Genomic DNA, 113,881 nt, shown 5'->3' on the forward strand with positions numbered 1-113,881 from the left:
GCGCAGGTCGGCGACGGCCTGCCTGGCGTTGCCCTGGGCGGTTTCCACGGCCGTCAGCAGCCGGTCGCGGTCGGCGTCCGCGGTGATCAGTTCGCGTATCAGGGTGAGGTGCATGCCGAGGCCGACGAGCCTGGCCTGGGTGCCGTCGTGCAGGTCGCGTTCGATGCGGCGGAGGGTGGCCGCGGCATCGTCGACGGCCTGCGCGCGGGTCTCCTCCAGGGTACGGATGCGGGCGCCGGCGGCGTCCGGGCCGAGCAGGGTGCGCAGCAGCAGGCGGTGCGGGGCGGCTGCGGTGCGCAGCAGCCGGGGCGCGGCGGCCAGCAGCAGCGCTCCCGCGGCGACCACGACCGTCCACCGGGGCCAGGTGTCCAGTTGCACGCCGTGGATCTGGACCGCCACCTTGCGTACGGATCCGTCGGCGTTGCGCAGCGTGGAGTAGTTCCAGTGCTTGATGACCGGGTGGGCGAGCATCAGCAGGCCGTAGACGTAGCCGGCCACCGCGGCGAGCAGCGGTGGGAGTGCGGTCAGCGGGGCCAGCAGGGCGCAGCCGACGGCCCGCCAGCCGGCGCGGTCGGCGAGCTGTGCCCTTCGCCAGCCGAACGCACCGGCTCCGGTGCGCCGTTCGGCGGGCGCGATCACGGCTCCCAACAGGCGCCTGGCCATGGCCCGTTGGAGGTCTCCGACGGCGAGCGCGGCCCGTACGGACAGGGCGAGCAGCCAGGGCCCCGCGGCCGTCCAGGACAGCGCGCCGCCCAGGGCGAGCCCGGCCGGCACCAGCAGCAGGCCGAGCAGCGCCACCGGCAGCGCGAGCAGGGCGTGGAGCGCCCCGGCCAGCGCGCGGGGCGTGAACGGCGCGGTCAGGAGCGTACGGGCGGCGCGCAGGGCCGCGGTCGGGCGGGGCATGGGGGTCAATGTAAGCGGCGGGCGCGGTCGTGGGCGGGGCCGCGGCGGGTGCGGTCCCGGCGGGATCTCACCGGGGCCTCACAGGGGCGGCGCGGGGCCGCTGAGGGCAGCGTTCCGCACGGGAAACAGCGGAGATGCCGGCGGGTAACAGCGGCGGCGCACGCTGGCGGCACGGCGTCGAAGGGCCCGGCGGACCGCCGGGGACCGGGCGCCCCGCCGTTCCCTGCGCCTCACCGATGGAGGGTCTCGACCATGGCCGCAGCCGCCCACCGCCCGGACACCGCAGCGCCTGCGACCTGCGCCGCGACCGCCCGTGGCCTGCCCGTTCTCGTCCTCGTCGGCCACGGCATGGTCGGCCAGCGGTTCCTTGAGGAGTTGGCGGAGCGCGGGATCACCGGGCGGATGCGGGTCGTGGTGCTGTGCGAGGAGCCCCGCCCGGCGTACGACCGGGTGCAGCTGACGTCGTACTTCGCGGGCCGCTCCCCCGATGATCTCTCGCTCACCGCGCGGGACTTCATGGCGCGGCACGGCATCGAACTGCACCTGGGCGACCCGGCGACGGCGATCGACCGGGAGGCCCGTACGGTCACCGCGCGCTCCGGCCGCGTCGTCGGCTACGACACGCTGGTGCTGGCCACCGGCTCGGCCCCGTTCGTGCCGCCGGTGCCGGGCCGGGACAGTGCGGGGTGTTTCGTCTACCGCACCGTCGACGACCTGCTCGCGATCGAGGAGTACGCCAAGAACTCCCGTACCGGCGTGGTCGTCGGCGGCGGGCTGCTCGGTCTGGAGGCGGCGGGCGCGCTCAAGGGCCTGGGCCTGCGCACCCATGTCGTCGAGTTCCACCCCCGGCTGATGGCGCTCCAGGTGGACGAGGGCGGCGGCGCCGCGCTGCGCAGGACGGTCGAGGAGCAGGGCCTGGAGGTGCACACGGGTGTGGCGGGCACGGAGATCGCGGCGGGCCGGGACGGTGCGGTCACCGCGATGGAACTGTCGGACGGTTCGCGGATCGGGACCGATCTCGTGATCTTCTCGGCGGGGATCAGGCCGCGTGACGAACTGGCCCGCGCCTGCGGCCTGCCGGTCGGCGAGCGGGGCGGCATCGACGTCGACGGGCGGTGCAGGACCTTCGACCCGGCCGTCTTCGCGATCGGGGAGTGCGCGCGGGCCGCCGACGGGCGGGTCTACGGCCTGGTGGCGCCCGGCTACGACATGGCCCGTACGGCCGCCGAAGCCATCGCCGGTGCGTCATCAGGGCCTGCCTTCACCGGGGCGGACGTGTCCACCAAGCTGAAGCTGCTCGGGGTGGACGTGGCGTCCTTCGGCGATGCGCACGGCGCCGCCGAAGGCTGCCTGGACGTCGTCTACTCCGATGCCCGCAGCGGCGTCTACAAGAAGCTGGTCGTCGGGCCCGGGGGCGAACTGCTGGGCGGCGTGCTGGTCGGCGACGCGGAGGCGTACGGCGTGCTCCGCCCGCTGACCGGCAGTGTGCCGCCGGTGCCGCCCGAACAGCTGGTGCTGCCCGCGGGGCTGACCGCGGGCGGCGGCGCGGCGCCGGGTCCTGCGGCGCTGCCCGACAGCGCGGTGCTGTGCCACTGCCATCACGTCACCACGGGGGCGGTGCGCGCCGCCGTGTCCGAGGGGTCCTGCGGTGGGGTTCCCGAAGTCAAGAAGTGCACCAAGGCCGGTACCGGTTGCGGCAGTTGCGTCAAGGCGCTGACCGCCGTGGTCAACGACGAGCTGGCCGCTTCGGGAGCCGTCATCGACACCGGGCTGTGCGGCTGCTTCCCGCACACCCGCGCCGAGCTGTACGAGATCGTCCGCACCCTGCGGCTGACCTCGTACGCCGCGCTGCTTGAGTCGCACGGCCGCCCGGCGGCCAGGGGCGGCGACGGCTGCGAGGTCTGCAAGCCGGCGATCGGTTCGATCATCGCCTCGCTGGCTCCGTCCGTGGGCGCGGGCGGCTACGTCCTGGACGGCGAACAGGCCGCCCTTCAGGACACCAACGACCATCACCTGGCCAACCTCCAGCGCAACGGCTCGTATTCGGTCGTGCCGCGGATACCCGGGGGCGAGATCACCCCGGAGAAGCTGATCGTCATCGGCGAGGTGGCCCGCGACTTCGGCCTCTACACGAAGATCACCGGCGGCCAGCGGATCGACCTGTTCGGCGCCCGCGTCGACCAGCTCCCGCAGGTCTGGGCGCGTCTGGTGGCGGCCGGCTTCGAGTCGGGGCACGCCTACGGCAAGGCGCTGCGCACCGTGAAGTCCTGCGTCGGGCAGACCTGGTGCCGCTACGGCGTCCAGGACTCCGTCCGGATGGCGATCGGTCTGGAGCTGCGCTACCGGGGCCTGCGGTCGCCGCACAAGCTCAAGTCGGCGGTCTCCGGCTGCGCCCGCGAGTGCGCGGAGGCCCGCGGCAAGGACTTCGGTGTGATCGCCACCTCGCACGGCTGGAACCTGTACGTCGGCGGCAACGGCGGCGCCGAACCGCGCCACGCCGACCTGCTCGCCCAGGACCTCTCGGATGCCGAACTGGTACGCCTCATCGACCGGTTCCTGATGTTCTACATCCGCACCGCGGACCGTCTGGAGCGCACCTCCGCCTGGCTTCAGCGCATCGAGGGCGGGCTCGACCACGTACGGGACGTCGTCGTGCACGACGCGCTCGGGCTCTGCGACGAGCTGGAGACCCTGATGGCCGCGCACGTCACCCACTACCGCGACGAATGGGCCGAGACGCTCGCCGACCCCGAGCGCCTCGCGCGCTTCGTCTCCTTCGTCAACGCCCCGGACGCGCCGGACCCGACGGTCCGCTTCGTGCCCGAACGCGACCAGGTCAAGCCGGACCCCACCCTGCTGGCCGGCCCGACCCTGCCCGTACGCACCCTGGAAGGGACCTCCGTGTGATGCCCGTACCGACGCCGCGCCCCACGACACCGCACCCGCCCGCCGAAGCGCCGCCTGCCGCGGTGGTCGAGATCCACGGTCCCGACGGCTGGTTCGCGGTCTGCCCGCTGTCCCGGCTCCTTCCCGGACGGGGCGTGGCCGTGCTGCTGCCCGACGGCGGCCAGGCGGCCCTCTTCGTCGACCGCGCGGGCCGCCCGTACGCGCTCGGCAACCGTGATCCGTTCACCGGCGCGCACGTGCTGTCCCGCGGCCTGACGGGATCGTCGGACGGCCGCCCTTTCGTCGCCTCGCCCCTGCTCAAGCAGCGTTTCGACCTGGTGTCCGGGGTCTGCATCGACGATCCGGACGTCTCGGTCCCCGCGTACCGGGTGCGGACCAGGGAGGGGTGACCGGCAACCGGACGTGCAACTCTCCGGTTGCACGATCCTTCGCGGCGTGCCAGGCTCGACGTACACGCAACCCACGGGTTGCACGTCACGGGAGAGCGGCACCCAGGAGGCACTCATGAGCAACACCACCGACGGCCACCACCACGACACCGACCGCATCGAACGGGAGATCAGCATCGCGGCTCCGGTGGCACGCGTCTGGGCGGTGCTCACCGAGCCCGAGCACGTCGGCAACTGGTTCGGCCAGGGCGAGCCCACCCCGGTCGACCTGCGCCCCGGCGGCCTCATGCACCTCGACCACGGCCCCTACGGCCAGTTCCCGACCACCATCGTGCGGGTCGAGCCGCCGCACCGCTTCGCCTACCGCTGGGCGAGCGGCCACCCCGGCGAGGTAGCGGTGGAGGGCAACTCCACCCTGGTGGAATTCACCCTCACCCCGGAGGGCGACGGCACCCGGCTGCGGGTCGTGGAGTCCGGCTTCGACGCCGTCGACATCCCCGAGGGGCGCACCGGCGCCTCGTACGAGAGCCACGCGGAGGGCTGGAGCGGGCAGACCGAGAACATCAGGCAGTACGCGGAGCGGCTCGCGGCATGAGCGCCGAATCCCCCCTGGACACCGTGGCGGACGTGCTGTCCGCCCTGGCGGATCCGACCCGCCGCCGGATACTCGACACCCTCGCCGCCCACGGCGAGGCGACCGCCACGGCCCTGGCGGCACAGCTGCCGGTCAGCCGCCAGGCCATCGTCAAGCACCTCGCCGTCCTCGACCGGGCCGGCCTCGTCACCGGCCACCGGGAGGGCCGCGAGGCGCGCTACGCCGTGCTCCCCGCCCGCCTCGGCGCCACCGCCCGCCGGATGGACCGCATCGCCGCCGACTGGGACGGCCGTCTGTCCGCCATCAAGCGCCTCGCGGAGTCGGCACCCGATCCGGACGAGCCGGGCGCGGCGGGCGGCCCCGGCACCGGGGCGGCGCCCTGACGGCGGCCGGCCTCAAGCACTGCGGCCCCAACTGCCCTGCCTCCAGGCCACATCCCCGGGCGTACGCTGGATCCCCCCCCCGACAGAGGAGTCAGGCGTGCCCCGGTGGACCACTCGCCAGATCCCGGACCAGACCGGCCGCTGCGCCGTCGTCACGGGCGCCAACAGCGGCATCGGCTATGTCACCGCCCGTGAGCTGGCCCGCAGCGGCGCCCGCGTCCTGCTGGCCTGCCGCAACGAAGCGCGCGGCAGCGCCGCCCTGGACCGGCTGCGCACCGAAGTACCCACCGCCGAGGCGGAGTTCCGCCCCCTCGACCTCGCCGACCTGTCGTCGGTACGCGCCTTCGTTACCGGACTCGACACCTTCGACCGCAGCCGCCTCGACCTGCTCGTCAACAACGCCGGTGTGATGGCGCTGCCGTACCGCACCACCGCCGACGGCTTCGAGATGCAGCTCGGCACCAACCACCTCGGCCACTTCGCCCTCACCGGCCTGCTGCTCCCCCGGCTGCTCGCCACCCCCGGCGCCCGGATCGTCACCGTCTCCAGCTTCCTCCACGTCCTCGCGAGCGTCGACCCCGACGCGCTCAACAGCAGCCGCACCTACCATCGTTGGGCCGCCTACGGCCGGTCCAAGAGCGCCAACCTGCTGTTCGTCCACGAGCTGGCGAACCGGCTGGCCGCGGCCGGATCGCAGGTCGTCGCCGCCGCCGCGCACCCCGGCTACGCGTCGACCAACCTTCAGACCACCGGCGCCAGGATGGCGGGCCGCAGGTCCGTCGAGCGCCTGATGGAACTGGGCAACCGCATCGTCGGCCAGCGCCCGGAGGGCGGCGCACTGCCCACCTTGTGCGCGGCCACCGCCCCGCACGTGAAGCCGGACGCCTTCATCGGCCCGCGCGGCGGCCTGCGCGGCGCCCCGGCCCCGTCCCCGCGCGCCCCCTGGACCACGAACGACGCGCTCTCCGCCCGCCTGTGGACCGCGTCGGAACGCCTCACCGGCGTCCGCTACGACTTCTCCGCGCCCGCCTGGCCCTGACCGCGGCGCCCCGGCCCGGACGCGGGCCCGCCCCCGCACCGCGGCGGACCGCGCTGCGCTTCCCGCTGCCCCCGGGGTAAAGTGGGCGACTTCAGCAGTGGACACGACGAGGAGGTGAGACCCATTACCGCTGTATCAGCCGGGTGCTCTCACCTCGCGACCGTGCGGTTCACCAGGCAGAGGTGACCGGGAGAGCGCCCTTCGGTACCCCGAAAGGCCCTCATGTCCGTGCGCCCTTCTCCCGTTTCCGCCTCGCCCGCTTCCCGCACCGCCGCATCCCCCGCCTCCCCGTCACCCCGCCCCGCCGTCATCGCCCGGCTGCGCGCCGCGGGCTGCGTCTTCGCCGAGGACGAGGCGGAACTGCTCCTGTCGACCGCCCGCACCCCCGCGGAACTCGCCGCCATGGTGCGGCGCCGCACGGACGGCCTGCCGCTCGAACACGTCCTGGGCTGGGCCGAGTTCTGCGGCCTGCGGATGACCGTGGGCCCCGGCGTTTTCGTGCCCAGGCGCCGTAGCGAACTCCTCGTCCGGCAGGCGGCTGCGCTCGCCGCGCCGGGCGCCGTCGCCGTCGACCTGTGCTGCGGATCGGGGGCGCTGGGCGCGGCGCTCGCCGCGCGGGTGCCGGGTGTCGCACTGCACGCCGCGGACATCGACCCGGCCGCGGTGCGCTGCGCCCGCGCCAACGTCGCCGCCGCAGGCGGCCTGGTCCACGAGGGCGACCTCTTCACGGCGCTGCCCGCCGCCCTCCGCAGCCGGATCGACGTACTGCTGGCCAACGTGCCGTACGTCCCCAGCGAAGAGGTCGGCCTGCTGCCGCCGGAGGCCCGTGAGCACGAGCCGCTGGTGGCGCTGGACGGCGGCACGGACGGGCTCGACGTCCTGAGACGGGTGACCGCCGCGGCGCCGGCGTGGCTGGCGCCCGGCGGGAGCCTGCTGGTCGAGACCAGCGAGCGGCAAGCCGACCGGGCCGCCGCCCTGTTCGCGGGCGGCGGTCTGACCCCCCGCTCGGTGACGTCCGACGAGCTGTACGCCACCGTCGTCATCGGCACCCGGCCGGGAAGGCGCCCGGCGGACCGGTGAGAAGCGGGCCGGGGGCGCGGGCGGGGCGCCCGCGCCCGTAACCGGCGTGCCAGGGGGCGGATTTGCACGGTTGCCATGCGTTCTTCACGTGCGTACGGCACAGTGGTCGGGCACCGTACGTTGATCGACGATCACCGATGAGCAGCACGGCAGGGGGCGAGGGGCCATGACAGGCACAGGCACCGGCACAGGTATCGGCAGACGACGGCTGCTGGCCGCGGGCAGCGGCCTCGCGCTGACCGGCGCCCTCGCCGCCTGCGGCTCCAACACCGGCCGCGGCGGCGGAGGTTCGGGCCCCGGGCTGAGCCAGTGGTACCACCAGTACGGCGAGAACGGCGTCGAACAGGCCGTCAAACGCTACGCCGCCGCGTACCGGAAGGCGCAGGTCGCCGTGCAGTGGCGGCCGGGCGACTACGACCGGCAGACCGCGGCGGCGCTGCTGACCGACTCGGGTCCTGACGTGTTCGAGGCCAACGGGCCGCTGCTGGACCAGATCCAGGGCGGTCAGGTCGTCGACCTGACCGCTGAGGTCGAGCCCGTCAAGGACGACTTCAACCAGGCGGTGCTCGCCCCGAAGATCTGGCAGGACAAGATCTGGGGCATCCCGCAGGCCATCGACATGCAGATGCTCTACTACCGCAAGAGCCTGCTGAAGGACGCCGGGCTCCAACCCCCGCAGACGCTCGACGCGTTGGTGGACGCGGCGAAGAAGCTGACGACGAAGAAGGCCAAGGGCCTGTTCCTCGGGAACGACGGCGGTGCCGGGATGCTGGGCGGCACCCCGCTCTTCGCCGCCGGTCTGAGCCTGATCACCGAGGACGGCAAGGTCGGGTTCGACGATCCGGCGGCGGCCAGGACCCTCGGCAAGATCCGCCAGCTGTACGCGGACAAGTCGCTGCTGCTGGGGGCGCCCACCGACTGGTCCGACCCGTCGGCGTTCCTCCAGGGCCTGACCGCGATGCAGTGGTCGGGGCTGTGGGCGCTGCCGCAGGTCGAGAAGGCGTTCGGCGACGACTTCGGGGTCCTGGCGTTCCCGAAGGACGGACCGGACGGCCGGCCTTCGGTGCCGGTGGGCGCGTACGGCGCGGCGGTCAGCGCCCGCAGCGCACACCGGGCGCAGGCCAGGGATTTCGCGAAGTGGCTGTGGGTGGAACGCACCGATTTCCAGCAGGACTTCGCGCTGTCGTACGGCTTCCACATCCCGGCCAGGATCTCCCTGGCGAAGAAGGCGGAAAAGCTGCGGAAGGGCGCGGCGGCGGACGCGGTCCGGTTCGCGACGGACCACGGCTCCGCCGAGCCGCTCCTGTGGACGGCCGCGTCCCGTACCGCCTATCAGGACGCGCTGAGCCGCATCATCAAGGACGGGGCGTCTCCGGAGAGCGAGCTGAGGACCGTAGTGCGCAAGGTCAACGCCGAGCTGGCGCGGGTCAGGAAGAAGTGACCGTCAAGACGACGGGTGCGGCGGCGGGCGGTCCTGCCGCCGTGGCGCGTCCGGCGGGCGCCGCGAAGGGCCCGCGCCCCGCCCGCTGGCTCGGCCCGCAGCGCCGCACCCTCTGGTTCTGGGTGTTCGTCGGCCCGTTCGCGCTCGGGCTCGGCCTGTTCACGTACGTGCCGCTGGTGTGGAGCGTCTACCTCAGCTTCTTCGACGCGCACAACACCGTCAGCCCCACGGACTTCGTCGGCGTCGACAACTACACGTCGATGCTGACCGACCCCGCGTTCCTGTCGAGCCTGGGCACGTTCCTGCTGTTCACGGCCTTCATCGTGCCGGCGACCTACGTGCTGTCGCTCTCCCTGGCGCTGATGGTCAACCGGCTGCGCTTCGCCCAGGCGTTCTTCCGGTCGGTGTTCTTCCTGCCGACCGCCTGCTCGTACGTCGTGGCGTCGCTGATCTGGAAGCTGTCGCTGTTCAACGGGGTGCGGTTCGGCCTGGCCAACACCGTCCTTGGCTGGTTCGGCGCCGATCAGACCGCGTGGCTTTCCACCACCGACCCGCCCTGGTACTGGCTGGTCATCGTGACCGTGCGGCTGTGGCTCCAGGCCGGTTTCTACATGATCCTGTTCCTGGCCGGGCTCCAGCGGATCTCCCCGCAGCTGTACGAGGCCGCCGCGGTGGACGGCGCGCGGCCCGGCTGGCAGGTCTTCCGGCACCTCACCTTCCCGCAGCTGCGCGCCACGTCCGTGGCGGTGGTGCTGCTGCTGGTGATCAACTCTTTCCAGGCGTTCGACGAGTTCTACAACCTGCTCAGCGATTCCCGCGGCTACCCGCCGTACGCCCGCCCGCCGCTGGTCTACCTCTACTACACCGCGCTGGGCCGGGACCAGAATCTGGGGCTCGGCAGCGCGGGCGCGGTGATCCTCGCGCTGATCATCGCGGTGGCGACCGTCGTCCAGGCCCGCTGGTTCGGCCTCGGCCGCAAGGAGGAGTGACCGCCGATGCACGACGCTCTGACCCGGGTGGGCCGCGCGCTGCGGGTGGTACTGCTGCTCGCGCTGGCCCTGCTGTTCCTGATCCCGTTCTACCTCCTGGTGCGCAACGGCCTGGCGACCGAGGCGGACATCACCGCGCCGGACTGGACCCTCTTCCCGCGCGCCCTCCAGTGGTCGAACCTGACCGAGGTCTTCGACGACCCGAACCTCCCGCTGGGCCGGGCGCTGCTCAACTCCACGCTGATCGCCGTCGCCACGACCGTCGGCACGGTGCTGCTGGCCTCGCTCGCCGGCTACGGGCTGGCCCGGATCCCCTACCGCGGCGCGAACGCGGTGTTCTACGCGATCCTCGGCACCCTGATGGTCCCGGCGGCCGTCACGTTCGTCCCGAGCTTCGTGCTGGTCTCGACGCTCGGCTGGATCTCCACGCTGCGCGGACTCGTCATCCCGACGCTGTTCAGCGCGTTCGCCTGCTTCATCTTCCGGCAGTACTTCCTCGGCTTCCCCAAGGAGCTGGAGGACGCGGCCAGGGTCGACGGCCTGGGGTACTGGCGCACGTACTGGCGGATCGTGGTGCCCAATGCCCGCCCGGTGTTCGCCGCGGTCTCCACCATCGTCTTCATCGGCGCCTGGAACGCCTTCCTGTGGCCGCTGGTGATCGGCCAGGACCAGCAGTCGTGGACGGTGCAGGTCGCCCTGTCGACGTTCACCACCGCGCAGAACCTCAACCTCCACAAGCTGTTCGTCGCCGCGGCCGTCTCGATCGCCCCGCTGGTGGTGGTGTTCCTGGTGCTCCAGCGGTACATCGTGGCGGGTGTGGAACGGTCGGGCATCGACGACTGAGGGCCGCGGCGGACCGGGTCCTGATGCGGGCGGCGGCTTCGGCGGCCGGGCAATGGGGTACGGTGCCAGGCATGAGCACGCACCCGAACGTCCGTGAGGCGGCGCCGCGACACCGCGGCCCCCACGGCGAGTGCGCGCCCCGCGGCCTGAGCTTCCTGCGCCGCCGCGGCCGGGTGGGTTCTCCCCCCGCCGCCCTCTGTACGTCCTGACGGCACCCGGTACCGGCCTTCGGCCTCCCGGCTCCCGTCACGACGCTCTCCTCCCCTCCCCCTCCTCCCCCCTGCCCTCTTCTCCCCTACCAGGAGGATCAGTTGACGGCTCTCACCGACTCCCCGCGCCCCGCCACCGCCCCCGTCCTGCGTCCGCACCACATTCCCGCCGACGGCCTGTACGAAGGCGACCGCGTCCTGCGCCGCACCCCCGACGGCTGGCAGGACCGGCCGTACGACCTGTTCGACGTCGTACCGCAAGGCCGCACCATCGGGGCCGAAATTCGCGGCCTCGACCTGTCCCGTCCGCTCTCCGCCGAGCTGCGCGCGGAGCTGAACCGGGCGCTCGTCGAATGGAAGGTGCTGTTCTTCAGGAGTCAGCATCTGACCTCCGCCGCGCAACGTGAATTCGCCGCGAACTGGGGGGAGTTGGAGACCAATCCGCTCCTGGCGACCGGCGCGGAGAAGGACGTGGTGCGCTTCGACAAGGGGCCCGGCGCCGTACCGACGTTCGAAAATGTCTGGCATACGGACGTCACCTTCCGCGAACGGCCCGCGCTGGGCGCGGTGTTGCAGCTGCGGGAGGTGCCGCCGTCCGGCGGCGACACCATGTGGGCCGATATGGCCGCGGCATACGACAACCTGCCGTCGGACATCAAGGAACGCATCGACGGGGCGCGTGCGGTGCACGACTACCTGCCGGGATTCGCGCGCTTCTATTCCGCGGAACGGCTCGCCCCGCTCCAGGAGGAATTCCCGCCGGTGGAACACCCGGTGGTACGCCGCCATCCCGAGACCGGCCGCCGGATGCTGTTCGTCAACACCTCGTTCACCACCCGCATCGTGGGCCTTCCTGAAGCCGAGAGCGACCGGCTGCTGCGCCTGCTCTTCCAGCAGGCGCACGTACCGGAGTTCCAGGTCCGCTTCCGCTGGCAGCCGGGCGACGTCGCCTTCTGGGACAACCGCGCGACCCAGCACTACGCCGTCGCCGACTACGCCCCGCACCGCCGGGTCGCCGAACGCGTCGCCATCGCGGGCGACCGGCCGTACTGAGGGCCGCGCGGCCGGGGGCGCGGCGGTGCCGCCGCCCTCAGCCGCACTTCGACCGCTCGCAGGCCGCCTCCGCCGGTACGCCCCCGCGCAGCAGTGCGGTCCCCAGCGGCGTCAGGGTGTGCAGTACGGCGTTGCCCTGCCGGAGGGTGACCAGCAGACCGGCGTCGCGCAGGACCGTCGCGTGCTGGCTGGCCGAGGCGAGCGAGACGTCGACGCGGCGGGCGAGTTCACTGGTGGTGCAGCCGACGCCGATGCCCCGGAGGATCTCCGAGCGGGTGCGTCCCACCAGCCGGCCCAGGGAGTGTTCCGGCGGCAGCGGGGGCACGGCCCGCGGCACCGGGTGCTCGACGGGGTAGACCAGGACGGGCGTCAGGTCCGGGTTGTGGAAGGTGACCGGCGTGCGGCGGCAGAAGTACGAGGGCAGCAGCAGCAGCCCGCGGCCGTCGAGATGCAGATCGCGGTCGACGGGGTAGTCGGCCTCCAGGATCGGGGCGCGCCAGCGCAGCATCGGCGGGAGGGTGGCCAGCAGTTGGTCGGCGCCGCCGTCCAGCAGGGCCCGGCCGCGGGCGGCCCGGTCGGCCGCTATGCGGGCCTGGAGCCGCGGCCAGTAGGGGGCGACGGCGGCGTCGTGGTAGCGCTGGAGGGTGCCGGCGAGGCGGCCGATCTGGCGGGCGTCGCCGTCCCCCATGGCCCGTATCCATGACGGGATCGGGTGGGCGTGGGAGAGCCTGGACAGCTCGGTGTGCACCCGCGCGGGCGGTGTCTCGCGCAGTGCGCCCAGCGCATTGTCGAGGCCCAGCAGCCCTTCGGGCGGGGTGAGGAAATCCGGGAAATAGCCCCGGGTGGGAACGAGCGGCGCCAGCAGACGCGTTTCGCCATTCAACTTCTCTCGTGTTTCTGCGCGCCATTTTCCGAACGCCGTGTCGTCACGTCGGTCGCGCAGTCGGTGAAAACTGAGGATCGTCTCCCACAGCACATCCGGACGCGCGGCTATCCGCACGCGGGCCAGATCGAGTCCACTGAAATGGACGCGTAACACCGAACCCCCACCCATGGCTTCCTCGGTTGCCCCCCGGCACGCCTGAGTATGCACGCCGACACACGCGGTCACCATGCCCTTTTGGCCAGAGTTGAAAAGGGTCGCGCTCCCCCGTGGTGAGCGGGAATGCTGTACTCAATTCAACGGCGGTACGTGCGGCACGGATTGCTCGATCCCGTGGGGGGTGATGGGCAAAGACCCGGCCGTTCGGCATTACCCGTTGAAGGCCGCCTTCCCACGCCGACATGGGAGGCGGCAGCTCCCGAGGGGGGAGTCCGGAAAAAGGCGAGGGCGGCACCTCCGCACAGGTGCCGCCCTCGTTGTGGTGCCGGACCCGGCGGCGCAGTTGAGGGTCTGGTGCCGCCGCCGGTCCGGTGGTCGCATGCCGGGTGCCGCGCGCGCCTGGCGCTCGCGTCACCCGTCGGGTCAGCGGCTGTCGCTCCCCTTCGACTCGGCTGCCGCGCGGCCCGCCTCCAGGCGGGCGACGGGGATGCGGAACGGCGAGCAGGAGACGTAGTCCAGGCCCGCCTCGTGGAAGAAGTGCACCGACTCCGGGTCGCCGCCGTGCTCGCCGCAGACGCCGAGCTTGAGGTCGGGACGGGTGGCCCGGCCGGCCGCGGCGGCGTCCCGTACGAGCTTGCCGACGCCGTCCTTGTCGATGGTCTCGAAGGGGCTGACGCCGAAGATGCCCTTCTCCAGGTAGGCGGTGAAGAAGCTGGCCTCGACGTCGTCGCGGGAGAAGCCCCAGACGGTCTGCGTGAGGTCGTTGGTGCCGAAGGAGAAGAAGTCGGCGGACTCGGCGATCTGGCCCGCCGTCAGCGCGGCGCGGGGCAGCTCGATCATGGTGCCGAGGGTGAGCTTGAGGCTGACCCCGCGGGCCTGTTCGACCTCGGCGATGACCTGCTCGGCCTCGTCGCGGACGATCTCCAGTTCCTGGACGGTGCCGACCAGCGGAATCATGATCTCCGCCCGCGGGTCGCCCTTGGCGTTCTTCCGCTCGGCCGCCGCCTCGGCGATGGCCCGCACCTGCATGGCGAACAGGCCGGGGATGACCAGACCGAGGCGCACGCCGCGCAGCCCCAGCATCGGGTTCTGCTCGTGCAGCTTGTGCACGGCCTGGAGGAGGCGCAGGTCGTTCTCGTTGGCGTCCTTGCGGGCCTCGGCGAGCGCGACCCGGACCGACAGCTCGGTGATGTCGGGCAGGAACTCGTGCAGCGGCGGGTCAAGGAGACGTACGGTCACCGGCAGCCCGTCCATCGACTCGAACAGCTCGATGAAGTCGGCCTTCTGGAGCGGCAGCAGCTCGCGGAGCGCGGCTTCCCGGTCGGCGTCGGTGTCGGCCAGGACGAGGCGCTCGACCATCTCGCGGCGCTCGCCGAGGAACATGTGCTCGGTGCGGCACAGGCCGATGCCCTGGGCGCCGAACCGGCGGGCGCGGGCGGCGTCCTCGGCGTTGTCGGCGTTGGCGCGCACCCGCAGCCGGCGCACCCGGTCCGCGTACGCCATGATCCGGTGGACGGCCTTGACCAGTTCGTCGGCGTCGTCGGCGCCGGCGTGCATCCGGCCCTCGAAGTACTCGACGACGGGCGACGGCACGACCGGCACCTCGCCGAGGTAGACCTTGCCCGACGAGCCGTCGATGGAGACGACGTCGCCCTCCTCGACGACGACGCCGTCCTTGGTCGTCATCCGGCGGGACTTGGTGTCGACCTCCAGCTCCTCGGCGCCGCAGACGCAGGTCTTGCCCATGCCGCGGGCGACGACGGCGGCGTGCGAGGTCTTGCCGCCGCGTGAGGTGAGGATGCCCTCGGCGGCGATCATGCCGTTGAGGTCGTCGGGGTTGGTCTCGCGGCGGATGAGGATGACCTTCTCACCCGAGCGTGACCACTTGACGGCGGTGTACGAGTCGAAGACGGCCTTGCCGACGGCGGCGCCGGGCGATGCGGCGATGCCGCGGCCGATGGTCTCGGACTTCGCGCCGATGTCGAAGCGCGGGAACATCAGCTGGGCGAGCTGCGCGCCGTTGACCCGCTGCAGGGCCTCGGCCTCGTCGATCAGACCCTGGTCGACGAGCTGGGTGGCGATGCGGAAGGCGGCGCCAGCGGTGCGCTTGCCGACCCGGGTCTGGAGCATCCACAGCTTGCCGCGCTCGATGGTGAACTCGATGTCGCACAGGTCCTTGTAGTGCGTTTCGAGCGTTTCCATGATCTGCATCAGCTGGTCGTAGGAGGACTTGTCGATGTCCTCCAGGTCGGCCAGCGGCACGGTGTTGCGGATACCGGCGACGACGTCCTCGCCCTGCGCGTTCTGCAGGTAGTCGCCGTAGACGCCCTGGTGGCCGCTGGCGGGGTCGCGGGTGAAGGCGACGCCGGTGCCGGAGTCGGGGCCGAGGTTGCCGAAGACCATGGAGCAGACGTTGACGGCGGTGCCGAGGTCGCCGGGGATGCGCTCCTGACGCCGGTAGAGCTTGGCGCGGTCGGTGTTCCAGGAGTCGAAGACCGCCCGTACGGCGAGGTCCATCTGCTCGCGCGGCTCCTGCGGGAACTCGCGTCCCGTCTCCTTGGAGACGATGGTCTTGAACCGCTCGACCAGCGCCTGGAGGTCGGCGGCGTCCAGGTCGACGTCGACGGTGACGCCCTTGGCCCTCTTGGCCTCCTCCAGCGCCTCCTCGAAGAGGTCGCCCTCGACGTCCAGCACGGTCTTGCCGAACATCTGGATGAGGCGGCGGTAGGAGTCCCACGCGAACCGCTCGTCGCCCGCCTGCGCGGCGAGGCCGGAAACCGACGCATCGGAGAGCCCGATATTGAGAACGGTGTCCATCATGCCAGGCATCGAGAACTTCGCCCCTGAACGCACCGATACGAGAAGGGGGTTGTCGGCCTGGCCGAGCTTCTTACCCATCTGCCGCTCAAGAGCATCAAGGTGCTCGGACACCTCGGCACGCAGTGCCTCAGGCTCCTCGCCACTGTCGAGGTAGACCTTGCAGGCTTCGGTGGTGATGGTGAAGCCGGGCGGGACGGGGAGCCCCAGGTTGGTCATCTCGGCAAGGTTGGCGCCCTTGCCACCGAGGAGGTCCTTCAGGTCCTTGTTGCCTTCGGTGAAGTCGTAGACGAACTTCGCGGACGCAGGCTGGTTTACGTGGGGATTCTGTGTTTCCGACACGGGACTGGACTCCTCGCGGACGGCTGCCCTGACGGCGAGGAACATACCCAGATCGAAGGCGTCTGGGTACGTCCACTTGGTCGACATGCGTGCGTAACCCGTCGTCCGCCACCAGATCGAAAGTTTTCCCTCGTTGCGGCATGAATTCACTATCTGAATACATCACTTCACTGAGCGACCGGATACGCCGCCATCCGCTACACAGCGTGCAACTTGCATCGAGGTATCGAACGGCGAACCCATGGCACCCAGTGCCACCGTTGGAGAGATGGAGCCCCCCTAGGGATGCTCATCTGAGCGGACCCCCTATCAAGGGTGGCGAGAATCACGCGCTCTAGCGAGTCCCGATCCCCTCATTCGAGCGACATGGAGTGCGGCGCGAGGCACGCAACAGCCGCCCTTTCCGTCGCGATCCGGACCTCTCTCCGGGCCACCGGGTGCCGAGCGACAGGATCCGGTCATAGTTCCGCGGGGCCGGCGGCCGTCAGACCCCGCCTTCCGGGCCGGGGCCGCCACGGCGCTGCGCCCGGTCGGCCGAGCGCCCGGGGATGGCACCCCGCCCGGCGGGCAGGCTGATGAGGACAGCGCACCGAGAGCCGCACACGGCAAGGAGCCAACGATGGGCCCCACCGACAGCCACCCGGACGACGCCCGCCCCACCGCCGCAGCCGGCGAGGACCGGGAACACGGCGCATCCGCCGGGGAATTCGGCAACGCGACGTACGGGCAGAAGCCGTTCCGCCGGTCCCGGAGCCACTTCGCCGACCGCGTCACGGCCGACGGCAGGGACGGCTGGCCGGTCGAGGCGGGCCGCTACCGGCTGGTGGCCAGCCGGGCCTGCCCCTGGGCGAGCCGGGTGCTGGTCTCCCGTCGGCTGCTCGGCCTGGAGGACGCGCTCTCGCTCGGCATCACCGACCCCCTCCAGGACGAACGCAGCTGGCGCTTCACCCTGGACCCCGGCGGGCGCGACCCGGTCCTCGGCATCCGGTACCTCAGCGAGGCGTACGACGCGCGGGAGTCCGGCTATCCGGGCGGCGTCAGCGTGCCGGCGATCGTGGACGTGCCCAGCGGGCGGCTGGTCACCAACGACTTCCAGCAGATCACCCTGGACCTGGCGACCGAGTGGACGGCGCTGCACCGGCCGGGCGCCCCCGACCTGTACCCGGAGCCACTGCGCGCGGAGATCGACGAGGTCATGGAGGGGGTCTACCGCGACGTCAACAACGGGGTGTACAAGGCCGGGTTCGCCACCGGGCAGCGCGAGTACGACGAGGCGTGCACGGCCCTGTTCGGGCGCCTGGAGGCGCTGTCCGAGCGACTGTCGGGGCAGCGCTACCTGGTGGGCCGCTCCGTCACGGAGGCCGACATCCGGCTGTTCACCACCCTGGTGCGGTTCGACGCCGTCTACCACGGCCACTTCAAGTGCAACCGCTTCAAGCTGGCCGAAGACCCGGTGCTGTGGGCGTACGTGAAGGACCTCTACCAGACACCTGGCTTTGGTGACACGGTCGATTTCCACCACATCAAGCAGCACTACTACCGGGTGCACACGGGCGTGAACCCGACCGGCATCGTGCCGCTCGGACCTGACCTCGACGGCTGGCTCACGCCGCACCACCGCGAGGAGCTGGGCGGCACGCCGTTCGGGGACGGCACCCCGCCGGGCCCGGTCCCCGCGGGCGAGGAGGTGCCGCCCGGGGGACGCCCCTGATCCCGGGCCGCCCCAGGGCCGTCAGCCGCCGGAGGTGTCCAGCTCCGCGTCCGCGCCCACGCCGGCGCAGTCGTAGGGGTCGTCCAGCCAGCCGTCGGGCAGGACCACACGGTCACGGCCCGAGGTGCGGCCACGCGGGCCGTCGGCGCCGGCCGGCCAGGGCTGGTCGAGGTCCAGCTGCTGGAGCAGGCCGTCCAGCTCGTCCAGCGACGAGGTGACGGCCAGGCTCCGGCGCATCTCGGAGCCGATCGAGAAGCCCTTGGTGTACCAGGCGACGTGCTTGCGGAAGTCGATCACGCCGCGGGTCTCGTCGCCGATCCACTCGCCGAGCAGCGTCGCGTGCCGCACCATCACGGCCGCGACCTCCTTGAACGTCGGCTCGGTGTACGTCCCGGTGCCCTCGAACGCGGCCACCAGATCGCCGAACAGCCACGGCCGCCCCAGGCAGCCGCGCCCCACGACGACGCCGTCGCAGCCGGTCTCGCGCACCATCCGCAGTGCGTCGTCCGCTGACCAGATGTCGCCGTTGCCCAGCACCGGAAGCTCGGGGACGTGCTCCTTGAGGCGCGCGATGGCGTCCCAGTCGGCGGTGCCGCTGTAGTGCTGGGCCGCCGTCCGCCCGTGCAGCGCGATGGCGGTGATGCCCTCGTCGGCGGCGATCCGTCCGGCGTCGAGGTAGGTGAGGTGATCGTCGTCGATGCCCTTGCGCATCTTCATCGTCACCGGCAGCGCGCCCGCGTTCGCCACCGCGTCCCGCAGGATCGCCCGCAGCAGATTCCGCTTGTACGGCAGCGCGGAGCCGCCGCCCTTGCGGGTCACCTTGGGCACCGGGCAGCCGAAGTTCAGGTCGATGTGGTCGGCCAGGTCCTCGTCGACGATCATGCGGACGGCCTTGCCGACGGTGTCCGGGTCGACGCCGTACAGCTGGATCGAGCGCGGCTTCTCGGCCGCGTCGAAGTGGATCAGCTGCATGGTCTTCTCGTTGCGCTCGACCAGCGCCCGCGTCGTGATCATCTCGCTGACGAACAGGCCCTTGCCGCCCGAGAACTCCCGGCACAGCGTCCGGAACGGGGCGTTGGTGATCCCGGCCATCGGCGCGAGCACCACGGGCGGTTGCACCGCGTGCGGTCCGATCTGGAGCAAGGTCATGGAAGCGGATTCCTTCGGCGGTCGGGGGACGGATGGCGGCGCGGCACCGGGCGGGCCGTCGTGCGACCTCCCATTGTCCCGCATCCGATGACCGGTTCCGGCAGGGCCTTCGGCCACCGGTCGTTGTAGCGTTCAACCATGCCTGAGCTGAGCCACCGGCGGCGCCTGCTCGTCCTGGCGATCTGCTGTATGAGCCTGCTGATCGTCAGCCTCGACAACACCGTCCTCAACGTCGCGCTGCCCTCCGTGCAGCGCGAACTGCACGCCTCGGTCTCCGGCCTGCAGTGGACCGTCGACGCCTACACGCTGGTCCTGGCCTCGCTGCTGATGCTGTCCGGCTCGATGGCCGACCGGCTCGGCAGGCGCCGGGTCTTCCTGGCCGGCCTGGTCGTCTTCTCGCTCGGGTCGCTGCTGTGCAGCCTGGCGCCCGGCCTGGAGTGGCTGGTGGTCTTCCGGATGGTGCAGGCGGTCGGCGGCTCGATGCTCAACCCCGTCGCGATGTCGATCATCACCAACACCTTCACCGAGCCCCGCGAACGGGCCCGCGCGATCGGTGTGTGGGGCGGCGTGGTCGGCATCAGCATGGCGGCCGGGCCGATCGTCGGCGGCCTGCTGGTGGAGTCCGTCGGCTGGCGCTCGATCTTCTGGATAAACGTCCCGATCGGCGCCCTGGCCCTCTTCCTGACCCTGCGCTACGTGCCCGAGTCCCGCGCCCCGAGGCCGCGCCGGGCCGACCCGGTCGGCCAGCTGCTGGTCATCGCCCTGTTCGGCTCGCTCACGTACGCGATCATCGAGGCGCCGGACGCCGGCTGGCTCTCCGCCGAGATCCTGACCTTCGCCCTCGTCGCGCTGATCGCGCTCGCCGGTCTCATCGGCTACGAACAGCGGCGCCGCGACCCGCTGATCGACCTGCGGTTCTTCCACAGCGCGCCGTTCAGCGGGGCCACCGTCGTCGCGGTCTGCGCGTTCGCCTCGCTCGCCGGCTTCCTCTTCATGAACACCCTCTACCTCCAGAACATCCGCGGCCTGTCCGCCCTGGAGGCCGGGCTCTACATGCTGCCGATGGCCGGGATGACGCTGCTGTTCGCGCCGCTGTCGGGGCGGCTGGTCGGCAGCCGGGGGCCGCGGCTGCCGCTGCTGCTCGCGGGCTGCGCGATGGGCGCCAGCGGGCTGCTGTTCGCGGGGTTCGACGCGGCGGCCGACAACGCGCTGCTGTTCACCGGCTACGTGCTCTTCGGCATCGGATTCGGCCTGGTCAATGCGCCGATCACCAATACCGCCGTGTCCGGCATGCCGCGCACCCAGGCGGGGGTCGCCGCGGCCGTCGCCTCGACCAGCCGCCAGGTCGGATCGTCGCTGGGAGTCGCGGTGATCGGCGCGGTGCTGGCGGGCGGTGTGCACACCGCCGCGGACCCGGCGCACGCGGCAGCTGCCGCCGACTTCGTCGCAGCCGCCCGCCCCGCCTGGTGGATCCTCACCGGCTGTGCCGCCGCCATCCTGCTGCTCGGCGCGCTGACCACAGGCCGCTGGGCCCGCGCCACGGCACGGCACACCGCCGCGCTGTTCGACGAGGAGCCGGCCCGCGGGCAGCCGTCGGCGACCACGGGCGCCTGACGTCCGCGGTCCGCCCGGGGCGCGCTGGGCGGCCGGTGCCACTCCAGGCGGGCCAGGGCTTCCAGCCGCTCCCGGGACGCGTCGTCGACCGGCGTGTACGTGAGCAGCCCGGGGCCGCGGCTGGGGCCCGTCCACAGCGACGCGACGGCGAGCCGGCCGATGCCCACCTATTGCGCCGAGCATGGCGGTTCTGGGGCTCGGCCAGGGGCTCGTGCTGCCGGTGCTGATGCGGATCGTGCTGAGCGAACTGCCGATGGCTCAGGCCGGGGTCGGCGGCGACGTCATGGTCACCACGCAGCAGTCCGGGCTCGCGCTGGGCGTGGCCACGCTCGGCACGCTCTTCCTGTCGGTGGCACCTTCGGCCGGTATCCGTGACGCGCTGCTCACGGCCCTGCTCACCCAGCTGGTGATCGACGACTGATGACGACTGACAGATATTGAAATCTGTCAGTCGTCATGCCATGCTGGGTGCACGCCACCGTCCCTCCCATCAAGGAGCACATCGTGCGCACCCGCACCCTCGGCACCACAGGACCCCGGACCTCCGCACTCGGCCTCGGCTGCATGGGCATGTCCGCCCTCTACGGCGACACCGACCGCGCCGAGTCCATCGCCACCCTGCACGCCGCCCTCGACGCCGGCGTCACCCTGCTCGACACCGGCGACTTCTACGGCATGGGGCACAACGAACTCCTCATCGGCGAAGCCCTGCGCACCGCCCCGGCCGCCGCCCGCGAAAAGGCCCTGACCAGCGTCAAGTTCGGCGCCCTTCGCTCCGTCGAAGGCGCCTTCAACGGCTACGACGGCCGTCCCGCTGCGGTCAAGAACTTCGCCGCGTACTCCCTCCAGCGGCTGGGTGTCGACCACATCGACATCTACCGCATCGCCCGGCTCGACTCCGATGTCCCGGTCGAGGAGACGGTCGGCGCCATCGCCGAGCTGGTCGAGGCGGGCCACGTCCGGCACATCGGCCTGTCCGAGGTCGGCGCCGGCACCCTGCGCAGGGCCGCGGCCGTCGCCCCGATATCCGACCTCCAGATCGAGTACTCCCTCATCTCCCGCGGCATCGAGGACAGCATCCTGCCCACCGCCCGCGAGCTGGGCATCGGCGTGACCGCGTACGGCGTGCTCGCCCGCGGCCTGATCAGCGGGCACTGGCAGCGCGACCGCACGCTCGCGGCGAACGACTTCCGCGGGATGAGCCCGCGCTTCCAGGGCGAGAACCTCGACCGCAATCTCGACCTGGTGGACGCGCTGCGCACGATCTCCGCGCAGCGGGGCGTCTCGGTCGCCCAGACCGCCATCGCCTGGGTGCTCTCCCGCGGCGACGACATCGTGCCGCTGGTCGGCGCCCGCCGCCGCGACCGGCTGGCCGAGGCCCTGGGCGCCGCCGACCTCACGCTGGACGCCGACGACCTCGCCGCCATCGAGGCCGCGGTACCCGCCGGTGCGGCGTCCGGCGACCGCTACCCGAAGGAGGCGATGGCGGACCTGGACAGCGAGCGGTGAGCGGCAGAGGCACGCGGGGCGGCTGCCGGGTACGGTCCCGTACGTACCCGGCGCACCCGCCAGGTACGGTCCGTACGTACCCGGCGCTCGTGTTCCCCGGTGGCCGCCTCCTCCGGCGGGTGCCGGGCGGGCACTCCGGGCGGGCGCGCCCGCCGGATGCGTCCGTACTCCGCCCCGTCACTCCGAAAGGCCGGCCGCGTCATGTCCTCCGAGACCCTGACTCCCGAGCGCATCCTCGAAGCCACCGAGGACGTGCTGCGCCGCTACGGCCCGGCGAAGGCCACGGTCGTCGATGTCGCGCGCGCCCTGGGAGTCAGCCACGGCAGCGTCTACCGCCACTTCCGTACGAAGGCGGCGCTGCGCGAGGCGGTCACGGCGCGCTGGCTGGACCGCACCAGCGAGCGGCTGTCGGAGATCGTCACGGAAGAGGGCCCGGCGGCCGACCGCCTGGACCGCTGGATGACCGCCCTGTTCGAGGCCAAGCGGCACAAGGCCGGTGACGACCCCGAGCTCTTCGCGACGTACATGGCGCTGATACGCGAGAGCGGCGGAGTCATCGACCGGCACATCACCGACCTGGAATCCCAGCTCACCGCCCTCATCGAAGCCGGCGTGGCCCAGGGCACCTTCACCGCCCCTTCCCCCGCCGTCACCGCCCGCGCCGTCTTCGACGCCACCGGCCGCTTCCACGACCCGGCCTACGCCCCCGAGTGGTCCCGCCCCGACATCGCCCCGGCCTTCGAAGCGGTACGCCACCTCGTCCTGCGCGGCCTGGGCGCCTGACGCCGGAGGCGGGCGTCAGGAGGGCGGCGGCCACCGGACCTGGCCACGGCCGCGTGCCCCTCAGCCCCGCCCCACGCCCAGGAAGCGGAGCACCGCCAGCACCCGGCGGTGGTCGGCGTCGGTCACCGGCAGGTCGAGCTTGGCCAGGATGCTGTTGATGTGCTTGGCGACCGCGCTCTCGCTCACGACGAGCTGCGCGGCGATCCCCGCGTTGGAGCGGCCCTCGGCCATCAGCGCCAGCACCTCGCGCTCGCGTCCGGTCAGCCGCTCCATCGGGTCGCTCGCCCTGCGTACCAGCAACTGCGCGACGACCTGCGGGTCGAGGGCGGTGCCGCCGTCCGCGACCCGCCGCAGTGCCTCGATGAACTCCTCGACGTCCGCGACCCGTTGCTTGAGGAGGTAGCCCACCCCGCTGGTGTGGGTCGCGAGCAGATCGGCCGCGTAGCGCTCCTCCACGTACTGGGACAGCATCAGCACCGCGGTACCCGGCCACTCCCGCCGGATGGACAGCGCGGCCCGCACCCCTTCGTCCGTGAAGCCGGGCGGCATCCGGACGTCCACCACCGCGAGGCCGGGCCGGTGGGCGGCGACGGCGGCCAGCAGCTGCTCCGCGTCGCCCGCTTCGGCCACCACCGTGAACCCGGCCATCTCCAGCACCTTGACCAGGCCGATCCGCAGCAGGACCGAGTCCTCGGCGATCACGGCGGTGCGCCCGCCGGCGCCCTCGGGGACCACGGCGGCACGGCTCACTTCGGGCACGGCAACTCCACTCTCATCACGGTCGGCCCTCCCACGGGGCTGCTCATCCGGAACGTCCCGTCCACCGAACGCACCCGCTGGGCAAGCCCCTTCAGACCGCTCCCCCGCGACGCGTCGGCGCCACCCGCCCCGTCGTCGGCTATCGCCACCCGCAGTATTCCGCCGAGCCGGGTGACGGTCACATCGGCCCGGGTCGCGTCCGGCGCGTGCTTGGCCACGTTGGTCAGCGCCTCCGATACGACGAAGTAGGCGACGGCCTCGACGGGCGCCGCGGCCCGCTCCGGCAGATCGACCCGCAGCCGCACCGGCAGCGGCGCTCGGGCCGCGAGCCCCGACAGCGCGGCGTCCAGGCCGAGTTCGTCGAGTACGGCGGGGTGCAGCCCGCGCACCAGGCTGTTCAGCTCCTCGATCGCGTCCTTCGCCTCGCGGTGCGCCGCGTCGATGACGTCCTTGGCCTCGGGAGGCAGATCGGTGAGCGTCGCCTTCGCCAGACCGAGGTTGAGCGCCAGCGACACCAGGCGCTGCTGGGCGCCGTCGTGCAGATCCCGTTCGATGCGGCGGCGTTCGGCGTCCGCCGCGTCCACCGCGCCCGCCCGGCTCTCGGTCAGGTCCTCGACCCGCCGCTCCAGTTCGTCGGACCGGCTGACCCCCAGCACCGCCCGCCCGACGAGATCCTCCAGCCGCACCAGACCGGCGGCCAGCGGCGGCACCGCGGCCAGCGCGAGCAGGCCGAGCGCGGTGACGTAGGCGGCCCGGGTCGTGTAGCCGGGGTGCCCGACGCGCCACTGCCAGGGCACGATCCAGATCCACACCAGCACCGTCGACGCCGCGATGCCCACCGCCAGCAGGGCGAGCAGCAGGAGTTCGAGCACGCCGAGCAGCGGGCCGATCAGGCACTGGTAGCCGAACTGCCGCCGTGCGCGCCGGAATCCGAGCCGCGGCAGCTCCACCCCGCACAGTGCGCGGAACCGCCACCGCTGGGCCTCCGTCAGGCCGTATCCGGCGGCGACGAGCAGGGCCAGCGGGACGGACAGGACCACCGGGGCGTCGGACGAGGTGCCGGCCAGCGTCTGGCCGATGAGCACCGCGGCCCAGACGAACAGCGGGACCGGCAGCAGGTGTACGAGCACCCCGGCGGCGAGGAAGAGCAGGTCGCGCCGCAGCCGCAGCAAGCGGCGCAACCAGGGCGGAAAGGTCATGTCCCCACGCTATGCGGGGTGCGCGCGGCACCGCACTGACGCCATCTACCGGTTCGGGGGTGTACCTGGTGCCACCCCAGGTCGGACAGCCGGGCTACCGACACGGGCGGCCCGGATCACAAGAGTGGAAGCCGAGCCCGAGAGCCGGGTTCCCTCTCCCTGAAAGCGGTCCCGACCATGGCCCTTGTCACCCTCAACTCCCCTGTCCCGACCGGTGGTTGGCGCCTCGCACGGGTCACGGGCGGCAGCCGTTGGCAGGGCCGGGTGCTGACCGGCGCGGGGCTCGCCCTGCTGCCGTGGACGGTCTGCCTCGCCACCACGCTGCCGCCCCGGCAGGCCGCCGCCTGGATCGCCCTCGACCTCCTGGAGGCGGCGGCCCTGCTGACCGCGGGGGCCCGCCTGCGGCGCGGCGCGCCGGGCCACCGCACGGCCGCGGCGGGCGCCGCCGTGCTGCTGACCGCCGACGCCGTCGTGGACGTCGCCACCGCGGCCGGCCCCGACCTGGCCTGCGCCGTGGCGATGGCGCTCGCCGCCGAACTCCCGCTGGCGGCCCTGTGCGCACGGCTCGCGCTGCGCCCGGCCACGCCGAACGGCCGCTGATCCGGTCCCCGCGACCCGCCTCCTTCGCCACACACGTCAGGCGCCGCCCCTCCGGGATTCCCCGGCGGGACGGCGCCTGATGCGACGCGTGGACGGCGCGACCTCGAAAGGCCCCGCGCCCCGGACTAGCAGCCGAGCAGCCGCGCGCCCAGGTACGCCTGGATCTGGTCCAGGGAGACGCGCTCCTGCTTCATGGTGTCGCGCTCGCGCACGGTCACCGCGTTGTCGTCGAGGGTGTCGAAGTCGACGGTGACGCAGAACGGGGTGCCGATCTCGTCCTGGCGGCGGTAGCGGCGGCCGATGGCGCCCGCGTCGTCGAACTCGATGTTCCAGTTCTTGCGCAGGTCGGCGGCGAGACCCTTGGCCTTCGGCGACAGCTGCGGGTTGCGGGACAGCGGCAGCACGGCGACCTTGACCGGCGCCAGGCGCGGGTCGAGGCGCATGACCGTGCGCTTCTCCATCTTGCCCTTGGCGTTCGGCGCCTCGTCCTCGATGTACGAGTCGAGCATGAAGGCGAGCATGGCGCGGTTCACGCCGGCCGCCGGCTCAATGACGTACGGAGTCCAGCGCTCGCCGGCCTCCTGGTCGAAGTACGACAGGTCCTGGCCTGACGCCTTGGAGTGCGCGGACAGGTCGAAGTCGGTGCGGTTGGCCACACCCTCCAGCTCGGAGAACTCGGTGCCGCCGAAGTTGAAGCGGTACTCGATGTCAGCGGTGCGCTTGGAGTAGTGGGAGAGCTTCTCCTTGGGGTGGTCGTACCACCGGATGTTCTCCTCACGGATACCGAGGTCGCGGTACCAGTTCCAGCGCTGCTCCATCCAGTACTCGTGCCACTGCTCGTCCTCGCCCGGCTTGACGAAGAACTCCATCTCCATCTGCTCGAACTCGCGGGTGCGGAAGATGAAGTTGCCCGGAGTGATCTCGTTCCGGAAGGACTTGCCCATCTGCGCGATGCCGAACGGCGGCTTCTTGCGGGAGGTCTGCTGGACCTGGGCGAAGTTGGTGAAGATGCCCTGCGCGGTCTCGGGGCGCAGGTAGGCGACCGACGCGGTGTCCTGCGAGGGGCCGAGGTGGGTGGAGAGCAGGCCGGAGAACTGCTTGGGCTCGGTGAAGGAGCCCTTGTTGCCGCAGTGCGGGCAGTTCAGGTCGGCCAGACCGTTCGCGGGCAGCCGCCCGTGCTTCGCCTCGTACGCCTCTTCCAGGTGGTCGGCGCGGAAGCGCTTGTGGCAGGCGGTGCACTCGGTGAGCGGGTCGGTGAAGGTGGCGACGTGGCCGGAGGCCACCCAGACCTCGGGGGCCAGGATCACGGACGAGTCGAGGCCGACGACGTCGTCGCGCGAGGTGACCATGGAGCGCCACCACTGACGCTTGAGGTTCTCCTTGAGCTCGACACCCAGCGGACCGTAGTCCCAGGCGGCCCGCGAACCGCCGTAGATCTCACTACAGGGGTAGACGAAGCCACGGCGCTTGCTCAGGCTGACGATGCTATCGATCTTGTCGGCGGCCACGGTGCTCTCTTCATACGACGACGAACGATGGATGGGGGGCGGCGCACAGCGCCACGATGCGGAGGCGGTGATGAGACGAACCAAGAATGATTCAGGGTACCGGCGGCCGTACCCCCCGGGCCAAATCGGATAACGGCCACTTCCCGCTTCGTCCCGGAACCCGCCCTTCCCTACCGGTCCGACAATCCGCTTTGTTGACAATCGTTTCCAACTTTGTTGAAAATGACTGTCATGAACATACGTCGCCTCATACCGACCGCTGCCGTCGCCGGAGCCTCCGCCCTCGGTCTCCTGGCCCTCTCCGCCTGCTCCGCGTCCGACGGCGCGGGCCGCGACAACGGCAAGCTGAAGGTGACGGCGTCGTTCTATCCGATGCAGTTCCTCGCGGAGCAGATCGGCGGGGACCACGTCGAGGTGTCCAACCTCACCAAGCCCGGCGTCGAGCCGCACGACCTGGAGCTTTCCCCGCGGCAGACCGGCGCGCTCGGCGAGTCCGGCGCGATCGTCTACCTCAAGGGCCTCCAGCCCGCCGTCGACGAGGCGATCAAGCAGTCCGGCGTCAAGAACGTCGCCGACGCCGCCGCGATGACCTCGATGGAGGAGCACGGCTCCGAGGTGGGCGGCCACCACCACACCACCGGCGACAACCACGCGCACTCCAAGTCCGAGGCGGAGGCCGGCGACGACCCGCACATCTGGCTCGACCCCGTGAAGTACGCCCAGGTCGCCAAGGGCGTGAACAAGACCCTCGCCAAGGCCGACCCGGACCACAAGGCCGACTACCAGAAGAACACCGACGCGTTGGTGAAGAAGCTGGACGGGCTGAACACCGCCTTCGAGAACGGCTTGAAGAACCGCGCGTCGGACACCTTCATCACCACCCACGCGGCCTTCGGCTACCTCGCCGAGCGCTACGGCCTGACCGAGGAGGCCATCAGCGGCATCGACCCCGAGTCCGAGCCCAGCGCCAACCGCATCAAGGCGCTGCACACCCTCGCCGGCAAGCACCACGTCTCCACGGTGTTCTTCGAGACCCTCGCCAACCCGGCCACCGCCAAGTCCCTGGCGGGCGACCTGCACCTGAAGACCGACGTCCTCGACCCGCTCGAAGGGATCACGGACAAGACCCGCGGCCGGGACTACTTCGAGGTGATGCAGTCCAACCTCGCCGCCCTCCAGAAGGCGCTCGGCAGCAAGTGACCCACCCCCAACCGCCCGCCCGGGACCGCACGTCGTGACGGAGACCACCATGAACACACCGGTGCAAGAGCCGGACCGGCAGCCGGTCATCGGCCTGCGCGCGGCCACCGCGACGCTGGGCGCCCGCCAGGTCCTGCGCGGCGTCGACCTGACCGTACGCACCGGCGAGGTCGTCGCCCTGCTCGGCGCCAACGGCTCGGGCAAGTCCACCGCCGTACGGTCGGTGATCGGCCAGGTGCCGCTCACCGGCGGCACGCTGGCGCTCTTCGGCACGGAGTTCCGCCGCTTCAAGGACTGGGCGCGGATCGGCTACGTGCCGCAGCGCACCACGGCCGCGGGCGGCGTCCCCGCCACCGTCAGCGAGATCGTCACGGCCGGGCGGCTGGCCCGTACGAAGTTCGGCCTGCTGCGCAAGGCCGACCGCGCCGCCGTGCACCACGCCCTGGAGCTGGTCGGGATGGCCGACCGCGCCAAGGACTCGGTGAGCGCGCTCTCCGGCGGCCAGCACCAGCGGGTGCTGATCGCCCGCGCGCTGGCCGTCGAGCCGGAACTGCTGATCATGGACGAGCCGATGGCAGGCGTGGACCTGGCCAGCCAGGAAGTGCTGGCCGGCGCGCTGCGCGAGCAGGTCGCCCGCGGCACCACCGTCCTGCTCGTACTGCACGAACTGGGCCCGCTGGAGCCGCTGATCGACCGTGCCGTGGTCCTCCGGGACGGCTGCGTGGTGCACGACGGCCCGCCGCCGGAGGCCGTCGGCCAGCACGCCCTGCCCGGCCACGACCATGTCCACCCGCACGCCGACCCGGCGCCGATCCGTACAGGACTGCTGAGCTGACATGGAAATCCTCGACTACACCTTCATGCAGCGGGCCCTGCTCGCCGCCCTGATCGTCGGCATCACCGCGCCCGCCATCGGCATCTACCTCGTCCAGCGGCGGCAGTCCCTGATGGGCGACGGCATCGGCCACGTCGCGCTGACCGGCGTCGGCCTCGGCTTCCTGATCAACAGCGGCTCCATCTGGGCCAGCCCGGTCTGGGTCGCCACCTTCGTCGCCATCGGCGGCTCCGTCGCCATGGAGCTGATCCGCTGGTACGGCAGGACCCGCGGCGATCTGGCGCTCGCCATGCTGTTCTACGGCGGCATGGCCGGCGGCGTGATGCTGATGAACCTGTCCGACGCGGGCTCCAACGCCAACCTCAGCACCTACCTCTTCGGCTCGATCACCACCGTCTCCTCACAGGACATGGTGACGATCTGCGTGCTGGCCGCCGTGGTCCTCGCGATCACCATCGGGCTGCGCCGCCAGCTGTTCGCGGTCTGCCAGGACGAGGAGTTCGCCCGGGTCACCGGACTGCCGGTGCGGCTGCTGAACCTCCTGGTGGCGGTCACCGCCGCGGTCACCGTCACCGTCGCCATGCGGGTCGTCGGCCTGCTGCTGGTCTCCGCGCTGATGGTGATCCCGGTCGCCGCCGCCCAGCAGATCACCCGCAGCTTCGCGGTGACCTTCGTGCTGGCCGTGGCGATCGGCGTGGGCGTGACCCTGACCGGCACCGCCACCTCGTACTACGTCGACGTCCCGTCCGGCGCGACCATCGTGCTCTTCGCCATCGTGCTGTTCGTGCTCTTCACCGCGCTCGCCGCTCCCCTAGCGAAAAAGCGCGCGCGGGCAGCCGCCGACGGCGCGAAGGGGTGCACCCTGGAAGTACCCGGCAGCCGGACCGCGGCGGACGACGTGAGCGTCTGACCGTACGGGTAGGTGCCGGGTGACGGGGCAGGTCAGGAGTGCGGGTGACCCGCCCGGGACAGCCGGTAAGTGTTCCACCGGCGTTCCGGTCATCACCTGGCACAATGGCCCCACCCGTCCAAGGGGGACGGCCACGACCTAGGGAGGCAACGGTGGCGACGAGCGCGGGATCTCCGGTACGCGGCCGGTCGACGCGGCAGCGGACCGCGGTGTCCGCCGCACTCGACGAGGTGGACGAGTTCCGCAGTGCGCAGGAGCTGCACGACATGCTCAAGCACCGCGGCGACTCGGTCGGGCTGACCACCGTCTACCGCACGCTGCAGTCCCTCGCCGACGCAGGCGAGGTGGACGTGCTGCGCACCAGCGAGGGCGAGGCGGTCTACCGCCGGTGCAGCACCGACGACCATCACCACCACCTGGTGTGCCGGGCCTGCGGCAAGGCCGTCGAGGTCGAGGGCCCTGCGGTGGAGAAGTGGGCCGACCAGATCGCCGCGGAGCACGGCTTCCGCGACGTGGCGCACACCATCGAGATCTTCGGCACCTGCGGCGACTGCGCGGGCGAGCAGCCGGACGCGGCACAGGCGTAGCCGCAGGCGCGAACGAACGGGCCGCCTCTCCCTGATCCGGGGAGGCGGCCCGTTCGGCGTTTTCGGCGTTCCGCCGCCGCTACGACAGGCCCTACGTCGCCGACTCGCCCTCAGCGACCGGCGCCGCGCCGAACCTGCGGTCCCGCTTCGCGTACTCCAGGCAGGCTTCCCAGAGGTTCCGGCGGTCGAAATCCGGCCAGAGAATGTCCTGGAACACCATCTCGGCGTAGGCGCTCTGCCAGATCAGGTAGTTCGACGTCCGCTGCTCGCCGGACGGCCGCACGAAGAGGTCCACGTCCGGCATGTCCGGGTAGTACATGTACTTCGCGAGGGTCTTCTCGTTGACCTTCGCCGGGTCGAGCTTGCCCGCCTTCACGTCCGCCGCGATCCCTGCGGCGGCGTCCGCGATCTCCGCCCGACCGCCGTAATTCACGCAGAAATACAGCGTCATCGCGTCATTGTTCTTGGTCTGCTCCTGCGCGACCTGGAGTTCCTGGACGACGGACTTCCACAGCTTCGGCATCCGCCCGACCCACCGGATGCGGATACCCAGCGCGTCCATCTCGTCACGCCGCCGCCGGATGACGTCCCGGTTGAAATTCATCAGGAAACGCACCTCGTCGGGCGACCGCTTCCAGTTCTCCGTCGAGAAGGCGTACAGCGAAAGGTTCTTCACACCCATTTCGATGCAGCCCTTGAGTACGTCCATGACGACGCCCTCGCCGACCTTGTGCCCTTCGGTGCGCGGCAGCCCGCGTTCCTTGGCCCAGCGGCCGTTCCCGTCCATGACGACGGCGACGTGTTCCGGCACCAGTTCGCCGGGAATCTTCGGCGGACGCGCGCCGGAAGGATGCGGCTCGGGCGTCTCGTATTCACGCCGGTTACGGCCCAGAATCCCGCGTCGTGCCATGCGCCCCACGTCTCCCATATCTCAATCGCCCTGGGCCGGATCAGGCCGGACCGGGCCGGATTACGTCTCGTCCTGCGTCTCGTCGATTCCTGCACACCGGGCCCCCGTCACGCGCTATTTCTCCACGTACCGGAGGGAACGCAGACCCCGCTCCAGGTGCCAGTGCAGATACGCGGCGACGAGCCCGCTGCCCTCGCGGACATGCCGAGGCTCGCTCGCGTCCGCCGTCTCCCAGTCGCCGGTCAGCAGCGCGCTGAGGAGCCCGATGGCCTCAGAGGAGGGTACGACGCTTCCCGGCACCCGGCAGTCGCCGCACACCACACCTCCCGAACCGACCGAGAAGAACCGGTTCGGGCCCGGCAGTCCGCATTTCGCACAGCTGTCGAAGCTCGGCGCGTAGCCGTTGACGGCCAGCGAGCGCAGCAGGAACGCGTCCAGGACCAGATGCGGCTCGTGCTCCCCGCGCGCCAGCGTCCGCAGCCCGCCGACCAGCAGCAGGTACTGCTGCACCGCCGGCTCGCCCTCGTGATCGGTGAACCGCTCGGCCGTCTCCAGCATCGCCGTGCCCGCCGTGTAGCGGCCGTAGTCGGTGACGATCCCGCCGCCGTACGCCGCGATCGTCTCGCTCTGCGTGCACAGCGGCAGCCCGCGCCCGATCAGCTCGCTGCCGCGCGCGAAGAACTGCACGTCGACGTGGGAGAACGGTTCGAGCCGCGCCCCGAACTTCGACTTCGTCCGCCGCACGCCGCGCGCCACCGCCCGTACACGGCCGTGACCCCGGGTGAGCAGCGTGATGATCCGGTCCGCCTCACCCAGCTTCTGGGTGCGCAGCACGATGCCGTCGTCGCGGAACAGACTCATGGGGGCCATTCTCGCGCATCGGCCGGACGCGGCCGGCCCTGCCCTTGGAGACCTCAGGCTCAGGACGCGAACTTCTCGATGGCCGCCGTGGTGACGGGGGTGAAGAAGTTGACGAGGTTGCCGTCGGGGTCGCGGAACAGCAGCGACCTGTTGCCCCAGGGCATCGTGGTGGGCTCGGTGACGAAGTCGGTGACGAAGCCGGTCAGCTCCTGGTGCACGCGGTCCACGTCGTCGACGCGGAACTCGGTGATCACGCTGCGGTTGTCCGCCGGGCGGGCCGAGCCAGGGGCGAACAGCGGGACGGTGCCGGTGCCGGCGATAGCGAGGGTCGCGTGGGGAGTCCTGAGTTCGGCGAAGTCCTCGGTAGCCCACGCCGCCTGCACCCCTGTGACGCGCTCGTAGAACGCGACGAGGCGCGCGACGTCGCCGGTGATGATGCGGATCGAGACGAAGTCCATGGTGATCTCCTCGGCTGCGGGAACGGCTACGGGAACGGCTACGGGAACGACTGCGCCTCGCAGGCTAGGAGAAATAGCGGACAGAATCGGTCCAGTATTCGCGTTAGGTTGGGACCATGCCTCGCCCCACCGGCCGCGTGCTGACACTCCTTGAACTGCTTCAGTCGGGCGGTACGCGGACGATGGCCGAACTGGCCGACCGGCTCGGCGTCGACGGTCGCACCGTGCGGCGGTACGTGGACCAACTGGCCGACCTCGACGTGCCCGTGGAGTCGGTACGCGGGCGCTACGGCGGGTACCGGCTCGCTCCCGGATACCGTCTGCCTCCGCTCATGCTCAGCGACGACGAGGCGCTGGCCGTACTGCTCGGGCTGATCGCCGGCCGCCGGACAGGGCTGATGACGGCCGGGCACACGGCGAGCGAGACCGCATCGGCCAAGATCCGGCGGGTGCTGCCCCGGCACATCGCCCGCCGGCTCGACACGCTCCTGGACTCGCTCGCCTTCACGGACCGGCCCGGCGAGTTCGCCACCCCGGACGCCGAAGCCCTGCTCACCCTCGCCGACGCGGTACGCCACCGCCGCCCCGTCTCGCTCAGATACACCGACCGCGACGCCCGGCACAGCGAACGCACCCTGCACGCGTACGGGATCGTCGCCCATGCGGGCCGGTGGTACGTCACGGGCAAGGACCCCGGGATCGGCGAGGACCGGACCTTCCGGCTCGACCGCATCACGGACGCACGGACCCTGCCCGGTTCCTTCGATGCACCCGCCGATCCCGATCCGGCACAGCGCGTGCTGTCAGGCTTCGCCACGGCCGAGTACCGGCACGAGGTGATCTTGCGCATCCATGGGACGGCCGAGCAGATCCGCGCCCACCTTCCCGCCGCCGTCGCGAGCCTGGAAGAGCTGGAGGAGTACGAGCCCGTGGCGGGCGAAGCCCCGGCGACCGAGCACCGGTTGCGCGTCCGGCTACGGGTGGAGCGGCTCGACTGGCTGCCGCCGGTATTGGCCGCACTCGACCGGCCGTTCGTCATCGAGCGCCCCGCTGAACTGCGCGACCTCGTCACCGCGTTCGCGGACCGCCTCGCGTCCCACGCCCGCCGGACCTGACCCGAGGGGGAACCGACGTCAGGCCACCTCTCCTCTGCTGCGCGCGTTCAGGTACGCCGTGGCCGCGCTGAGGCGTTCGGCGACGGTTGCCTGGCGGGCGTCGGCGGCGGGGCAGTCCCACTCCCTGCCGCCGCCGATCGGGCGCAGGCAGAGGCGGGGCCCTTCGTACGCCATGACCTTGCCGACCCGTCCCGTACGGGTGTCCACCGCGAAGGTCCACAGCGGTGGCCGGTCCGCCGTCACCGCCGGTCCCTCAGCACCGCTGCCAGCCGTCGCGCCACCTCGGTGGTGCACCGGCCCAATTCAACGAGTGGGGGAAGTGAAAAATGTGTGTAGGAGACGATGTCGGGGCCGAGTGACGGCAGCACGATACCGACGCCGGCGAGCGCTTCCTCCAATTCCTTGGTGGCTTCTTCAACTTCCTTGGTGCGGTTCATCCGCCGACCTCCACGCTTTCGCTGAGATATTCCCCGTTCTCATTCCCAGCGTGCCGGTACGGAACTAGGCTGCGCAATGAGCGACAGGCAGCAACTGCCGCGCAGACAAGGGGAGTAGGTCATGGCCAAAGGTCCACTGAGCGGTCAGCAACAGGCCGCCTGGGAGTACTTCGGAGCGGAGCTGAAGCGGCGAAGGGAGAATGCGAGCCTCACTCAGGATGCCCTGGGAGCCCTGGTTTTCGTCTCCGGCGGCTATATCGGGCAGTTCGAGCAGGCGATTCGTAAGCCGCAGTTGGATGTGGCGATTCGGATCGATGAAGTTCTACAAACCGAGGGCTTTTTCGAGCGACTGTGGCGCAAGCTGATCGATGACAAGCGGTATGCGGATTACTTCACAGCAGCGGCCGATCTGGAACGGCTGGCGACGAAGATCTGTGACTTCGAGCCGATGATCGTGCCTGGGCTGCTTCAGACCGCGGCGTACGTACGGGCCATCATGCTCGCCAACGACCCACTCACCGCAGAGGAGTACGTCCAAGAGAGCGTTGGCATCCGACTGGATCGAGCGCTCATCCTCAAAGACGCTGCCCGGCCCATGTATTGGGCGGCCCTGCACGAAGCTGTGCTGCGTGTACCTGTGGGCAGCCCGAGCATCATGGCCGAGGAGCTAACGCACATCGCGCAGCTTGCACGCGAGCGGAAGATCATCGTGCAGGTCCTTCCGTTCGCGGCGGGTGCGTACCCCGCCATGGGCAAATCGTTGCGGCTCATGGAGTTCGAGGACGCCCCGCCAACTGCCTATACCGAAGGCGTGTATTCGGGGAATCTGCTGGACGATCCGGCCATAGTGAAGCGCGCACAGGAGGGCTACGATCTGCTGAGGGCCGCCGCGCTGTCGCCGGAGGCGTCCCTGGCCCTGATCGAATCGGCGGCGGAGGACTACACACGATGCGCGAGTACGACCTGACCACCGCTCAATGGCGCAAGAGCAGCTACAGCGACCAGAACAACGGTAACTGCGTCGAGGTCGCTCACGACTTCCCGGGCGCCGCCTCCTGGCGTAAGAGCAGCTACAGCGACCAGAACGGCGGCAGCTGCATCGAGGTCTCCGACAACCACCCCGGCATCGTCCCCGTCCGCGACAGCAAGAACCCCACAGGTCCCGCGCTCGTCTTCCCCGCCACCGGCTGGTCGGCGTTCGTGACGGCCGTCAAGGGGGACGGGTTCACGCTCGGCTGAGATGCGTCGCTGCTCCACCCAGGCCCCGTCCGCCCCCGGGTGACGGGGCCTCGCCATGTCCGGTCCACGTCCGGTCCATGTCCGGATCGCGCCCCTTCGCGCAACAGGGACGGAACGTGACCTTCCGCACTTCTCCGACGACCGTAGGTACGGGCCCTTACGAAGCGCCGACACGCCGGTAGCATCCCGTCACATGATCGGCCGCTCCACGCGATGCCACCGGAGGCCGTCCGGCGGCATCGGGTGCTCGACGCCGTGACGACCGGCCGCCCCCGTTCCCCACGAGGATCCCGATGACATCCATACCGGAGGCGCTGTTGTGGTGCCTCAGTGCAGGATCGGCCGCCGCCGTGGTGCTGGCGGTTTTCCTGTTCCGAGCACGGACGCAGCGGAACGGGCTCACCGAGCGCCTGACCGCGTCCGAGGAACAGGCCGCGGCCACGGTGCACAGCAACACCGAACTCACCGCCAGGCTGCGGGCCACCGAGACGGAGATCCGGCACCTCGCCAGCACCCGTATCCCGGACCTCACCACCGCGATCGCCCACCCGCACGTGCCCGTACGCGGGTTGCTCGACCCCCGGTTCGCCGGTTCCGAGACCGACCACGCGCTGACCGCCGTACTGGACCAGATCCGCGACGCGGTCAGCAAGGAGCGGCTGCGCGTGGACGCCGCCGCCCAGTCCACGCTGCGCGGTGCGACCACCACCATCCAGTCGCTGCTCTACCGCCTCCAGACGGCGCTTCAGGACATGCAGCACCGCTACGACGACCCGGACGTCGCGCAGGACCTGCTGAACGCGGACTTCCTCAACGAGCAGGCGCTGCGGCGCATTCAGGCAACCGGTGTGGTGTGCGGCGCCTGGCCCGGCCTGACCCGTGAGGACTCCTACCTCGCCGAACTGGTCGTCGGCTCCGCCTCCCGGCTGCGCGGCTACGAGCGCGTGCAGATCAGCAACCAGCTGCGCGACCCGGTGGCCGTCGTCGCCCGTGCCGTCGAGCCGGTGGCGATCACCGTCACCGAGCTGCTGGCGAACGCGCTGCACCACTCGCACCGCGAACTGCCCGTCACCGTCACCCTCCAGCAGGGCAACCGCGGCGCCTCGGTGATCATCGACGACTACGGCGTCGGCATGCACGCCGACGAGGTCGCGCACGCGATGAATCTGCTGTCCGGCGAGGACGACGTGCTGCTGACCCAGCTCGGCGACCCGCCGCGCTCCGGCTTCGCGGCGGCCGGCCAACTGGTGCGCCAGTACGGCTTCGGCGTGCACGTCGAGTCGTCGCCGTACGGCGGGGTGCGGGCCGTGGTCTACGTGCCGGGCGACCCCCTTCTCACCGTCCTCGACGAGAGCCGACAGCCCATGTCCGTGATGGCCCCGCTGCCGCACAGGTCCGGCGCTGCGGACCGGTCCGCCGTCCTGCCGACCGGTGCCTCATCGCCCGCCGGCTCGCACGCGCCCGCCCACGCGGCGCCGAGCCACGCCGCTCCTTCCCACGCGGCGCCCTCGCACGCCGCCCCGTCGCACGCGGCACCGGCCCACGCCGCGCCCGTCCATGCCGCGCCCGCGCACGCCGCGCCCGCGCAGCCCGGCCCCGCCGATGCGCCCGCCGACCCGCCCGCCGAGGGTGAACTGCCGCGCAGGCGACGCCGTAAGCCGGCCGCCGAGCAGGAGCAGAGCCTGCCGCGCACCGAGCCGGTCCACGAACGCACCCCGGAAGAGGCCGCCTCCCGCTGGGGCGCACTCCAGCAAGGCACCGAATCCGGCCGCGCCGCAGCCCAGTCAGAACCCCCTCGCAGCCCCGAAGGGAACCCCCAGCCATGAACACCCCGACCCGCCGCCGTGTCACCGAGGACAAGTCCTGGGTGCTGGCCCCTCTCCTGGAGCTGCCGCATGTTATCCACGCCGCCGTGATCTCCGGTGACGGATTCATCGAGGGAGCGTCGCCCGGCCTGAAGCGTGAGGCCGCCGAAGGCGTCGCCGCCATGATGTCCGCACTCCAGGGAGCGGGGCGCGCGGTGACCGCGGCGTTCGCCGAACAGGACGACGCCAAGCTGCGGCAGACCGTCATCGAGTCCGAACAGGGCTGGGTCTTCGCCATCCCCTCGGGCGAGAACACCTGCCTGGCCGTCTTCGCAGGACCTGAGGTCAACATGGGAGTCGTCGCGCACCACATGCAGATCCAGGTCACGACCCTGGGCAACAAGGTCATGAACAGCCCGGCTCGGGACCTCGGCAGCCCCGCATGACCCCGCGCCAGAGCAGCAGGCGCCTCGTACCGGCCTATCTGGCGACCGGCGGACGCGCCCAGCCCAGCCGCAACACGTTGGACCGGCTCACCCTGCTCCACAGTGCGGGGATGCCGATCACCAGTGACGTACGGCCGGAACAGCACCGGATCCTGGAGCTGCTCCAGCCCGGTGCCCTGTCTCTGGCCGAGGTCGCAGCCCATCTCCACCTGCCTGTCAGCGTGGTGAAGGTGCTGGTGGCCGACCTCGTCGACGCCGGCCGCCTGCACTCCCGTGTCCCCATACCCGAAGCCGAGCAATTCGACCGGCAGATCCTGGAGAGGGTTCTCGATGGACTCCGCTCTCTCAAGTCCTAGCAGCGGCCCCGGCACCGACGGCATGTACCTGTCCGGGGCCGACCAGACCCTGGTCAAGCTCCTGGTGGCAGGGCCGTTCGGGGTCGGGAAGACCACCCTCATCCGTGCGCTGTCGGAGACGCCGCCGCTGCACACCGAAGAGGTGATGACGCAGTCAGGCGCGCTCGTCGACGATCTCGCCGGGGTGCGGGAGAAGACCACGACCACCGTCGCCATCGACTTCGGGCGGCTCACGCTCCCCGGCGACCTGGTCCTGTACCTGTTCGGCACGCCGGGCCAGAAGCGCTTCCGGCCGCTGTGGCAGGACATCGCCCGCGGCGCACTCGGGGCGCTGGTCCTCGCGGACACCCGCCGCCTGGCGGACTCGTTCGAGGTGATGGACATCATCGAGGAGGCGGGGCTGCGCTACGCCGTCGCGGTCAACACCTTCCCCGACGCGCCGCAGCACGACATCCACTCGCTGCGCGACGCCCTCGACCTGCACCCCGATACGCCACTCGTGATGTGCGACGCCCGTGACCGTGACCAGTCCGTCGACGCGCTGATCGCGCTCGTCGGCCACGTTCTCGCCCATACGCCCCAGGAGAACCAGACCTCGTGACTTCCCCGTACCAGCCGGGCGCCGCCCCGCCGCCCGGCTGCCCCGCGCACGCCCACGGCGGCGCGGCCACCGGTCCTGCGGACGCCTTCGGCCAGGACGCCCACACCCAGGACGCCTTCGGCCAGGGCGGCTACGCCCAGGAGGCCCCCGCGCAGGGCGGCCACCCCATGGAGCGGACCGACCGGAACTCGCTCGTGCGGCTGTACGACCCGGAGTTCGCGGCCGACCCGCACCGCTTCTACGCCTACCTGCGGCAGTACGGCGCCCTGGCGCCCGTGGAGATCGCCACCGGCGTGACCGCGATGCTGGTCACCGACTACCGGGCCGCGCTCGACCTGCTGAACGACGACGCCACCTGGTCGAAGGACTCCCGCAGCTGGCAGGCGACCGTGCCGCCCGACTCGGCGGTGCTGCCGATGCTGGGCTGGCGCCCCAACTCCCTGTTCGCCGACGGCGACGTGCACCGGCGGCTGCGCCAGGTCATCACCGACAGCTTCCAGCTCGTCGAGCCGCACGAACTGCGCACCCGGGTGCGGCGGGCAGCGGACAGCCTCATCCGGAAGTTCGGCGCGCGCGGCGAGGTGGACCTCGTCCCCGAGTACGCCCAGCAGTTGCCGCTGCTGATGTTCAACACCCTCTTCGGTATGCCCGACGAGTACGGCGAGCAGCTGATCGCGGCCATGGGCGGGCTGATGGACGGGGCGACGCCGGAGGAGGCCGCGAAGGCCGACGCGGCGTTCTCGGCGTACATCATGGAGCTGGTCACCCGGAAGAAGAACCAGCGCGGTCCCGACCTCACCTCCTGGTTCCTCGACCACCACAACGGCCTGTCCGACGACGAGGTCATCGCACAGATCGTCGTGACCATGGCCGCGGGCAACGAACCGCTGGCCAACCTCACCGCCAACGCGCTGTCCCGGATGCTCTCCGACGACCGCTACTACAGCACCCTGTCCGGCGGCGCGCTGACCCCGCAGGACGCCATCAACGAGGTGCTGTGGAACGACCCGCCGATGACCAACTACTCCGCCCACTACGCGCGCCGTGACGTGTTCTTCCACGGCACGTGGGTGCGCGCGGGACAGCTGGTGATGGTCTCGTACGCCGCTGCCAACACCCAGTTCGGTACGGTCTCGCTCGGTGAGGGTTCGGGCAGCGGCGCGCACCTGGCCTGGGCGGCGGGGCCGCACGCCTGTCCCGTGCAGCGGCATGCGCTGGTGATCGCGACCACCGCGATCGAACGACTCACCGCCTGGCTCTCCGACATCGAACTCTCTGTTCCGGCAGCAGAGTTGCAGTGGCGGCCCGGCGGGTTCCAACGGGCTCTCGCAGCTCTTCCGGCCCGCTTCACCCCCATCACCCCCGATCAGGCAGGAGCCACCCCATGGGACAGCAGCTCGTCGCCATCGACCCGACCGGATCCGATATCCACGCAGAGGCAGACCGCCTCCGCGAGCTAGGCCGCGCCACCCGCGTCCAGCTTCCCGACGGACCGGAGGCGTGGGCGATCACCAGCCACAGCCTCCTCAAAGAGCTGCTGACCGACCCGCGGGTCTCCAAGAACGCGCGGGAGCACTGGCCCGCCTGGCAGCGCGGCGAGTACCACGAGACCTGGCTCCAGACCTGGGTCGGCGTCAGCAACATGTTCACCGCGTACGGCGCCGACCACCGGCGGCTGCGCAAGCTGATCGCGCCCGCCTTCACCGCCCGGCGCACCGAAGCCATGCTGCCGTCCGTCGAGCGCATCACCGCGTCCCTGCTCGACGGACTCGCGGCGGTACCGGCCGGCACCGCCTGCGACCTGCGGGCCGGCTTCGCGCACCCGCTGCCCCTCCAGGTCATCTGCGAGCTGTTCGGCATCCCCGAGGGCGACACCCGCACGGAGCTGGCCCGGCTCGCCGAGATCATCATGACCACCGTCGACCCGGAAGAGGCCGGGGTCACGCTGGTGGCCACCCAGGAACTCCTGGGCAACCTGGTCGCGTTGAAGCGGCGGCAGCCCGGCGAGGACCTGACCAGCCTGATGGTGTCCGAGCGGGACGACGAGGGCCACACGATGAGCGAGCAGGAGCTGATCGACACGCTCCTGCTGGTCCTGATCGCCGGCCACGAGACCACCGTCAACCTCATCGGCAACGCGGTGCACAACCTGCTGACGCACCCGGACCAGCTCCAGCTGGTGCGCGAAGGGAAGGCGTCCTGGAACGACGTCATCGAGGAGACCCTGCGCTGGTCCCCGAGCGTCGCCAACCTCCCGCTCCGCTTCGCCGTCGATGACATCGCCATCCCGGACGGGCCGACCATCCGCAAGGGCGAGGCGATCCTGCCCGCCATCGCGAGCACCGGACGCGACCCGGAGCAATTCGGCTCCAGCGCCGCCGGGTTCGACATCCTGCGGCCCAACGTCGAGCACCTCAGCTTCGGTTACGGCGTGCACCGCTGCCTGGGCTCCCCGCTGGCCCGCATGGAGGCCAAGGTCGCCCTCCCGGCGCTCTTCGACCGCTTCCCCGACCTGGAGTTCGCCGTTCCCCCGGCGACCCTGGAGCCCTCGGGCGGCTTCATCGTCTGCGGCTACCGCACCCTGCCCATCCACCTGACGCGCGGCTGACCCGCCCGTACGGCCACCGGCCCCGCCGCCCTCCATGGGCGGCGGGGCCGGTGGCGTGTCCGGGCGGGCCGGCTCAGGACGGAGTGCGGGCCGCCGCCAGCAGGCGGTCGGTGTCGGCGGGGCAGAGCTTCAGGGCGGCGCCGACGGTGCCGAGCACCTCGCGTTCGGCGGGGGTGTAGGAGCCGTCGGCGAGGGCGATACGGGCCCCCTGGAGGAGCAGCGATTCGCGGCCCGCCGGGGCGAGGTGCGGCGCCAGCGGCTCCAGGGACGCGTGCAGTTCGATGGCGAGCGCCGTGCCGCAGGGGTCGAGGCCGCCGCGGGGACGGCGGTCGCCCGCGCCGAGCGCTTCGACGGTGCCGCTGAGTGCCCCGGTGTCGGCGGCGAGCGCGGCGAGCAGGGTGAGCAGCTGGTCCTCGGATGAGTCCGCGAAGCCGGCCGCGCGGACGGTGTCGACGGCGGTGTCGCGTACCGCCTTGGCTGACGTGCCGCCGGCCGCGAGTACGGCGAGGGTGACGGTGTGCACGGCGTCGCGGAGCATCGCGGAGAGCCGCACGGTGGTGGGGTGGTCCAGCGCGTCCTGGCCGAAGTGGCCGTGGCAGGCGGAGCATTCGATGACCGGGTCGGCCGCGCCGCGGGAGAGCAGCGGGATGCCGAGTACGGTCAGGCGCCGGTGGCCTGTCCTGCGGAGGTAGTTGCGGTCGCCGCCGCAGTCGGGGCAGAAGAACTCACCATCGGCGACGGTACGCCAGGACGTGCACACGCCCAGCACACACATCTTGTGCCTCACGCCAGACCTCCGTAACTCCCCCGCAGCCTTCAGGACACGGGAAGTAACACCGTGGCCACGTCGCCGTATTGACGTGATGTTAGCCACATCCGTGATGCGGCGTCAGCACCTCGAACGGACAACTGGCCGAATGACGAAGGGTGCGCCCGCGCGCGGGCCGCTGCGGGCGGCCGTCCGACGGCGCCGGCCGGGCGCGAACGGCGGCCGTCCGGAAGCGGGTACGGGCAGGTGAGGACGGGTCGGTGGCCGCACGACACGGTGCCCCGGTGCCGCGTACGCGAGGCGTATGCGGCACCGGGGCACCGGGAAAGTGGCCGAAGGGCGGGCGCCCGCACACGGCGCCGGCCCTCCGGGACGGTCAGCGTCCCGCGCGGTTGACCGCGGAGGCGACGGCCTTGATGGACGCACGCACGATGTTCGCGTCGATGCCGACGCCCCACAGGACCTTGTCGCCGATGGCGCACTCGACGTACGCGGCGGCCTGGGCGCCCGCGCCCTCGCTCATCGTGTGCTCGACGTAGTCCAGGACCCGCACGTCCGCGTCGATGGCGTGCAGCGAGTCGATGAAGGCGGCCAGCGGGCCGTTGCCCGATCCCGTCAGGACCGTGTCGGCGCCGTCCACCACGGCCTCGACGGTCAGCGCGTCGGTGCCCTCGCTGGTGGTCGATGTCTGCGCGGAACGCAGCGCGATCCGGCCCCAGGCATTGTCCGGGGTGGGCAGGTACTCGTCCTGGAAGGTGGCCCAGATGGCGGCCGGGGTGACCTCACCGCCCTCCGTGTCGGTCTTCTCCTGGATGGTCCTGGAGAACTCGATCTGCATCCGGCGCGGCAGGTCCAGCTTGTGGTCGTTCTTCAGCACGTAGGCGATACCGCCCTTGCCGGACTGCGAGTTGACGCGGATGACCGCTTCGTAGGAGCGGCCGACGTCCTTGGGGTCGATGGGCAGGTACGGCACCGCCCACTCGATCTCGTCCACGGTCCTGCCCGCGGCGGCTGCCTCGGCCTCCATGGCGTCGAAGCCCTTCTTGATGGCGTCCTGGTGGGAGCCGGAGAAGGCGGTGTAGACCAGGTCGCCCGCGTAGGGGTGGCGCGGGTGGACCTCCATCTGGTTGCAGTACTCGCTGGTCCGGCGGATCTCGTCGATCTGCGAGAAGTCGATCTGCGGGTCGACGCCCTGCGAGAAGAGGTTCATGCCCAGCGTCACCAGGTCGACGTTGCCGGTCCGCTCGCCCTGCCCGAACAGGCAGCCCTCAACGCGGTCGGCGCCCGCCATGACCGCCAGCTCGGCGGCGGCCACCGCGGTGCCGCGGTCGTTGTGCGGGTGCACGGACAGGCATACGTGCGCGCGCCGGGACAGGTGGCGCGACATCCACTCGAAGCGGTCGGCGTGCGTGGAAGGCGTCGAACGCTCCACGGTGGCCGGCAGGTTGAGGATGATCTCGCGGCCCTCCTCGGGCTGCCAGACGTCGCAGACCGCTTCGCAGACCTCCAGGGCGAAGTCCAGCTCGGTGTCGGTGAAGATCTCCGGGCTGTACTGGTAGCCGAAGATCGTCTCGTCGCCCAGGATCTTGTCCGCGTACTCCATGACCAGCCGCGTACCGTCCACCGCGATCTGCTTGACCTGCTCCTTCGAGCCGCGGAACACGACCCGGCGGAAGGTGGGCGCGGTGGCGTTGTACAGGTGGACGGTGGCCCGGTGGGCGCCGCGCAGCGACTCCACGGTCCGCTCGATCAGCTCCTCGCGCGCCTGCGTCAGCACGGAGATCGTGACGTCATCGGGGATCGCGCCCTCTTCGATGATCGACCGGACGAACGCGAAGTCGGTCTCGCCGGACGACGGGAAACCGACCTCGATCTCCTTGTAGCCCATCTTCACCAGCAGGTCGAACATCTCGCGCTTGCGGGCCGGCGACATCGGGTCGATCAGCGCCTGGTTGCCGTCCCGCAGGTCCGTGGACAGCCAGCGGGGGGCCTTGGTGATCCGGTTGTCGGGCCAGGTGCGGTCCGGGATCTCCACGGCTTCGTAGCGGCCGTACTTGTGGACCGGCATCCCGGAGGGCTTCTGCAGCGCGGTGGCGTTGGTGACCGGAGTGGGGCGGCCGACAGTGTTCTCGGCGTGGCTCGACGGGTTCGTCATGATGCGTAGGGCTCCTCGTGTGTCCGCTGGACCGGCCGACGGGGCGATATATCGCAGCACCGAACTCCGCGGGGAGGGGGTCGGCCTACGACTACAGGCCCTCGCCGCGGCAGCTAAGGAGAAGCAGCCCGAAACGCATGATGCACAGCACCCTAACCGAGGTCGGCGAGCTACGGCGGCCCGTATCAGTATGCGGGACCGAGGGGACGTAACCGCCTGACTGCGATCAACCACACGTTTTCGGGAATCCCGGCAGCGGGCAGTGACAACTGCATCACGCAATGCGACATTTGAAAGATGGACGTCACCTCAACGCCGGACACCCCGGCCACCCCGGTCTTCTGCACGATCGTGCCGCCCCACCTTCTCGACAAGCTGGCGCAAACCGACGATCCTGCCCGCAACGAGCCGGCCCGCCGCACTCTCGACCACGACACACAGCTGCGCACCCGGCGCCACGAAAACGCCCGCGCCACCACCGCACGCGCCGCCGCCGAAGCCCCGTCCGGCAAGCCCAACCGCACCATCTACGACGCCGGGCACGCCGAAACACTCCCCGGCACCAAGGTCCACAGCGAGGCCGACAGCCCGTCCAAGGACGCCTCGGTCAACCGCGCGCACGCCGGTCTCGGCGCGACCTTCGACCTCTACCTCAAGGTCTACGGCCGGCACTCCATCGACGGCGCCGACCTGCCGCTCAACGCCACCGTCCACTACGGCCAGAAGTACGACAACGCCTTCTGGGACGGCGAGCGGATGGTGTTCGGCGACGGCGACAACGACCTGTTCCTCGACTTCACCATCCCCGTCGACGTGATCGGGCACGAACTGACCCACGGCGTCACCCAGTACACCGCCAACCTCGACTACACCGGCCAGTCCGGCGCACTCAACGAATCCATCTCGGACGTCTTCGGTTCGCTGATCAAGCAGTACTCCCTCAGCCACAGCGCCGATCAGGCCGACTGGCTGATCGGCGCCGACCTCCTCGGCCCGAACGTCACCGGCAAGGCCCTGCGCTCCATGAAGGCACCGGGCACCGCGTACGACGACGACGTACTCGGCAAGGACCCCCAGCCGGCCAAGATGAAGGACTACGTCGAAACGCAGGAGGACAACGGCGGCGTCCACCTCAACTCCGGCATCCCCAACCACGCGTTCTACATCGCCGCGACCACCATCGGCGGCAACGCCTGGGAGCGCGCGGGCCAGGTCTGGTACGACGTGCTGACCGGCGGCCACCTCGCCAAGAACGCCAAGTTCGCCGACTTCGCCGCCCTCACCATCAAGGCGGCCCAGGCCCGCTACGGCGCGGGCGCCGAACACGAGGCCATGGTCAAGGCGTGGTCGCAGGTGGGCGTCACCCCCACCGAATAGCGCACTCCGGGGACGTCCCGCCCGCCCTGCTGGGTAGGAGCCACCCATGCGCATTCACATCCGACGCACCGGTGGCTTCGCCGGCATCGAGCGTCGCGCCGAGGTCGACACCTCGGCGCGGCCCGACGCCGACGACTGGCACACCCTCGCCACCCAGTCCCTCGACCAAGGCCACAACGAGCCCCCGGTCGGCACCCCCGACGGCTTCAGCTACCAGATCACCGTCGACGGACGAACGGTCTACTGCTCCGACCCCCGCCTGACCGATGAACAACGGAAACTGATCACGCGGGTCATGAAGGAGGGGGCGTAGCGGGCGTAGGGGCCACACCGAGAGCGTCCGCAAAGGCTCCGGCTCACGTCGGCGGAATCACCTCTTGAGGCAACCTTCCGGTTTGCTTCGGGGGACGGTTCCGCCGGTTTTTTTGTCGCGCTCCAAGCACGTCAGTATCTGCGGCGCCCGTTCCGCACCGGGCTCGGCTCTTTGCTGCACAATCCACTCTTTACGTTCCGAAAAGGCCATCGAGCGAAAAGCCAGGGTTACTGGCTGCTGTCTTCCGTACTGACGGGGGCGGGGATGCTCGCCCATCTGGCCACTGAACCCGCCTCGCTTGTCCGGCAAGTCACCGGAAAGCACGAAATACACGAAACAATGGGAGGACGAGTGTTTTTGAGCACGCTGGCAGCGTGCGCGGCGGGGGCACTCTTCTTGATCATCTTCGGGGCGGCGAGAGGATACGGGTTCCTCATATCCGGCCAGGGGTGACACGGCTCCGGTTGCGGTGCTCCGACTGGAGGCTGCGACCTTCCTCTCTCCCAACCCCTTGACGGGGTTACCGGCGGTTAAGAAGATCCGCCTCATGGATACGACACCGGCACATCCGTCCCCCCTCCCCCGCTTCCCCTCCAACTTCCTCTGGGGTGTGTCCACTTCGGCGCAGCAGATCGAGGGGGCCGTCGGTGAGGACGGGCGGGGGCGGTCCGCGTGGGATGTGTTCGCCGGGGAGGGTGGGCGGATCAAGGACGGGTCGGATCCGCGGGTGGCGGTCGATCACTACCACCGGTACCAGGAGGACGTGGGGCTGCTGCGGGAGCTGGGGGTCGGGGCGTACCGGTTCTCGGTGGCGTGGCCGCGGGTGGTGCCGGACGGGAGCGGGCCGGTCAACGCGGCGGGGCTCGACTTCTACGACCGGCTGGTGGACGCGCTGCTGGCGGCCGGGGTCGAGCCGCTGCCGACGCTGTTCCACTGGGACACGCCGCAGGCGCTGGAGGAGCACGGCGGGTGGCTCCGAAGGGAGACGGCCGAGCACTTCGCGGCGTACGCGGATGCCGTCGCGGCGCGGCTCGGGGACCGCGTGCGGCGGTGGATCACCCTCAACGAACCGGCCGAGCTGACGCTGCTCGGCTACGGCATCGGACAGCACGCGCCCGGCCGGCAGCTGGTCTTCGACGCGCTGCCCGCGGCCCATCACCAACTGCTTGGCCACGGCCTCGCCGTGCAGGCACTGCGCGCCCGGGGCGCCACCGGCATCGGCGTCGCCAACTCGCACGGGCCGACCTGGCGGGCCTCCGACGACGAGGCGGACGTCGCCGCCGCCGATCTCTACGACCTGCTGCTCAACCGCCTGTTCGCGGAACCGCTGCTGCTCGGCCGCTACCCGGACGAGGGCCTGGCGGCGATGCTGCCGGGGCCGGTGGCCGAGGACCTGAAGATCATCTCGCAGCCGCTGGACTGGTACGGGATCAACTACTACCAGCCGACGCTGGTCGGCGCCCCCGAGCCGGGCGGCGGCGACCGTCCCACGGACTTCGGCGGCATCCGCATCCCGCCGCAACTCCCGTTCGCGCCACGGGAGATCGCGGGATACCCGCGGACGGACTTCGGCTGGCCGGTGGTCCCCGCCGCCCTCACCGAGCTGCTGCTGACCTTCCGCGAGCGGTACGGCGCGAGCCTGCCGCCAGTGATGATCACGGAGAACGGCTGCTCGTACGAGGGCGTCGACGACCGCGAGCGGATCGCCTTCCTCGACGGACATCTGCGGGCGCTCCACGAGGCGATGGCGGCCGGCGTCGACGTACGCGGCTATTTCGTCTGGTCGTTGATGGACAACTTCGAGTGGGCGGAGGGCTACGCGCGCCGCTTCGGCCTGGTGCACATCGACTACGCGACGCTGGCGCGCACCCCGAAGGCGTCCTTCCACTGGCTGCGCGACGTGCTCCGGGAGCAGGCGCGGGGATGACCGTGCCGGCCGCGGACGCCGGGGCGCTCGCGGAGCCGTCCGCGCCGGTGGGCGGCGGCTGGACGGCCTCGCTGTCGCTGGCGAACGGCGCGATCTGGGTCGGCTGGTACGGGCCGTTGCAGATCCTGCTCGCCATGCAGGCCGCCGAGTTGGCGCCGCCCGGCACGTCCAAGGAGTCGGTGCTGGCCTGGGTGACCGGCGCCGGCGCCGTGGTCTCGCTGGTCGCCAACCCGCTGTTCGGCGCCCTGTCGGACCGTACGACCTCGCGGTTCGGGCGGCGTACGCCGTGGATCGCCGCCGGGGTGCTGGGCGGGGCGGCGGCGCTGGTGCTGCTGGCCGGGGCACGGACGGTGTGGGCGATGGCGGGCGGCTGGTGCCTGGTGCAGCTGACGCTGAACGCCGCGTTCGCCGCGGTGACCGCCGCCGTGCCGGACCGGGTGCCACGGCGGCAGCGCGGCGCGGTGGGCGGCTGGCTGGGCGCGGCGCAGATCCTGGGCGTGCTGGCCGGGACCGGGCTCGCGACGCTGGCCGGCGGGCTCACGGCCGGCTATCTGGCCTGCGCGGCGTTCACCGTGCTCGCCACCCTGCCGTACCTGCTGCGCCGGGACCTCGTGCTGCCCGCGGGCGCCCGGCCGCCGTTCACCTGGCGGTCCTTCGTCACCGGCTTCGGGTTCGACCCGCGCCGCCACCCGGACCTCGGCTGGGCCTGGCTGACCCGCTTCCTGATCAACCTCGGCAACGCGCTGGCGCTGCTCTACCTCCTGTACTTCCTGCGGGACGTGCTGCACCGGCCCGACCCGCAGGGCGGCGTGCTGATCCTGACGGCGGTCAACGGCGTGACGCTGCTGGGCACGGTCGTCGTCGGCGGCTTCTGGTCGGACCGGGTCGGGCGGCGGCGGCCGTTCGTGCTGTGGTCCGGTGTGATCATGACGGTCGCCACCGTGCTGCTGGCCTGCTGGCAGACCTGGACCGGCGCGCTGGCCGCCGCCGCGCTCCTCGGCATCGGCTTCGGCGTGTTCACGTCCGTCGACTTCGCGCTGATGACGGACGTGCTGCCGGCCGCGGCGCACCGCGGCAAGGACCTCGGCGTCCTCAACATCGCCAACTCGCTGCCCCAGGTGGCGGCCCCGGCGCTGGCCGCCCCGGTCGTCGCCCACCTCGGCGGCTACCGCGCGCTGTATCTCGTCGCGGCGGCGATCGGTCTGCTGGGTGCGCTGCTGGTCCGGCGGATCCGCGGGGTGGCGTGAGGCGGGACGGCGGCAGCCTCGGCCTGCTGGGGGCCTACCTGGTCACCGGCGTGGCCTTCGCCCTAAGGAGTTCGCCGACCCGGCCGCCGCGCTCGATCCCCTGCACATGGGGATCAACGGGTGGCCCGGCTGGATCGCACTGGCCGCCTTCGTGGCCTTCCTGGCGCTGACGGGCCGCCTCCGGCCGTCCCGCTACGTCCTGCCGGGACCGGCCCGATCCGCACCACAGCCCATCCTGACCGAGCCGGTCCGGAGCGGGCCCGTGCCCTAGAACCCCAGCTTGCGCAGCTGCTTCGGGTCGCGCTGCCAGTCCTTGGCGACCTTGACGTGCAGGTCCAGGAAGACCGGCGTCCCGAGCAGCGCCTCGATGTGCTTGCGGGACTTGGTGCCGACCTCCTTCAGGCGCTTGCCCTTCGGGCCGATGATGATGCCCTTCTGGCTGGGGCGCTCGATGTAGACGTTGGCATGGACGTCGAGCAGCGGCTTGTCGGCGGGCCGGTCCTCGCGGGGGATCATCTCCTCGACGACCACGGCGATGGAGTGCGGCAGCTCGTCGCGTACGCCCTCCAGCGCGGCCTCGCGGATCAGCTCGGCGACCATGACCTGCTCGGGCTCGTCGGTGAGGTCGCCCTCCGGGTACAGCGGCGGGCTCTCAGGCAGCAGCGGTACGAGCAGGTCGGCGAGCAGGCCGACCTGCTTGTCGCCGACGGCGGACACCGGAATGATCTCGGCCCACTCGATGCCCAGGTCCTGGCCGAGCTTGTCGATGGCCAGCAGTTGTTCGGCCAGCGCCTTGGAGTCGACCAGGTCGGTCTTGGTGACGACAGCGACCTTCGGGGTCTTCTTGATGCCGGCCAGTTCGGCGGCGATGTAGCGGTCGCCGGGGCCGAGCTTCTGGTCGGCGGGCAGGCAGAAGCCGATCACGTCGACCTCGGCCCAGGTGGTGCGCACCACGTCGTTGAGCCGCTCGCCGAGCAGGGTGCGCGGCTTGTGCAGGCCCGGGGTGTCCACGAGGACGAGCTGCGCCTCGGGGCGGTGCACGATGCCGCGGACGGTGTGGCGGGTGGTCTGCGGCCGGTTGGAGGTGATGGCCACCTTCGTGCCGACCAGAGCGTTCGTGAGGGTGGACTTGCCCGCGTTGGGGCGGCCGACGAAGCAGGCGAAGCCGGCGCGGTGCGGGGCTGAGGAGTCTGTACGAGCGCTCATGGCGCCCATTGTCCCCGATCCCCGGGGCCGCTCCGACCACCGGCGTACGCCGGTGGCCGGACACAGGCTCTCAGAGCTGCGGGCCGCCCGCCGGGGTGTTGCCGCGCAGGGTGCCGTCGGGGCCCGCGACCAGGACCGGCGTGCCGGGGCCGCCGAGGTCGCGTACCGCCGCGCGGTCGGCGTCGGCCGCGTCGTCGGCATCGGTGACCACCGCGGCGGCCTCCAGGGACTGCGCGCCGCTGGCCACGGCCATCGCCACGGCCGTCTGCAACGCGCTGAGCCGCAGCGATTCCAGGGCGACGGTGCCGGCGACGTAGGTGCGTCCGGTCTCGTCGCGCACGGCGGCGCCCTCGGGCACGCCGTTGCGGGCCCGCGCCGAGCGCGCGAGCGTAATGATCTTGCGGTCTTCCGGGTCCAGTGCTGCGGCTTCGCTCATACGGCCGAGCATATGCGGGGCGGCGGCTGCCCGGCCGCGCGGGGCACGGCACCGGAGCACGGGCACCGGCGGCGGTCTACCGGCGCGGTGCGCGGCCGGAGCGGGCGGACCGCGGCGACGGCGGCACGGCGGCGGCGGACGGCTCCGACGACGGCGCGCAGGACACGGAAACGGCGCCGGAGCGCGGCGTCGGGAGCGGGCCCGCCGCCGTGAACCGCGCGGCCCGCACCTGCGCGCGGGACGCCGCGTCGAGCAGCACCACCGAGGCCGCGTCGGCGAGCGCGGCGGGCAGCGCGGCGGCGGACCGGGTGCCGGCCGGCGGCAGGGCGGCGAGCAGCCGCCCGAGGCCGCGGCAGTGCCGGGCGAAGACACGGCGGCGCACCCAGCGGTCGCGAGCCCGCTGGCCCGACAGGGCGACGACGGCCCCGACGTCCAGCACCACGAGATGCAGGGTCCGGCCGCGCCGCGCGGCACACCACGCCAGCAGGCGCCGCAGCCACGGCCGGCTGCCGCAGTCGTGCACCAGCAACGGCCGGTCCCCGACCAGCTCGGCGCGCAGCCACAGCAGCAGCCTGGCCCGCGCCCAGGGCCGGTAGACCGCGTACGGCAGCCAGTCGGGCATCACCGCCTCGCAGGCGACGTGGACGGTGCGCGGGTCGATCACCGCCACATCGGCCGCCGCCGACCAGCGGTGCAGCAGGGTGCTCTTGCCGCTGCCCGGCAGCCCGGAGACCACGACGACGGCGCCCGGCGGGTAGCTGAGAGTGGCCGGGACGGTGTCCGCGGCGCGCAGGTCCCGCAGGCCCTGCGGGCGGGTATCCCGCGCCGGTGACGCGGCGGCCTGCGGGTCTGCCGCGCCCGCCCCTTCGGTGCCTGCCACCTCGAACTCCCCCGCTCGCGCTCCCCTTGCCCGCCTTCCCCCGCCGCCAGCTTGGCACAGGCGCCCGCCCGGCCCCAGGCCCGCGGCCTGGCGTGCGCACCGTCCGTGCGGTTCAGCCTGCCGACGCCCCGCCGACCGTGCCGTGGTGAGTGTCCGCGGTGGCGCGGACCGGCTCGCACAGCACGGTAATGATCTTGTTCCGGCGTCCTGCCGTCGACTCCGCGGTCAGCCGCAGCGCGGTCAGGTCCGGGTCGTACCTGTCGTCGGAGAGATCCACCTCGGCCGTCGCACCGGCGATCGGCACCCGGCCCAGCAGCTTGGCGAGCAGCCCGCCGACCGTCTCGACGTCCTCGTCGTCCAGCTCGGCCAGGCCGTACAGCTCGCCGAGATCGCCGATGTCCAGGCGGGCGGTGACGCGGTAGCGGCCGTCGCCCAGCTCCTCGACCGGCGGCAGCTCCCTGTCGTACTCGTCGGTGATCTCGCCGACGATCTCCTCCAGGATGTCCTCGATCGTGACGATGCCGGCCGTGCCGCCGTACTCGTCGATGACCACCGCGACGTGGTTGCGGTCCTGCTGCATCTCGCGCAGCAGGTCACCGGCGTTCTTGGTGTCCGGCACGAAGACCGCCTGGCGCATCGCGGAGGAGACCAGCTCGGTCTCCGCGTCCCGGCTGATGTGCACCTTGCGGGCGAGGTCCTTGAGGTAGACCATGCCGACGATGTCGTCCTCGTTCTCGCCGGTCACCGGGATCCGCGAGAAGCCGGAGCGCAGTGCGAGGGTCAGCGCCTGCCGGATGGTCTTGTACCGCTCGACGGCCACCAGGTCCGTACGCGGCACCATCACCTCGCGCACCAGGGTGTCGCCGAGCTGGAAGACGGAGTGCACCATCCGGCGCTCCTCGTCCTCGATCAGCGACTCCTTCTCGGCGAGGTCGACCAGCGACCGCAGCTCCGCCTCGGAGGCGAACGGCCCCTTGCGGAAGCCCTTGCCCGGGGTGAGGGCGTTGCCGAGGAGGATCAGCAGCTGCGGGACCGGGCCCATGATCCGGGCCAGCGGCAGCAGGACGTACGCGGCGGCGGTGGCGGTGTTCAGCGGGTGCTGGCGGCCGATGGTGCGCGGCGAGACGCCGACCGCGACGTACGAGACGAGCACCATCACGCCGATGGCGACGGTCAGCGCCTCCCACGTCACCGCGAACGAGCGGACGCAGGCGTACGTCACCAGGACACCGGCCGCCATCTCGCAGCCGACGCGCACCAGCAGGGCAACGTTCAGGTAGCGGGTGGGGTCGGCGGCGACGGCAGCGAGCTTGGCGCTGCCGCGGCGGCCGGAGCGGACCGCCTCCTCGGCGCGGAAGCTGGTGGTACGGGCCAGGCCGGCCTCCGCGCAGGCGGCGAGCCAGGCGATCACGACGAGCAGTACCGCTACCGCGATCAGTTGGGTGGTCATTCCCGTCGCCCGGTCAGGTCAGGGTGGGGGCCGGGGACGGGCCGTCCAGGCCCCGCTCGGCGCGCCAGCCGTCGATGATGGCCGCCTGGAGGCCGAACATCTCCGCCTTCTCGTCCGGCTCTTCGTGGTCGTACCCCAGGAGGTGCAGCACGCCGTGGACGGTGAGGAGTTGGAGTTCCTCGTCCATGGAGTGCCCGGTCGGGGCCGCTTCGCCCTGCTGCTTGGCGACCTCGGGGCAGAGCACGATGTCACCGAGGAGCCCCTGCGGGGGCTCCTCGTCGTCCTTGGCCGGCGGACGGAGTTCGTCCATCGGGAAGGACATGACATCGGTCGGGCCGGGGAGGTCCATCCACTGGATGTGGAGCTGCTCCATGGCCTCGGCGTCCACGACGATCACGGACAGCTCGGAGAGCGGGTGGATACGCATCCGGGCGATGGCGTAGCGGGCGACGTCCAGGACGGCCTGCTCGTCGATGTCCGTTCCGGACTCGTTGTTGACGTCGATCGACATGAGGGGGCTGACTTCTCGCTTCTCGTCCGCGGGCCGGACCTGACCGGCCCTGAGGGCTAGCCGCTGTTGCGGCTGTCGTACTTCTCGTATGCGTCGACGATACGGCCCACGAGTTTGTGCCGGACGACGTCCTGGCTGGTGAGGCGGGAGAAATGCACGTCGTCGACGTTCTCCAGGATCTCCTGGACCTGCCGCAGGCCGCTCTTGCCGCCGCCTCCGGGAAGGTCGATCTGGGTGATGTCACCCGTGATGACGATCTTCGAATCGAAGCCGAGACGGGTGAGGAACATCTTCATCTGCTCGGGGCTGGTGTTCTGCGCCTCGTCGAGAATGATGAAGGCGTCATTAAGGGTGTTGTGCGTGAGCAGGTAGTCCTGGGTGACGTAGAGAGAATCCTCGGCGGCCACCTGGATACAGACGGTCTCCTCCCTGCCCGCCGGCTCGATGCTGTCGATGAAACGCATCGGGCGGCCTCCGCCCCCTTCCGCGTGGTACTTGTCCCGCTTGCGGCCGAGACGGAAAGGCTCGATGCCTTCGGGGAGGCGGATGTCGATGATGTGGGCGTCGTGTCGGTGAGCCGCCCTCGCGCTGCCCTGCCGGCGGCCTTCGGCCATGCGCCGCCGGGTGTAGGCGACGCCTCCGAGCGACTGGACCAGTGAGACGACATCGTCGCGGAGCAGGATCGACGTGGTCGTGTACTGGATGCGGCAGGTGCGGTCGGCCTGCACAACCGGGCCGCCGTCGGAATCGAGGAGTCCCTGGAGCAGCGCAAGCCGGACGTCGGCGGTGTTGTACAGGTAGTCGTCGGGGACGAACTTGGTGTGTGAGCGGCTGCCCAGCAGATCCAGCGCGCGCAGACTGCGGGTGACCGGGTTTTCGATCGTGACTACGTCACCAGGCGCCTTGATCCGGTTCAGGACATAATCCGGCCCGCTCTTCAAGCGCACCTGAACACCCTCAAGCGCGGCCTCCAGCGCTTCGGCGAGTTCAGGGTCCTCGCTGGAGAACGACGGTGTGGTGGAGCCGGTGATGCATCCATCGCCGAGCAGCAGTCCCAAAGCGTACGGATCCATGGGGACCGCTCGCTCGGGGAAACTGACCGGAGCGGTGAGCATCGGCAGCTCGTACCGACGGGCGTGCGCCGCACGCAGGTTGCCGATCATCTCCTGGGTCTCCAGGACCCGCCACGGCTTGTCGCGACGCTTGTCCGAGGCCGTGCGGACGGTCCACAGGTGTTCGCCGCAGCACAGCGTCCAGGAGCCGTCCTGCGCAGTGACCCGGTAGATGTCCCGCTCGCCCTGCGGATAGACCCCGAGGACCGGAGTCGGCTCACCGTTGGAGCCGATCACCAAGTCACCGACCTGGAGGTCACCGATGGGGCGCCAGCCGTCCGGCGTCAGGACGTTCGTGAAGATCGGTTGACTCCGGCCCCGCATATAAGCCAGCGGCGCGACCTCGATCGTCCCCGCCGCCATCAGGCGCGGAATCGAATCCGGGTCGAGCATGTCGTGCAGCGCGTCGTAGAGGGGGCGCAGGTACGGGTCGATCTTTTCGTAGAGGGTGCCGGGGAGGAAGCCCAGGCGTTCGCCCGCCTCGACGGCGGGGCGGGTGAGGATGATGCGGTTGACCTGCTTGGCCTGGAGCGCCTGTACCGCCTTGGCCATCGCGAGGTAGGTCTTGCCGGTGCCCGCGGGGCCGATGCCGAAGACGATGGTGTGCTGGTCGATGGCGTCGACGTAGCGCTTCTGGTTGAGGGTCTTGGGGCGGATGGTCCGGCCCCGGTTGGAGAGGATGTTCTGGGTGAGGACCTCGGCCGGTGTCTCGCCTTCGGTGCCCTCGCCGTTCTCCGCCGCGCGCAGCATCGCGATGGAGCGTTCCACGGCGTCCTCCGTCATCGGTTGTCCGGTGCGGAGCACCAGCATCATCTCGTCGAACAGGCGCTGGATGAGGGCGACTTCCTCGGCGTCGCCGACAGCGCTGACGTCATTGCCCCGGACATGGATGTCCGTCGCGGGGAACGCTTTCTCGATCACGCGCAGAAGCGAGTCTCCCGATCCCAGAACCGTCACCATGGGGTGCTTGGCCGGGACGGTGAACTGGGCGCTCGCCTGCGGTTCGCTGGGTGTCTGAGTCATGGGCCGGCGCTGTGGCCTGCTCAACCCCCGTCCTTTGCTGCTAAGAGGTGCCTGCGGCTCGACTCCTTGGATCTCCAGAGTACGACGGTGCACTGACAACCCCGAAAGTTTTTCCGGCCCGCAGGGGAATCCGGCCCCGGGCGCCCCGTGTTCAGGCCGGCCGGCGGAAACCGATGGTCGGGACGGCGCGGGCCAGCGGTGAGCAGCGGTCGGCGGCGGGCAGCACCGCGTCCAGGAAGGCGTACTGGCGGCGCAGGGCGGCCGGTGCGCCCGCCGTGCAGCCGCGCACCTGCTGCCACCAGGCGGCGATCTCCGCCCAGCCGGGTGCGGAGAGCGAGCCGCCGAATTCCTGCACGGACAGGGCGGCGGAAAGACCGGCGAAGGCCAGCCGGTCGGCGAGCGGCCACTCGGCGAGGGTGCCGGTGACGAAGCCGGCGACGAAGACGTCCCCGGCGCCGGTCGGGTCCAGCGCCTCGACGGCGATGGCGGGTACCTCGGCGCTCTCACCGGTGCGTCCGTCGACGGCGCAGGCGCCCTCGGAGCCCATGGTGACCACGGCGAGCGGCACCCGCTCGGCGAGCTTGCGGGCGGCGGCGCGCGGGTCGGATGTGCGGGTGTAGCGCATCGCTTCCTCGGCGTTGGGGAGGAACGCCTCGCAGTGTTCGATGCCGTCGAGGTCGGCGGGATCCCAGCGGCCGGTGTCGTCCCAGCCGACGTCGGCGAAGATGCGGCTGCCGCGGGCGGCGGCGCAGCCGAGCCAGCCCTCCCGCCTGCCGGGCACCAGCGACGCGACGCAGGCGCGGGAGGCGGGCGGGCAGCCCGGGGCGTGGCCGCCGTCGAAGGCGTTCTCCGGCTGCGGTGCCTCGTGGCCGTGCGAGACCATCGTGCGCTCGCCCTCGTAGGCCATGGAGACGGTGACCGGGGAGTGCCAGCCGGGGATGGTGCGGGACAGGGTGAGGTCGATGCCCTCGCCCCGGTCGAGCGCGTCCCAGCAGTACTCGCCGTACATGTCGTCGCCGAACGCGGCGGCCAGCGAGGTCCGCAGTCCGAGGCGGGCCAGTGCGGTGGCCATGTTGGCGACGCCGCCGGGGCTCGATCCCATGCCGCGGGCCCAGGATTCGGTGCCGCGTACCGGCGCGGAGTCCAGTCCTGTGAAGATGATGTCGAGGAAGACCGTGCCGGTGAGATAAACGTCGGTGGCGGGGTCACCGGGGGTTCTCAGCGCGGCCAGTGGGTCGAGTGCCGCCGTGGCGGCTCCCGGCCGCGTGGGCTGCTGCTTCTGTCGTCGGCCACCGATCACCGTGCTCGCCCCTCTCGTCCCGGCAGGTGCCGCCAGTGTGCCTGATGCTGCGGTACGTTCCGCCCCATGAGGCTCACGATTCTCGGCGGTGGCGGTTTCCGGGTGCCGTTGGTGCACCGCGCGCTGCTGGACGACCCGGCGCACTCCGTCTCCGAACTGACGCTGTACGACACCGATCCGCGGCGGCTCTCGGTCATCGCCGAGGTGCTGGCGCGGCAGGCCGAAGGGCATCGGGCGCCGGTGCGGGTGCGGCTCGCCCATGGCCTCGACGACGCGTTGGCCGGGGCCGATTTCGTGTTCTCCGCGATCCGGGTGGGCGGCACCGCGGGGCGGGTGCGCGACGAGCGGATCCCGCTGGACGAGGGGGTGCTCGGGCAGGAGACGGTGGGCGCGGGCGGGGTGCTCTACGGGCTGCGGACGATCCCGGTGGCGCTGCACATCGCCGAGCGGGTCGCGGCCCTGGCGCCGCGGGCCTGGGTCATCAACTTCACGAATCCGGCGGGCATGGTCACCGAGGCGATGGCGCAGGTGCTGGGCGACCGGGTGGTGGGGATCTGCGATTCGCCGGTGGGTCTGGTGCACCGGGCGGCCCGCGCCGCGGGGGCCGATCCGTCGGCCTTCGGCACGCCGGGCCGGGTGACGTACGACTACGTCGGCCTCAACCACCTCGGCTGGCTGCGGTCGTTGGCGGTCGACGGCCAGGACGTGCTGCCGGGGCTGCTGGGGGACGCGGCGGCGCTGGGGTCCTTCGAGGAGGGCAGGCTGTTCGGCGCGGACTGGCTGCGCGTCCTGGGGGCGCTGCCCAACGAGTATCTGCACTACTACTACTTCCGCCGGGAGACCCTGGCGTCGGTGCGTGGGGCGCGGGAGACCCGGGGCGAGTTCCTGGACCAGCAGCAGGGCGGCTTCTTCGAGCGGGCGGCGGCCGGTGGCCACGGGGATGCGTACACGCTGTGGGAGCGGACCCGGCTGGAGCGCGAGGAGACGTATCTGGCCGACAGCCGCAAGGCGAGCGGCGGTTGGCAGCGGGACAGCTGTGATCTGGAGGGCGGTGGCTACGACCGGGTGGCGCTCGCGCTGATGCGGGCGCTGGTGGACGGCGGCGGCACCCGGCTGATCCTCAACGTGCGCAACCGCTCGACGGTGCCGCAGCTGGCGCCCGACGCGATCGTGGAGACGGTGTGCGAGGTGGGGTCCGACGGTCCGCGTCCGCTGCCCTGCGCGCCGCTGCGTGCGGACCAGTTGGGGCTGATGCTCCAGCTCAAGGCGGTGGAGCGGGCGGCGGTGGAGGCCGCGATGTTCAAGGACAGGGACGCGGCGCTGCGCGCGCTGGCGCTGCATCCGCTGGTGGACTCCCCCGCGGTGGCCGCCCGCATTCTGGAGCGGGCGGCCGAGGAGGCGTGAGCGGGAGCCGGCTCAGTGGCCGCGCTTGATCCACTCCTCCAGGTGCGGGGCCTCGTCGCCGATGGTGGTGGGGTCGCCGTGTCCGGTGCGGACGACGGTGTGCGGGGGCAGGGACAGCAGCCGGTCGCGGATCGAGCCGACGAGGGTCGGGAAGTCCGAGAAGGACCTGCCGGTGGCGCCTGGGCCGCCCTGGAAGAGGGTGTCCCCGGTGAAGACCGTCTCCAGGGCGGGTGCGTGCAGGCAGACCCCGCCGGGTGCGTGACCCGGTGTGTGCAGCACCGTCAGGTCCACTCCCGCGATGGTCAGAACCTGCCCGTCGGCCAGTTCGCGGTCCGGCGGGGTGCCGGGGTGGGTCTGCTTCCACAGCGGCAGGTCGTCCGGGTGCAGATGGATCAGGGCACCCGTACGGGCCGCGAGGGCGGGTGCCGCGTCGATGTGGTCGTTGTGCGCGTGGGTGCAGACGATCGCGCGCAGGGTGCGGTCGCCGAGGGCTTCGATGATGGCGTCGGCGTCGTGGGCGGCGTCGATGACCAGCGCTTCGTCGTCGTCGCCGACGATCCAGACGTTGTTGTCGACGTCCCAGGTGCCGCCGTCGAGCGAGAAGGTGCCCGAGGTGACGAGGTGGTCGATGCGGGCCGTCATCAGAGCGTCACCACCGAGCGCAGGACGTCGCCCGCGTGCATCCGCTCGAATGCCTGCTCCACGCCGTCGATGCCGATGGTCTCGGTGACGAAGGCGCCGAGGTCGATGCGGCCCTGCTGGTGCAGGTCGACGAGCATCGGGAAGTCGCGGGACGGCAGGCAGTCGCCGTACCAGGAGGACTTGAGGGCGCCGCCGCGGCCGAAGACGTCCAGGAGGGGGAGGTCCAGGGTCATCTCGGGGGTGGGGACGCCGACCAGGACGACGGTGCCGGCCAGGTCGCGGGCGTAGAACGCCTGCTTGTAGGTCTCGGGGCGGCCGACCGCCTCGATGACGACGTCGGCGCCGAAGCCGCCGGTCATCTCCCGGATGGCTTCGACGGGGTCGGTGGTGCGGGAGTTGACGGTGTGGGTGGCGCCCATGGAGCGGGCGGTCGCCAGCTTCCGGTCGTCGACGTCCACCGCGATGATCTTCGCGGCGCCGGCCAGCCGGGCGCCGACCACGGCCGCGTCGCCGACGCCGCCGCAGCCGATGACCGCCACGCTGTCGCCGCGGCCGACGTTGCCGGTGTTGATGGCGGCACCGATGCCGGCCATCACGCCGCAGCCCAGCAGGCCGGCGACGGCGGGTGAGACCTCCGGGTCGACCTTGGTGCACTGCCCGGCGGCGACCAGCGTCTTGTCGGCGAACGCGCCGATGCCGAGGGCCGGGCTCAGCTCCGTGCCGTCCTTCAGCGTCATCTTCTGCTTCGCGTTGTGGGTGTCGAAGCAGTACTGCGGACGGCCCCGCAGACAGGCCCGGCACTGCCCGCACACCGCGCGCCAGTTGAGGACGACGAAGTCACCTGGCGCGACGTCCGTGACACCCGCGCCGACCGACTCCACCACACCCGCGGCCTCGTGGCCGAGCAGGAAGGGGAACTCGTCGTTGATGCCGCCCTGCTTGTAGTGCAGGTCGGTGTGGCACACCCCGCACGCCTGGATCGCCACCACGGCCTCGCCAGGACCCGGGTCCGGGACCAGGATCGTCTCCAGCCGGACCGGCTCGTTCTTCCCTGGCGCAATGACGCCGCGCACTTCCTGTGCCATCGGTACAGCCCCTCTCAAAAGATCACGTACGGGACCACTGTGGCGTACCGCCACCGAGCCGCGCCACACCGTACGCGCGCGGCGGCCCCGCGCGCGAGATCACGGCGGTGATCACAGCCGTATCCATGATCCCCGTCTCCGGGCCGCGGTCACCAGCGCGGCACGGCGGGGGTGACCCAGGCGGGGTCGGCGACGCGCATCGCGGCGGCGTCGTCGCGGGAGCGCAGCCCGCCGTCGTCGGCCAGCCAGCGGCGGTGCAGCGCGGCCAGCCGGTCGCGGTCGACGGTGACGCCGAGCCCCGGCGCGTCGGACACGTCGAGCCCGCCGTCGCGGAAGGCGAGCCGCTCGGTGAGGACGTCTTCGGACTGCCACGGGTAGTGGGTGTCGCAGGCGTGGCCGAGGGTCGGGACGGTCGCGGCGACGTGGGTCATGGCGGCGAGGCTGATGCCCAGGTGGGTGTTGGAGTGCATGGACAGGCCGACGCCGAAGGTGCGGCAGAGCGCGGCGAGTTCGCGGGTGGCGCGCAGCCCGCCCCAGTAGTGGTGGTCGCAGAGCACGATCTGCACGGCGCGGCGCGCGAAGGCCGTCTCGATCTCGTCGAACGTCGTCACGCACATGTTGGTGGCCAGCGGGAGGACGCGGCCACCGTGCCGGGCGTCGCGGAGCGCGGCGGCCACCTCGGCCATCCGGGCGGTGCCGCTCGCCGGGTCCTCCAGGTATTCCAGGACGTCGTGCAGCTCGGCGGCGACCGCAAGCGAGGTCCGTACGCTCCAGGCGCCGTTGGGGTCGAGCCGCAGCGGCTGCCCCGGGAACGCGGCGGCCAGCGCCCGGACGGCCGCGATCTCCTCACCGGGTGCGAAGACGCCGCCCTTGAGCTTGAAGGAGGCGAAGCCGTAGGTGTCGGCGAAGCGGCGGGCCTGGGCGACGATGCCCGCCGGGTCCAGCGCCGCGCCCCAGTCGTCGGGCTCGCCGCGGCCCTCCGGGTGGTGCGCCCAGCGGTAGAAGAGGTAGGCGCTGTAGTCGACGCGGTCGCGGACCTTGCCGCCGAGCAGCGCGTGGACGGGGAGCCCGGCCGCGTGGCCCCAGGCGTCCAGGCAGGCGACCTCGAAGCCGGAGAGCACGGAGAGCCGGAGCTTGTCCGCGGTCTGCACGCCGCGCAGCCCGCCGGCGTCGACCGCTGCGGCGTCGGTGGCGGCGGGCGACGCACCGCAGACCCGGGCGGCGAGCGCGGGCAGCGCGTTCAGGTCGGTGACCCGGCGGCCGGTCAGCGCGGCGGCCAACGGGCGGGCCAGATCGAGGTAAGCGGTGTCGCCGTAGGTCTCGCCGAACCCGGTGGCGCCGCCCGCGGTGACCACCTCGATGATCAGCCGCGGGGTGTACGGCTGGTGCACGCCCTGGGTGTTCAGCAGCGGCGGGTCGGCGACCAGGATCGGGGTGAGGCGGACTTCGGTGATGGTCAGGCCCGTGGCGTCGGTGGCAGCCGGGCGCGTGGCGTCGGTGGTGACCAAGGTGACGCTCCTGTCTCCATATGAAGATGACCTTCATGGATGCAGCTGGAGGCTAGGAGCGCGGCACCCGGCCGTCAATACCGCCCAACGCCACGCGGCGGCCGGGGAGTTAGCTCCGTACGAGCGCCGTCGCCAGCAGTTCGGCGGCGCCGGCCAGCAGCGGCTCGTCCACCGGTGCCTCGGCATCGGGGCGGGTGGTCAGGACGGCCAGCACGAGCGGCGCGCCGTCCGGTGTCCAGGCGATGCCCACGTCGTGGGCGGTGCCGTAGTCGCCGGTGCCGGTCTTGTCGGCGACCGTCCAGTCGCTGGGGAGCCCGGCGCGGAGGCGCGCACCGCCGGTGGTGTTGGCGCGCAGCCAGCCGGTCAGCCGCCTGCGGTCGCCGCGGGTCAGCGCGCTGCCGAGGGTCAGCTTCGCGTAGGTACCCGCGATGGCCGCCGGGCTGGTGAGGTCCGTGGTGCGCCAGGGTTCGGCGGAGTTCAGCTCGGGCTCCCAGCGGTCGAGCCGGGTGACCCGGTCGCCGATCGAGCGGCAGAAGCGGGTGACGGCCGTGGGGCCGCCCAGCTCGCGGAGCATGAGGTTGGCCGCGGCGTTGTCGCTGTATTCGAGGGCGGCTGCGCACAGTTCGGCGACGGTCATGCCGTGCGCGAGGTGCTCAGGCGTGCCGGTGACGGGCGCGTGGCCGGCGTCGGCGACGTCCTGTTCGGTGTACCGGATGCGCCGGGCGAGGAATTCGCCGTTCCGGTCGAGGTCTCTCAGGATGGCGGCAGCGGCGGCCGTCTTGAACACCGAGCAGACCGGAAAGGTCTCGTCCGCGCGGTAGCGCACGGTGGCGCCGGTGACCGTGTGCCGTGCGAACACCCCGAGCCTGGCGCCGTGTTGCCGTTCCAGGTCGCGCAGTGCCCGCACGGTGCCCTCGTCGGCGCGCGGGGTGGCCGCCTGCGCGGGGCCGCCCATCGACACGGCGGCGAGCGCAGCCCCGGCGCCCAGGGCGATGACGGTGCGGCGGTCCGGACCGGTTTCGAAGGCCCTCATCAGCACTTTCCCCTCTCTGTTGTGGCTCCCGCGCGCGGTAACCCTTTACCAACCGTTGAATCTTCGCGCGTAGAACCGGCGTTGAGCCTCTGTTAAACCTACGGGAGTCCCCTGCTCAGACTCCCTGAAGGAGCCGCGTCATGCCCCTCCCCGTCCTCTCCCGCCGTGCCCGCGTCGGCGCCGCGACGGTTGCCGCCCTCGTCGCCGGGACCGCGGTGTTCGGCGTGGGCCAGGCCACCGCCGAGCACGCGGTGCCCCGCACCGACAAGGAGATCCCGAACCTCACGCAGGTCCAGGACCAGATCAAGGCGTACTACGGCGACACGGTGACCGCGGACGGCGAGCACTACGCGTCCCCGCACAGCAACTACGCGCGCCAGGTCCGCGGCATCGAGGCGAAGGCCCGCAGCTACCTGACCCGCGCGCTCGACCGGCAGCACGGCCACACCGCGCAGCCCGCCGACGCGAAGACCGGCAAGCACGCCAAGAAGCCCGCGATCGTCCTCGACATGGACGACACCACCCTGCTGACCTACAACTACGAGCTCCAGGTCGGCTTCCACCACACCGAGGAAGCCCAGGACAAGTACCTCGAATCGACCGACATGGACCCGGTCTTCGGCATGGACCGGCTGGTCAACTGGGCGCACGCACGGGGCGCCGAGGTCTTCTTCCTCACCGGCCGCAAGGAGGCGCAGCGGGACTGGAGCGTGCGCAACCTCAAGAACGTCGGCTACGGCGTCCCGCTGGACCGCTCGCACGTCTACCTGAAGGACAAGGAGCACCCGCCGGCGTACCTGCCCTGCGGTGCCACCTGCTCGACCGTCGAGTTCAAGTCGGGCACCCGCAAGCACATCGAGTCCCTCGGCTACCGCATCGTCGCCAACTTCGGGGACCAGTACAGCGACCTGCGCGGCGGCGCGTCCGACCGCACCTTCAAGCTGCCGAACCCGATGTACTACCTGCCGTAAGCCCTGTCCCCGCCCGGTCACCCGCCCGCTCAGTGCCGTCGGGTGGCCGCGCGGGCCGGGCCTTCGGGTACCCGCCGGACGGAGCGCTGCCAGGCCGCGGCGATCTCGGCGGGATAGCGCCGGGCGCTGCGGGTGAGGGTGACCCCTGTGGTGAGTTCGGCGACGTCGTTGACCTGGAAGCGGGCCGGTGTCCCGTCGCTCAGCGCGCCCCAGCTCTTCGCGCCCTGCCGCAGCAGCCGGGTGCCGTAGCCGCTGAGGTTGCGCAGCCGCAGGCCGTCCTCGTCGACGGTGGCCACCACGTGCCGGCGGCTGACCCGGCGCAGCAGCGGGTCGGGCAGCAGCCCGTACAGCGTGATGCCGCCCTCGCCCGGTGCGCGGCCCAGGACGACGGTGGTGCCCGCGTCGAGGGTGAAGCGGTGCACGCAGGCGTCGTCGACCAGCAGCTTGAGCTGGCTGACGGCGGTGCGCGGGCCGTCGTCGACGAGCGGGGTGCGGTGCAGCTCGCACAGCGGCACGTCGCGGCGCACGTACGGCAGCCGTACGGCGGTGCCGCGGCGGGTGTCGTAGAGCGTGCAGCCGCGTTCGGGGCAGCGCCAGGAGCGCTTGACGATCTCCGTCATCGGGCGGCGGTCCCGGCCCTTGAGGAGGCCGTGCGCCTTGAGGTCGGACTCCTCCAGCTTCCGCGAGTTGTCCGCGGCGCTGCGGACGCCCATGTCGCGCTCGTGCAGGGCGACGGCGCGGTCCGGCGCGGGCCGCATGCCGAGGAACTGCCCGGTGTCGCCCTGGATCCAGGGGTGGACGAGCCGGAAGTCCTTGAAGTCGTCGTCGGAGACGACCGGCAGGCCGGTGACGTCGGCCAGCGCGAGCAGCGGTTCGTCGGCGTCGTCCGCCTCCTCCACCAGGCCCTGTTCGATCCAGTCCGCCAGCAGCCAGGGCTCGTCGGGGCCCGGGTACTCGTGCACGCCGTGACGCAGGCTGCGGTCGGCGATGGCGTACACCCGGACCTCGCGGTCGCTGGTGCGCCGCGCCAGCGCCTCGACGACCAGCCGCAGGCGGTCCAGGGAACGCCCGTGGCGAGGGCCGACGCGGCTGTTGCGGACGACGTCGGAGAGGTCGATCAGCGCGTCGGCGTCCTGCGGGGTGGGGGCGAGGTGGCGGGCGAGGAACGCGAGGCGGTGGTCGGGGCTTTGGGGCATCGGAGAACTCTCCCGGTCCGAGGGCGGGTGGCCGCTACTGCTTCTTCCAGACCGTCAGGCGGCCGGAGACGTCGGGCAGATCGCCGTCATGGGTCGGCGTGACCTTCGTGACCTTCAGCATGGCGAGGTTGTCCTTGTCGGTCACGGTGCACAGCAGGGTGCCGACGGGGATGGTCTCCTCGAACTCCTGGTAGTCGACGGAGCCGGGCAGTGCGTCGGACTGCGAGCCCTCCAGGCACTTCTCGGGGCTCTCGCCGGCCCCCTTGCCGAACGGGGTCTGGAACTCCCAGCGGTCCTTGAGGACGCTGCCGATGATGATCTCGTCCTTGTCGTAGTCGACGGTGCGGGAGTTCACCCGCGGGATGTCCAGATCGACTCCCGCGTCGTCGGAGTCCCGCGGCGAGCGCAGCTCGAACGGACGGTCCTTGACCAGCGTCGTGTAGGCGGGGCGCGCGGGCCCGGTCGGGTCCTTGACCGGCTTGCCGCCGCCGGTCGCCGTCGGGCCTGGCGTGGGACCGCCCGTCGGGTCAGGACCCGGGGCGGGCTTGTCGCCCGGCAGTATCGCCTTGACGGCGAAGGTCCCCGCCACCAGCAGGACGGCAGCGGCCACGCCCATCAGGACCTTGCGGCGGAGACCGCCGGTGAACCGGGCGGGCGCGGACGGCGGCGGTACGGCGCCCTCATGCGGGCCCGTACCCGGAGCAGCGGGTGCGGGGCCGTGGCCGGAGCCGGTTCCCGTGCCGTACGACGGACCCGTGCCGTACCCCGTACCGGGCGACGGCGGGACGCTCCCTGCCGGGCGGCTCACCGGGCCCCACGGCGGCAGGGTGCCGCGCGCGGCTTCCGGCTCCGGCTCGATCACCGGCTCCCACAGGCTCTCCACCGCACGCGCCCGCCGTCCGACGGCCGCGTCGAGCGGCGCGGGCAGCCATCCTTCCGCGTCCCGCAGTGGCCGCCCGGCGCCGCGCTCGCACAGCTCGACGGCCTCGTCCGCGGTGATCCGGGCGGCCGGGTCCACGGTCAGGCACCGGTGCAGCAGCGGTCGCAGCTCCTCGGGGTAGCCGGACAGGTCGGGCGGGTGCTCCGCGCTGTTGGCGATCTTCGTGGCCACGGTCATCCAGCCGCCCTCGCCGTACGGATGCCGCCCGGTCGCCGCGACCGCCGCGATCAGGCCGAGCGAGAAGAAGTCGCCCGCGTATCCCACCGCTTCGCCGAGCGCGTGCTCGGGCGACATGAAGTGCGGGGTGCCGATCCGCCCGCCGACGCTGGTCAGCTGGGTGGCGTCGGTGGCGCGGGCGATGCCGAAGTCGATGACGTACGGACCGGACGCGGCGAGCATGATGTTGCTGGGCTTGAGATCGCGGTGCACGACATCGGCCGCGTGGATCGCCGCGAGCGCCCGCGCCGTGCGGCCCACCAGATGGAAGGCGGCGGGCAGCGGCAGCGGCCCGAACTCCGCGAGCGCCGTGTCCAGCGGGATACCGGGGACGAACTCCGATATCGATGACGACCTCCCGTGATACTGCCGCGACGTCCCGGCGGCACGGTGCCCGGATCCCCGGCGTCCGGCCTCCGCCGCCCACGGCAGATGCCCCCGCACACCGCCGTCCATCACAGCACATCGCCGGCGGAAGATCCCACCGGTTCCCACGATCAACGGCGGTGAAGTGCCGCCCCTTCAGCGCCTCTTGGGGACCGGCACCCGCATCAGGTCACGGGCGACGGTGAGTTCGCCGGTGAACCCGGCCTCCCGCGCCTGCCGTTCGAACTCGCCGGGGTCGGTGTAGCGCTGCGAGAAGTGCGTCAGGACCAGATGCCGCACACCGGCCCGCACCGCCACGGCGGCGGCCTGTCCCGCCGTCAGGTGGCCGTGATCGGTGGCGAGTTGCACGTCCTCATCAAGGAACGTCGACTCGATCACCAGCATGTCGGCCCCGTCGGCGAGCGCGTGCACGCCGTCGCACAGCCGGGTGTCCATCACGAAGGCGAACCGCTGGCCGCGCCGCATCTCGCTCACCTCGTCGAGCGTCACGCCGTGCAGCTCACCCGCCCGCTGGAGCCGCCCGACGTCAGGGCCCGCGATGCCGCGCTCCGCCAGCAGCTCGGGCAGCATCCGCCGGGCGTCGGGCTCCACCAGCCGGTACCCGTACGACTCGACGGGGTGCGAGAGCCGGTGCGCCTCAAGGACGTACGCGGCCGAGCGCTCAAGCTCGCCGTCGGTGGCCACCGGCCGCTCCACCAGACGGACCGTCTCGCGGTACGCGGTGGAGTAGCGCAGCCGGTCGAAGAAGTGCTGCCCGCTGGCCGGGTAGTGGGCGGTGACGGGATGCGGCACCCGGTCGAGGTTGATCCGCTGGATCACCCCGGCGAGGCCCAGCGAATGGTCACCGTGGAAGTGCGTCACGCAGATCCGGTTGAGGTCGTGCGCCGCGACCCCGGCGCGCAGCATCTGCCGCTGGGTGCCTTCGCCGGGGTCGAACAGCAGCCCCTGGCCGTCCCACCGCAGCAGGTAGCCGTTGTGGTTGCGGTGCCGGGTCGGCACCTGGCTCGCGGTGCCGAGGACGACCAGTTCGCGTACGGACAACTCGGTTCCCCGGCCCCGTCAGACCAGGCGCTGGAGGTCGCGGCCACCCAGCACGTGCGCATGGGCGTGGAAGACCGTCTGCCCCGCGCCGGGACCGGTGTTGAACACGATGCGGTAGCCGGTCGCGTCGACCTTCTCGTCACCGGCCACCCGGCCCGCCTCGCGCAGCACATCACCGGCGATGGCCGGCTCAGCCGCCGCCAGTTCCAGGGCGTTCGCGTAGTGGACCTTGGGGATCACCAGGACATGGGTCGGCGCCTGGGGATTGATGTCGCGGAAGGCGACGGTGGTCTCGGACTCCCGGACGATGGTCGCCGGCACCTCCCCCGCCACGATCTTGCAGAACAGGCAGTCGGCCTGCGGTTCTCCCGCCACCGGTGGACTCCTCCCGGGTCTTCGCCCGCCGTCGGCGCCGGACGGACCGTTTCGGGCCGCGTCGTGGCCGCACCGGGTCGCGTCACGGCGTACGCGGCAGGCGCCGTACGCACCGTGCGTACGCACTCGGATGCTACCGGGCCGGTCGGGCGCCCTTTGTGTCCTAGGCTGGCCCCGAAGACCGCATATCGCCCACAACCGGGAGTTAGTGCACCATGGCAACCACGCGCACCGCCAAGACCCACTGGGAAGGCAACCTCCTGGAGGGCAAGGGCACCGTCGCCCTGGAATCCTCCAAGGTCGGCACGTACGACGTGAACTGGCCGGCCCGCTCGGAGCAGCCGAACGGCGTCACCAGTCCTGAAGAGCTGATCGCCGCCGCCCACTCCTCCTGCTACTCGATGGCCTTCTCGCACGGCCTGGCGGGCAAGGGCCACACCGTCGAGGCCGTCGACACCCAGGCCGACGTGACGTTCCAGCCGGGTGAGGGCATCACCGGCATCGCACTGACCGTCAGGGCCCGCGTCCCCGGCCTGTCGGAGGCGGACTTCCAGGCCGCGGCCCAGGACGCCAAGGCCAACTGCCCGGTGAGCCAGGCGCTGGCCGGCGTCAAGAACATCACCATCGACGCGCAGCTGATCTGACCCGCGCAGGGGTGAACTACGGTGCGCCGACGGGCCCTTGGGCCGGTCGGCGCACCTTTTACGCGGCGGCGGATCAGCTCCAGCGGCCGGTGCGCCCCAGCAGCAGCGCGGTGGCCGCGGTACCCGCCGTGGAGGTGCGCAGGACGGTCGGGCCCAGGCGGTAGGGCCGGGCGCCCGCGTCGGCGAACGCGGCCAGCTCATCAGGCGCCACACCGCCCTCGGGGCCGACGACGAGCACGATGCTGCCGGTGGCCGGCAGCGCGGCGGTGGCCAGCGGGGCGCTGCCCTCCTCGTGCAGCACGGCGGCGAGGTCCGCCTGCGCGAGCAGCTCCGCGACCTGCCGGGTCGTGCAGGGCTCCGCGACCTCGGGGAAGGCCAGCCGGCGCGACTGCTTGCCGGCCTCGCGAGCCGTGGCCCGCCACTTCGCCAGCGACTTCGCGGCCCGCTCACCCTTCCACTGGGTGACACAACGCGACGCCGACCAGGGGACGATGGCGTCCACGCCAGTCTCCGTCATGGTCTCCACGGCCAACTCGCCGCGGTCGCCCTTGGGCAGCGCCTGCACGACGGTGATCCGCACCGCAGGCTCCGGCTCACGGCGCAGCTCGGTCACCGCGACCGTCAGCCGGTCCTTGCCCTCGACGGCGGCGACCGTGCCCCCGGCGCCCGACCCGGCGCCGTCCGTCAGCACGACCTCCTCGCCGACCCGCAGCCGCCGCACCGACACCGCGTGCCGCCCCTCGGGGCCCGTCAGCGTCAGCGTGCCGCCGGGCCGCATGTCCGCGAGGGACTCCACCAGAAAGACCGGGGCCGTCACGCCGCGTCCCCCGCGCCGTCCCGGTCCAACCCGCCGCGCGCCGCGTCCAGTTCGGACATCAGCAGCTCCACCAGCTCGCCGGCCGGCAGCTCCCGCGCCATCCGGTGGCCCTGCCCGGCCCACAGCGCCATGCCCTGCGCGTCCCCCGCCTTCGCGGCGGCCTTGCGCAGCCCCGAGGTGAGCTGGTGGACGGCCGGGTAGGCGGCCGGCGCGTACGGTCCGTGCTCCCGCAGGAAGCGGTTGGCCAGGCCGCGGGCCGGGCGGCCGGTGAACGCCCGGGTCAGCTCGGTGCGGGTGAACAGCGGATTGGTCAGCGCCCGCTTGTGCAGCTCGTGCGCGCCGGACTCCGGGGTGATCAGGAAGGCGGTGCCGAGCTGCACCAGGGTGGCACCCGCGGTCAGCGCGGCGGCGATCTGCGCCCCGCGCATCAGCCCGCCCGCCGCGACGACGGGAATCTGCACGGCCTCGCGGACCTGCGCGATCAGCGAGAGCAGCCCGATACCGGCGCCCGTACCGTCCGCCTGCGGGTCATCGCGGTGGGTGCCCTGGTGGCCGCCGGCCTCAATGCCCTGGACGCAGACCGCGTCCGCGCCCGACCACTGCGCGGCCTGCGCCTCGGCGGGGGTGGTGACGGTGACGATGGTGTACGTGCCGACCGCAGCGAACGCGTCCAGCACGGCGCGCGAGGGGCAGCCGAAGACGAAGGAGACGACCGGCACCGGATCCTCGCGCAGAATCGCCAGCTTGGCCTCGAAGCCGTCGTCGGAGCCGCCGCACGCGTCGACCTCACCGAGCGGCGTCTCGTACCAGGTGGCCTCACCGGCGAGCTGGTCGCGGTAGACGTCGACGGCCGCGGTGTCGGCGAGCGGCGGCTGCGGCATGAAGAGGTTCACGCCGAAGGGCCTGCCGGTCAGCCCGCGCAGCCGTTTGATCTCCTGGTACATGCCGTCGGCGGTTTTGTAGCCGGCGGCGAGGAAACCGAGGCCGCCGGCGTCACTGACGGCGGCGGCCAACTCAGGCCGGGAGACGCCGCCGGCCATCGGGGCCTGCACGATCGGATGGCGGCAGAAATCGGTCAGCGCGGTGGACATGACCACATCGTGCCACGCCCACCGCGCCGCTCCGCACCGGGTCGGGCACACACCGTGCCCCGACCCCACAAGCCGTTGGCCTACCGCCCGTTGGCTGTGCCTGTCCGGGGGCAACCCCCGGCACACGCGCCTACCGCCCGTTGAACGCATCCTTCAACCGCGAGAAGAGTCCTTGCTGTCCGGGTTGGCTGTGCCTGTCCGGGGGACAACCCCCGGACCCCCGGCACACGCGCCTACCGCCCGTTGAACGCATCCTTCAACCGCGAGAAGAGTCCTTGCTGTCCGGGTTGAAACTGGCCCGTGGGGCGCTCTTCACCACGGAGCTTGGCCAGCCGCCGCAGCAGCTCTTCCTGCTCGGCGTCGAGCTTGGAGGGTGTCAGCACCTCGACGTGGACGATCAGGTCACCACGGCCGCCGCCGCGCAGATGCGTCACGCCCCGCTGGTGCAGCGGGATCGACTGGCCGGACTGGGTACCGGGCCGTACGTCGATCTCCTCCATCCCGTCCAGCGTCTCCAGCGGACACTTGGTGCCCAGGGACGCCGCGGTCATCGGGATGGTGACCGTGCAGTGCAGGTCGTCACCGCGCCGCTGGAAGACGGAGTGGGCCAGCTCGTGGATCTCGACGTAGAGGTCGCCGGCCGGGCCGCCGCCGGGACCGACCTCGCCCTCGCCCGCGAGCTGGATCCGGGTGCCGTTGTCGACACCCGCCGGGATCTTCACGGTGAGGGTGCGACGCGAGCGGATCCGCCCGTCGCCCGCACACTCGGGGCACGGCGTCGGCACGACCGTGCCGAAGCCCTGGCACTGCGGGCACGGCCTCGACGTCATGACCTGGCCGAGGAAAGAGCGGGTGACCTGCGAGACCTCACCGCGACCGCGGCACATGTCGCAGGTCTGCGCCGAGGTGCCTGGCGCCGCGCCCTCGCCGGTGCACGTGGTGCACACGATGGCGGTGTCGACCTGGATGTCCTTGGTCGTGCCGAAGGCCGCTTCGTTCAGCTCGATGTCGAGCCGGATCATCGCATCCTGGCCGCGCCGGGTCCGCGAGCGCGGGCCGCGCTGCGAGGAGGCACCGAAGAACGCGTCCATGATGTCGGAGAAGTTGCCGAAGCCCGCGCCGAAGCCGCCGGCCCCGCCACCGCCGCCCGCCTGCGAGAGTGGGTCGCCGCCGAGGTCGTAGACCTGCTTCTTCTGCGGGTCCGACAGCACCTCGTAAGCGGCGTTGATCTCCTTGAACCGCTCCTGGGTCTTCGGATCCGGGTTCACATCCGGGTGCAGCTCACGGGCCAGCCGCCGGAAAGCCTTCTTGATCTGGTCCTGCGAGGCGTCGCGGCTGACACCGAGGACCGTGTAATAGTCCGTGGCCACTTACGACTCCGCCAGGATCTGTCCGACGTAACGTGCCACTGCGCGTACCGCTCCCATCGTTCCGGGGTAGTCCATGCGGGTCGGTCCGACCACGCCGAGTTTGGCGACTGCCTCGTCGCCCGAACCGTAGCCGACCGCGACCACCGATGTGGCCGCCAGCCCTTCGTGGGCATTCTCATGCCCGATACGTACGGTCATGCCCGAGTCTTTGGCCTCCCCGAGCAGCTTGAGCAGCACCACGTGCTCCTCAAGGGCTTCCAGCACCGGCCGGATGGTCAGTGGGAAATCGTGCCCGAAGCGCGTGAGATTGGCGGTCCCGCCGATCACCAGACGCTCCTCGGTCTCCTCCACCAAAGTCTCCAGCAGCACCGAGAGCACCGTCGAGACGGTACCGCGGTCCTCCTGCTCGAAGGAGTCCGGAAGATCCTGCACCAATTGCGGCACATCCGCGAACCGGCGGCCCACCACCCGGCTGTTGAGCCGGGCCCGCAGATCGGCGAGGGACGCCTCGCCGAACGGCGCCTGGCAGTCGATCAGCCGCTGCTCGACCCGCCCGGTGTCCGTGATCAGGACGAGCATCAGCCGCGCGGGCGCCAGCGACAGCAGCTCCACGTGCCGGACCGTCGACCGGGTCAGCGAGGGGTACTGCACGACCGCGACCTGCCGGGTCAGCTGCGCGAGGAGCCGGACCGTGCGGCCCACCACGTCGTCGAGGTCGACCGCGCCGTCCAGGAAATTCTGGATGGCCCGGCGCTCCGGGCTGGACAGCGGCTTGACGCCGGCCAGCTTGTCGACGAACAGGCGGTAGCCCTTGTCGGTGGGGATCCGGCCCGCGCTGGTGTGCGGCTGGGCGATGAATCCCTCGTCCTCCAGGAAAGCCATGTCGTTGCGGACCGTCGCCGGGGAGACGCCCAGCTGATGGCGCTCGGTCAGCGCCTTCGAGCCGACCGGCTCCTCGGTGCCGACGTAGTCCTGGACGATGGCACGCAGCACCTCAAGCCTGCGTTCACTGAGCATGGCGCACACCTCCAGTCCTGCCGTCCGGGCCGCCGCGTCCGCCTGGCACTCACCCGGGTCGAGTGCCAAACACCGCTCCAGTGTACGGCCGGGTAGCACGGCCGGGGCAAGGGCGCCCGCCCGGAACACCGACCGCGGCCCCTGATCCGCCGGGCAACGCTATCGCGATACCGATAGCGTCTCGGCATGCGCACGACTTGGGAAGAGGCCGGGTGGGAACGGCTCGGTGAGCACATCGCCAGACGCCGGATGCCGGGCTGGGACGAGACCGTCGGCGTCATCGCGGGGACCGAAGGCGTCCTGCTCGTGGACACCGGCGCGACCCTGCGCGACGGCGCCGCGCTGCGCCGCTCCGTCCGCGCGGTGCTCGGCCGTGACGTGACACATCTCGCGCTGACCCATCCGCACTTCGACCACGTCCTGGGCGCCGCCGCCTTCGCCGGGGTGCAGGTGTTCGCCGCGGCGGGGATGGACGAGCTGCTGGCGCACGGCGGCGACGCCCTGCGGCTCGACGCGGTGCGGCACGGCGTGGACCCGGACGCGGCGGCGGACGCCGCCGACCTGCTGGTGCGCCCGCACCATCTCGTGCACGGCGAGCTGACCGTGGACCTCGGTGGCCGGCAGGTGCTGCTCGCCAACGTCGGCCCCGGCCACACCGCGCACGACCTGGCGGTACTCGCCGCTGACCGGCCCGGCGCCCCCGAAGTCGTCTTCTGCGGCGACCTGGTCGAGGAGTCCGGCGAACCGTCCGCGGGACCGGACGCGCTGGTGCGGCAGTGGCCCGCCGCCCTGGACCGGCTGCTGGCCCTGGGCGGCGATGACGCGGTGTACGTACCGGGGCACGGCGCTGTCGTGGATGCCCGTTTCGTCCGTGAGCAGCGCAACACGCTCGCCGCCCGTTTCGGCGTGTCCCCCGCCTGACCGGCGCCGTCCCCGTATCTTCCGCACCGCTCGCCGCGATGCCGGTACCTCCGCACCGCCCTCCCGTGCCCACCGGGCGCCCCGCGCCTTCGTCACAGAACAGGTCCCGAGACCCCATGCAGAGCAAGCGCTACAGCTCCGACCTCACCCCGCCCTGGAAGAAGCAGCGCCCCGCCCCCGAGGTGCCGGCCGAACCCGATCTGGTGGTCGAGGAGGTCACCACGGGCTTCTGCGGCGCGGTGATCCGCTGCGAGAAGTCGGCGCAGGGCCCGACGGTCACCCTGGAGGACCGCTTCGGCAAGCACCGCGTCTTCCCGATGGAGCCGCGCGGCTTCCTCCTGGAGGGCAAGGTCGTCACCCTCGTACGCCCCGCGGGCCGTCCCGCGCCGAGCGCTCCGGCCCGTACGGCGTCCGGCTCGGTCGTGGTCCCCGGCGCCCGCGCCCGGGTCGCGCGGGCCGGCCGCATCTACGTGGAGGGCCGGCACGACGCGGAGCTGGTGGAGCGGGTGTGGGGCGACGACCTGCGCATCGAGGGGGTCGTCGTGGAGTACCTGGAGGGCATCGACGACCTCCCGGCGATCGTCCGTTCCTTCTCCCCAGGACCCGACGCCAGGCTCGGCGTCCTCGTCGACCATCTCGTGCCCGGCTCGAAGGAGTCCCGGATCGCGGCGGCGGTGACGGATGCGGACACCCTGGTCGTCGGGCACCCCTACATCGACGTCTGGGAGGCCGTGAAGCCGTCGTCCGTCGGCATCCCCGGCTGGCCGTCCGTGCCGCGCGGCCAGGACTGGAAGACGGGGGTCTGCCGGGCCCTGGGCTGGCCGGAGAACACCGGCGCGGCCTGGCAGCGGATCCTGTCCGGCGTCCACTCCTACCGCGACCTCGAACCCGCGCTCCTCGGGCGGGTGGAGGAGCTGATCGACTTCGTTACGGGCGGCGGTGCGGCCTGACGCCCTTGTACGTGCCAAATTCACTGGTGTCCAGCTCGGCGTCGAGCATGGGCAGCGGAAGGGGCTCACCGAACTTCGTGATCTGCTGTGCCCGATAGTCCGCCTCATCCCCAGCACCGACAGGCTGAGTGAGCAGAACACAATGGGCAACGATGGGGTCGATGATCAAGTACGCAGGCACCGCGCCCGCGGCATAGATCGAGCGCTTGATTCCGTAGTCATGGTCGACGCTGGTCTTGGAAACCACCTCGATGACCGTCGTGATCACCCCACACGGGATCGGCCCCGACTCCGGACGAGCCGCGCGTGCCAGCACCACTAGATCCGGGATGGGCTCACTTGCCTCGAACGGGAGCGTGACGTCCTGTGTCTGGAGCCGCATCCATGCGCGCCTGGGGATCTGGTCCTGAACCGACTCGACGATCTCGTTGTGCACGAGGTCGGGCGTCGCCATCATCACGATGTTCCCCCTGAGCAGCTCAACCTTGACGCCCTCGGGAACCTCAAGGTTCTCGAAGAACTCCGTCATCCGGCGTTCATCCACAGCGGTCATCTCCATGGCCTCCGCTTTCCCGTCGCCGTGTGTACGGCACAGGCTAAGAACAGCCTAGGCAGGGCCGCAGGCCGATCACATCGGTTCACTCATTCGAGTATCAGTCCACCAAATCCCTGACCACCGCATCCGCCAACAATCGCCCCCGCAGCGTCAGAACGGCCCGCCCCTCCCCGTACGGCCCCGCCTCCAGCAGCCCATCGGCCAGCGCTCGCTCCGCCGCCCGCGCCCCCTGCGGCGCGAGTATGTCCAGCGGGCAGCCGTCGGAGAGCCGCAGTTCCAGCAGGATGCGCTCCACCCGCCGGTCCTCTGCCGGCAGGATTTCGCGCCCGGCGCCCGGGGAGCGGCCTTCGGCGAGTGCCTGGGCGTAGGCGCCGGGGTGCTTGACGTTCCACCAGCGGACGCCGCCGACGTGGCTGTGGGCGCCGGGGCCCGCGCCCCACCAGTCGGCGCCGGTCCAGTACAGCTCGTTGTGGCGGCAGCGGGCGGCGTCCGTGGTGGCCCAGTTGGAGACCTCGTACCAGCGGAAGCCGGCCGCGGCGAGGCGTTCGTCGGCGATCAGGTAGCGGTCGGCGTGCACGTCGTCGTCGGTCATCGGGACCTCGCCGCGGCGGATCCGGCGGGCCAGCTGGGTGCCTTCCTCGACGATCAGGGCGTACGCGGAGACGTGGTCGGGTCCTGCGGCGAGCGCGGCGTCCAGGGTGGCGCGCCAGTCGTCGTCGCTCTCGCCCGGGGTGCCGTAGATCAGGTCGAGGTTGACGTGTTCGAAACCGGCCGCGCGGGCCTCCGCGACGCATGCCTCGGGGCGTCCGGGGGTGTGCGTGCGGTCGAGGATCTTCAGGACGTGCTGCCGGGCGCTCTGCATACCGAAGGAGACGCGGTTGAAGCCGCCGTCGCGCAGCTCGGCGAGGTAGCGCGGGTCGACGGATTCCGGGTTGGCCTCGGTGGTGATCTCGGCGTGCGGGGCGAGGCCGAATTCCTCGCGGATGGCGGCGAGCATCGTGGCGAGGTCGGCGGCGGGCAGCAGGGTCGGGGTGCCGCCGCCGACGAAGACCGTCTCGACCCGGCGCGGGTCGTCGCCCAGCACCTTGCGGGCCAGCCGGATCTCCTCGACGACGTGGTCGGCGTAGTTGTCGCGGGAGGCCAGGGCGCCGCCGGAGCCGCGCAGCTCGCTCGCGGTGTAGGTGTTGAAGTCGCAGTATCCGCAGCGGGTCGCGCAGTACGGCACGTGCAGGTAGAAGCCGAGGGGACGGTCGGCGGCGGTGGCCAGCGCGTGGCCGGGCAGCGCCCCGTCATCGGGCATCGGCTCACCGTCGGGCAGTGCGGAAGGCATGGGGTCCATTGTCCGTCATGCGCGGGCGGGGTCGTTCCGTCCGCCCGGGACCGCCGTCGCGTACCGGCCCCGCGAGCCCGGCCCGATCCACACGACAGTCCTATGGCGTGCCGTCCGCCGCCGCCTGGAGGACGAGAAGGGCCAGGTCGTCGTCGGGCGGGGTCGGTGAGAAGCCGTGGACGGTGCGGCGGATGCGTTCGGCGACGGCGCTCGCGTCCAGGCCCGCGCAGGCGGCCAGGGCGGTGGCCAGGCCGTCATCGTCGTCGAACTGGTTGCGGCCCGAGCGGCGCTCGGTGACGCCGTCGGTGACGCACAGCAGCGTCTCGCCCGGGGCGAGGTCGAAGGACTCGCTCTCGTACGTCGCGTCGCCGACCACCCCCAGCAGCATCTGCGGCGCGGCGACGACGCGCACCTCGCCGTCGGTGCCCAGCACCAGCGGCAGCGGGTGGCCCGCGCTGGCGAGGGTGCAGCGGGCGCCGCCGGTGCCGCCGGGGCGCGGCACGATCTCGCCGTAGAGGAGGGAGAGGAAGCGGGCCTGTTCGCCCTCGTCGCGGATCTCGACCGGGGTCTGGGCACCGGCTTCCGCGGCGACGGCGGCGGCCACCGCAGCGACGGAGTCGGCCGCCTCCCTGGCCATGGTCTTGTTGAGCCGGTCCAGGACCTCGGCGACGCCGAAGCCGTCGCGGGCCAGCAGTCGCAGCACCGGCCTGGCCAGTCCGGTGACCGCCGCCGCCTCCGGGCCGCTGCCGCAGACGTCGCCCAGGGCGAAGCACCAGCGGCCGTCGCCCGCGTCGAAGAGGTCCCAGAAGTCGCCGCCCGCCCAGGCGCCGGCGCGCGGTTCGTAGACCACAGCCGATGCGACGCCGGGGACCTGCGCGCGGCCGTGGGGCAGCAGCCTGCGCTGGAGCACCTGGCTGATGCGCTCCTGTTTGCTGTAGGCGCGGGCGGTGGCCACCGCGCGGGCGACCCGGCGGCACAGGTCCTCGACCAGGCCGGTGAGACCGGCGGGGAACCGCAGCAGTCCGGCCCGGCCGATCAGGACCGTGCCCAGCCGGCGTCCGCCGCTGACCAGCGGGCAGGCCAGGGCTGCGCCGCCGGAGCCGTAGCCGCTCGGTTCGCCCGGCCACGGCCAGGGGACGGCCGAGCCCTCGGTGCCGCGGTCGGCGGCCGGTGGCGGTGCCTTCTCCAGGACGAGCCGCAGGGCGTCGATCCGGCTCTCGCAGGAGTGCCACACGCCGGACAGCCGCGGCGGCCCGTCGCACCCCGAGGCGCCGGGTACCGGCCCGCCCGCTTCGCCGTCGTACAGCCACACCGCGCACCAGTCGGCGAGCCGGGGGACGGTCAACTGGGCGGCGAGTGAGGCGACTTGGTCGGCGTCGAGGTGGCCGGAGAGCAGGTCGGACGCCTCGGCGAGGAAGGTCGGGGCGCCGTGGGTGAGCCAGTCGGCGGCGGGCCTCGGCGGGGCGCCGTAGGCCGCGCCGTGTCCGTATCCGTAGCCGTAGGCGTACGGGGCGTCGGGGTACGGGGCGTCGGGCCTGGCGCCGTCGGCGTCGTAGCGGTCGGTGTCGTAAGGGGCCGGTTCGTAGCGGTCGGCGCCGTAGGGGGCGGTCTCGTAGCGGTCGGTGCCGCAGAGGACCGGCTGGCCGGCCGTGCCGTGGCCGCCCGCGGCGCCCGGGGCGAGGCGGGCCGCGGGGACGTGGCCGGTCAGCGGGGTGCCCGCCGCCCGGGGGCCGGATGCCGGGCTGCCGGCCTCCTGGCCTTCGGACGCGGCGCCCGGGGTGAGCCGGAACCATACGGTCTTCATCGCGCCGCGGTAGGTGATGCCCCAGGATTCGGCGACCGCGCCGACCAGTTGCAGGCCGTGGCCCGCCCCATCGGGCAGCCCGGAGTGGCGGTGGCCGCGTACCGGGCGGGTGGGGTGGTGGTCGGACACCTCGACGACGAGTCCGGCGGCGGCAGCGGCAGGGGGCGCGCCGTCGGGTGCGGCGTCCGCTTCGAGGCGGCAGTGCAGTTCCACGTCGGTGCCCGCGTGCACGACGGCGTTCGTGACCAGCTCGCTGACCAGCAATAAGGCTTCCTCCGCCAGGCGGTCGGTGAGCGCTTCGGCGCCCGGCAGCCGCTGCGCCGTCCAGTCGGCGAGCGTGCCGCGGACGAACCGGCGGGCGTCGGACGCGGCGCGCGGCGTGCCGGGCAGCGCGGCGCTGCGGGAGCCCGTGCCGTCACGGCCGGTGCCGGTCGCGGTGGCGCCCACCGCTTCGGTGTCCCGCTGGAATCCAGTTGCAGTCGCAGTAGTCGTCCTCATTCAGCAACTCCCGAGCAGCTCCGCCATCTCGCCGAATGCACCACCGACAGAGTGACAGACCGAGCGCAGGCATAAGCACCGAGTCACCGAAGAGGGTGGTCAAGTGGGGTGCTCCGTCGTTGCGGACGGTGAAGATGTATGGACAACCGGGGGGAGCGCGGCGGCACGGCACGCGCCCGCGCACGGCAGCGCGGGGCGGCGCGGGACGACGCCGGGGTGGCTCCCCGACGGCCGCGGCGTCACTACCGCCACTGCCGTCCCGTCCGCCCCACGCCGTCCCGCACCGCCCCGCCGTGGAATCCACGCACCGGGATCCATCCGCGACAGGCCCCGGCCGCTGTGTGCGCGTCCCCTCGCGCCCCGTGCGCCCCGCTACGCCTCGCGCGTCCCGGCGTACATCTCGTCCAGCAGGTCCTTGAACGCCCGCTCCACGACCGGCCGTTTGACCTTGAGGCTGGGGGTGACCTCGCCGTGCTCGATGTCCAGATCGCGCGGCAGCAGCCGGAACTTGCGGATCTGCTGCCAGCGCTGGAGCCCTTCGTTGACCCGCTCGACATAGCCGTCGATCAGCTCGCGGACCTGGTCGGTGGCGACGAGGTCCGCGTACGCCCTGCCCTTGAGGCCGTGTTCCTCCGCCCAGACCATGAGGGTCGGCTCGTCGAGCGCGATCAGCGCGGTGCAGAAGTTCCGGTTGGCGCCGTGCACCAGGACGTTGGAGACGAACGGGCAGACCGCCTTGAACTGCCCCTCGACCTCGGCGGGGGCGATGTACTTCCCGCCTGACGTCTTGATCAGGTCCTTCTTGCGGTCGGTGATCCGCAGGAAGCCGTCGGCCGACAGCTCGCCGATGTCGCCGGTGTGGAACCAGCCGTCGGGCTCCAGGACTTCGGCGGTCTTCTCCGGCAGGCCGTGGTAGCCCTGCATGATGCCGGGGCCGCGCAGCAGGATCTCGCCGTCCTCCGCGATCCGCACCTCGGTGCCGGGCAGCGGCTTGCCGACCGTCCCGGTGCGGTACGCCTCGCCGGGGTTGACGAAGCTGGCGGCGCTGGACTCCGTCAGGCCGTAGCCCTCCAGGATGTGGATGCCGGCGCCGGCGAAGAAGTAGCCGATCTCCGGCGAAAGGGCGGCGGAGCCGGAGACCGCGGCGCGCAGCCGGCCACCGAAGGCGTCCCGCAGCTTTGTGTAGACGAGGGTGTCGGCGGCCTTGTGCTTGGCGGCGAGCCCGAACGGCACCGAGGCGTTGCCGGTGCGCCGGAAGTTCTCCTGCGAGACCTTGGCGTACTCGCGGGCCACCCCTGCCGCCCACTGGAAGATCTTGTACTTCGCGCCGCCGCCCTCTCTCGCCTTGGCCGCGACGCCGTTGTAGACCTTCTCGAAGATCCGCGGGACCGCCGCCATGTACGTGGGCCGCACCACCGGCAGGTTCTCGATGATCTTGTCGACCCGGCCGTCGACGGCGATCACGTGCCCGACCGAGATCTGGCCCGCGGTGAGCACCTTGCCGAAGACGTGCGCGAGCGGCAGCCAGAGGTACTGCACGTCGTCACCGGTGACCATGCCGGTGGCCTGGATGGCGCGTGCCATGTACGACCAGCAGTCGTGCGCGAGACGTACACCCTTGGGGCGGCCGGTGGTGCCCGAGGTGTAGATGAGGGTGGCGAGCTGGTCGGCGCGCAGGGCGGCGACCCGCTCGGTGACGCAGTCGGGGTTGTCCTCCAGGTGGGCGGCGCCGCGCTTCTCCAGGTCGGCGAGGGAGAGCACCCAGCCCTCCGGGTCGCCGTCGGCGGGCTGTGCGTCCGCCTCATCGATGACCACGACGTGGGCGAGGTCGGGCAGTTCGGCGCGCTTCTCGCGGGCCTTGGCGAGCTGCGCGGCGTCCTCCGCGATCAGCACCCGGCTTCCGGAGTCGGCGAGGATGTACGCGGTCTCGTCCGCGTTGGTGCTGGGGTAGACGGTGGTGGTCGCGGCGCCGGAACAGAGCACGCCGAGGTCGGCGATGATCCATTCGACGCGGGTGGCGGCGGCCAGCGCCACCCGCTCTTCGGGCCGTACACCGAGCGCGATCAGGCCCGCCGCCGTAGCAAGCACCCGCTGAGCGGCATCGCCCCAGGTCAGCGACTTCCAGTCGTCCGGCCCCTGCCCCGAGGCGGGCGGCACGGGATAGCGGTACGCCTCCTTGTCGGGGGTCGCCGCGACCCGCTCCAGGAAAAGGCTCGCCACCGAAGGCGGCCGGTTGTCGATCAGCGTGTGGGTGTCCGTCACGGCATCCTCCGGGGCCCGCTTCATTGCTGGTGACTCGCGAGTAACCTTTGAGCAGTGATCAGAGTAGGCCCCGTTGCGCCGCCATGTAAGGGGCTTGGGCCCACTGGTTCACGTGGCGCTCCCGCCGTGCGTGCAGGGTGCATGCGACCCGTCACACGGCGCGGCGACGGCACACCTCCGGACCCGCGCGGCAAGCGGATCCCGCGCCCTGGGCCACCTGCCGCACCCCGGGGACGACCAGGGCGCCGGCCCCTGAGGGACCGGCGCCCTGCCCGGTTACCTGACCGGACACCCCCGGAGAGAACGGCGCTCCCGGAGGCCGTCCGGAAGCCTCTCCCCCGGGGTCACTTCTTCGACTTGTCCCCGTCGGAGTCCGAGGACAGCACCGCGATGAATGCCTCCTGGGGCACCTCCACGCTGCCGACCATCTTCATCCGCTTCTTGCCTTCCTTCTGCTTCTCCAGCAGCTTCCGCTTACGGGAGATGTCACCGCCGTAGCACTTGGCGAGGACGTCCTTGCGGATCGCGCGGACCGTCTCACGGGCGATGACCCGGCTGCCGATGGCGGCCTGGATCGGCACCTCGAAGCCCTGCCGCGGGATCAGCTCGCGCAGCTTGGCGACCAGCCGCACACCGTAGGCGTACGCCTTGTCCTTGTGGCAGATCGCGGAGAACGCGTCGACCTTGTCGCCGTGCAGCAGGATGTCGACCTTCACCAGGTCGGCGACCTGCTCGCCGGTGGGCTCGTAGTCCAGCGAGGCGTAGCCGCGGGTCTTGGACTTGAGCTGGTCGAAGAAGTCGAAGACGACCTCGGCGAGCGGCAGGGTGTAGCGGATCTCGACGCGGTCCTCGGAGAGGTAGTCCATGCCGAGCAGCGTGCCGCGGCGGTTCTGGCACAGCTCCATGATCGCGCCGATGAACTCGCTCGGCGCCAGGACCGTGGCCCGCACGACCGGCTCGTGCACCTTGTCGATCTTGCCCGTGGGGAACTCGCTGGGGTTGGTCACCTCGTGCTCGGTGCCGTCCTCCATGTCCACCTGGTAGACCACGTTGGGCGCGGTGGCGATCAGTTCGAGGCCGAACTCGCGCTCCAGGCGCTCGCGGATGACCTCCAGGTGCAGCAGGCCGAGGAAGCCCACGCGGAAGCCGAAGCCGAGGGCCGCCGACGTCTCCGGCTCGTAGACCAGCGCGGCGTCGTTGAGCTGGAGCTTGTCCAGCGCCTCGCGCAGCTCCGGGTAGTCCGAACCGTCCAGCGGGTAGAGCCCGGAGAACACCATCGGCTTGGGGTCCTTGTAGCCGCCGAGCGGCTCGGTCGCCCCCTTGCTGAGCTGCGTGATGGTGTCGCCGACCTTGGACTGGCGGACGTCCTTCACGCCGGTGATCAGATAGCCCACCTCGCCCACGGACAGGCCGTCGGCGGCCTTCATCTCGGGCGAGTTGGTGCCGATCTCCAGCAGTTCGTGGGCGGCGCCTGTGGACATCATCCGGATGCGCTCACGCTTGTTGAGCGTGCCGTCGACGACCTTCACGTAGGTCACCACGCCGCGGTAGGCGTCGTAGACCGAGTCGAAGATCATCGCGCGGGCGGGCGCGTCCTTGACGCCGACCGGGGACGGCACCTCGCGGACCACCTTGTCCAGCAGCTCGGGCACGCCGACGCCGGTCTTGGCGGAGACCCGCAGCACGTCGCCGGGATCGCAGCCGACGAGGTTCGCCAGCTCGGCGGCGAACTTCTCGGGCTGTGCGGCCGGCAGGTCGATCTTGTTGAGGACCGGGATGATCGTGAGGTCGTTCTCCATCGCCAGGTAGAGGTTGGCGAGGGTCTGCGCCTCGATCCCCTGGGCGGCGTCGACGAGGAGGATGCAGCCCTCGCACGCGGCGAGCGAGCGGGAGACCTCGTAGGTGAAGTCGACGTGGCCAGGGGTGTCGATCATGTTGAGGATGTGGGTCGTCCCACTCTTCTCCTCGCCCTCGGAAGGCGACCAGGGAAGCCGCACCGCCTGGGACTTGATCGTGATGCCGCGCTCGCGCTCGATGTCCATGCGGTCGAGGTACTGCGCGCGCATCTGCCGCTGGTCGACGACACCGGTGATCTGGAGCATCCGGTCGGCGAGCGTCGACTTGCCGTGGTCGATGTGCGCGATGATGCAGAAGTTACGGAGGAGGGCCGGGTCGGTACGGCTCGGCTCCGGCACGTTCGTAGGGGTCGCGGGCACGCAGGGTCCATTCAGTGAACGCGGGTAGGCGGGACTCGGGTGTGACGTCCTCCCCATCGTCCCATGAGCGGCGCCGTCGGTCCGTTTTGGGCGGTGCTCCCGGGCGACCGCGGCCCGGATTGGGATGCCGTGGGCGTGGCTGGTAGCCTGGTCCACTGCGCTTCGTGCCCTCTCAAAGTGCGCGGCGCAACTCGAAACTCCAACGAACCTGAAAAGGCTCTTTCGTGGCGAACATCAAGTCCCAGATGAAGCGGATCAAGACCAACGAGAAGGCTCGTCAGCGCAACAAGGCTGTCAAGTCCACTCTGAAGACCGCGATCCGTCGCACCCGCGAGGCCGTGGAGGCCGGTGACCTGCAGAAGGCCACCGCCGCCCAGGCCGCCGCTGCCAAGACGCTCGACAAGGCCGTCAGCAAGGGTGTCATCCACAAGAACGCCGCCGCCAACAAGAAGTCGGCGCTGGCCAAGAAGGTCGCCGGCCTCAAGGGCTGAACGATCTCCGTCTGACCTTGCAACACCCCGCCGTCGGGGATTCAGCGGCCCCTCTCTCCGCTCCCTGAACGGTGCACCACCGCGCCGCACACGGCCTGCGTTCGCCACGCGGGTGCGGCGCCCCCGGCTCGACCGGCGACGTCCGCCGGACGGCCCGAAGACTGACAAGAAGCCCCGCCGTTGCCCTTCCCCAGGGCCGGCGGGGTTTTTTGCGCGTTCGGGGGGGGTGGGGTGAGTGGGGCGGGGGCCGTTGTTGTGTGCCGTGCGGTGGGGTCCGTCTAGGCGTGCACTGGGCGGGTGGGGCGGGTCCGTCGTTGTGTGTCCTGGGGCAGGCGGGACGGGTCCGTCGTTGTGTGTCCTGGGGCAGGCGGGACGGCTCCGTCGTTGCGTGTCCTGGGTGGGTGGGGCGGGGTCCGTTCGCCGGGGTGCGGCTCCGGCCGGTTCCGCTACGCTGCCGCCATGTCGTTCTCGGGGGATCTCTCGGGGGATCCGAACCGTCTCTATCCGCAGCCGTACGGTCAGGCGCCCGCGCCCCACAATCCGGTGCCGGCCCAGCAGAACCCGTACGCGCAGCAACCCCCGCCGCAGGCACCGGGCGGCTACGGCTACCCCGCCACGGGCCCGCAGCCGCCGGCCCCTCCGGGTGACGGTGGCCGGGGCGCGTCCGGCTGGCCATGGGCGATCGGCGGTGCGGTCGCGGCATCCGCGATCTGGGCCTCGGTGATGTTCGCCACCGGCAGCTTCGGCAGCTCGGAGCCCAGCCCCGACCTGGCCGGCTACTCCTACACGTCGGACCTCTGCGCGGACACCTCCCTGACACCGTTCGAGAGCGCCCGGTACCGGACGAAGGGCAGCTCGGCGAACGCCCCGAACCCACAGCACAGCGGCGCCCAGCAGCCCGCCATCGACTCGATGTGGTGCAACGTCTCGCTGGAGAAGGAAGGCGAGAGCAGTTCGGACTACGCGTCGAACTACCTCTACAACTCCGTCACGCTGCACAAGAAGGCCGACCCCGCCCCGGAGTTCGCGGACGGCTACCGCGCCTACGAGAAGCAGGACACCTCCGTCGACTACGCGGTCGAGCCGGTGACGGGCATCGGTGACGAGGCGTACCTGGTGACGCGGAAGGACAGCAGCAACAACAGCGGCTCGTACGTGATCCTCGGGGTCCGGGACGGCTGGCTGACGTACCAGTCGACGTGGTCCAGCTACGCGTCCAGCCGCAGCTCCAGCACCCCGCCCGGCACGGACGAGATCGCCGACATGCTGAAGAGCAGCGCCCGGGAGACGTTGGGGAAGCTTCGGGGATAGCTGTCCGGGTAGCCAGGGACTGCGACCGCCCGTTCAGGCGCTTCTGGGCCGAGGGCGCGGCGCCGGATACCGGCTTCGTTCGGCCTCGGCTTCTTTCCGCCTCGCCAGCTGGTTCAGCGGGAGCGGGCCGCGCGGGCGATGGCCACCACGGCCTTCTCCAGGGCGTATTCGGGGTCGTCGCCGCCGCCCTTGACACCCGCGTCGGCGGCGGCGACAGCCAGCAGCGCCGTCGCCACGCCGTCCGCCGACCAGCCGCGCATCTGCTGCCGCACCCGGTCGATCTTCCACGGCGGCATGCCCAGATCGCGGGCGAGGTCGCCGGGGCGCGCGCCGCGCGGGGCGGACGCCAGCTTGCCGATGGCGCGGACGCCCTGGGCCAGCGCGCTGGTGATCATGACGGGGGCGACGCCCGTCGACATCGCCCAGCGCAACGCCTCCAGGGCCTCGGCCGCACGCCCCTCGACCGCACGGTCCGCGACGGTGAAGCTCGACGCCTCCGCCCGGCCGGTGTAGTAGCGCGCCACGATCGCCTCGTCGATCGTGCCCTCGATGTCGGCGGTCAGCTGCGAACAGGCTGAGGCCAGCTCGCGCAGATCGCTTCCGATGGCGTCGACCAGCGCCTGGCATGCCTCCGGCGTCGCCGAACGCCCCACCGCGCGGAACTCGCCCCGGACGAACGACAGCCGGTCGGCCGGCTTCGTCATCTTGGGGCAGGCCACCTCGCGCGCCCCTGCCTTGCGGGCCGCATCGAGCAGCCCCTTGCCCTTCGCGCCGCCCGCGTGCAGCAGGACGAGGGTGATCTCCTCCGCCGGAGATCCGAGATAGCCCTTGACGTCCTTGATCGAATCCGCCGACAGATCCTGGGAGTTGCGCACCACCACGACCTTGCGCTCGGCGAACAGCGAAGGGCTGGTCAGCTCGGCGAGGGTGCCAGGCTGGAGCTGATCGGAGCTGAGGTCGCGCACATCGGTGTCCTCGTCCGCGGCACGGGCAGCCTTCACCACCTGCTGCACGGCACGGTCGAGCAGCAGGTCTTCCTGGCCCACCGCGAGCGTGACGGGGGCGAGCGGATCGTCGTTTGCAGTCTTCCTGGCCATCGCGCTCCAGCATCCCACGCCCCACTGACAATCCCGTCCGGGCGGGCGGACGGACAGCCGCTCGTGCAGGCCGAGTCCCACCCGCTCCGGTGCCCGCCCCGCCGCCCACCGTTCCGTTGCCGGACAATGGTCCGGTGAACGATGCACGACACGTACTGGTACTGCCCGACCGCGACGCCGCGGAGGAGGTGGCCGAGACCCTGACCGAGCAATTCGGTCTCGCCGATGAACCGCAGCTCGTACGCGACGCCCTGGCCGGCGAGGACGACGCCGATGACGCCCAGTGGCTGGTGGTCGTCGAGGACCCCGACGGCGCGTACGACCCGCACCGGCTGGACGGCATCGCGGCGGAGCACGACGGCTGGCGCGAGGCGCAGTAGCGACTTGCCGGGGCTGCCGCCCGTCGGACGCGGGTGATGCGCCGGCGTCGACGAGCCGCCGTGGTGCGGGAGCGGCGCCGGGATGTGCGGCGGCCCCTGACCGTTGCGGACAGCTGGTTTCGCGTGCCCAGCACGGCAATCGCGCCATCCGTATCGGTACGCAGCACCTTGGCCCCCAGCCGCCGCAGCGCATCGACGGTACGGGGCGCCGGATGGCCGTACGAGTTGTCGGCGCCCACGGAGATCACCGCGAGCCGTGGCGCCAGCCGACGCATCAACTCGGGGTCCTGGTGGGCCGAACCGTGATGGGCCACCTTGAGGACATCAATCCCGGACAGCTCCGGGTGTCCCGTCAACAGCGCCTGCTGAGCGGGGGGTTCGAGGTCGCCGAGGAGCAGCAGGGTCAGCCCCGCGCTGCGGACGAGCAGCGTCACGCTGGCGTCGTTGGGTCCGTCCGGCGCGGCCCCTGAGCCGTCCGCGGGCGGCCAGAGGACTTCCCAGGCCAGAGGGCCCAGCCGACGCCGCTCACCCGCTGCCGCACGGGTCACCTGCACCCCGGCCGCCGCGGCGGTGCGCCGGACGAACTCGGCCTGCTCCGGGGGTTCCTGGAGCGTCGTCGTCTCGATCAGCCCGACCGAGCGGCCGTGCAGCACCCCGGGTAGGCCGTCGACGTGGTCGGCATGGAAGTGCGTCAGCACGACCACGGGAATGCGGCGGACACCGAGGTCGGTCAGGCACCGGTCGATGGCGCGGGGTTCGGGGCCCGCGTCCACCACCAGGGCCGTGCCGTCACCGGCCGCGAGTACGAGTCCGTCGCCCTGCCCGACGTCGCAGGCCACCGCCCGCCATCCCGGTGGCGGCCAGCCCGTCAGGACGCGGGTCAGCGGCGCCGGCCGCCACACCACCAGGATCAGGGCCAGCGCGCACAGGACACACAGCCACCGGCGGCGCAGCATCCGGCGGCCCACCGCCACCAGGACGAGGGTGGCCACGGCGAGCGCCAGGCCGCCCGCCCAGCCGCCCGGCCAGCCGAACTCCGCGCCCGGCAGGGCGGCCCCGGTGCGCGCCACCCCGGCGATCCAGCTGGCCGGCCAGCCCGCGCACCACGCCAGCGCCTGGGCGGCCGGAGGTACGAGCGGGGCGACGGCGAGGGCGGCGAAGCCCAGGACGGTCGCCGGGGCGACGGCCAGTTCGGCGAGCAGATTGCACGGCACGGCGAGCAGGCCGACCCGGGCCGCGAGTACCGCGACGACGGGGGCGCAGACCGCCTGGGCGGCGGCAGCGGCGGCGACCACTTCGGCGATCCTGGGCGGCACCCGACGCCGCTGGAGCGCCGCGCTCCAGCGCGGGGCGAGCAGCAGCAGCGCGCCGGTGGCCAGGACGGAGAGCAGGAAGCCGTAACTGCGCGCCAGCCACGGGTCGTAGAGGATCAGCAGCAGGACGGCGGCGCCGAGTGCGGGGAGCAGGGAGCGGCGGCGTCCGGTCCCGATCGCCAGCAGGGTGATCAGCCCGCAGGCCGCCGCCCGCAGCACGCTGGGGTCGGGCCGGCACACCACGACGAAGGCGAGGGCAAGGGCGCCGCCGATGACGGCGGTACCGCGCAGGGACAGTCCGATGCGGGGCGCCAGGCCGCGGCGTTCGGCTCGTGAGGCGAGGTGCGGAGGGCCGATCAGCAGGGCGAGCACGATCGTCAGGTTGCTGCCGGATACGGCAAGCAGATGCGTCAGGTCCGTGGCACGGAACGCGTCGTCGAGATCCGGCGGCACCCGTGAGGTGTCCCCCACGACGAGGCCGGGCAACAGGGCACGGGCATCGGGCGACAGGCCGTCGGTGGCGTCCCGGAGCCCGGCCCGCAGGCTGCCCGCCACCCGCTGGAGCGCCGACGGCGCGGCCACCGGACGGGGCGGTGTGTCGGCGGAGACCCGCAGTACGGCGGCGATCCGCCCGTCCGGTGGCGTCGGCGGGGCAGCACGGGCCGCGACCCGGATACGCGTCGAAGGCAACAGGCCGAGCCATCGGCCGCGCTGCGCCGCCGCGGCATCCTGCCCGCCGTGCTTTTCCGTATGCTGTTGCGCGATGACCAGGGCGGGTGTGTGGGTGGCCGTCACCGAGCCGTCCGGTCCGGTGATGCGCACAACGTCCGCGGTGAACACCAGGGACGGCGGCATGTGTGGGGAGCCGTGCGCCTTGGGCCGGGTCATCCGCGGGTCTTCGGTGACCTCCAGCTCCACGGTGAGATGCGCATAGCGCTGCGCCCAGGAGGGCAGCGGCCCGCGCCGCGCGTCCGCCGCGTGCAGCGCCGCGGACGCCGCGCCCGCCACCGCGCACAGCAGCACCGCCGCGGCGGCCACCAGCGACCCGGCCGACCACCGGCGCGGGGCGTGGCTCCGACGCCCCGGCGATGTGGGCACGGCCTCCGGGGCGGGCTCCGAAGCGGCCTCGGCCCTGCGCCGTACCGCGGCCCAGCGCAGGGCCACCGCGGCGAGGACGGCAGCCGCCACACAGGAGTACGCCACCGCCGCACCGGGCGCCCCCAGGGCAAGCGCCGCCGCGGCCCACGCGGCCAGCGCCGGGGCGACGATACGCAGGTCGGCCGGTCCCTCCTGGCGCGGGTCCGAGGCACCATGGGGTGAGGCCGCCGCCGCGTGCACCGTGGCGCGCTCGGTGGTCATGGCTGGACCAAGGGGCGCAGGTCGGCGAAGCGACGTTCACCGATACCGGTCACCTCGCGCAGTTGGTCCACCGACCTGAACCCACCGTGCCGGGTGCGGAATTCGATGATGTGCCGCGCCAGTACGGGCCCCACGCCAGGCAGCGCGTCGAGTTGCTGCTCGGTGGCCGATCCGAGGCTGACCGGCTGCCCCGGCGCCCCTGGGCCGCCGCCCGACGCGCCCGCTTCGCCCGGCGGCGCGTTCGCGGCCTCCTCGGCCGTCGCTCCGCCACCGGCCGCCCCCGCACCGGCCCCGCCGACGACGATCTGCTCCCCGTCGGCCAGCAGCCGCGCGCGGTTCAGCCCCTGGGTGCTCGCCCCGCGCAGCACACCGCCCGCCGCGTCCAGCGCGTCGGTCACCCGTGCCCCGGCCGGCAGACGGTGAATTCCCGGATGCCTGACCTTCCCCTCCACATCGATCACCAGCTGCTTCCCAGGGCCATCGCCCGCCCCCGGCGAAGCCGATGTGACCGATGCGGCCGATCCGGCCGGCCCGGTCGAGGACGTACCGGAGGGCGGCAGGCCGGACGAGAGCGACGGCACGGACACGGCATGCTCGGCCGCCGGAGCACGCACCGGCTCGGGATCTGCGGCCCAGAAGTGCTGGACGGCGAGGACCACGGCCACGACCAGCACGAGCGCCAGCGCGGCCAGCGCCTTCGGATCGGTGGCGCAACGTAACTGCACCCACAGCGGCAGCCGTTCCCGCACCGCCAGCCGCGCCCGCTCCCAACGCCCCGGCCCCGTTTCACCTGTCCCAGCGCCCGGCCTCGCCTCCATCCCGGCAGCGGCGCCCACACCGACACCACCGTCCGCCCCTGGCCCAGCTGTCTCCCGCCCCACCACGTCCCGCCCTCCCTTTCGCTGCCCGACCGGCTCGTCCTGTGGCCTCTCGACAGACGGCGGATCGCGACGCCGCCGGGCATGCGGACCACGGGGAGCCGGGAGCGGGGAACGGAAACGGAATTGGGAACGGGAACGGGAACGGACAGGAGAACGGCGGCGGAGACGGTCTTGAGGAGGGGCTTGGAGACGGACTCGGAGCGGGGCTTGGGGAGGGTTTTGGGGAGGATCTTGGGGCAGGACTCCACTTCCGTCCCCCTCCGGCAGACCGCTGAAAAGCGCCTCCGCTCTCGCCCGGATCAAAGCCGCAGTCTCGGCCCGGCGCGCAGCCGCGGCCCGGTGGCCGGACCGCCCCCGCGCCGGTGACCGCACGTAGTGGGAACGGCCCGGCCGCCTGCCACGCTCGGGCTCGCGCGCCTCGGTACCGGGGGCCGCGTCCAGCTCCGGGCCCGGCCTCATGATTACGGACGGTGATTGAGTGCTCATGCCGACCGACGGTAGGCACTCCGCGCCGATCGTGCCGAGCAGGCTCAATTCCCGTGGATAACTACCCTGTTGTGGATAACCGCGTCACCCGAAGGGGAGCCTCCACCCACACAACCCGGCGAAAACGGACACGCGCGGCACGCCCCTCACCGAGGTGAGATCACTGCCCCCAGCAGCCCCGGCCCCGTGTGCGCGCCGATCACCGCGCCAACCTCGCTGACATGGAGTTCACGCAGGCCAGGCACCCTCTCCCGCAGGCGGTCGGCGAGGGCTTCCGCACGTTCCGCCGCCGCGAGGTGGTGGACGGCGATGTCGACCTCGCCCTGGCCCGCGCGCTCCGCCGCGATCTCCTCCAGCCGCGCGATGGCCTTCGAAGCCGTCCGGACCTTTTCGAGGAGTTCGATGCGGCCTTCGGCCAGTTGCAGGATCGGCTTGACGGCGAGCGCGGAGCCGAGCAGCGCCTGAGCCGTACCGATCCGGCCTCCGCGCCGGAGGTAGTCGAGGGTGTCGACGTAGAAATAGGCGGAGGTCCCGGCGGCGCGCTTCTCCGCCGCGGCGACCGCTTCGTCGGCGTCCCCGCCGGCCTCGGCGGTCTCCGCGGCGGCCAGGGCGCAGAACCCGAGTGCCATCGCGACCATGCCGGTGTCCACGACCCTTACGGGTACCGGCGCTTCCTTCGCGGCGAGGACCGCCGCGTCGTAGGTCCCGGAGAACTCCGAGGAGAGGTGGAGCGAGACGATGGCGGAGGCGCCGGACGCGGCGACCTTGCGGTAGGTGTCGGCGAAGGTGCTCGGGCTGGGCCGCGACGTCGTCACCGGCCCGCGCTTCTGGAGGGCTTGGGCGACGGATCTCGCCGAGATCTCGGTGCCCTCTTCCAGGGCCTGGTCCCCCAGGACGACGGTCAGCGGGACGGCCGTGATGCGGTGGCGCTCCAGTGCCACCGGCGGCAGGTAGGCCGTGGAATCGGTGACGATGGCGACATGGCGGGACATGACTGGGAGGCTATCCGGGGAGCCCGGCACCCGACAGTGCGGCCCCTCTCAAGATCTTCCCGGTTCGTAGGGACTGTGCCAAGCGGCGCCCGTCACCGTCAGGTCGTGCTCTCGCCGTGCGGGGCCTTCTGCCACGGATAGGACGGCCTGGCACGCGGATCCCTGGCCGTTATCGCCTGGGGTTCGCCCGCCTCGGGGCCCCAGGAGTGCCCGTCACCGCCGGCCGCCCCGGAGGCACTGCCGCTCCCGGATGCGGCCTGCCGGCCGGGAGTTGCGTCCCCGTCCGGTGCCGTACCGGCTGCCGGTTCCCGGGTCCAGTGCCGCAGCGCGCCCGCCTCGACGTCGATCTGGTCGTTCAGCGCGGCCAGGTCGTCGTCGGAGAACTTCCGCGCGCGGTCCAGCGCCGCCCAGCGCAGCGAATCGGCGGACCGGGTGATGCGCTCGGTGCGCTCCCGCAGCTCCGGCATCCGGGCGGAGGTGGCGGCCCGGTCGGGCTCGCGCTCCAGCCGCCTCAGCTCGTCGTCGAGTTCGTGGCCGTGCGCGCTGAGCCGTTCGAAGAGGCCGAGCGCCTCACTGAGCGAGGCGTCTTCGGTCACACCGCCGCGCAGTGCGTCCTGGGTGGCGCGCATCGAGGTCCGCAGCGACAGCCGGAGCTGTGCCAGCTCGCCGGCGACTCCGGGCTGGGCGAGCTTCCTCGCCCGCAGGCCGGTGTCCTCCACACTTCTCCGGGCCTGCGCGACCGTGCGGTCCACGCCGCGCTTGGTCGCCTGTACGGCCTTGACCGTCACGAACACTCCGGCGGCGACGAAGAGCAGGAAGAGCAGCCCGATGATGGCGATCACGGCTTCCATGAACTCCCCCAGAGGATTCGGCGGCGCCGGTTCGGTAGCCCGCGCCCTGTCCCTCAACGGTAAACGGCTCGGGCAGGTCAGGGGTTCCATCGGAACCCCCAACCTGCCCGTAGGGGAAAGCACCCATGTCCCGCCCGGAGCGGCTCGATCACCCGCCCGGAGCGGCCGTCAGACGCCCCATGACGACACCGCCGCAGGGCCTGAGCCGGTCGGCTCCTGCCCTGCGGCGGCACCGTGCGGACACCCCGCCGACCGAGGTCAGGCAGGCACGATGTTGACCAGCTTCGGCGCCCGGACGATCACCTTCCGGATGCCCGTGCCGCCCAGTGCGGCAACCACCGCGGGCTCGGCCAGCGCCGCCGCCTCCAGGTCGGCGTCGGAGATCGACGGGGCGACCTCCAACCGGGCCTTGACCTTGCCCTTGATCTGCACCACGCAGGTCACGGTCTCGTCCACGACGTACGCCGGGTCGGCCACCGGGAAGTCCGCGTGCACCACGGTGTCGGTGTGGCCCAGCTTGCGCCACAGCTCCTCCGCGATGTGCGGGGCCAGCGGGGCGACCAGCAGCACCAGGCGCTCCGCGACCGTGCGCGACACCGGGCCCGCCGCCTTGGTCAAGTGGTTGTTCAGCTCGGTGACCTTGGCAATCGCGGTGTTGAACCGCAGGTTCGCCATGTCCTGGGCGACGCCGTCGATGGCCTTGTGCAGGGCCCGCAGGGTCGCCTCGTCCGGCTCCGTGTCGACGACGGTGACCTCACCCGTCGCCTCGTCCACGACGTTGCGCCACAGGCGCTGCAGCAGGCGGTACTGGCCGACGACCGCCCGGGTGTCCCAGGGGCGGGACACATCCAGCGGGCCCATCGCCATCTCGTACAGGCGCAGCGTGTCGGCGCCGTACTCGGCGCAGATCTCGTCGGGTGTGACGGCGTTCTTCAGGGACTTGCCCATCTTGCCCAGGACGCGGCTGACCTTCTCGCCCTGGTAGTAGTACGCGCCGTCGCGCTCCTCGACCTCGGCCGCCGGGACGGCGATGCCGCGGCTGTCCCGGTAGACGAACGCCTGGATCATGCCCTGGTTGTACAGCTTGTGGAACGGCTCGGACGACGAGACGTGCCCCAGGTCGTGCAGAACCTTGGACCAGAAGCGGGCGTACAGCAGGTGCAGCACGGCGTGCTCCGCGCCGCCGACGTACAGGTCGACGCCACCGGCCGGCTGCCCCTCGCGCGGGCCCATCCAGTACTGCTCGATGCCCGGGTCGACCATGGCGTCGGCGTTGGACGGGTCCAGGTAGCGCATCTCGTACCAGCACGAACCGGCCCAGTTGGGCATGGTGTTGGTCTCGCGGCGGTAGCGCTTGACGCCGTTGCCGTCACCCAGGTCCAGCTCGACGTTGACCCAGTCCTCGTTGCGGGACAGCGGGGTCTCCGGGCGGGTGTCCGCGTCGTCCGGGTCGAAGGTGCGCGGGGAGTAGTCCTCGACCTCCGGCAGCTCCAGGGGCAGCATCGACGCGGGCAGCGCGTGCGCGACGCCGTCCTCGTCGTAGACGATCGGGAACGGCTCGCCCCAGTAGCGCTGGCGGCTGAACAGCCAGTCGCGCAGCCGGAAGTTGACAGTGCCCTCGCCGATGCCGCGGTCCGCCAGCCACTCGGTGATCTTCGCCTTGGCCTCGACGACACCCAGGCCGTCCAGGGAGATCTCCGCACCGGAGGAGTTGACCAGCTTCGCGTCGTACGAGGCGAAGGCGTCGTCCCAGGTCGCGGTGTCGGTGCCGCGGTCGTCCGACGGCTGGACGACGCAGCGCACGGGCAGCTCGAAGGCGCGCGCGAAGGCGAAGTCGCGGCTGTCGTGCGCCGGGACGGCCATGATCGCGCCGGTGCCGTAGCCCATCAGGACGTAGTCGGCGATGAAGACCGGGACCTGTGCGCCGCTGACCGGGTTGGTGGCGAACGCGCCGGTGAAGACACCGGTCTTGTCCTTGGCCTCGGCCTGCCGCTCGACGTCCGACTTGGCCGCGGCCTGCTTGCGGTACGCGGCGACGGCGTCGCCCGGGGTGGCGTGGCCGCCGGTCCACACCTCGTGGGTGCCATCGGGCCAGGCGGCCGGGACGATGGAGCCGTTGCCGTTGCCCGCCACCAGCTCGTGCTCCGGGGCCAGCACCATGTAGGTGGCGCCGAACAGGGTGTCCTGGCGGGTGGTGAAGACGGTGATCTTGTTGTCGCCGACCGGGAAGTCGACGCGGGCGCCCTCGGAGCGGCCGATCCAGTTGCGCTGCTGGAGCTTGATGGCCTCGGGCCAGTCCAGCGCGTCCAGGTCGTCCAGCAGGCGGTCCGCGTAGGCGGTGATCCGCATGTTCCACTGGCGCAGCTTGGACTTGAAGACGGGGAAGTTGCCGCGCTCGGAGCGTCCCTCGGCGGTGACCTCCTCGTTCGCCAGCACGGTGCCCAGGCCGGGGCACCAGTTGACGGGCGCGTCGGAGGCGTAGGCCAGCCGGTACTCGCCCAGGACGCCGGCCTTCTCGACCGCGTCCAGCGCACTCCAGGGGCGGCCGTCGGGCGTCGGGCGGGTGCCCGCCTCGAACTGCGCGACCAGGGTGTCGATCGGCCGTGCGGCGTCCGCCTCCGGGTCGTACCAGGAGTTGAAGATCTGGAGGAAGATCCACTGGGTCCACTTGTAGTACGCCGGGTCGATCGTCTCGACCGACCGGCGCTGGTCGTGGCCCAGGCCCAGGCGGCGCAGCTGGCGCCGCATGTTGACGATGTTGGCCTCGGTGGAGACCCGCGGGTGGGTGCCGGTCTGCACGGCGTACTGCTCGGCGGGCAGGCCGAAGGCGTCGAAGCCCAGGGTGTGCAGGACGTTGTGGCCCGTCATGCGCTGGTGGCGGGCGTAGACGTCGGTGGCGATGAAGCCCAGCGGGTGGCCGACGTGCAGGCCCGCACCCGAGGGGTACGGGAACATGTCCATGACGAACTTCTTGGGGCGGGACACCAGCGCGGGGTCGCCTGCCAGGTCGCCGCTCGGGTTCGGGGCCTCGTAGGTCCCGTCCGACTCCCAGAAGTCCTGCCAGCGTGCCTCGATGTCGGCGGCCAGCGCGGCCGTGTAGCGGTGCGGCGCTGCCACCTCGGAGGGGGGACCGCCCGCGCCCTCAGCAGCGGGGGAGGTAGTCGTCTCGCTCATCGTCCTCAAAGCTCCATCGATCGTCATCTGCCTGCGGCGGCTGCGGACACGGATTCTGCGGAAACAAAAATGCCCCTCGCACAGGAGGGGACGCCGCGCCGATGCCGACCCGGGCGGCCACAGCGGATGGCCCGGTCGGAACTGATCAGCGCGGCCCGCTAAGCAGAAGGCGTACGGCACGCATGGCGCCAGGGTACCGCAGGGGGCACAGGGCCCGCGCCGGGGATTCCCCGACGCGGCCCCTACGGGAACGGTCAGGGACGGTACGAGCTGACGTAGCCCGCGCCCGGACTGCCGACGCCGGTGACGACGTCATAGCCGACGCCCGCGTGCAGCGAGCTGTCCTTGCCCAGGCTGCGCAGCGTGGTCGATGTGCCCTTGCCGCCGTCGACGCCGTTGACGTAGTCGACCCGTACGACGGCCAGGTCACGGCCGGCGCCCAGCGGGTGGTCGGTGACGTCGTGGTAGGCGGAGGTGCCGTAGCGCTGGTAGATGCCGGGATTGGCGAAGCCGATGGGGACGCCGTGCCTGGCCTGCTGGGCCAGCGCCTGGACACCCGCGATCACCGGTGCGGCGAGCGAGGTGCCGCCGATGCGGTACTCGTCGTAGCCGAGCTTCCCGCCGGGCAGCGTCTGGGTCTGGCCGACCAGGAAGCCGGTGTTGGGGTCGGCGACCGCCGCGATGTCGGGGACGGTGCGCATGGCGCCGCCGCCGTTCGCACCGGCCAGCCCGTCCGGGACGACGCCGCGCTGGTAGAAGGGCTGCGCGACGGTCTTGCTGGTGCCGCCGCCCGCGCCGCCGTTGAAGTCGCCGGGGAAGCCGGTCCAGTCCTTGCCGTCCTTGGAGAGCACCGCCTTCTGGGTGCCCCAGCCGGTCTCCCACTGGTACGTGCGGTTCTTGCCGACGGCGAGCGAGGTGCCGCCGACCGCGGTGACCCAGGCGGAGTTCGCCGGGGTGTCCACCTGCTTCGTACCGGTATTGGCCACTTCGTCGCCGTTGTCACCGGAGGAGAAGTAGAAGCCGATGCCCTGCACCGCGCCCTGCTGGAACACCTGGTCGTACGCGGCTGCCACGTCGGGGGTCTCGTTCGCCTCGATGTCGCCCCACGAGTTGGAGACGATGTCGGCGAGGTGCCCGTCGACGATCTTGCCGAGCGAGTCGAGCAGGTCGTCGTCGTTGCAGGAGGCGGCGCCGACGTAGACGACGTCGGCGTCGGGAGCCACCGCGTGCAGGGCCTCGACGTCGAGGGTCTCCTCGCCGTACCAGCCGGCCGCGCCGCACTCCTCGATGCGCGAGTAGTCCGCGGGCAGCACCTGGGACAGCTGCCCGCGGCGGTAGCGCGCGTCGCCGTTACGGGAGGCGTACTTCTGCGCGTCACCGGCGATGGTCGGGGAGGCGTAGGCGTCGGTGATCGCGACGGTGACGCCCTTGCCGGTCCACTTCTTCGCCCCGTAGGCGGCGCGCAGTTCCTTGCCGGTGTAGCCCTTCACCGCGTACGACGCCTTGGCCCCGTAGGCGGACGGCAGGTGCTTGTCGGTCTTGGAGCCGAAGTACGAGGAGAACGGGCCCGCGTTGCGGAAGACATCGGACGGCGGCGGCAGCTCGGTGGAGTGGTGCCGGGCGAGCCGGGGTGCGTTGTCCAGGCCGGTGACGGTCAGCACGGCGTCGGACAGCGCTCCGGGCGCGGAGGCGGTCGCCGACGGCGCGTGGTAAGTGTGGCCGTCCTTGCGGTAGTTGTGCAGGTCGGTGGCGAAGGCGCGCTCGGCGGCCGACGCATCTCCCTTGACCGTCAGATAGCGGCTGCCGGTACCGGTGACCTTCAGACCCGACGATTTCAGCCAGTCGGTCACCTTGGCGATCTGGTCGTGCGTGGCACCGTAACGGGCCTTCACCTGGTCAGGGCTCAGGTACTTCCCGTACGACGCGGAGTGCGGGTCGGACACGGCCCTGGCGTACGCGGCCAGGCCCTTGGCGTCCCGGCCCGCGAGGTAGACGCGGGCGGTGACGTCCGTGGAACCGGAGGTGGCGCCCCGGTCCGCCTGCCGGGTGGCCCAGGCGGGCTTGGTGCCCTGGAGCGTGTGCCGGCCGCCGTCGTGGCCCGCGGCGTCGGCGGCGGGCGCGCCGAGCGCGAGCGCCCCGGCGACCAGCGGCAGCGTCGCCGCCCAGGCCAGTCCGGTACGCGCGCGCAGTGCTCTGGTTCGGCTCGATCTCATGTAACCCCCTGCTGTGGCGATGCGGTGCGGTGCGTGGTGGCGCGACGCACGGTGCCTCACGAGCGGTGAATGCGATGGATATGACATTCACGCGATGCGCCACTCTTTCGGTGAACGATTCATGTCAGGGGCATGCGATCACCAAGAAGAGCCCAAGGAACGACAAGATAGCGCCAGAAATGCAGGGAATGGTGGGGTATTGGGCACCCAACACGGCATGTGACGCCATTTTTTGATCGGGAGTCAGCGAATGGCCGACCGGAACTGGGCAGCGAAGCACCGCATTTCACCCCCGCCCCGTCCGGCCCAGCCGGACCGCGGATCATCCGCGACACAGGAGCCCCGAGCGAGACGGCTACGACCGCCCCGTCACCCGCGCCACGGCGCACCTCTCACGAAGCCAAGGCGCCGACCGCACCCACACCGCTCCGTGGCCGATCCGGCACCCTTGACACCTGACGCCCCCATGAGATCCACGCCACTCCACACCACCTATGACGCCTCTCACGCGATCGGCAGCGGCAAGCGCACTCCCCCACTACGGCGGCCGATGCCCACACCCCATTTCCCGCCCGCAACGCACAACAGAGCGGGCCGTCCGATCGGACGGCCCGCTCTGAATCCTGTGGAGCTAAGGAGAATTGAACTCCTGACCTCCTGCATGCCATGCAGGCGCTCTACCAACTGAGCTATAGCCCCAGGTCTTGCTCCGCTGCGGTCTCCCGCGGCGACATCGACTACATTACACGGCCCTCCCGGGCTTCTGCCAAATCGCTTCTCGCGGGGCCTACGCCGGGGCGCGCGGTACTGTCGGCGAGCCGTGCCCGATTCGTCCTGGGGAGCCGTACGCCGTGACCACGCTGGAGCTGGAGCAGTCCACCGACCCCGGTGGTCCCGGCCCCCGCAAGGGTTTCCTCCACCGCCACCCGACGCTGTCGGCAGCGGTCGGCTGCGCCCTCTCCTTCGCCGTCTTCTGGGTCGTGCAGCGCCTCGCGCACGTGACCATGATCGACCTGATGGTCTACCGCGCCGAGGGCTGGACGGCCCGCAACGGCGGCAGCCTCTACGACATGGTGGCCACGTCGGCGCACCTGCCCAACACCTATCCGCCCTTCGCCGCGCTGCTGTTCACCCCCCTGACGCTGGTCGACGTGCCGACCATGCGCACCCTCGCCACGCTCGGCAACCTCCTGCTGCTGGTGGCCGTCGTCCATCTCTCACTGCGCCTGGTCGGCAGGCCACGGCGCATGCCGCGCCCCGCCGCGGCGCTCGCCCTCTCCGCGCTGCTGATCTGGTGCGAACCGGTGTGGACGACGCTGCGCTACGGCCAGATCAATCTGCTGCTCGCCGCGCTGGTGCTGTGGGACCTGACCCGCAAGGACACCAACCGCTGGGCGGGCATCGGCATCGGCATCGCGGCGGGCATCAAGCTCACCCCCGCGCTCTTCGCGGTCTTCCTCGCCGTCGCCGGCACCGTGCGCGCCGTGCAGCAGCTGCGTTCCGGCGCCGGGGTGCGCGGGATCCGGAACCCCTGGCTGCGGCAGGCGGCCGTCGCCACCGCGACCTTCCTCGCCACCGCCCTCCTCTCGGCGCTCGCGCTGCCGCGCGACGCGCAGCGCTTCTGGACCGAGACCGTCTTCGCCGCCGACCGCGTCGGTGAGGTGGAGATCACCGCGAACCAGTCGCTGCGCGGCGCACTCGCCCGGCTGCTGCACACTCACGATCCGGGCTCCGCCTGGCTCGTGGCGGCCGTCCTGGCCACCGCGCTCGGGCTGACGCTCGCGGTGTGGGCGCTGCTGCGAGGCGACCGCGCCTGGGCCGCCGTCACCTGCGCGGCGACCGCGCTGCTGGTCAGCCCGATCTCCTGGTCACACCACTGGGTGTGGTGCGTGCCGATGCTGATCCTGGCCGGGTCCGAGGCCCTGCACCGCACCGGCGGCAGCGCCCGCCGCGGCTGGGCGGCGACCGCGATACTGGCGCTGCTGTTCTCCAGCTATGCCCTGTGGTGGGTGCCGCACCGCTGGCACCACCACGAGGAACTGCACCAGAACACCCTCCAACTCCTGCTGTCCGACGTGTATCCGCTCGCGGGGCTCGCGCTGTTCGGGGCGGCGGCACTCCGGCTGTGGCGGCGCGGCGGGCCGGGTGGCCGCGGGGCGCGTGGTCATGGCCGCCGCCCGTCCGACGACGCGGGCGCGCCGGTGTCTTCGAAGGCGTGACGTCGCAGGGCCGCTGCGCGTCGGCGTTCCGGCGCCGCGGACCGCGGCATCCCGGTGCGGAATACGGGCCGTCAGGCGGCCGTCCCCATCAGCTTCCAGGGCCCAGTCGAGGCGTAAAACCCCGGTGTGCTGCGCCAGTTCGGCGGCGGTTTCCCGCGCGCCCGGTTTCCACCGCGCCGAGCGTCCGGCGTCCTCGGGTGGTGTGGTGCGGTCAGGTGTGACGTCCGTAGCGCTCACGATGCGACCCCCGTGTCGCGTCCCCGTGCCGCCGGCCGCTTGCGGCGGCGGCTCCTGTCCACGACAACGCCCGGGAAACACCCGGTAGTTCCGCCCCGGCCGGAAAATACCGGACCGCGAGCGAACGGTGCCCGAGGGCGGTGGTCAGGCCCTGGCGAAGGAGTAGAAACGCTTCAGCGTGCAGTGCTCGTCCAGGAGGCGCCCGTAGATCGGCTCCCCCTCCAACTCGCGGTAGGTCTCGATCGGATCGCCTTTTATGACCAGCGCGCGGGCGCATTCCTCGCACCAGTACTGGTAGTCGGCGTTGAGCGGTTCCATGTCACGGACGATCGGCGTACCGCTGCCGCACCAGTCGCATTTCCTGCTGTGAGCCCCCATCAGTCAGCTCCAACTGTGGCCGCAGGCCGTACAGACGAACGAGACGCCGCCGTTGTCACCCAGCATCTGGGCGACGTGGGCCGAGCCGCAGGAGGGGCACTGGAGGGCGGGACCGCGGCCACGGCGGGTGTCGCCGGGACGGTCAACGGGGCAGGTGAAGCGGAGCGCGTATTCCGGCAGCCAGTCATAGCCCTGCGCCTCGGCCACATCGAGCAGGTCGTTGACCTCCTCGAGGATGCTCGTGGGCATCGCGTTTTCTCCTCCCCTGCCGGCGCCGTCCGATTCTGCCACGGACCGCCGAGCGGGGCAGTCCCGTCGTCGTCCGCACCCACCGCCCCTCGGCGGTCTCGCGCCCACCGGGGCGGGCACCCTCATCGAACCTGCCCGCAGCGCCGCTCCCGAACCGTCCGCGGACGACCCTTTTCGGGAGCTGCATCCCGAAAAGTGGCGGCCTTCCGGGGCAGCACGGCGTTCCGGCCCGCCCAGGGAGCCGGACGGGAGCAGAGTCCCCATACAGCAATGATCCCGCCTCCTCGTGATCCGGTGGCGGGCACTGGATCCATGAGAGACGGGATCATCGGGGTTGTGGAGCTAAGGAGAATTGAACTCCTGACCTCCTGCATGCCATGCAGGCGCTCTACCAACTGAGCTATAGCCCCGGGTCTTGTTCCGCCCCTCCGGGTTTCCCCCGGCGGCGCCGCGAACAAGAAGAACTCTAGCCTGCGACCTGCCCAGATGTGAAATCCAGGTGTCCGGCCCCGCCCCCGGGCGGTCAGTCGTCGTCGCCCAGGACCGGTTCCGGCAGGGTGCCGGCGTTGTGCTCCAGCAGGCGCCAGCCGCGTGCGCCCTCGCCGAGGACGGACCAGCAGCAGTTCGACAGCCCGCCGAGGCCCTCCCAGTGGTGGGCTTCCAGACCGAGCAGCCGCCCGATGGTGGTGCGGATCGTGCCACCGTGGCTGACCACGACCAGGGTGCCGCCGTCGGGCAGCTTCCCTGCGTGTTCGAGTACCACCGGGGCGGCCCGGTCGGCGACCTCGGTCTCCAGCTCGCCGCCGCCGCGCCGCACCGGCTCGCCGCGCTTCCAGGCCGCGTACTGCTCGCCGTAGAGGGTGACGATCTCCTCGTGCGTCAGCCCCTGCCAGGAGCCCGCGTAGGTCTCCCGGAGAGCCGCGTCGTGCGCCACGTCGAGCTGGGTGAGGTCGGCCAGCTCGCCGGCCGTCGTCGCGGCCCGCTGGAGGTCCGATGCGACGATGGCGTCCGGCTTCAGGGCGGCGAGCAGCCGGGCCGCGCGCCGGGCCTGGCCGACGCCGGTCTCGGTCAGCGCGATGTCCGTCGAGCCCTGGAAACGACGCTCCAGGTTCCAGGCCGTCTGGCCGTGCCGCCACAGGACGATGCGACGGCCGCGGCCCGCAGTGGTGCCGTTCAGTTGAACTCTCCCTCTCCGTCGTCCGCCGTGGACTCGGCGTGCGCGGCGGCCTTGCCGCGGGTCTCCTTGGCGTCCTCGGGGAGGTCGATCTCGGGGCAGTCCTTCCAGAGGCGTTCGAGCGCGTAGAAGACCCGCTCCTCGCTGTGCTGGACGTGGACGACGATGTCGACGTAGTCGAGGAGCACCCAGCGGGCCTCGCGGTCGCCCTCGCGGCGCACCGGCTTGGCGCCGAGGTCCTTGTTGAGCCGTTCCTCGATCTCGTCGACGATCGACTTGACCTGGCGGTCGCTGGGCGCCGACGCCAGCAGGAAGGCGTCGGTGATCGAGAGGACGTCGCTGACGTCGTACGCGATGATGTCGTGCGCGAGCTTGTCGGCCGCTGCCTGAGCGGCGGCGTTGATGAGCTCGATGGAGCGGTCCGTGGCGGTCACAAGCGGCTTTCGGGTCGAGGGAACGCCGTCCGGCCGGGGCCCGGGGCCCCTGGCGACGCCGCCCAGGAGGGCGGCCGGATCGGCTTCGTATACCCCTCAAGGGTCTCACGGCCCACCGACACTCCCGTCGGTGTTTTCGATTACCCCGGCCGGCTCCCGCGCGGGAGCCGGCCGTCCGCCCGCCGTCAGCCCTTGAAGTCCTGGCCCAGGACGACGGTGATGTCCGCGTTGGCCGCGCCCTTGGCCTTGGTGACGGCGCCGTCCGGGAGCCCCAGCGTCTTGGCGACCTCCGCGGCCTTCTCCTTGTCGGCGTCGTCCGCGTAGGTCACGTCCGACGTGCTGCCCGGAGCCGCGGCCGTCCCGCCGTCGACGAAGGTGTAGCCGCCGTTGACGAGCGCGACCTGCGCCTTGCCCGTGGCCCTGGCGTCCCCGGTGGCGTTGCGCACCGAGACCCGCGGGGTCGCGTCCGGGTCGGTCTTCTTGACCGTGCCGCCGAGCACATCCTTGACGACGGTCTTCGCCGCCTCCGCGCTGAGCGTGCCGTTCTGCTGCACGGGCAGCAGCGTGGTCCCGTACGCCCCGGTCTTCGCCAGTTCGGCCCGCTGCGCGAGGGAGCTGCCCAACTGGGCCTCGGTGAGCGGCGGGTCCAGTACCTGGAGGAGCGATTTCACCGTGGCGGTGGCCCCGTCGGCGTCGCTTGAGACCTTCTTCAAGGTGGCCTGCATGACCTGCCCGAAGCGCTCCAGTTGCTTGCCCTGGCTCTCGCCCGGCCCCTGGTACGTGGCGTACGCGACCGCGGACTGGCCGTTCAGGAGCCGGTCACTGCCCGGCTTGACCAGCGGCGAGTCACCCTTCTTGGCGCCCGGGACGGTGGCGTTCGTGTCGACGCTGATGCCGCCGACGGTCTCGACGAGGTTCTCCAGATACGGGGTGTCAAGACGCCAGCTGGCCTTGAGGTCGGCGCCCAGGAGGGTGTTCAGGGAGTCCCTGGTGGGCTCCGTCCCCTCGTCCTTGACGGACTTGCCGAGCGTGGTGGTGGTGCCGTCGTCCTTGGAGACGATCAGGTTGTTGGGCAGCAGGACGGTGGTGCCCTTGTCGGTGGTCTCGTTGTCCACCAGGAGGGCGGTCGAACTGTTGCCGGTCTTGGTGTCGCGCAGGTGGACGACGAGCACGTCGCGCTTCTGCCCCGCGCCCGCGGCCGTCCCGGCGCCGTCGGCGCCGTTCAGTCCGGGCAGCTTGCCCGCCCACCAGAGGTAGCCGACGCCGCCGATCACCAGGAGGACCAGCACCACCGTCAGCGCGACGACGCGGCTGCGCCCGCGGCGCTTGGCCTCCTCGCGCCGCTCGGTGCGGCTCTCGGTGAACTTCAGCCAGTCGATGACGTCTTCGGAGTCCTCGTCCGGCTCCTCGATGAACGAGAACTGCTCGGTGTGGTACTCCGGGCCTGCGGGGCCGGAGGGCTCGGAAGGCGCCGGCGGGGCGTCCGTCCCGGGGCCCGCGGCCTCCGGGGCGCGGCGCTGTTCCGGAGGCCGCGGCTGCGTCTCCTGGTGCGCCTGTTCGTAGCCGGTCGCCCGGTAGCCGGACGCCTCGTCCTGCTGCGGCCGGCCGTAGTCCTGCTGCGGATACCCCTGGCCCCCGTAGGGCTGCTGCTCGTACGGGGGCGGCGGGGGCTGCTGGGGGATCCACTCCTGCTGCTGTTGCTGCTGGGGGACCTGTTGCTGCTGAGGGTGCCCGTAGGGGTCGTACTCCTGGGGGTGGCCCGGCTGCGGCCGGCCGCCGTACGGTTCGTAGCCGTATTCCTGCCGGCCGCCATAGGGGTCGTAGCCGTACTCGGGCGGAGCCGCGGGGGCGGGCGCGACGGGCTGTCCGTACTGGTCGTAGCGCTGCTCATAGGGCTGCTGCGCGGCGTCGTGGTACACGGGCCGCCCGTAGGCGTCATAGGTGTACGCCTGCTGCCCCTGGGCGTAGGGATCCTGGGCATACGGGTCCTGCGGCCCGTAAGGATCCTGTCGGTCGCTCACCGGTGCCCCTTTCCGTCCGCCCCGTCAGCTGTCGTTGCGGTAGAGCTGCTTCTTGTCGATGTAGCGCACCACACCGTCGGGCACGAGATACCAGACCGGTTCGCCCTGGGCAACGCGCGCCCGGCAGTCGGTCGACGAGATGGCCAGCGCGGGCACCTCGATGAGGGACACCGCGCCCTCGGGCAGCCCAGGGTCGGCCAGTATGTGGCCGGGCCTGGTCACCCCGATGAAGTGCGCGAGCGAGACCAGTTCCTCGGCGTCGTGCCAGGTGAGGATCTGGCCGAGCGCGTCCGCGCCGGTGATGAAGAACAGGTCGGCGTCGCGGTGCAGTTCCCGCAGATCGCGCAAGGTGTCGATGGTGTACGTCTTGCCGCCGCGGTCGATGTCGATGCGGCTGACGGAGAACTGCGGGTTCGACGCGGTCGCGATGACCGTCATCAGGTACCGGTCCTCGGCCGGGGACACCAGCTTGTGGCTCTTCTGCCACGGCTGCCCCGTCGGGACGAATATGACCTCATCGAGGTGGAATTGGCTGGCCACCTCGCTGGCGGCGACCAGGTGTCCGTGATGGATCGGGTCGAACGTGCCGCCCATCACTCCGAGTCGCCGCTTCACGGGCCCTGTGTGCTCTCCCATGCGTGCAGACCCTACTGGGCGGCGCGCGATGCCGGGTGCCGGGTGCCGGGGCTCAGCGGTCCCGGTTGAAGCGGGTGGTGATCCACAGCAGGAGAATCAGGACAACCAGGGCGCCGCCACCGGTGACGAACGGGCTGAGGCTGTTGTGCTGGCCACCCTCGGCGAGGGGAACCAGGGACTGTGCGGTGCTGTGCAGGGTCATCGTCGGCGGACCAATCCGGGCTGGGGGCGGGCAGAGACTTCCGCCACATCGTATGCGGCGGGCCCGCGCGACCTCACGCCGACTCCGCTCCGGAGCCGGCGGACCGTCGGAGGGGTCAGTCCTGCTTGCCGTAGCCGCGCAGCAGGAACCAGGCCATCAGGGCCGCACCCACGACACCGACGACGATCACGGTGCGCAGCAGCCACCCGGGGCCCTGGGTGTGGGAGGAGACAGCGAGCAGGACGCTCGGAATCGGCATGGCGGGTCGCTCCCCTTTGTGCGGGCCTGTCGGTCATGTGGTGCGCTCGCCAGCGTACGCCCGAGCATCCAATCGGGTGTCAGTGGCGTCCTCTAGTCTGAAACCACGCAGTCGAACAGGGGGAGGCCCCAATGACGGAGAGCCCAGACGGCGGCAGCGAACGCGTACCGAGCAGGGACCGCAGGCGGTTCCCCGGCATCTCGTCGCGGTCGTACGAGCACCCGGCGGACCGCTCGGCGCTGGTGGCGCTGCGCAAGCTGAGCGGGTTCGACACCGTCTTCAAGACGCTCAGCGGCTTGTTGCCGGAGCGCAGCCTGCGGCTGCTCTTCCTGTCGGACTCGGTACGGGTGAGCGACCGGCAGTTCACGCACCTGAACGACATGCTGCGCGACGCCTGTCACATCCTGGACCTGGAGAAGGTCCCGCCGATGTACGTCAATCAGGACCCGCAGCCCAATGCCATGTGCATCGGCCTGGACGAGCCGATCATCGTGGTGACCACCGGCCTGGTCGAGCTGCTGGACGAGGAGGAGATGCGGGCGGTGATCGGCCACGAGGTCGGCCACGCCCTGTCCGGCCACGCCGTTTACCGCACCCTGCTGCTCTTCCTGACGAAGTTCGCGCTGCGCGTCGCCTGGATCCCGCTCGGCAACGTCGCGGTGATGGCGATCGTGACGGCGCTGCGCGAGTGGTTCCGCAAGTCGGAGCTGTCGGCGGACCGCGCGGGCCTGCTGGTCGGGCAGGACGTCCAGGCGTCCATGCGCGGCCTGATGAAGCTGGCCGGCGGCAATCATCTGCACGAGATGAACGTCGACGCGTTCCTGGAGCAGGCGGAGGAGTACGAGTCGGGCGGCGACCTGCGCGACTCCGTGCTGAAGATCCTCAACGTCCTGCCGCGCAGCCATCCGTTCACCACGGTGCGGGCCGCCGAGCTGAAGAAGTGGGCGGCCAGCCGCGACTTCCAGCGGATCATGGACGGTCACTACCCGCGGCGCGACGAGGACAAGGACACCTCGGTCTCCGACTCGTTCCGCGACTCCGCTTCGCACTACGCCGACTCGGTGCGCAACAGCAAGGACCCGCTGATGGGCCTGGTGCGCGACATCGCGGGCGGCGCGGGCGACCTCGGCGGCAAGCTGCGGGACACGGTCTTCCGCGGCGGTTCACGACCCGGCGATTCCGGCGGCGACGCCGGCGGCGCGGACGGTGCTAACGGGCCGGGTGGCTCGGGGCCGGCAGGGAAGTAGCGTCGAGCCGGCCGCAGAGCGCGGGGTTCGCCCGCTGGTGTGAGTAGGGGTCGGTGCCCGCCGGCCGGGCGTTTCCCGCGTCCTGGCCGGCCAGCAGCGGACGCAGCACACCTGCCTGGGCGGTGCAGGCCATCGGCCCTGCCTGCGTGCTGCTCTGGACGACTTCGAGCCGGTGGTCGTCGAGGTCGGCACGGCTGAGGCGGAAGTGCATCTCGCGCCGGACGGTGAAGAGCGAGGTGGCGCCCGGTATGGGCCGCCCGGTGCCGTTGTCCGCCCGCTGGGCGCCCTCGTGAGTGGCGCGCACGGCGTAGACGAAGGTGTAGTCGGCGGTGACGTCCAGCGCGTCGGGGCCGCTCTCCGATGCGGCGAGGGTGCCGTCGACGCGTACGTCCCGGTCGGCGAGCGCGGTCGTGCGGGGGTCGAAGCGCACCAGCCAGCCGGTCGCGGCGTGATGCCCGTCGTCGGTGGGGCGGGCCAGGCTCCGGTCGAACTGGTCGAGCTGGCCGGTGTCCAGGAGGAGCCGCACGGGCCGTACGGATCCGCCGGTGAGGGTGGCCGGGTCGATCGAGGAGCGGACGAGGTAGTCCTTGACGACGCTCATCGCGGTGACGATCTGGCTGTCGGAGAAGTGCCGGGTGCGCTCGACGGTGGGCAGGTTGACCCCCGCGGCGCCGACCCGGAAGTGCGCCGCCGGGCTGTGCGCGACGAGGTCGGCAGGGGCGCCGCCCGGCACCGTGCCCGGCGGCGTGAGCGGGATGACGGCGGACCGCAGGGCCTGCACCTTGACCGGGTCGGGCGTCTTGTACGGGTGGCGTACGCCCATGTAGATGGCGGTGCCGAAGGCGAGCACGATCAGCAGCACCAGCAGCAGGGCCTGCCGGGATCCGGCGGCCCGCACCCAGGGATGGCGGGGCCGGACTGCGGGCGCGTGGTGCTCGCCCAGTCGCTCGTCGGCGGAGAACTCCTGGAGTCGGGCAGCCCGCACGAACGACTCGTCGAAGACGACGGATCGGTATTCGTCCTCACCGCCTCCCGGGGCGCCGTTGGGCGTCCCCTCGGGAGGGTCACCTCGCCCGGTCATACAACAAGGGTAGGTCGGTGAGGCGGTGGGTAAACGCCCCGGGGCCCGGCAACTTCGGCGGACGGTGCGCCGCGACCTGCCGGGCGCGGCGCCCGCGGGCCGTACGCGGGGGCCTGTGCGCCGGGGCACGGCGCCTGCCGGGCCGCTTGTCGGCCGGGCGGTCGTTCAGTGCGGCCTGGGCACGGCTGAGGCGGACGGCGGGGCGGATCCGGCCGACGCGGAGGGCGGCAGCCCCGGGCGTCCGCTCGCGGCGGTGCCCCCGCCCTGGGTGCTGTCCACGCCGCTGGATGCGGGCCGCGGCGCCGGGTTCGGGGCCTTGCCCGAGGCTCCGCGGTAGACGGCGGCGAAGGCCAGCGCGACCAGGCCGACGCCCATGACCAGCGCGAGCACCCAGGCCACCGGGCGGTGCCAGCGGGCGGTCCGGTAGGGGCGCAGCGCGCCGCCGTAGGGGCCGTACGGGTCGTAGGGCGCGTACTCGTCGTAGGTGTCGTAGTCGTCGGCTTCCGGGTCGAATCCGTCCGGATCGCGGCGGGCGCGACGGCGGGCACGGGTGCCCGGTCCGCCGTCCAGGCCCTCGGCGCCTTCGTGGTCGGGGCCGAGGCCGGTTCCGGGGCGGGCTTCCGCCTCGGCGCGGGCCTCGGCTGCGGCGAGCAGCCGCTCGACGGCCGAGGGTTCATGGATCTGCGCGGCACGGACGAAAGCCTCGTCGAAGACCACGGAGGCGAATTCTTCGTCCGCGCTTCCGTGGCTCCCGTGGCCGTGCTCATCGGGCTGATCGCCGTCCGGGAACGGCTTGCCCCCCACGTCGTCCGGCACCCGTCCAGGGTAGCCCCGGCGGGTCGTTTTGGGCAGGGATCGCGCGGAATCCGGCGGGCGGTCAGCGGGTGTGGCCGTCGCCGGTGACGATGTACTTCGTGGAGGTCAGCTCGGGCAGGCCCATGGGGCCGCGGGCGTGCAGCTTCTGGGTGGAAATGCCGATCTCGGCGCCGAAGCCGAACTGGCTGCCGTCGGTGAAGCGGGTGGAGGCGTTGACGGCGACGGTCGTCGCATCCACCAACCGGGTGAAGCGGCGGGCGGCGGCCTGCGAGGTGGTGACGATGGCCTCGGTGTGGCCGGACGTCCAGCGGCGGATGTGCGCGACCGCCGCGCCGAGGTCGGGCACCACGGCGGCGGCGATGTCGTACGAGAGGTACTCGGTCGCCCAGTCCTCGTCGGTGGCGGGGGCGACCAGGCCGGGGCCCGCCTGCTGCCAGGCGGTGTCGCCGTGCACGATCACGCCGGCCTGGGTGAGCGCTTCGAGGGCACGCGGCAGGAACGCGTCGGCGATCTCGGCGTGCACCAGGACCGTCTCGGCGGCGTTGCAGACGCTGGGCCGCTGCGCCTTGGAGTTGATGAGGATGTCGAGCGCCATGTCGATGTCGGCGGCTTCGTCGACGTAGACGTGGCAGTTGCCGGTGCCGGTCTCGATGACCGGCACGGTGGACTCCTCCACGACGGTGCGGATCAGCGAGGCGCCGCCGCGCGGGATCAGCACGTCGACCAGGCCGCGGGCGCGCATCAGCTCGCGCACCGATTCGCGGCTCTCGCCGGGGACGAGCTGGACGGCGTCGGCGGGCAGCCCGGCGCTCTCGACGGCGTCGCGGAGCACGTCGACCAGGGCGCTGTTGGAGGCGTAGGCGGAGGACGAGCCGCGCAGCAGCACGGCGTTGCCGGACTTGAGGCAGAGGGCGGCGGCGTCCACGGTGACGTTGGGCCTGGCCTCGTAGATGATGCCGATGACGCCGAGGGGGACGCGGACCTGTCGCAGGTCGAGGCCGTTGGGGAGGGTCGAGCCGCGGACGACCTCGCCGACCGGGTCGGGCAGGGCGACGACGTCGCGGACGTCGGCGGCGATGGCGGCGATCCGCTCGGGGGTGAGGGTGAGCCGGTCGACGAGCGATTCGGCGGTGCCCGCGGCCCGCGCCTTGGCGACGTCATCGGCGTTGGCGTCGACGATCGTCTGCGTACGGGCGACGAGGGCGTCGGCGATGGCGAGCAGCGCGCCGTCACGGGCGGTACGCGGCAGCGGCGCCAGGACGGCGGCTGCCTCCTTGGCGCGGGTTGCGGTCTCGATGACGGGCGAGGTGGGTGATGCGCTGCTGGTCATGGGCGGCAGCCTAGCGAAACGACGGCCGACGGCCGGGGGCGGTTCACGGAACGGGACGGCTGCGGGACGTACTCGGGACGGGTGCGGGACGGCGGGTGCGGCAAGAGAGCCGGTCAGAGCGCACAGGGGGACGCCGCCGGGACGCCCGTGGAACGGCCGCGGGAGGTCTATGGGACGCCATCGGGACGCCCGTAGGATGCCGCCCGGCGAGGCGTCCCCGCCGGCTCAGTACGGATGGACCCCGACCGGTGAAGCGGGCGGCGGGCCGTAGCCCTCGGCGACGCGCTGGTGGTAGGTCTCGCGGTCGATGACCTCCAGACCGACGATCTCCCACGGCGGCAGCTTGGCCGTGGAGCGGTGTTCGCCCCACAGCCGCAGTGCGACCGCGGCGGCATCGTGCAGGTCCCGGGCCTCCTCCCAGTACCGGATCTCGGCGTGGTCATTGGCATAGCGGCTGGTCAGCAGGAAGGGGTGGTCGTGGGCGAGCTGTTCAAGCGCCCGCCGCACGTCCTGCAAGGGGGCCTCGGCCCCGGAGACGCTGAGCGTGATGTGCCACAGCCGGGACACCTCCTGGCGCTCGGGACGCGGTGCCTCCTGTGGTGTGCCGTGCCATTGCGCGCTGGTGTCGTCCTCCGGCCGGGCGGCGGTGCTGCCCGGCCCGACGCTGGTCAGTGCGCGCTCCGCCGTCCCTCGGAGCTGTGCCCCTGGGCGCCCTCGTACCACCGGCGGCCTCCTGTGATGCGAATCGCTCCGCGCTCGGGGTGCGGAGCCGATCGGTGCGGTCTTTCCTCGGCGTGCTGCGGGCGCCGCTCATCTGCGGCGCCCCCGCAACAAAGTTGACCAGCCCGCGGGCTCTCGCGGGGGCGTTTTTACGAAGGTCCCCGCGGAAAGGCGGACCGCCGGGCTCCGGCGGGCCGCCCAACCCTGTTGCCCGCAAAGCCCGTTGGGGCGTCCGGGATCAGTGGTGCAGGAGGACCAGGTCGTCCCGGTGCACGACCTCGCGCTCGTAGGCGGGGCCCAGTTCGCGGGCGAGGTCGCGGGTCGAGCGCCCTATCAAACGGGGGATTTCCCTGGCGTCGAAGTTGACGAGGCCCCGGGCGACGGCCCGGCCGGTGCCGTCCCGCAGCTCGACCGGGTCGCCGGCCGAGAACTCCCCGTCGACCGAGGCGATTCCGGCGGGCAGCAGCGAGGAGTGGCGTTCGACGACGGCCTGGACCGCGCCGTCGTCGAGCACCAGCGCGCCGCGCGGCGTGGAGGCGTGCGCGAGCCAGAGCAGCCGGTCGGCCGAGCGCCGTCCGGTGCGCAGGAAGTGGGTGCCGGTCGGGCCGCCGGCCAGGGCGTCGGCGGCGTGCACGGCGGAGGTGAGGACGACGGGGACGCCGGCCGCCGCCGCGATCCTGGCGGCCTCCACCTTGGTGACCATGCCGCCGGTGCCCACACCGGCCCGCCCGGCGCTGCCGATGACGATGCCTTCGAGGTCCTTGGGCCCGCTGATCTGAGGTATCCGGGAGGTGCCGGGTGTTGACGGGTCGCCGTCGTAGAGGCCGTCGACGTCGGAGAGCAGGACGAGCAGGTCGGCGCGGACGAGGTGGGCGACGAGCGCGGCCAGCCGGTCGTTGTCGCCGAACCTGATCTCGTCGGTGGCGACGGTGTCGTTCTCGTTGACGATCGGCACCGCGCCCATGGCCAGCAGCTGGTCGAGGGTGCGGCAGGCGTTGCGGTAGTGGGCGCGGCGGCTGGTGTCGTCGCTGGTCAGCAGGACCTGGCCGACCCGGCGGCCGTAGCGCGCGAAGGAGGCGGTGTAGCGGGCGACGAGCAGGCCCTGCCCGACGCTGGCGGCGGCCTGCTGGCGGGCGAGGTCGCGGGGCCGCTTGTCGAACCCGAGTGGGGCGAGGCCGGCCGCGATGGCGCCGGACGAGACCAGCACGATCTCCTTGTCCTGGTACTTGGCCAGGACGTCCACCAGGGCGTCCACCCGGTCCGCGTCCAGCCCACCGGACGCCGTGGTCAGCGAGGAGGAGCCGACCTTCACCACGATCCGGCGGGCCTCCGCCACACCCTCCCGCCGCCCGTGCCCCTCGTCGGCCGAGGCCCCACGTGCCGCCCCTGCGTCCTGACTTGCGCCTGCCACCTGCTACCCCTGTGCTCGCCATCGTCCGCAGTACGGACCGTCCCGTACCGCGTCCCTCTCCGCAAATCTACGGCAGGGCGCCGACGGGCCGCGCGGGGATATCGGTCGGCGGACGGCTGCTCAGAGGTGCCGGGCGGTGCCCTGCGGCACCGCGCTCCACGTGCGCATCGTCACGCGCGCTCCACGTGCGCACCGTCACGTATGTCGCGTCGCGGTGATTTTTCATAAGACGGAAGTAACGCCCCGGAGGTTGCGTTCGATTGGTCCGCTTTCGCGGTGATGAGAACCACAGCAGATTGTCACCGGAGCCAACAAGGTCATACGGTCGGGTGTCCATCGGTCCCGTTTCGCCGCCCGGCGGCGTCGCAGCGCGGGACTCGGCCGCCCCCTCGGCCTTCCCTGACCTTCTTGCTGCCAGGAGCCCTCCCCTCGTGCCTTCCCCCGGAATCGCCCCCCGCCGAGCCATGCAGCTCGTGGCGCTGCTCGCGATGATGGTCGCGTTCATCGCCCAGCTCCTCGGCGCGTTGCTGCCCGTCATTCCGCTGTTCATCGCCGCGTCCGTGGTCAACCTGGCTCTCGACCTGATCCTCCAGCACAAGCAACCGGGACTGCTCGCCGTGCTCGGCCGGATCCGGTTCGACGTCACGGTCCGCCAACTGCTGCGCGACATGCTGATACTGGTCGGCCTGCTGCACATCGACGGCATCAATCCGCTCGTCGAGCAGGCGCCGCTGACCATCGCCCTGCTGGTCTTCTACGGCACGCACTTCGTGTGCCAGGCGATCGCCGTGCTGGTCCGCAGGAGCCGCGCACTGCCGTTCGTGACCCGGAACATCGACGCAAGCGCGCTGGGCCTGTCCGACGCGCCCCCGCGTCTCCTCTCCCGCCAGACCGGCCGGCGCCTGCTGCGCTTCTCGGTCCCCACCACCATCGGCATGATGGTGACCGCCCTCACCACGGACGCGTTCTGGGGCGGCATCGGCCTCACCGTCTCGCTGGTCCTCTCCCTCGGCGGCGGCCTCTACCTCAGCACCTGGCTGCTCCCCAAGAAGCGGGTGATCAACGAGGCGCGCGCCCTGGAGTGGCTGGACAAGTGGCTGGCCGCCTACCGGCCGACGGTCGGCATGTACTTCTCCGGCGGCGCCTCGTCCGCCTACCAGGCCAACATGTGGCTCTCCACCCTCGCCGACCTGGACGGCAACCCGATCATCGTGCTCCGCGAGCGCTTCATGGTGCAGAAGATCGAGGCGACGGACATCCCGATCGTCTGCATCCCCAAGGTCGCCCACCTGATGCGCCTGGAGCACACCACGCTCCAGCTCCTGCTGCACCCGGCGAACTCCGGCAAGACCTCGCAGATCCTGCGCATCCCGTCCATCAAGCACGCCTTCACCAATCACGGCGAGAGCGACAAGCTGTCCTCGTGCAACCCGTACGCGAAGGCGTACGACGAGGTGTGGGTGGCGGGACCTGCGGCCCGCGACCGCTACCAGCTCGCCGACATCGGCGTGGAGGACAAGGACGTCGTCGAGGTGGGCCGCCCGCAGCTGGCCCCGATCCGGCCGTACGAGGGCGCGCCCGCCGGCCGTATGACGACCGTGCTGTACGCCCCGACCTGGGAGGGCTGGGACGGGAACCCGGGCAACACCTCGGTGATCCTGGCCGGTGAGAACATCGTCCGCGAGCTGCTGGCCGACCCCTCGGTGC

General features: G+C 71.7%; 101 protein-coding genes, 2 tRNA genes and 2 pseudogenes (2 of these 105 only partly in view). 45 read left to right on the forward strand and 60 right to left on the reverse strand.

Translation table 11 applies throughout. The features are described 5' to 3' along the window. A protein-coding gene (locus ACGFNI_RS03380; protein WP_393680111.1) for a sensor histidine kinase crosses the window boundary here: on the reverse strand, positions 1–903 show its 5' portion. It extends 423 nt beyond the left edge of the window; the window shows 903 of its 1,326 coding nt (coding positions 1–903); the start codon lies at positions 901–903; its stop codon lies beyond the left edge, outside the window. A 252-nt stretch (positions 904–1,155) separates the two neighbouring features. On the opposite strand from ACGFNI_RS03380, the gene nirB reads away from it, so the two are divergent. The 10 genes from nirB (at position 1,156) to ACGFNI_RS03430 (ending at position 11,831) form a co-directional block, all read left to right on the forward strand. Further along, a complete protein-coding gene (nirB, locus tag ACGFNI_RS03385) occupies positions 1,156–3,810 on the forward strand; it encodes a nitrite reductase large subunit NirB (RefSeq protein WP_393680112.1) in 2,655 nt (884 codons plus the stop codon). Then, positions 3,810–4,199: a nitrite reductase small subunit NirD gene (nirD, locus tag ACGFNI_RS03390; protein ID WP_393680114.1), complete on the forward strand. Its 390-nt coding sequence runs from the start codon at positions 3,810–3,812 to the stop codon at positions 4,197–4,199. The genes nirB and nirD overlap by 1 nt, the downstream gene beginning before the upstream one ends. Positions 4,200–4,314: 115 nt before the next feature. Further along, positions 4,315–4,794, forward strand: a complete 480-nt coding sequence (locus tag ACGFNI_RS03395; protein WP_393680116.1) for an SRPBCC family protein — start codon at positions 4,315–4,317, stop codon at positions 4,792–4,794. Further along, positions 4,791–5,177: an ArsR/SmtB family transcription factor gene (locus ACGFNI_RS03400; RefSeq protein WP_393680118.1), complete on the forward strand. Its 387-nt coding sequence runs from the start codon at positions 4,791–4,793 to the stop codon at positions 5,175–5,177. The genes ACGFNI_RS03395 and ACGFNI_RS03400 overlap by 4 nt, the downstream gene beginning before the upstream one ends. 97 nt (positions 5,178–5,274) lie before the next feature. Then, complete coding sequence (locus ACGFNI_RS03405; RefSeq protein WP_393680120.1) at positions 5,275–6,216, forward strand: oxidoreductase; 942 nt, start codon at positions 5,275–5,277, stop codon at positions 6,214–6,216. 222 nt (positions 6,217–6,438) lie between these two features. Then, a complete protein-coding gene (locus tag ACGFNI_RS03410) occupies positions 6,439–7,296 on the forward strand; it encodes a putative protein N(5)-glutamine methyltransferase (RefSeq protein ID WP_393680122.1) in 858 nt (285 codons plus the stop codon). 166 nt (positions 7,297–7,462) lie between these two features. Further along, positions 7,463–8,737, forward strand: a complete 1,275-nt coding sequence (locus ACGFNI_RS03415) for an ABC transporter substrate-binding protein (protein ID WP_393680124.1) — start codon at positions 7,463–7,465, stop codon at positions 8,735–8,737. A gap of 41 nt (positions 8,738–8,778) precedes the next feature. Then, the gene (locus ACGFNI_RS03420; RefSeq protein ID WP_393680344.1) at positions 8,779–9,726 is read left to right on the forward strand and encodes a carbohydrate ABC transporter permease; all 948 of its coding nucleotides are present in this window, start codon (positions 8,779–8,781) and stop codon (positions 9,724–9,726) included. A 6-nt stretch (positions 9,727–9,732) separates the two neighbouring features. Further along, positions 9,733–10,569, forward strand: a complete 837-nt coding sequence (locus tag ACGFNI_RS03425; RefSeq protein WP_393680126.1) for a carbohydrate ABC transporter permease — start codon at positions 9,733–9,735, stop codon at positions 10,567–10,569. Between the two features lie 311 nt (positions 10,570–10,880). Continuing rightward, positions 10,881–11,831: a TauD/TfdA dioxygenase family protein gene (locus ACGFNI_RS03430; protein WP_393680128.1), complete on the forward strand. Its 951-nt coding sequence runs from the start codon at positions 10,881–10,883 to the stop codon at positions 11,829–11,831. A 37-nt stretch (positions 11,832–11,868) separates the two neighbouring features. Here ACGFNI_RS03430 and ACGFNI_RS03435 read toward each other — a convergent pair whose 3' ends face one another. After that, positions 11,869–12,714, reverse strand: coding sequence for an ArsR/SmtB family transcription factor (locus tag ACGFNI_RS03435; RefSeq protein ID WP_393680130.1), 846 nt, complete (start codon positions 12,712–12,714; stop codon positions 11,869–11,871). Positions 12,715–13,296: 582 nt separating this feature from the next. Next, positions 13,297–16,077, reverse strand: a complete 2,781-nt coding sequence (gene ppdK, locus ACGFNI_RS03440; RefSeq protein WP_393680346.1) for a pyruvate, phosphate dikinase — start codon at positions 16,075–16,077, stop codon at positions 13,297–13,299. Between the two features lie 574 nt (positions 16,078–16,651). Between ppdK and ACGFNI_RS03445 the strand changes: the two genes are divergently transcribed. Then, positions 16,652–17,743, forward strand: a complete 1,092-nt coding sequence (locus tag ACGFNI_RS03445; RefSeq protein WP_393680131.1) for a glutathione S-transferase family protein — start codon at positions 16,652–16,654, stop codon at positions 17,741–17,743. 21 nt (positions 17,744–17,764) lie between these two features. Here the strand turns inward: ACGFNI_RS03445 and dusB are convergent, their stop codons facing one another. Then, entirely contained in the window at positions 17,765–18,892 is a 1,128-nt protein-coding gene (gene dusB, locus ACGFNI_RS03450) for a tRNA dihydrouridine synthase DusB (RefSeq protein ID WP_393680133.1), read from the reverse strand. Positions 18,893–19,030: 138 nt separating this feature from the next. Between dusB and ACGFNI_RS03455 the strand changes: the two genes are divergently transcribed. The 4 genes and pseudogenes from ACGFNI_RS03455 to ACGFNI_RS03470 all read left to right on the forward strand — a co-directional run bounded on the left by ACGFNI_RS03455 (position 19,031) and on the right by ACGFNI_RS03470 (position 22,798). Next, positions 19,031–20,506, forward strand: a complete 1,476-nt coding sequence (locus ACGFNI_RS03455) for an MFS transporter (RefSeq protein WP_393680135.1) — start codon at positions 19,031–19,033, stop codon at positions 20,504–20,506. Positions 20,507–20,675: 169 nt separating this feature from the next. Further along, positions 20,676–20,927, forward strand: a pseudogene (locus ACGFNI_RS03460) (MFS transporter); the annotation flags it as partial. An 83-nt stretch (positions 20,928–21,010) separates the two neighbouring features. Beyond that, positions 21,011–22,015 (forward strand): aldo/keto reductase, encoded by a 1,005-nt coding sequence (locus ACGFNI_RS03465; RefSeq protein WP_393680137.1) that lies wholly within the window; start codon positions 21,011–21,013, stop codon positions 22,013–22,015. 201 nt (positions 22,016–22,216) lie between these two features. Continuing rightward, complete coding sequence (locus ACGFNI_RS03470; protein WP_393680139.1) at positions 22,217–22,798, forward strand: TetR family transcriptional regulator; 582 nt, start codon at positions 22,217–22,219, stop codon at positions 22,796–22,798. 60 nt (positions 22,799–22,858) lie between these two features. On the opposite strand, the gene ACGFNI_RS03475 is transcribed toward ACGFNI_RS03470, so the two are convergent. Both ACGFNI_RS03475 and ACGFNI_RS03480 read right to left on the reverse strand, forming a co-directional pair. Continuing rightward, positions 22,859–23,500 carry a response regulator gene (locus ACGFNI_RS03475; RefSeq protein WP_393680348.1) on the reverse strand — a complete coding sequence of 214 codons (642 nt, stop codon included), beginning with the start codon at positions 23,498–23,500 and terminating at the stop codon, positions 22,859–22,861. A 44-nt stretch (positions 23,501–23,544) separates the two neighbouring features. After that, positions 23,545–24,756 (reverse strand): sensor histidine kinase, encoded by a 1,212-nt coding sequence (locus ACGFNI_RS03480; RefSeq protein WP_393680141.1) that lies wholly within the window; start codon positions 24,754–24,756, stop codon positions 23,545–23,547. Between the two features lie 177 nt (positions 24,757–24,933). Between ACGFNI_RS03480 and ACGFNI_RS03485 the strand changes: the two genes are divergently transcribed. Continuing rightward, positions 24,934–25,356 (forward strand): hypothetical protein, encoded by a 423-nt coding sequence (locus ACGFNI_RS03485; protein ID WP_393680142.1) that lies wholly within the window; start codon positions 24,934–24,936, stop codon positions 25,354–25,356. A 125-nt stretch (positions 25,357–25,481) separates the two neighbouring features. Here the strand turns inward: ACGFNI_RS03485 and ACGFNI_RS03490 are convergent, their stop codons facing one another. Then, positions 25,482–26,864, reverse strand: a complete 1,383-nt coding sequence (locus ACGFNI_RS03490; RefSeq protein WP_393680144.1) for a glycine--tRNA ligase — start codon at positions 26,862–26,864, stop codon at positions 25,482–25,484. 231 nt (positions 26,865–27,095) lie between these two features. Here ACGFNI_RS03490 and ACGFNI_RS03495 point away from each other — a divergent pair, with 231 nt between their 5' ends. From ACGFNI_RS03495 to ACGFNI_RS03510, 4 genes are all read left to right on the forward strand, one after another. Continuing rightward, on the forward strand, positions 27,096–28,064 hold the full coding sequence (locus tag ACGFNI_RS03495) for a metal ABC transporter substrate-binding protein (RefSeq protein WP_393680145.1): 969 nt from the start codon (positions 27,096–27,098) through the stop codon (positions 28,062–28,064). Positions 28,065–28,113: 49 nt separating this feature from the next. Beyond that, the gene (locus ACGFNI_RS03500; protein ID WP_393680147.1) at positions 28,114–28,899 is read left to right on the forward strand and encodes a metal ABC transporter ATP-binding protein; all 786 of its coding nucleotides are present in this window, start codon (positions 28,114–28,116) and stop codon (positions 28,897–28,899) included. Position 28,900: 1 nt separating this feature from the next. After that, positions 28,901–29,809, forward strand: a complete 909-nt coding sequence (locus ACGFNI_RS03505; protein ID WP_393680148.1) for a metal ABC transporter permease — start codon at positions 28,901–28,903, stop codon at positions 29,807–29,809. Between the two features lie 152 nt (positions 29,810–29,961). Continuing rightward, positions 29,962–30,396, forward strand: coding sequence for a Fur family transcriptional regulator (locus ACGFNI_RS03510; protein WP_393680149.1), 435 nt, complete (start codon positions 29,962–29,964; stop codon positions 30,394–30,396). Between the two features lie 91 nt (positions 30,397–30,487). On the opposite strand, the gene ACGFNI_RS03515 is transcribed toward ACGFNI_RS03510, so the two are convergent. The 3 genes from ACGFNI_RS03515 to ACGFNI_RS03525 form a co-directional block, all read right to left on the reverse strand. Continuing rightward, a complete protein-coding gene (locus tag ACGFNI_RS03515; protein WP_393680151.1) occupies positions 30,488–31,306 on the reverse strand; it encodes an isoprenyl transferase in 819 nt (272 codons plus the stop codon). Positions 31,307–31,420: 114 nt separating this feature from the next. Then, positions 31,421–32,167, reverse strand: coding sequence for a DNA repair protein RecO (gene recO / locus ACGFNI_RS03520; RefSeq protein WP_393680153.1), 747 nt, complete (start codon positions 32,165–32,167; stop codon positions 31,421–31,423). A gap of 59 nt (positions 32,168–32,226) precedes the next feature. Continuing rightward, positions 32,227–32,625 (reverse strand): VOC family protein, encoded by a 399-nt coding sequence (locus tag ACGFNI_RS03525; protein WP_393680154.1) that lies wholly within the window; start codon positions 32,623–32,625, stop codon positions 32,227–32,229. 116 nt (positions 32,626–32,741) lie between these two features. Here ACGFNI_RS03525 and ACGFNI_RS03530 point away from each other — a divergent pair, with 116 nt between their 5' ends. Continuing rightward, a complete protein-coding gene (locus ACGFNI_RS03530) occupies positions 32,742–33,740 on the forward strand; it encodes a helix-turn-helix transcriptional regulator (RefSeq protein WP_393680156.1) in 999 nt (332 codons plus the stop codon). Positions 33,741–33,758: 18 nt separating this feature from the next. Here the strand turns inward: ACGFNI_RS03530 and ACGFNI_RS03535 are convergent, their stop codons facing one another. Continuing rightward, positions 33,759–33,983: a hypothetical protein gene (locus ACGFNI_RS03535; RefSeq protein WP_393680358.1), complete on the reverse strand. Its 225-nt coding sequence runs from the start codon at positions 33,981–33,983 to the stop codon at positions 33,759–33,761. Further along, the gene (locus tag ACGFNI_RS03540) at positions 33,980–34,177 is read right to left on the reverse strand and encodes a hypothetical protein (RefSeq protein WP_393680158.1); all 198 of its coding nucleotides are present in this window, start codon (positions 34,175–34,177) and stop codon (positions 33,980–33,982) included. Before ACGFNI_RS03540 ends, ACGFNI_RS03535 begins: the two co-directional genes overlap by 4 nt. Positions 34,178–34,298: 121 nt before the next feature. Between ACGFNI_RS03540 and ACGFNI_RS03545 the strand changes: the two genes are divergently transcribed. From ACGFNI_RS03545 to ACGFNI_RS03580, 8 genes are all read left to right on the forward strand, one after another. Next, positions 34,299–35,144, forward strand: a complete 846-nt coding sequence (locus ACGFNI_RS03545; protein WP_393680160.1) for a helix-turn-helix domain-containing protein — start codon at positions 34,299–34,301, stop codon at positions 35,142–35,144. Beyond that, positions 35,126–35,416: a DUF397 domain-containing protein gene (locus ACGFNI_RS03550; RefSeq protein WP_393680161.1), complete on the forward strand. Its 291-nt coding sequence runs from the start codon at positions 35,126–35,128 to the stop codon at positions 35,414–35,416. The genes ACGFNI_RS03545 and ACGFNI_RS03550 overlap by 19 nt, the downstream gene beginning before the upstream one ends. Positions 35,417–35,709: 293 nt before the next feature. Next, on the forward strand, positions 35,710–37,242 hold the full coding sequence (locus ACGFNI_RS03555; protein ID WP_393680163.1) for an ATP-binding protein: 1,533 nt from the start codon (positions 35,710–35,712) through the stop codon (positions 37,240–37,242). Then, positions 37,239–37,667, forward strand: a complete 429-nt coding sequence (locus tag ACGFNI_RS03560; protein ID WP_393680164.1) for a roadblock/LC7 domain-containing protein — start codon at positions 37,239–37,241, stop codon at positions 37,665–37,667. The genes ACGFNI_RS03555 and ACGFNI_RS03560 overlap by 4 nt, the downstream gene beginning before the upstream one ends. Next, on the forward strand, positions 37,664–38,023 hold the full coding sequence (locus ACGFNI_RS03565; protein ID WP_393680166.1) for a DUF742 domain-containing protein: 360 nt from the start codon (positions 37,664–37,666) through the stop codon (positions 38,021–38,023). Before ACGFNI_RS03560 ends, ACGFNI_RS03565 begins: the two co-directional genes overlap by 4 nt. Further along, positions 37,998–38,624, forward strand: coding sequence for an ATP/GTP-binding protein (locus ACGFNI_RS03570; protein ID WP_393680168.1), 627 nt, complete (start codon positions 37,998–38,000; stop codon positions 38,622–38,624). Before ACGFNI_RS03565 ends, ACGFNI_RS03570 begins: the two co-directional genes overlap by 26 nt. Then, positions 38,621–40,084, forward strand: coding sequence for a cytochrome P450 (locus ACGFNI_RS03575; protein ID WP_393680169.1), 1,464 nt, complete (start codon positions 38,621–38,623; stop codon positions 40,082–40,084). The genes ACGFNI_RS03570 and ACGFNI_RS03575 overlap by 4 nt, the downstream gene beginning before the upstream one ends. Further along, the gene (locus tag ACGFNI_RS03580; RefSeq protein WP_393680171.1) at positions 40,009–41,232 is read left to right on the forward strand and encodes a cytochrome P450; all 1,224 of its coding nucleotides are present in this window, start codon (positions 40,009–40,011) and stop codon (positions 41,230–41,232) included. Before ACGFNI_RS03575 ends, ACGFNI_RS03580 begins: the two co-directional genes overlap by 76 nt. Before the next feature lie 73 nt (positions 41,233–41,305). On the opposite strand, the gene ACGFNI_RS03585 is transcribed toward ACGFNI_RS03580, so the two are convergent. Next, on the reverse strand, positions 41,306–42,007 hold the full coding sequence (locus ACGFNI_RS03585; RefSeq protein ID WP_393680349.1) for a TerB family tellurite resistance protein: 702 nt from the start codon (positions 42,005–42,007) through the stop codon (positions 41,306–41,308). Positions 42,008–42,377: 370 nt separating this feature from the next. Continuing rightward, the gene (gene leuA, locus ACGFNI_RS03590; protein ID WP_393680173.1) at positions 42,378–44,156 is read right to left on the reverse strand and encodes a 2-isopropylmalate synthase; all 1,779 of its coding nucleotides are present in this window, start codon (positions 44,154–44,156) and stop codon (positions 42,378–42,380) included. Between the two features lie 297 nt (positions 44,157–44,453). On the opposite strand from leuA, the gene ACGFNI_RS03595 reads away from it, so the two are divergent. The 5 genes from ACGFNI_RS03595 (at position 44,454) to ACGFNI_RS03615 (ending at position 49,291) form a co-directional block, all read left to right on the forward strand. Further along, positions 44,454–45,533, forward strand: a complete 1,080-nt coding sequence (locus ACGFNI_RS03595; protein WP_393680175.1) for a M4 family metallopeptidase — start codon at positions 44,454–44,456, stop codon at positions 45,531–45,533. Positions 45,534–45,579: 46 nt separating this feature from the next. After that, a complete protein-coding gene (locus ACGFNI_RS03600; protein ID WP_393680177.1) occupies positions 45,580–45,846 on the forward strand; it encodes a protealysin inhibitor emfourin in 267 nt (88 codons plus the stop codon). 547 nt (positions 45,847–46,393) lie between these two features. Next, positions 46,394–47,773, forward strand: coding sequence for a GH1 family beta-glucosidase (locus ACGFNI_RS03605; RefSeq protein ID WP_393680179.1), 1,380 nt, complete (start codon positions 46,394–46,396; stop codon positions 47,771–47,773). Beyond that, positions 47,770–49,020 (forward strand): MFS transporter, encoded by a 1,251-nt coding sequence (locus ACGFNI_RS03610; RefSeq protein WP_393680181.1) that lies wholly within the window; start codon positions 47,770–47,772, stop codon positions 49,018–49,020. The genes ACGFNI_RS03605 and ACGFNI_RS03610 overlap by 4 nt, the downstream gene beginning before the upstream one ends. Positions 49,021–49,126: 106 nt before the next feature. Beyond that, on the forward strand, positions 49,127–49,291 hold the full coding sequence (locus ACGFNI_RS03615; protein WP_393680183.1) for a hypothetical protein: 165 nt from the start codon (positions 49,127–49,129) through the stop codon (positions 49,289–49,291). On the opposite strand, the gene era is transcribed toward ACGFNI_RS03615, so the two are convergent. The 7 genes from era to ACGFNI_RS03650 all read right to left on the reverse strand — a co-directional run bounded on the left by era (position 49,288) and on the right by ACGFNI_RS03650 (position 56,938). Further along, the gene (era, locus tag ACGFNI_RS03620) at positions 49,288–50,226 is read right to left on the reverse strand and encodes a GTPase Era (protein WP_393680184.1); all 939 of its coding nucleotides are present in this window, start codon (positions 50,224–50,226) and stop codon (positions 49,288–49,290) included. The two genes, ACGFNI_RS03615 and era, sit on opposite strands and share 4 nt — an antisense overlap. Positions 50,227–50,296: 70 nt before the next feature. Then, entirely contained in the window at positions 50,297–50,674 is a 378-nt protein-coding gene (locus ACGFNI_RS03625) for a cytidine deaminase (RefSeq protein WP_393680351.1), read from the reverse strand. A gap of 64 nt (positions 50,675–50,738) precedes the next feature. Continuing rightward, complete coding sequence (locus ACGFNI_RS03630; RefSeq protein ID WP_393680185.1) at positions 50,739–51,542, reverse strand: AAA family ATPase; 804 nt, start codon at positions 51,540–51,542, stop codon at positions 50,739–50,741. A gap of 112 nt (positions 51,543–51,654) precedes the next feature. Further along, positions 51,655–52,992: a hemolysin family protein gene (locus ACGFNI_RS03635; protein WP_393680187.1), complete on the reverse strand. Its 1,338-nt coding sequence runs from the start codon at positions 52,990–52,992 to the stop codon at positions 51,655–51,657. 13 nt (positions 52,993–53,005) lie between these two features. Then, positions 53,006–53,503 (reverse strand): rRNA maturation RNase YbeY, encoded by a 498-nt coding sequence (gene ybeY / locus ACGFNI_RS03640; RefSeq protein ID WP_393680189.1) that lies wholly within the window; start codon positions 53,501–53,503, stop codon positions 53,006–53,008. Between the two features lie 56 nt (positions 53,504–53,559). Next, the gene (locus ACGFNI_RS03645) at positions 53,560–55,638 is read right to left on the reverse strand and encodes a PhoH family protein (RefSeq protein ID WP_393680191.1); all 2,079 of its coding nucleotides are present in this window, start codon (positions 55,636–55,638) and stop codon (positions 53,560–53,562) included. 151 nt (positions 55,639–55,789) lie between these two features. Next, a complete protein-coding gene (locus ACGFNI_RS03650; RefSeq protein ID WP_393680192.1) occupies positions 55,790–56,938 on the reverse strand; it encodes a carbohydrate kinase family protein in 1,149 nt (382 codons plus the stop codon). 66 nt (positions 56,939–57,004) lie between these two features. Here ACGFNI_RS03650 and ACGFNI_RS03655 point away from each other — a divergent pair, with 66 nt between their 5' ends. Next, the gene (locus ACGFNI_RS03655) at positions 57,005–58,342 is read left to right on the forward strand and encodes a 6-phospho-beta-glucosidase (protein WP_393680194.1); all 1,338 of its coding nucleotides are present in this window, start codon (positions 57,005–57,007) and stop codon (positions 58,340–58,342) included. A 12-nt stretch (positions 58,343–58,354) separates the two neighbouring features. Here the strand turns inward: ACGFNI_RS03655 and ACGFNI_RS03660 are convergent, their stop codons facing one another. The 4 genes from ACGFNI_RS03660 to bla form a co-directional block, all read right to left on the reverse strand. Then, entirely contained in the window at positions 58,355–58,984 is a 630-nt protein-coding gene (locus ACGFNI_RS03660; protein ID WP_393680196.1) for an MBL fold metallo-hydrolase, read from the reverse strand. Further along, on the reverse strand, positions 58,984–60,069 hold the full coding sequence (locus tag ACGFNI_RS03665; RefSeq protein ID WP_393680198.1) for an S-(hydroxymethyl)mycothiol dehydrogenase: 1,086 nt from the start codon (positions 60,067–60,069) through the stop codon (positions 58,984–58,986). Before ACGFNI_RS03665 ends, ACGFNI_RS03660 begins: the two co-directional genes overlap by 1 nt. Before the next feature lie 149 nt (positions 60,070–60,218). Further along, a complete protein-coding gene (locus ACGFNI_RS03670) occupies positions 60,219–61,577 on the reverse strand; it encodes an enolase C-terminal domain-like protein (RefSeq protein ID WP_393680200.1) in 1,359 nt (452 codons plus the stop codon). A 109-nt stretch (positions 61,578–61,686) separates the two neighbouring features. Then, entirely contained in the window at positions 61,687–62,610 is a 924-nt protein-coding gene (gene bla / locus ACGFNI_RS03675; RefSeq protein WP_393680201.1) for a class A beta-lactamase, read from the reverse strand. Between the two features lie 140 nt (positions 62,611–62,750). Between bla and ACGFNI_RS03680 the strand changes: the two genes are divergently transcribed. Then, complete coding sequence (locus ACGFNI_RS03680; RefSeq protein WP_393680203.1) at positions 62,751–63,581, forward strand: HAD family acid phosphatase; 831 nt, start codon at positions 62,751–62,753, stop codon at positions 63,579–63,581. A 29-nt stretch (positions 63,582–63,610) separates the two neighbouring features. Here the strand turns inward: ACGFNI_RS03680 and ACGFNI_RS03685 are convergent, their stop codons facing one another. From ACGFNI_RS03685 to ACGFNI_RS03700, 4 genes are all read right to left on the reverse strand, one after another. Beyond that, entirely contained in the window at positions 63,611–64,777 is a 1,167-nt protein-coding gene (locus ACGFNI_RS03685; protein WP_393680205.1) for an FHA domain-containing protein, read from the reverse strand. Between the two features lie 34 nt (positions 64,778–64,811). Next, the gene (locus ACGFNI_RS03690; protein WP_393680207.1) at positions 64,812–66,389 is read right to left on the reverse strand and encodes a serine/threonine protein kinase; all 1,578 of its coding nucleotides are present in this window, start codon (positions 66,387–66,389) and stop codon (positions 64,812–64,814) included. Between the two features lie 66 nt (positions 66,390–66,455). Next, the gene (locus ACGFNI_RS03695; protein ID WP_393680209.1) at positions 66,456–67,361 is read right to left on the reverse strand and encodes a ribonuclease Z; all 906 of its coding nucleotides are present in this window, start codon (positions 67,359–67,361) and stop codon (positions 66,456–66,458) included. Between the two features lie 18 nt (positions 67,362–67,379). Next, positions 67,380–67,736, reverse strand: a complete 357-nt coding sequence (locus tag ACGFNI_RS03700) for a histidine triad nucleotide-binding protein (protein WP_393680211.1) — start codon at positions 67,734–67,736, stop codon at positions 67,380–67,382. A 215-nt stretch (positions 67,737–67,951) separates the two neighbouring features. Between ACGFNI_RS03700 and ACGFNI_RS03705 the strand changes: the two genes are divergently transcribed. Next, positions 67,952–68,380, forward strand: a complete 429-nt coding sequence (locus ACGFNI_RS03705; protein ID WP_393680212.1) for an OsmC family peroxiredoxin — start codon at positions 67,952–67,954, stop codon at positions 68,378–68,380. Positions 68,381–68,453: 73 nt separating this feature from the next. On the opposite strand, the gene ACGFNI_RS03710 is transcribed toward ACGFNI_RS03705, so the two are convergent. The 4 genes from ACGFNI_RS03710 to hrcA all read right to left on the reverse strand — a co-directional run bounded on the left by ACGFNI_RS03710 (position 68,454) and on the right by hrcA (position 72,675). Then, the gene (locus ACGFNI_RS03710) at positions 68,454–69,197 is read right to left on the reverse strand and encodes a 16S rRNA (uracil(1498)-N(3))-methyltransferase (RefSeq protein ID WP_393680214.1); all 744 of its coding nucleotides are present in this window, start codon (positions 69,195–69,197) and stop codon (positions 68,454–68,456) included. Then, positions 69,194–70,288 carry a nitronate monooxygenase gene (locus tag ACGFNI_RS03715; RefSeq protein ID WP_393680216.1) on the reverse strand — a complete coding sequence of 365 codons (1,095 nt, stop codon included), beginning with the start codon at positions 70,286–70,288 and terminating at the stop codon, positions 69,194–69,196. The genes ACGFNI_RS03710 and ACGFNI_RS03715 overlap by 4 nt, the downstream gene beginning before the upstream one ends. Before the next feature lie 233 nt (positions 70,289–70,521). Further along, positions 70,522–71,658, reverse strand: a complete 1,137-nt coding sequence (gene dnaJ / locus ACGFNI_RS03720; RefSeq protein WP_393680218.1) for a molecular chaperone DnaJ — start codon at positions 71,656–71,658, stop codon at positions 70,522–70,524. Continuing rightward, positions 71,659–72,675: a heat-inducible transcriptional repressor HrcA gene (gene hrcA, locus ACGFNI_RS03725; RefSeq protein WP_393680352.1), complete on the reverse strand. Its 1,017-nt coding sequence runs from the start codon at positions 72,673–72,675 to the stop codon at positions 71,659–71,661. Between the two features lie 186 nt (positions 72,676–72,861). Between hrcA and ACGFNI_RS03730 the strand changes: the two genes are divergently transcribed. Together ACGFNI_RS03730 and ACGFNI_RS03735 are read left to right on the forward strand one after the other, a co-directional pair. Next, positions 72,862–73,596, forward strand: a complete 735-nt coding sequence (locus ACGFNI_RS03730) for an MBL fold metallo-hydrolase (RefSeq protein WP_393680219.1) — start codon at positions 72,862–72,864, stop codon at positions 73,594–73,596. A gap of 116 nt (positions 73,597–73,712) precedes the next feature. Continuing rightward, positions 73,713–74,546: a DUF3097 domain-containing protein gene (locus tag ACGFNI_RS03735; protein WP_393680221.1), complete on the forward strand. Its 834-nt coding sequence runs from the start codon at positions 73,713–73,715 to the stop codon at positions 74,544–74,546. On the opposite strand, the gene ACGFNI_RS03740 is transcribed toward ACGFNI_RS03735, so the two are convergent. From ACGFNI_RS03740 to lepA, 5 genes are all read right to left on the reverse strand, one after another. Beyond that, on the reverse strand, positions 74,524–75,099 hold the full coding sequence (locus ACGFNI_RS03740; protein ID WP_393680223.1) for a Uma2 family endonuclease: 576 nt from the start codon (positions 75,097–75,099) through the stop codon (positions 74,524–74,526). The genes ACGFNI_RS03735 and ACGFNI_RS03740 overlap by 23 nt on opposite strands. 100 nt (positions 75,100–75,199) lie before the next feature. After that, positions 75,200–76,432 (reverse strand): radical SAM family heme chaperone HemW, encoded by a 1,233-nt coding sequence (hemW, locus tag ACGFNI_RS03745; protein ID WP_393680225.1) that lies wholly within the window; start codon positions 76,430–76,432, stop codon positions 75,200–75,202. Between the two features lie 100 nt (positions 76,433–76,532). Continuing rightward, positions 76,533–78,734, reverse strand: coding sequence for a SpoIIE family protein phosphatase (locus ACGFNI_RS03750; RefSeq protein ID WP_393680227.1), 2,202 nt, complete (start codon positions 78,732–78,734; stop codon positions 76,533–76,535). 372 nt (positions 78,735–79,106) lie between these two features. Beyond that, complete coding sequence (locus tag ACGFNI_RS03755) at positions 79,107–80,996, reverse strand: AMP-dependent synthetase/ligase (protein ID WP_393680228.1); 1,890 nt, start codon at positions 80,994–80,996, stop codon at positions 79,107–79,109. A 344-nt stretch (positions 80,997–81,340) separates the two neighbouring features. Then, positions 81,341–83,212 carry a translation elongation factor 4 gene (lepA, locus tag ACGFNI_RS03760; protein ID WP_393680230.1) on the reverse strand — a complete coding sequence of 624 codons (1,872 nt, stop codon included), beginning with the start codon at positions 83,210–83,212 and terminating at the stop codon, positions 81,341–81,343. A 224-nt stretch (positions 83,213–83,436) separates the two neighbouring features. Here lepA and rpsT point away from each other — a divergent pair, with 224 nt between their 5' ends. Both rpsT and ACGFNI_RS03770 read left to right on the forward strand, forming a co-directional pair. Beyond that, on the forward strand, positions 83,437–83,703 hold the full coding sequence (gene rpsT, locus ACGFNI_RS03765) for a 30S ribosomal protein S20 (protein ID WP_393680231.1): 267 nt from the start codon (positions 83,437–83,439) through the stop codon (positions 83,701–83,703). A 459-nt stretch (positions 83,704–84,162) separates the two neighbouring features. Continuing rightward, positions 84,163–85,014: a hypothetical protein gene (locus ACGFNI_RS03770; protein ID WP_393680232.1), complete on the forward strand. Its 852-nt coding sequence runs from the start codon at positions 84,163–84,165 to the stop codon at positions 85,012–85,014. Positions 85,015–85,127: 113 nt separating this feature from the next. Here the strand turns inward: ACGFNI_RS03770 and holA are convergent, their stop codons facing one another. Further along, entirely contained in the window at positions 85,128–86,111 is a 984-nt protein-coding gene (gene holA, locus ACGFNI_RS03775; RefSeq protein ID WP_227044989.1) for a DNA polymerase III subunit delta, read from the reverse strand. A 134-nt stretch (positions 86,112–86,245) separates the two neighbouring features. On the opposite strand from holA, the gene ACGFNI_RS03780 reads away from it, so the two are divergent. Beyond that, on the forward strand, positions 86,246–86,491 hold the full coding sequence (locus ACGFNI_RS03780; RefSeq protein WP_393680234.1) for a hypothetical protein: 246 nt from the start codon (positions 86,246–86,248) through the stop codon (positions 86,489–86,491). A gap of 95 nt (positions 86,492–86,586) precedes the next feature. On the opposite strand, the pseudogene ACGFNI_RS03785 reads toward ACGFNI_RS03780, so the two are convergent. From ACGFNI_RS03785 to ACGFNI_RS03815, 7 genes and pseudogenes are all read right to left on the reverse strand, one after another. Beyond that, positions 86,587–89,163 (reverse strand): annotated as a pseudogene (locus ACGFNI_RS03785) (ComEC/Rec2 family competence protein); the annotation flags it as partial. Next, positions 89,160–89,912, reverse strand: a complete 753-nt coding sequence (locus ACGFNI_RS03790) for a helix-hairpin-helix domain-containing protein (RefSeq protein WP_393680236.1) — start codon at positions 89,910–89,912, stop codon at positions 89,160–89,162. The gene ACGFNI_RS03790 and the pseudogene ACGFNI_RS03785, both read right to left, overlap by 4 nt. A gap of 764 nt (positions 89,913–90,676) precedes the next feature. Further along, the gene (locus tag ACGFNI_RS03795; RefSeq protein WP_393680238.1) at positions 90,677–91,522 is read right to left on the reverse strand and encodes a DegV family protein; all 846 of its coding nucleotides are present in this window, start codon (positions 91,520–91,522) and stop codon (positions 90,677–90,679) included. Between the two features lie 98 nt (positions 91,523–91,620). Continuing rightward, a complete protein-coding gene (locus ACGFNI_RS03800; RefSeq protein WP_393680240.1) occupies positions 91,621–92,373 on the reverse strand; it encodes a hypothetical protein in 753 nt (250 codons plus the stop codon). A 258-nt stretch (positions 92,374–92,631) separates the two neighbouring features. Continuing rightward, positions 92,632–95,547: a leucine--tRNA ligase gene (locus tag ACGFNI_RS03805; protein ID WP_393680241.1), complete on the reverse strand. Its 2,916-nt coding sequence runs from the start codon at positions 95,545–95,547 to the stop codon at positions 92,632–92,634. A 254-nt stretch (positions 95,548–95,801) separates the two neighbouring features. Then, positions 95,802–97,760 carry a protease pro-enzyme activation domain-containing protein gene (locus ACGFNI_RS03810; RefSeq protein ID WP_393680243.1) on the reverse strand — a complete coding sequence of 653 codons (1,959 nt, stop codon included), beginning with the start codon at positions 97,758–97,760 and terminating at the stop codon, positions 95,802–95,804. A 626-nt stretch (positions 97,761–98,386) separates the two neighbouring features. Next, a tRNA-Ala gene (locus ACGFNI_RS03815) sits at positions 98,387–98,459 on the reverse strand. Positions 98,460–98,611: 152 nt separating this feature from the next. Between ACGFNI_RS03815 and ACGFNI_RS03820 the strand changes: the two genes are divergently transcribed. After that, positions 98,612–99,979, forward strand: coding sequence for a glycosyltransferase 87 family protein (locus ACGFNI_RS03820; RefSeq protein ID WP_393680245.1), 1,368 nt, complete (start codon positions 98,612–98,614; stop codon positions 99,977–99,979). Positions 99,980–100,360: 381 nt separating this feature from the next. On the opposite strand, the gene ACGFNI_RS03825 is transcribed toward ACGFNI_RS03820, so the two are convergent. From ACGFNI_RS03825 to ACGFNI_RS03865, 9 genes are all read right to left on the reverse strand, one after another. Further along, positions 100,361–100,594 carry a hypothetical protein gene (locus ACGFNI_RS03825; RefSeq protein WP_393680246.1) on the reverse strand — a complete coding sequence of 78 codons (234 nt, stop codon included), beginning with the start codon at positions 100,592–100,594 and terminating at the stop codon, positions 100,361–100,363. A 3-nt stretch (positions 100,595–100,597) separates the two neighbouring features. After that, positions 100,598–100,843: a hypothetical protein gene (locus ACGFNI_RS03830; RefSeq protein ID WP_393680248.1), complete on the reverse strand. Its 246-nt coding sequence runs from the start codon at positions 100,841–100,843 to the stop codon at positions 100,598–100,600. Between the two features lie 337 nt (positions 100,844–101,180). Further along, positions 101,181–101,253 (reverse strand) — tRNA-Ala (locus ACGFNI_RS03835). A 113-nt stretch (positions 101,254–101,366) separates the two neighbouring features. After that, the gene (locus ACGFNI_RS03840) at positions 101,367–102,020 is read right to left on the reverse strand and encodes a histidine phosphatase family protein (protein ID WP_393680354.1); all 654 of its coding nucleotides are present in this window, start codon (positions 102,018–102,020) and stop codon (positions 101,367–101,369) included. After that, positions 102,017–102,451, reverse strand: a complete 435-nt coding sequence (gene rsfS / locus ACGFNI_RS03845; protein ID WP_393680250.1) for a ribosome silencing factor — start codon at positions 102,449–102,451, stop codon at positions 102,017–102,019. Before rsfS ends, ACGFNI_RS03840 begins: the two co-directional genes overlap by 4 nt. A 185-nt stretch (positions 102,452–102,636) precedes the next feature. Next, entirely contained in the window at positions 102,637–104,472 is a 1,836-nt protein-coding gene (locus ACGFNI_RS03850) for a LytR C-terminal domain-containing protein (protein ID WP_393680251.1), read from the reverse strand. A 24-nt stretch (positions 104,473–104,496) separates the two neighbouring features. Then, complete coding sequence (nadD, locus tag ACGFNI_RS03855) at positions 104,497–105,108, reverse strand: nicotinate-nucleotide adenylyltransferase (protein ID WP_227044962.1); 612 nt, start codon at positions 105,106–105,108, stop codon at positions 104,497–104,499. A 52-nt stretch (positions 105,109–105,160) separates the two neighbouring features. Beyond that, positions 105,161–105,310 (reverse strand): hypothetical protein, encoded by a 150-nt coding sequence (locus ACGFNI_RS03860; RefSeq protein WP_393680253.1) that lies wholly within the window; start codon positions 105,308–105,310, stop codon positions 105,161–105,163. A gap of 115 nt (positions 105,311–105,425) precedes the next feature. After that, entirely contained in the window at positions 105,426–105,569 is a 144-nt protein-coding gene (locus tag ACGFNI_RS03865) for a hypothetical protein (protein WP_393680254.1), read from the reverse strand. A 131-nt stretch (positions 105,570–105,700) separates the two neighbouring features. Between ACGFNI_RS03865 and ACGFNI_RS03870 the strand changes: the two genes are divergently transcribed. Beyond that, positions 105,701–106,816: a M48 family metallopeptidase gene (locus ACGFNI_RS03870; RefSeq protein WP_393680256.1), complete on the forward strand. Its 1,116-nt coding sequence runs from the start codon at positions 105,701–105,703 to the stop codon at positions 106,814–106,816. Here the strand turns inward: ACGFNI_RS03870 and ACGFNI_RS03875 are convergent. The 5 genes from ACGFNI_RS03875 to proB form a co-directional block, all read right to left on the reverse strand. After that, positions 106,779–107,897, reverse strand: a complete 1,119-nt coding sequence (locus ACGFNI_RS03875; RefSeq protein WP_393680258.1) for a hypothetical protein — start codon at positions 107,895–107,897, stop codon at positions 106,779–106,781. The two genes, ACGFNI_RS03870 and ACGFNI_RS03875, sit on opposite strands and share 38 nt — an antisense overlap. Before the next feature lie 165 nt (positions 107,898–108,062). Then, the gene (locus tag ACGFNI_RS03880) at positions 108,063–108,713 is read right to left on the reverse strand and encodes a hypothetical protein (RefSeq protein WP_393680260.1); all 651 of its coding nucleotides are present in this window, start codon (positions 108,711–108,713) and stop codon (positions 108,063–108,065) included. Between the two features lie 61 nt (positions 108,714–108,774). Beyond that, positions 108,775–110,043, reverse strand: a complete 1,269-nt coding sequence (locus ACGFNI_RS03885) for a glutamate-5-semialdehyde dehydrogenase (protein WP_393680261.1) — start codon at positions 110,041–110,043, stop codon at positions 108,775–108,777. Positions 110,044–110,268: 225 nt separating this feature from the next. Then, the gene (locus ACGFNI_RS03890; RefSeq protein ID WP_393680262.1) at positions 110,269–110,766 is read right to left on the reverse strand and encodes a hypothetical protein; all 498 of its coding nucleotides are present in this window, start codon (positions 110,764–110,766) and stop codon (positions 110,269–110,271) included. 235 nt (positions 110,767–111,001) lie between these two features. Continuing rightward, positions 111,002–112,099: a glutamate 5-kinase gene (proB, locus tag ACGFNI_RS03895; protein ID WP_393680356.1), complete on the reverse strand. Its 1,098-nt coding sequence runs from the start codon at positions 112,097–112,099 to the stop codon at positions 111,002–111,004. A gap of 506 nt (positions 112,100–112,605) precedes the next feature. Between proB and ACGFNI_RS03900 the strand changes: the two genes are divergently transcribed. Then, positions 112,606–113,881 carry the 5' portion of a hypothetical protein gene (locus ACGFNI_RS03900; RefSeq protein WP_393680264.1) on the forward strand. It continues 797 nt past the right edge of the window, so the window shows 1,276 of its 2,073 coding nt (coding positions 1–1,276); it begins with the start codon at positions 112,606–112,608; its stop codon lies beyond the right edge, outside the window.

The organism is Streptomyces sp. NPDC048644 (genome assembly GCF_043199105.1).
Taxonomy (GTDB): Bacteria; Actinomycetota; Actinomycetes; order Streptomycetales; family Streptomycetaceae; genus Streptomyces.

Excerpts from the sequence above, each read along its gene's own strand:
- ACGFNI_RS03615 (WP_393680183.1), top strand. The coding sequence starts at position 49,127 with ATGGGGATCAACGGGTGGCCCGGCTGGATCGCACTGGCCGCCTTCGTG.
- ppdK (WP_393680346.1), bottom strand. The coding sequence starts at position 16,077 with ATGTTCCTCGCCGTCAGGGCAGCCGTCCGCGAGGAGTCCAGTCCCGTG.
- ACGFNI_RS03540 (WP_393680158.1), bottom strand. The coding sequence starts at position 34,177 with ATGAACCGCACCAAGGAAGTTGAAGAAGCCACCAAGGAATTGGAGGAA.
- ACGFNI_RS03685 (WP_393680205.1), bottom strand. The coding sequence starts at position 64,777 with ATGCCCCAAAGCCCCGACCACCGCCTCGCGTTCCTCGCCCGCCACCTC.
- ACGFNI_RS03870 (WP_393680256.1), top strand. The coding sequence starts at position 105,701 with ATGACGGAGAGCCCAGACGGCGGCAGCGAACGCGTACCGAGCAGGGAC.
- ACGFNI_RS03410 (WP_393680122.1), top strand. The coding sequence starts at position 6,439 with ATGTCCGTGCGCCCTTCTCCCGTTTCCGCCTCGCCCGCTTCCCGCACC.
- ACGFNI_RS03400 (WP_393680118.1), top strand. The coding sequence starts at position 4,791 with ATGAGCGCCGAATCCCCCCTGGACACCGTGGCGGACGTGCTGTCCGCC.
- ACGFNI_RS03565 (WP_393680166.1), top strand. The coding sequence starts at position 37,664 with ATGACCCCGCGCCAGAGCAGCAGGCGCCTCGTACCGGCCTATCTGGCG.
- ACGFNI_RS03445 (WP_393680131.1), top strand. The coding sequence starts at position 16,652 with ATGGGCCCCACCGACAGCCACCCGGACGACGCCCGCCCCACCGCCGCA.
- ACGFNI_RS03690 (WP_393680207.1), bottom strand. The coding sequence starts at position 66,389 with ATGGACGGCGGTGTGCGGGGGCATCTGCCGTGGGCGGCGGAGGCCGGA.
- ACGFNI_RS03485 (WP_393680142.1), top strand. The coding sequence starts at position 24,934 with ATGGCCCTTGTCACCCTCAACTCCCCTGTCCCGACCGGTGGTTGGCGC.
- ACGFNI_RS03705 (WP_393680212.1), top strand. The coding sequence starts at position 67,952 with ATGGCAACCACGCGCACCGCCAAGACCCACTGGGAAGGCAACCTCCTG.
- ACGFNI_RS03810 (WP_393680243.1), bottom strand. The coding sequence starts at position 97,760 with ATGAGATCGAGCCGAACCAGAGCACTGCGCGCGCGTACCGGACTGGCC.
- ACGFNI_RS03740 (WP_393680223.1), bottom strand. The coding sequence starts at position 75,099 with ATGACCGCTGTGGATGAACGCCGGATGACGGAGTTCTTCGAGAACCTT.
- ACGFNI_RS03635 (WP_393680187.1), bottom strand. The coding sequence starts at position 52,992 with ATGACCACCCAACTGATCGCGGTAGCGGTACTGCTCGTCGTGATCGCC.
- ACGFNI_RS03625 (WP_393680351.1), bottom strand. The coding sequence starts at position 50,674 with ATGCTCGGCCGTATGAGCGAAGCCGCAGCACTGGACCCGGAAGACCGC.
- holA (WP_227044989.1), bottom strand. The coding sequence starts at position 86,111 with ATGGCCAGGAAGACTGCAAACGACGATCCGCTCGCCCCCGTCACGCTC.
- ACGFNI_RS03825 (WP_393680246.1), bottom strand. The coding sequence starts at position 100,594 with ATGGGGGCTCACAGCAGGAAATGCGACTGGTGCGGCAGCGGTACGCCG.
- ACGFNI_RS03865 (WP_393680254.1), bottom strand. The coding sequence starts at position 105,569 with ATGCCGATTCCGAGCGTCCTGCTCGCTGTCTCCTCCCACACCCAGGGC.
- ACGFNI_RS03830 (WP_393680248.1), bottom strand. The coding sequence starts at position 100,843 with ATGCCCACGAGCATCCTCGAGGAGGTCAACGACCTGCTCGATGTGGCC.
- ACGFNI_RS03470 (WP_393680139.1), top strand. The coding sequence starts at position 22,217 with ATGTCCTCCGAGACCCTGACTCCCGAGCGCATCCTCGAAGCCACCGAG.
- ACGFNI_RS03770 (WP_393680232.1), top strand. The coding sequence starts at position 84,163 with ATGTCGTTCTCGGGGGATCTCTCGGGGGATCCGAACCGTCTCTATCCG.
- ACGFNI_RS03795 (WP_393680238.1), bottom strand. The coding sequence starts at position 91,522 with ATGTCCCGCCATGTCGCCATCGTCACCGATTCCACGGCCTACCTGCCG.
- ACGFNI_RS03515 (WP_393680151.1), bottom strand. The coding sequence starts at position 31,306 with ATGGCACGACGCGGGATTCTGGGCCGTAACCGGCGTGAATACGAGACG.
- hemW (WP_393680225.1), bottom strand. The coding sequence starts at position 76,432 with ATGCCTTCCGCACTGCCCGACGGTGAGCCGATGCCCGATGACGGGGCG.
- nirB (WP_393680112.1), top strand. The coding sequence starts at position 1,156 with ATGGCCGCAGCCGCCCACCGCCCGGACACCGCAGCGCCTGCGACCTGC.
- ACGFNI_RS03800 (WP_393680240.1), bottom strand. The coding sequence starts at position 92,373 with ATGGAAGCCGTGATCGCCATCATCGGGCTGCTCTTCCTGCTCTTCGTC.
- ACGFNI_RS03555 (WP_393680163.1), top strand. The coding sequence starts at position 35,710 with ATGACATCCATACCGGAGGCGCTGTTGTGGTGCCTCAGTGCAGGATCG.
- ACGFNI_RS03500 (WP_393680147.1), top strand. The coding sequence starts at position 28,114 with ATGAACACACCGGTGCAAGAGCCGGACCGGCAGCCGGTCATCGGCCTG.
- era (WP_393680184.1), bottom strand. The coding sequence starts at position 50,226 with ATGAGCGCTCGTACAGACTCCTCAGCCCCGCACCGCGCCGGCTTCGCC.
- ACGFNI_RS03585 (WP_393680349.1), bottom strand. The coding sequence starts at position 42,007 with ATGTGTGTGCTGGGCGTGTGCACGTCCTGGCGTACCGTCGCCGATGGT.
- ACGFNI_RS03425 (WP_393680126.1), top strand. The coding sequence starts at position 9,733 with ATGCACGACGCTCTGACCCGGGTGGGCCGCGCGCTGCGGGTGGTACTG.
- hrcA (WP_393680352.1), bottom strand. The coding sequence starts at position 72,675 with ATGCTCAGTGAACGCAGGCTTGAGGTGCTGCGTGCCATCGTCCAGGAC.
- ACGFNI_RS03560 (WP_393680164.1), top strand. The coding sequence starts at position 37,239 with ATGAACACCCCGACCCGCCGCCGTGTCACCGAGGACAAGTCCTGGGTG.
- ACGFNI_RS03550 (WP_393680161.1), top strand. The coding sequence starts at position 35,126 with ATGCGCGAGTACGACCTGACCACCGCTCAATGGCGCAAGAGCAGCTAC.
- nadD (WP_227044962.1), bottom strand. The coding sequence starts at position 105,108 with ATGGGAGAGCACACAGGGCCCGTGAAGCGGCGACTCGGAGTGATGGGC.
- ACGFNI_RS03750 (WP_393680227.1), bottom strand. The coding sequence starts at position 78,734 with ATGAGGACGACTACTGCGACTGCAACTGGATTCCAGCGGGACACCGAA.
- ACGFNI_RS03600 (WP_393680177.1), top strand. The coding sequence starts at position 45,580 with ATGCGCATTCACATCCGACGCACCGGTGGCTTCGCCGGCATCGAGCGT.
- ACGFNI_RS03455 (WP_393680135.1), top strand. The coding sequence starts at position 19,031 with ATGCCTGAGCTGAGCCACCGGCGGCGCCTGCTCGTCCTGGCGATCTGC.
- ACGFNI_RS03645 (WP_393680191.1), bottom strand. The coding sequence starts at position 55,638 with ATGACTCAGACACCCAGCGAACCGCAGGCGAGCGCCCAGTTCACCGTC.
- dusB (WP_393680133.1), bottom strand. The coding sequence starts at position 18,892 with ATGACCTTGCTCCAGATCGGACCGCACGCGGTGCAACCGCCCGTGGTG.
- ACGFNI_RS03680 (WP_393680203.1), top strand. The coding sequence starts at position 62,751 with ATGCCCCTCCCCGTCCTCTCCCGCCGTGCCCGCGTCGGCGCCGCGACG.
- ACGFNI_RS03580 (WP_393680171.1), top strand. The coding sequence starts at position 40,009 with ATGGGACAGCAGCTCGTCGCCATCGACCCGACCGGATCCGATATCCAC.
- ACGFNI_RS03495 (WP_393680145.1), top strand. The coding sequence starts at position 27,096 with ATGAACATACGTCGCCTCATACCGACCGCTGCCGTCGCCGGAGCCTCC.
- ACGFNI_RS03660 (WP_393680196.1), bottom strand. The coding sequence starts at position 58,984 with ATGACGGCCCGCATCGACCACCTCGTCACCTCGGGCACCTTCTCGCTC.
- recO (WP_393680153.1), bottom strand. The coding sequence starts at position 32,167 with ATGAGTCTGTTCCGCGACGACGGCATCGTGCTGCGCACCCAGAAGCTG.
- ACGFNI_RS03875 (WP_393680258.1), bottom strand. The coding sequence starts at position 107,897 with ATGACCGGGCGAGGTGACCCTCCCGAGGGGACGCCCAACGGCGCCCCG.
- ACGFNI_RS03715 (WP_393680216.1), bottom strand. The coding sequence starts at position 70,288 with ATGTCCACCGCGCTGACCGATTTCTGCCGCCATCCGATCGTGCAGGCC.
- ACGFNI_RS03545 (WP_393680160.1), top strand. The coding sequence starts at position 34,299 with ATGGCCAAAGGTCCACTGAGCGGTCAGCAACAGGCCGCCTGGGAGTAC.
- ACGFNI_RS03505 (WP_393680148.1), top strand. The coding sequence starts at position 28,901 with ATGGAAATCCTCGACTACACCTTCATGCAGCGGGCCCTGCTCGCCGCC.
- ACGFNI_RS03605 (WP_393680179.1), top strand. The coding sequence starts at position 46,394 with ATGGATACGACACCGGCACATCCGTCCCCCCTCCCCCGCTTCCCCTCC.
- ACGFNI_RS03655 (WP_393680194.1), top strand. The coding sequence starts at position 57,005 with ATGAGGCTCACGATTCTCGGCGGTGGCGGTTTCCGGGTGCCGTTGGTG.
- ACGFNI_RS03415 (WP_393680124.1), top strand. The coding sequence starts at position 7,463 with ATGACAGGCACAGGCACCGGCACAGGTATCGGCAGACGACGGCTGCTG.
- ACGFNI_RS03805 (WP_393680241.1), bottom strand. The coding sequence starts at position 95,547 with ATGAGCGAGACGACTACCTCCCCCGCTGCTGAGGGCGCGGGCGGTCCC.
- ACGFNI_RS03735 (WP_393680221.1), top strand. The coding sequence starts at position 73,713 with ATGCAGAGCAAGCGCTACAGCTCCGACCTCACCCCGCCCTGGAAGAAG.
- ACGFNI_RS03610 (WP_393680181.1), top strand. The coding sequence starts at position 47,770 with ATGACCGTGCCGGCCGCGGACGCCGGGGCGCTCGCGGAGCCGTCCGCG.
- ACGFNI_RS03395 (WP_393680116.1), top strand. The coding sequence starts at position 4,315 with ATGAGCAACACCACCGACGGCCACCACCACGACACCGACCGCATCGAA.
- ACGFNI_RS03730 (WP_393680219.1), top strand. The coding sequence starts at position 72,862 with ATGCGCACGACTTGGGAAGAGGCCGGGTGGGAACGGCTCGGTGAGCAC.
- ACGFNI_RS03525 (WP_393680154.1), bottom strand. The coding sequence starts at position 32,625 with ATGGACTTCGTCTCGATCCGCATCATCACCGGCGACGTCGCGCGCCTC.
- ybeY (WP_393680189.1), bottom strand. The coding sequence starts at position 53,503 with ATGTCGATCGACGTCAACAACGAGTCCGGAACGGACATCGACGAGCAG.
- bla (WP_393680201.1), bottom strand. The coding sequence starts at position 62,610 with ATGAGGGCCTTCGAAACCGGTCCGGACCGCCGCACCGTCATCGCCCTG.
- ACGFNI_RS03885 (WP_393680261.1), bottom strand. The coding sequence starts at position 110,043 with ATGACCAGCAGCGCATCACCCACCTCGCCCGTCATCGAGACCGCAACC.
- ACGFNI_RS03665 (WP_393680198.1), bottom strand. The coding sequence starts at position 60,069 with ATGGCACAGGAAGTGCGCGGCGTCATTGCGCCAGGGAAGAACGAGCCG.
- ACGFNI_RS03480 (WP_393680141.1), bottom strand. The coding sequence starts at position 24,756 with ATGACCTTTCCGCCCTGGTTGCGCCGCTTGCTGCGGCTGCGGCGCGAC.
- leuA (WP_393680173.1), bottom strand. The coding sequence starts at position 44,156 with ATGACGAACCCGTCGAGCCACGCCGAGAACACTGTCGGCCGCCCCACT.
- ACGFNI_RS03530 (WP_393680156.1), top strand. The coding sequence starts at position 32,742 with ATGCCTCGCCCCACCGGCCGCGTGCTGACACTCCTTGAACTGCTTCAG.
- ACGFNI_RS03595 (WP_393680175.1), top strand. The coding sequence starts at position 44,454 with ATGGACGTCACCTCAACGCCGGACACCCCGGCCACCCCGGTCTTCTGC.
- nirD (WP_393680114.1), top strand. The coding sequence starts at position 3,810 with ATGCCCGTACCGACGCCGCGCCCCACGACACCGCACCCGCCCGCCGAA.
- ACGFNI_RS03570 (WP_393680168.1), top strand. The coding sequence starts at position 37,998 with ATGGACTCCGCTCTCTCAAGTCCTAGCAGCGGCCCCGGCACCGACGGC.
- ACGFNI_RS03860 (WP_393680253.1), bottom strand. The coding sequence starts at position 105,310 with ATGACCCTGCACAGCACCGCACAGTCCCTGGTTCCCCTCGCCGAGGGT.